At 47.8% G+C, this 93503-nt stretch carries 92 protein-coding genes, 1 tRNA gene, 2 pseudogenes and 2 riboswitches; of the genes and pseudogenes, 76 read left to right on the forward strand and 19 right to left on the reverse strand.

Annotation, left to right across the window (positions count from 1 at the left end; translation table 11 throughout):
- Both GPK90_RS19125 and GPK90_RS12915 read left to right on the forward strand, forming a co-directional pair.
- Positions 1 to 375 (forward strand): GTP-binding protein (locus GPK90_RS19125; protein WP_252197455.1); only part of this gene is annotated, 375 nt, incomplete at its 5' end.
- A 172-nt stretch (positions 376 to 547) separates the two neighbouring features.
- A complete protein-coding gene (locus tag GPK90_RS12915) occupies positions 548 to 1495 on the forward strand; it encodes a TIGR03943 family putative permease subunit (protein WP_346011260.1) in 948 nt (315 codons plus the stop codon).
- Between the two features lie 92 nt (positions 1496 to 1587).
- Here the strand turns inward: GPK90_RS12915 and GPK90_RS12920 are convergent, their stop codons facing one another.
- A complete protein-coding gene (locus GPK90_RS12920; RefSeq protein ID WP_346011261.1) occupies positions 1588 to 3093 on the reverse strand; it encodes a polysaccharide deacetylase family protein in 1506 nt (501 codons plus the stop codon).
- A 410-nt stretch (positions 3094 to 3503) separates the two neighbouring features.
- Here GPK90_RS12920 and GPK90_RS12925 point away from each other — a divergent pair, with 410 nt between their 5' ends.
- The 13 genes and pseudogenes from GPK90_RS12925 (at position 3504) to GPK90_RS12985 (ending at position 17266) form a co-directional block, all read left to right on the forward strand.
- Complete coding sequence (locus GPK90_RS12925) at positions 3504 to 4772, forward strand: D-alanyl-D-alanine carboxypeptidase family protein (protein ID WP_252197456.1); 1269 nt, start codon at positions 3504 to 3506, stop codon at positions 4770 to 4772.
- A gap of 228 nt (positions 4773 to 5000) precedes the next feature.
- A pseudogene (locus tag GPK90_RS12930) lies at positions 5001 to 5432 on the forward strand (AAA-type ATPase lid domain-containing protein); the annotation flags it as partial.
- A 265-nt stretch (positions 5433 to 5697) separates the two neighbouring features.
- Positions 5698 to 6432 (forward strand): creatininase family protein, encoded by a 735-nt coding sequence (locus GPK90_RS12935; RefSeq protein WP_215703168.1) that lies wholly within the window; start codon positions 5698 to 5700, stop codon positions 6430 to 6432.
- Positions 6433 to 6524: 92 nt separating this feature from the next.
- Positions 6525 to 7598 carry a TRAP transporter substrate-binding protein gene (locus GPK90_RS12940; RefSeq protein ID WP_215703169.1) on the forward strand — a complete coding sequence of 358 codons (1074 nt, stop codon included), beginning with the start codon at positions 6525 to 6527 and terminating at the stop codon, positions 7596 to 7598.
- Positions 7599 to 7647: 49 nt separating this feature from the next.
- The gene (locus tag GPK90_RS12945) at positions 7648 to 8127 is read left to right on the forward strand and encodes a TRAP transporter small permease (protein WP_215703170.1); all 480 of its coding nucleotides are present in this window, start codon (positions 7648 to 7650) and stop codon (positions 8125 to 8127) included.
- A complete protein-coding gene (locus tag GPK90_RS12950; protein ID WP_215703171.1) occupies positions 8124 to 9407 on the forward strand; it encodes a TRAP transporter large permease in 1284 nt (427 codons plus the stop codon). Before GPK90_RS12945 ends, GPK90_RS12950 begins: the two co-directional genes overlap by 4 nt.
- Positions 9408 to 9425: 18 nt before the next feature.
- The gene (locus tag GPK90_RS12955; protein ID WP_118513942.1) at positions 9426 to 10238 is read left to right on the forward strand and encodes a carbon-nitrogen hydrolase family protein; all 813 of its coding nucleotides are present in this window, start codon (positions 9426 to 9428) and stop codon (positions 10236 to 10238) included.
- 184 nt (positions 10239 to 10422) lie between these two features.
- A complete protein-coding gene (locus GPK90_RS12960; protein WP_215703172.1) occupies positions 10423 to 11190 on the forward strand; it encodes a creatininase family protein in 768 nt (255 codons plus the stop codon).
- A gap of 198 nt (positions 11191 to 11388) precedes the next feature.
- Positions 11389 to 12123: a creatininase family protein gene (locus GPK90_RS12965; protein ID WP_118513946.1), complete on the forward strand. Its 735-nt coding sequence runs from the start codon at positions 11389 to 11391 to the stop codon at positions 12121 to 12123.
- A gap of 123 nt (positions 12124 to 12246) precedes the next feature.
- Positions 12247 to 13602, forward strand: a complete 1356-nt coding sequence (locus GPK90_RS12970; RefSeq protein ID WP_215703173.1) for a sodium/glutamate symporter — start codon at positions 12247 to 12249, stop codon at positions 13600 to 13602.
- Between the two features lie 36 nt (positions 13603 to 13638).
- Positions 13639 to 14517 carry a DMT family transporter gene (locus GPK90_RS12975; protein WP_118513950.1) on the forward strand — a complete coding sequence of 293 codons (879 nt, stop codon included), beginning with the start codon at positions 13639 to 13641 and terminating at the stop codon, positions 14515 to 14517.
- A 4-nt stretch (positions 14518 to 14521) separates the two neighbouring features.
- Positions 14522 to 15334, forward strand: coding sequence for a carbon-nitrogen hydrolase family protein (locus GPK90_RS12980; protein WP_118650479.1), 813 nt, complete (start codon positions 14522 to 14524; stop codon positions 15332 to 15334).
- A gap of 147 nt (positions 15335 to 15481) precedes the next feature.
- On the forward strand, positions 15482 to 17266 hold the full coding sequence (locus tag GPK90_RS12985; RefSeq protein ID WP_215703174.1) for a sigma-54 interaction domain-containing protein: 1785 nt from the start codon (positions 15482 to 15484) through the stop codon (positions 17264 to 17266).
- Positions 17267 to 17401: 135 nt separating this feature from the next.
- Here GPK90_RS12985 and GPK90_RS12990 read toward each other — a convergent pair whose 3' ends face one another.
- Positions 17402 to 18400: an ABC transporter substrate-binding protein gene (locus tag GPK90_RS12990; protein WP_215703175.1), complete on the reverse strand. Its 999-nt coding sequence runs from the start codon at positions 18398 to 18400 to the stop codon at positions 17402 to 17404.
- Positions 18401 to 18745: 345 nt separating this feature from the next.
- Between GPK90_RS12990 and GPK90_RS12995 the strand changes: the two genes are divergently transcribed.
- Positions 18746 to 20056 (forward strand): O-acetylhomoserine aminocarboxypropyltransferase/cysteine synthase family protein, encoded by a 1311-nt coding sequence (locus GPK90_RS12995; RefSeq protein WP_215703176.1) that lies wholly within the window; start codon positions 18746 to 18748, stop codon positions 20054 to 20056.
- A 411-nt stretch (positions 20057 to 20467) separates the two neighbouring features.
- Here the strand turns inward: GPK90_RS12995 and GPK90_RS13000 are convergent, their stop codons facing one another.
- Positions 20468 to 20947: an RrF2 family transcriptional regulator gene (locus GPK90_RS13000; RefSeq protein ID WP_118297722.1), complete on the reverse strand. Its 480-nt coding sequence runs from the start codon at positions 20945 to 20947 to the stop codon at positions 20468 to 20470.
- Positions 20948 to 21351: 404 nt separating this feature from the next.
- Here GPK90_RS13000 and GPK90_RS13005 point away from each other — a divergent pair, with 404 nt between their 5' ends.
- Positions 21352 to 21876, forward strand: a complete 525-nt coding sequence (locus GPK90_RS13005; RefSeq protein WP_118297723.1) for an adenine phosphoribosyltransferase — start codon at positions 21352 to 21354, stop codon at positions 21874 to 21876.
- 261 nt (positions 21877 to 22137) lie between these two features.
- Positions 22138 to 22368: a hypothetical protein gene (locus GPK90_RS13010; protein ID WP_182426484.1), complete on the forward strand. Its 231-nt coding sequence runs from the start codon at positions 22138 to 22140 to the stop codon at positions 22366 to 22368.
- An 18-nt stretch (positions 22369 to 22386) separates the two neighbouring features.
- On the opposite strand, the gene GPK90_RS13015 is transcribed toward GPK90_RS13010, so the two are convergent.
- Positions 22387 to 23970, reverse strand: a complete 1584-nt coding sequence (locus GPK90_RS13015; protein WP_215703177.1) for a putative polysaccharide biosynthesis protein — start codon at positions 23968 to 23970, stop codon at positions 22387 to 22389.
- A 309-nt stretch (positions 23971 to 24279) separates the two neighbouring features.
- On the opposite strand from GPK90_RS13015, the gene nifS reads away from it, so the two are divergent.
- From nifS to GPK90_RS13045, 6 genes are all read left to right on the forward strand, one after another.
- Complete coding sequence (gene nifS / locus GPK90_RS13020) at positions 24280 to 25464, forward strand: cysteine desulfurase NifS (RefSeq protein ID WP_118322114.1); 1185 nt, start codon at positions 24280 to 24282, stop codon at positions 25462 to 25464.
- 11 nt (positions 25465 to 25475) lie between these two features.
- Entirely contained in the window at positions 25476 to 25916 is a 441-nt protein-coding gene (gene nifU, locus GPK90_RS13025) for a Fe-S cluster assembly scaffold protein NifU (protein WP_021904779.1), read from the forward strand.
- Positions 25916 to 26992 carry a tRNA 2-thiouridine(34) synthase MnmA gene (mnmA, locus tag GPK90_RS13030; protein WP_118605064.1) on the forward strand — a complete coding sequence of 359 codons (1077 nt, stop codon included), beginning with the start codon at positions 25916 to 25918 and terminating at the stop codon, positions 26990 to 26992. The genes nifU and mnmA overlap by 1 nt, the downstream gene beginning before the upstream one ends.
- Positions 26989 to 28026 (forward strand): N-acetylmuramoyl-L-alanine amidase family protein, encoded by a 1038-nt coding sequence (locus GPK90_RS13035; RefSeq protein WP_252197460.1) that lies wholly within the window; start codon positions 26989 to 26991, stop codon positions 28024 to 28026. Before mnmA ends, GPK90_RS13035 begins: the two co-directional genes overlap by 4 nt.
- A gap of 84 nt (positions 28027 to 28110) precedes the next feature.
- Positions 28111 to 28200, forward strand: a tRNA-Ser gene (locus GPK90_RS13040).
- A gap of 592 nt (positions 28201 to 28792) precedes the next feature.
- Positions 28793 to 29815: a GH25 family lysozyme gene (locus GPK90_RS13045; protein WP_118529539.1), complete on the forward strand. Its 1023-nt coding sequence runs from the start codon at positions 28793 to 28795 to the stop codon at positions 29813 to 29815.
- A 222-nt stretch (positions 29816 to 30037) separates the two neighbouring features.
- Here GPK90_RS13045 and GPK90_RS13050 read toward each other — a convergent pair whose 3' ends face one another.
- Positions 30038 to 30634 (reverse strand): prolyl-tRNA synthetase associated domain-containing protein, encoded by a 597-nt coding sequence (locus GPK90_RS13050; RefSeq protein WP_118529540.1) that lies wholly within the window; start codon positions 30632 to 30634, stop codon positions 30038 to 30040.
- A 287-nt stretch (positions 30635 to 30921) separates the two neighbouring features.
- Between GPK90_RS13050 and rlmD the strand changes: the two genes are divergently transcribed.
- The 4 genes from rlmD (at position 30922) to GPK90_RS13070 (ending at position 35605) form a co-directional block, all read left to right on the forward strand.
- Positions 30922 to 32592 (forward strand): 23S rRNA (uracil(1939)-C(5))-methyltransferase RlmD, encoded by a 1671-nt coding sequence (rlmD, locus tag GPK90_RS13055; RefSeq protein ID WP_252197461.1) that lies wholly within the window; start codon positions 30922 to 30924, stop codon positions 32590 to 32592.
- Positions 32593 to 32616: 24 nt separating this feature from the next.
- Positions 32617 to 32865: a DUF6061 family protein gene (locus GPK90_RS13060; protein ID WP_118605076.1), complete on the forward strand. Its 249-nt coding sequence runs from the start codon at positions 32617 to 32619 to the stop codon at positions 32863 to 32865.
- Between the two features lie 134 nt (positions 32866 to 32999).
- Positions 33000 to 33371 carry a BlaI/MecI/CopY family transcriptional regulator gene (locus GPK90_RS13065; RefSeq protein ID WP_154237887.1) on the forward strand — a complete coding sequence of 124 codons (372 nt, stop codon included), beginning with the start codon at positions 33000 to 33002 and terminating at the stop codon, positions 33369 to 33371.
- Positions 33368 to 35605 carry a M56 family metallopeptidase gene (locus tag GPK90_RS13070; RefSeq protein WP_154237886.1) on the forward strand — a complete coding sequence of 746 codons (2238 nt, stop codon included), beginning with the start codon at positions 33368 to 33370 and terminating at the stop codon, positions 35603 to 35605. The genes GPK90_RS13065 and GPK90_RS13070 overlap by 4 nt, the downstream gene beginning before the upstream one ends.
- Before the next feature lie 71 nt (positions 35606 to 35676).
- Here the strand turns inward: GPK90_RS13070 and GPK90_RS13075 are convergent, their stop codons facing one another.
- The 5 genes from GPK90_RS13075 to GPK90_RS13095 all read right to left on the reverse strand — a co-directional run bounded on the left by GPK90_RS13075 (position 35677) and on the right by GPK90_RS13095 (position 40674).
- Positions 35677 to 36852 carry a hypothetical protein gene (locus tag GPK90_RS13075; RefSeq protein WP_154237885.1) on the reverse strand — a complete coding sequence of 392 codons (1176 nt, stop codon included), beginning with the start codon at positions 36850 to 36852 and terminating at the stop codon, positions 35677 to 35679.
- Positions 36853 to 37000: 148 nt separating this feature from the next.
- A complete protein-coding gene (locus GPK90_RS13080; RefSeq protein ID WP_215703202.1) occupies positions 37001 to 37630 on the reverse strand; it encodes an AAA family ATPase in 630 nt (209 codons plus the stop codon).
- Entirely contained in the window at positions 37597 to 38547 is a 951-nt protein-coding gene (locus GPK90_RS13085; protein WP_215703179.1) for a hypothetical protein, read from the reverse strand. The genes GPK90_RS13080 and GPK90_RS13085 overlap by 34 nt, the downstream gene beginning before the upstream one ends.
- 2 nt (positions 38548 to 38549) lie before the next feature.
- Positions 38550 to 39497: a hypothetical protein gene (locus tag GPK90_RS13090; RefSeq protein ID WP_154237883.1), complete on the reverse strand. Its 948-nt coding sequence runs from the start codon at positions 39495 to 39497 to the stop codon at positions 38550 to 38552.
- A gap of 19 nt (positions 39498 to 39516) precedes the next feature.
- On the reverse strand, positions 39517 to 40674 hold the full coding sequence (locus GPK90_RS13095; RefSeq protein WP_154237882.1) for a DUF6076 domain-containing protein: 1158 nt from the start codon (positions 40672 to 40674) through the stop codon (positions 39517 to 39519).
- Between the two features lie 221 nt (positions 40675 to 40895).
- Here GPK90_RS13095 and GPK90_RS13100 point away from each other — a divergent pair, with 221 nt between their 5' ends.
- The 12 genes from GPK90_RS13100 to GPK90_RS13150 all read left to right on the forward strand — a co-directional run bounded on the left by GPK90_RS13100 (position 40896) and on the right by GPK90_RS13150 (position 52830).
- Complete coding sequence (locus tag GPK90_RS13100; RefSeq protein WP_154237881.1) at positions 40896 to 41516, forward strand: CHC2 zinc finger domain-containing protein; 621 nt, start codon at positions 40896 to 40898, stop codon at positions 41514 to 41516.
- Complete coding sequence (locus GPK90_RS13105; RefSeq protein WP_154237880.1) at positions 41491 to 42882, forward strand: DNA primase family protein; 1392 nt, start codon at positions 41491 to 41493, stop codon at positions 42880 to 42882. Before GPK90_RS13100 ends, GPK90_RS13105 begins: the two co-directional genes overlap by 26 nt.
- A gap of 378 nt (positions 42883 to 43260) precedes the next feature.
- Positions 43261 to 44550, forward strand: a complete 1290-nt coding sequence (locus GPK90_RS13110) for a plasmid recombination protein (protein WP_154237879.1) — start codon at positions 43261 to 43263, stop codon at positions 44548 to 44550.
- Positions 44551 to 44565: 15 nt separating this feature from the next.
- Positions 44566 to 44751 carry a hypothetical protein gene (locus GPK90_RS13115; RefSeq protein ID WP_007488117.1) on the forward strand — a complete coding sequence of 62 codons (186 nt, stop codon included), beginning with the start codon at positions 44566 to 44568 and terminating at the stop codon, positions 44749 to 44751.
- An 89-nt stretch (positions 44752 to 44840) separates the two neighbouring features.
- Positions 44841 to 45071, forward strand: a complete 231-nt coding sequence (locus tag GPK90_RS13120; protein ID WP_007488123.1) for a helix-turn-helix domain-containing protein — start codon at positions 44841 to 44843, stop codon at positions 45069 to 45071.
- A 31-nt stretch (positions 45072 to 45102) separates the two neighbouring features.
- Entirely contained in the window at positions 45103 to 46728 is a 1626-nt protein-coding gene (locus GPK90_RS13125) for a recombinase family protein (RefSeq protein ID WP_215703180.1), read from the forward strand.
- A 617-nt stretch (positions 46729 to 47345) separates the two neighbouring features.
- On the forward strand, positions 47346 to 47801 hold the full coding sequence (locus GPK90_RS19130; protein WP_243022205.1) for a hypothetical protein: 456 nt from the start codon (positions 47346 to 47348) through the stop codon (positions 47799 to 47801).
- Complete coding sequence (locus GPK90_RS13130) at positions 47746 to 48216, forward strand: LysR family transcriptional regulator substrate-binding protein (RefSeq protein ID WP_243022206.1); 471 nt, start codon at positions 47746 to 47748, stop codon at positions 48214 to 48216. Before GPK90_RS19130 ends, GPK90_RS13130 begins: the two co-directional genes overlap by 56 nt.
- Positions 48217 to 48535: 319 nt before the next feature.
- Positions 48536 to 49843 carry a CitMHS family transporter gene (locus tag GPK90_RS13135; protein WP_118529552.1) on the forward strand — a complete coding sequence of 436 codons (1308 nt, stop codon included), beginning with the start codon at positions 48536 to 48538 and terminating at the stop codon, positions 49841 to 49843.
- Positions 49844 to 49915: 72 nt separating this feature from the next.
- Positions 49916 to 50824, forward strand: coding sequence for a serine hydrolase domain-containing protein (locus tag GPK90_RS13140; protein ID WP_118529553.1), 909 nt, complete (start codon positions 49916 to 49918; stop codon positions 50822 to 50824).
- 46 nt (positions 50825 to 50870) lie between these two features.
- Positions 50871 to 51788: a LysR family transcriptional regulator gene (locus GPK90_RS13145; protein WP_182426723.1), complete on the forward strand. Its 918-nt coding sequence runs from the start codon at positions 50871 to 50873 to the stop codon at positions 51786 to 51788.
- Positions 51789 to 51867: 79 nt separating this feature from the next.
- The gene (locus tag GPK90_RS13150) at positions 51868 to 52830 is read left to right on the forward strand and encodes a carbohydrate kinase family protein (RefSeq protein ID WP_118529555.1); all 963 of its coding nucleotides are present in this window, start codon (positions 51868 to 51870) and stop codon (positions 52828 to 52830) included.
- A 348-nt stretch (positions 52831 to 53178) separates the two neighbouring features.
- Here the strand turns inward: GPK90_RS13150 and GPK90_RS13155 are convergent.
- Positions 53179 to 53442: pseudogene (locus tag GPK90_RS13155) on the reverse strand (type II toxin-antitoxin system YafQ family toxin); the annotation flags it as partial.
- A gap of 14 nt (positions 53443 to 53456) precedes the next feature.
- Positions 53457 to 53729: a type II toxin-antitoxin system RelB/DinJ family antitoxin gene (locus GPK90_RS13160; protein WP_118529556.1), complete on the reverse strand. Its 273-nt coding sequence runs from the start codon at positions 53727 to 53729 to the stop codon at positions 53457 to 53459.
- A gap of 106 nt (positions 53730 to 53835) precedes the next feature.
- Here GPK90_RS13160 and GPK90_RS13165 point away from each other — a divergent pair, with 106 nt between their 5' ends.
- From GPK90_RS13165 to GPK90_RS13215, 11 genes are all read left to right on the forward strand, one after another.
- A complete protein-coding gene (locus GPK90_RS13165) occupies positions 53836 to 54009 on the forward strand; it encodes a hypothetical protein (protein WP_182426724.1) in 174 nt (57 codons plus the stop codon).
- Positions 54010 to 54180: 171 nt separating this feature from the next.
- Positions 54181 to 55521: an MATE family efflux transporter gene (locus tag GPK90_RS13170; protein ID WP_118529557.1), complete on the forward strand. Its 1341-nt coding sequence runs from the start codon at positions 54181 to 54183 to the stop codon at positions 55519 to 55521.
- A gap of 112 nt (positions 55522 to 55633) precedes the next feature.
- Positions 55634 to 56893: a DNA polymerase Y family protein gene (locus GPK90_RS13175; protein ID WP_118529558.1), complete on the forward strand. Its 1260-nt coding sequence runs from the start codon at positions 55634 to 55636 to the stop codon at positions 56891 to 56893.
- Between the two features lie 46 nt (positions 56894 to 56939).
- Positions 56940 to 57046: riboswitch (TPP riboswitch) on the forward strand.
- A 438-nt stretch (positions 57047 to 57484) separates the two neighbouring features.
- Positions 57485 to 58003 (forward strand): energy coupling factor transporter S component ThiW, encoded by a 519-nt coding sequence (gene thiW, locus GPK90_RS13180; protein WP_015554054.1) that lies wholly within the window; start codon positions 57485 to 57487, stop codon positions 58001 to 58003.
- Positions 58004 to 58016: 13 nt separating this feature from the next.
- A complete protein-coding gene (gene thiM, locus GPK90_RS13185; protein WP_118529559.1) occupies positions 58017 to 58838 on the forward strand; it encodes a hydroxyethylthiazole kinase in 822 nt (273 codons plus the stop codon).
- A 67-nt stretch (positions 58839 to 58905) separates the two neighbouring features.
- Positions 58906 to 59451, forward strand: a complete 546-nt coding sequence (locus GPK90_RS13190) for an RNA polymerase sigma factor (RefSeq protein ID WP_021905704.1) — start codon at positions 58906 to 58908, stop codon at positions 59449 to 59451.
- Complete coding sequence (locus GPK90_RS13195; protein ID WP_118529560.1) at positions 59441 to 59809, forward strand: DUF4179 domain-containing protein; 369 nt, start codon at positions 59441 to 59443, stop codon at positions 59807 to 59809. The genes GPK90_RS13190 and GPK90_RS13195 overlap by 11 nt, the downstream gene beginning before the upstream one ends.
- The gene (locus GPK90_RS13200) at positions 59793 to 60419 is read left to right on the forward strand and encodes a histidine kinase (RefSeq protein ID WP_118529561.1); all 627 of its coding nucleotides are present in this window, start codon (positions 59793 to 59795) and stop codon (positions 60417 to 60419) included. Before GPK90_RS13195 ends, GPK90_RS13200 begins: the two co-directional genes overlap by 17 nt.
- Complete coding sequence (locus GPK90_RS13205) at positions 60416 to 61039, forward strand: PrsW family glutamic-type intramembrane protease (protein ID WP_215703181.1); 624 nt, start codon at positions 60416 to 60418, stop codon at positions 61037 to 61039. The genes GPK90_RS13200 and GPK90_RS13205 overlap by 4 nt, the downstream gene beginning before the upstream one ends.
- A gap of 154 nt (positions 61040 to 61193) precedes the next feature.
- Positions 61194 to 61493, forward strand: a complete 300-nt coding sequence (locus GPK90_RS13210) for a hypothetical protein (RefSeq protein WP_117485355.1) — start codon at positions 61194 to 61196, stop codon at positions 61491 to 61493.
- Positions 61494 to 61510: 17 nt separating this feature from the next.
- Positions 61511 to 64129 carry an S-layer homology domain-containing protein gene (locus GPK90_RS13215; protein WP_215703182.1) on the forward strand — a complete coding sequence of 873 codons (2619 nt, stop codon included), beginning with the start codon at positions 61511 to 61513 and terminating at the stop codon, positions 64127 to 64129.
- A gap of 252 nt (positions 64130 to 64381) precedes the next feature.
- Here GPK90_RS13215 and GPK90_RS13220 read toward each other — a convergent pair whose 3' ends face one another.
- The 4 genes from GPK90_RS13220 to GPK90_RS13235 all read right to left on the reverse strand — a co-directional run bounded on the left by GPK90_RS13220 (position 64382) and on the right by GPK90_RS13235 (position 68462).
- Positions 64382 to 65944 (reverse strand): PhnE/PtxC family ABC transporter permease, encoded by a 1563-nt coding sequence (locus GPK90_RS13220; RefSeq protein WP_215703183.1) that lies wholly within the window; start codon positions 65942 to 65944, stop codon positions 64382 to 64384.
- 240 nt (positions 65945 to 66184) lie between these two features.
- Positions 66185 to 66943, reverse strand: coding sequence for a phosphonate ABC transporter ATP-binding protein (phnC, locus tag GPK90_RS13225; RefSeq protein ID WP_118529565.1), 759 nt, complete (start codon positions 66941 to 66943; stop codon positions 66185 to 66187).
- A 49-nt stretch (positions 66944 to 66992) separates the two neighbouring features.
- On the reverse strand, positions 66993 to 68093 hold the full coding sequence (locus tag GPK90_RS13230) for a phosphate/phosphite/phosphonate ABC transporter substrate-binding protein (RefSeq protein ID WP_215703184.1): 1101 nt from the start codon (positions 68091 to 68093) through the stop codon (positions 66993 to 66995).
- A 93-nt stretch (positions 68094 to 68186) separates the two neighbouring features.
- Positions 68187 to 68462 carry a hypothetical protein gene (locus tag GPK90_RS13235; protein WP_215703185.1) on the reverse strand — a complete coding sequence of 92 codons (276 nt, stop codon included), beginning with the start codon at positions 68460 to 68462 and terminating at the stop codon, positions 68187 to 68189.
- A 269-nt stretch (positions 68463 to 68731) separates the two neighbouring features.
- Positions 68732 to 68839: riboswitch (TPP riboswitch) on the forward strand.
- 284 nt (positions 68840 to 69123) lie between these two features.
- Between GPK90_RS13235 and thiE the strand changes: the two genes are divergently transcribed.
- From thiE to fliB, 11 genes are all read left to right on the forward strand, one after another.
- Positions 69124 to 69759, forward strand: a complete 636-nt coding sequence (thiE, locus tag GPK90_RS13240; RefSeq protein ID WP_215703186.1) for a thiamine phosphate synthase — start codon at positions 69124 to 69126, stop codon at positions 69757 to 69759.
- A 213-nt stretch (positions 69760 to 69972) separates the two neighbouring features.
- Complete coding sequence (gene thiD / locus GPK90_RS13245) at positions 69973 to 70782, forward strand: bifunctional hydroxymethylpyrimidine kinase/phosphomethylpyrimidine kinase (protein WP_015554066.1); 810 nt, start codon at positions 69973 to 69975, stop codon at positions 70780 to 70782.
- Positions 70779 to 71441, forward strand: coding sequence for a thiaminase II (tenA, locus tag GPK90_RS13250; protein ID WP_118529567.1), 663 nt, complete (start codon positions 70779 to 70781; stop codon positions 71439 to 71441). Before thiD ends, tenA begins: the two co-directional genes overlap by 4 nt.
- Before the next feature lies 1 nt (position 71442).
- Entirely contained in the window at positions 71443 to 72195 is a 753-nt protein-coding gene (locus tag GPK90_RS13255) for an ABC transporter ATP-binding protein (protein WP_015554068.1), read from the forward strand.
- 68 nt (positions 72196 to 72263) lie between these two features.
- Positions 72264 to 73004, forward strand: coding sequence for an ABC transporter permease (locus GPK90_RS13260; RefSeq protein ID WP_215703203.1), 741 nt, complete (start codon positions 72264 to 72266; stop codon positions 73002 to 73004).
- Between the two features lie 73 nt (positions 73005 to 73077).
- Positions 73078 to 74157: an ABC transporter substrate-binding protein gene (locus tag GPK90_RS13265; protein WP_252197463.1), complete on the forward strand. Its 1080-nt coding sequence runs from the start codon at positions 73078 to 73080 to the stop codon at positions 74155 to 74157.
- Between the two features lie 558 nt (positions 74158 to 74715).
- Entirely contained in the window at positions 74716 to 75939 is a 1224-nt protein-coding gene (locus tag GPK90_RS13270; RefSeq protein ID WP_015554072.1) for an MFS transporter, read from the forward strand.
- Positions 75940 to 76067: 128 nt separating this feature from the next.
- The gene (locus tag GPK90_RS13275; RefSeq protein ID WP_117485375.1) at positions 76068 to 76604 is read left to right on the forward strand and encodes a methylated-DNA--[protein]-cysteine S-methyltransferase; all 537 of its coding nucleotides are present in this window, start codon (positions 76068 to 76070) and stop codon (positions 76602 to 76604) included.
- 50 nt (positions 76605 to 76654) lie between these two features.
- Complete coding sequence (locus tag GPK90_RS13280; RefSeq protein WP_118529569.1) at positions 76655 to 78361, forward strand: AAA family ATPase; 1707 nt, start codon at positions 76655 to 76657, stop codon at positions 78359 to 78361.
- Positions 78362 to 78475: 114 nt separating this feature from the next.
- Positions 78476 to 78991 carry a hypothetical protein gene (locus GPK90_RS13285; protein ID WP_118529570.1) on the forward strand — a complete coding sequence of 172 codons (516 nt, stop codon included), beginning with the start codon at positions 78476 to 78478 and terminating at the stop codon, positions 78989 to 78991.
- 73 nt (positions 78992 to 79064) lie between these two features.
- Positions 79065 to 80240: a flagellin lysine-N-methylase gene (gene fliB / locus GPK90_RS13290; protein WP_215703187.1), complete on the forward strand. Its 1176-nt coding sequence runs from the start codon at positions 79065 to 79067 to the stop codon at positions 80238 to 80240.
- Positions 80241 to 80623: 383 nt separating this feature from the next.
- Here fliB and GPK90_RS13295 read toward each other — a convergent pair whose 3' ends face one another.
- Positions 80624 to 81025 carry a MerR family transcriptional regulator gene (locus GPK90_RS13295; RefSeq protein WP_215703188.1) on the reverse strand — a complete coding sequence of 134 codons (402 nt, stop codon included), beginning with the start codon at positions 81023 to 81025 and terminating at the stop codon, positions 80624 to 80626.
- 150 nt (positions 81026 to 81175) lie between these two features.
- Between GPK90_RS13295 and GPK90_RS13300 the strand changes: the two genes are divergently transcribed.
- The 6 genes from GPK90_RS13300 (at position 81176) to GPK90_RS13325 (ending at position 84917) form a co-directional block, all read left to right on the forward strand.
- Complete coding sequence (locus tag GPK90_RS13300) at positions 81176 to 82009, forward strand: aldo/keto reductase (protein ID WP_118529573.1); 834 nt, start codon at positions 81176 to 81178, stop codon at positions 82007 to 82009.
- Between the two features lie 103 nt (positions 82010 to 82112).
- Positions 82113 to 82583, forward strand: a complete 471-nt coding sequence (locus GPK90_RS13305; RefSeq protein WP_118529574.1) for a hypothetical protein — start codon at positions 82113 to 82115, stop codon at positions 82581 to 82583.
- Positions 82584 to 82778: 195 nt separating this feature from the next.
- Positions 82779 to 82922: a hypothetical protein gene (locus GPK90_RS13310; protein WP_215703189.1), complete on the forward strand. Its 144-nt coding sequence runs from the start codon at positions 82779 to 82781 to the stop codon at positions 82920 to 82922.
- 162 nt (positions 82923 to 83084) lie between these two features.
- Positions 83085 to 83369: a class I SAM-dependent methyltransferase gene (locus GPK90_RS13315; RefSeq protein ID WP_117471232.1), complete on the forward strand. Its 285-nt coding sequence runs from the start codon at positions 83085 to 83087 to the stop codon at positions 83367 to 83369.
- A 172-nt stretch (positions 83370 to 83541) separates the two neighbouring features.
- Positions 83542 to 84339, forward strand: coding sequence for a hypothetical protein (locus GPK90_RS13320; RefSeq protein WP_118529575.1), 798 nt, complete (start codon positions 83542 to 83544; stop codon positions 84337 to 84339).
- A 233-nt stretch (positions 84340 to 84572) separates the two neighbouring features.
- The gene (locus GPK90_RS13325) at positions 84573 to 84917 is read left to right on the forward strand and encodes a hypothetical protein (protein ID WP_147352705.1); all 345 of its coding nucleotides are present in this window, start codon (positions 84573 to 84575) and stop codon (positions 84915 to 84917) included.
- A gap of 823 nt (positions 84918 to 85740) precedes the next feature.
- Here GPK90_RS13325 and GPK90_RS13330 read toward each other — a convergent pair.
- A complete protein-coding gene (locus GPK90_RS13330; RefSeq protein ID WP_118529578.1) occupies positions 85741 to 86367 on the reverse strand; it encodes a sugar O-acetyltransferase in 627 nt (208 codons plus the stop codon).
- 313 nt (positions 86368 to 86680) lie between these two features.
- Between GPK90_RS13330 and GPK90_RS13335 the strand changes: the two genes are divergently transcribed.
- The 8 genes from GPK90_RS13335 to GPK90_RS13370 all read left to right on the forward strand — a co-directional run bounded on the left by GPK90_RS13335 (position 86681) and on the right by GPK90_RS13370 (position 93195).
- The gene (locus GPK90_RS13335; protein ID WP_118529579.1) at positions 86681 to 87301 is read left to right on the forward strand and encodes a TetR/AcrR family transcriptional regulator; all 621 of its coding nucleotides are present in this window, start codon (positions 86681 to 86683) and stop codon (positions 87299 to 87301) included.
- Positions 87298 to 87483 (forward strand): cysteine-rich KTR domain-containing protein, encoded by a 186-nt coding sequence (locus tag GPK90_RS13340; protein WP_118297797.1) that lies wholly within the window; start codon positions 87298 to 87300, stop codon positions 87481 to 87483. Before GPK90_RS13335 ends, GPK90_RS13340 begins: the two co-directional genes overlap by 4 nt.
- A 255-nt stretch (positions 87484 to 87738) precedes the next feature.
- Positions 87739 to 88251 (forward strand): hypothetical protein, encoded by a 513-nt coding sequence (locus GPK90_RS13345; protein ID WP_118529580.1) that lies wholly within the window; start codon positions 87739 to 87741, stop codon positions 88249 to 88251.
- A 163-nt stretch (positions 88252 to 88414) separates the two neighbouring features.
- Positions 88415 to 88633: a hypothetical protein gene (locus GPK90_RS13350; protein WP_118297799.1), complete on the forward strand. Its 219-nt coding sequence runs from the start codon at positions 88415 to 88417 to the stop codon at positions 88631 to 88633.
- Positions 88634 to 88906: 273 nt separating this feature from the next.
- On the forward strand, positions 88907 to 89545 hold the full coding sequence (locus tag GPK90_RS13355; protein WP_118529581.1) for a DUF4317 family protein: 639 nt from the start codon (positions 88907 to 88909) through the stop codon (positions 89543 to 89545).
- A gap of 111 nt (positions 89546 to 89656) precedes the next feature.
- Positions 89657 to 91198, forward strand: coding sequence for a Y-family DNA polymerase (locus GPK90_RS13360; RefSeq protein ID WP_118529582.1), 1542 nt, complete (start codon positions 89657 to 89659; stop codon positions 91196 to 91198).
- On the forward strand, positions 91195 to 91605 hold the full coding sequence (locus GPK90_RS13365; protein WP_118529583.1) for a YolD-like family protein: 411 nt from the start codon (positions 91195 to 91197) through the stop codon (positions 91603 to 91605). Before GPK90_RS13360 ends, GPK90_RS13365 begins: the two co-directional genes overlap by 4 nt.
- 408 nt (positions 91606 to 92013) lie before the next feature.
- Positions 92014 to 93195: an iron-containing alcohol dehydrogenase gene (locus tag GPK90_RS13370; protein ID WP_118605807.1), complete on the forward strand. Its 1182-nt coding sequence runs from the start codon at positions 92014 to 92016 to the stop codon at positions 93193 to 93195.
- A gap of 45 nt (positions 93196 to 93240) precedes the next feature.
- Here the strand turns inward: GPK90_RS13370 and GPK90_RS13375 are convergent.
- Positions 93241 to 93503, reverse strand: a 263-nt coding sequence (locus GPK90_RS13375) for a hypothetical protein (protein WP_215703190.1), incomplete at its 5' end; no start/stop codon positions are given.

The raw sequence follows: 93503 nt of genomic DNA on the forward strand, positions 1-93503 counted from the left end.
CATGACGATGATGACGACGAGGATGAGCACGAGCATCATCATCATGACGGCGAGTGCGGCTGCGGTCATCATCACCATCACCACCATGACCATGATGCCGATGAGGTATTCACAAGCTGGGGTCTTGAGACAAACCGCACGATCACAAAGGAGAAACTTGAGTCCCTGTTACAGGAGCTTGCTCATTCCGAGAAATACGGTCAGGTTCTCCGTGCAAAGGGAATGCTCCCGGATGCAGACGGAACCTGGTACTACTTTGATCTCGTTCCGGAGGAGACGGAAGTCCGCACAGGCGCTCCGATCTACACAGGTAAAGTGTGCGTGATCGGTTCCAACTTAAAGGAAGACGAGTTAAAGAAAGCATTCGAGGCTTAAGAGATGAATGCGCAGTGTCGGGCATGTGCCGGACACGGATATGAAAGAATGCCCGTAGCTGTGAGAGCACTGAACAGTTACGATTACAGGAAATAAAAACGACAGGAGCTTTTTGCGTCATCAGGATCTCGCGAAAAGCTTCTGTCATACAATCAGATAGGAGAATAAAGCATTGAAACAGCAGGAAAAAATGCCGGTATTTGTCATCAATGGCTTTCTGGAAGCAGGAAAGACCCAGTTTATCACAAATACCTTACAGCAGGACTATTTCCAGGCCGACGGAACAACAGTCCTGATCCTCTGCGAAGAGGGAGATACGGAGTATGATAAGGAGATCTTAAAGAAGACAAGAACGAAGATCGTGACGGTTGAAGATGTCTCCGAGATGGATGAAGACTTCTACGGCCGGATCGAAGCGCTCTATGACCCGGACCGTGTCCTCATCGAGTGGAACGGAATGTGGCCGCAGGATCAGCTGCAGCTGCCGGATACCTGGGAGCTCTTCCAGCAGATCACGATCATTGACGGTTCTACCTTTGATCTTTATCTGAACAACATGAAGCCGCTCCTTGCGCTTCTTGTCAAACACTCTGAGCTTGTGATCATGAACCGCTGCGATGAAGTCAGCGACGAGAACATCACCCGCTACCGCCGCGGATTAAAGGCGTTAAACCCGCAGGCAGAGCTGATCTTCGAGGACGCGGAAGGCGAGATCGAGCAGGAAGTCCTGGAAGAGGATCTTCCGTACGATATGAAAGCGGACGTGATCAAGATCGACCCGAAGGATTTCGGTATCTGGTATATCGATGCGCTGGATAAGAAAGACCGCTACGAGGGAAAGGTCGTGGAGTTTACCGGAATGGTATTAAAATCCCCGGAATTCCCGAAGAACTACTTTGTTCCGGGCCGTATGGCAATGACATGCTGCGAGGCGGATATGACATTCCTGGGCTTCATCTGCAAGGCGCGTGAGGCGAGAAACCTTGAGACAAAGCAGTGGGTCAAAGTCCGCGCGAAGATCGCTTACGAGTTCTGGCAGGACTACGACGGCGTCGGACCGGTCCTCTACGCGGAGAGCGTTGAGCCGGCGGAGGAGATCAAGGAGATCGTGCAGTTCTAAGGAAATTTGCCAGGCAGAAAATTGGATTCCAATGGAAATAAAAAACAGACTCTTACTCTCGATTTTCAGGAGGAAAGAGTCTGTTTTTTATGTTAGTTCATCGGTGCCACCGGAACCGGCCGCTCGCGGTCGAACACTTCCGACACATCGAAGAGATCGCTCAGATGATCTTTCGTCGGATTCGTCTCCGGGAGATCATAGTACATCCGGTAGCCATCAATATTCCGGCGTCCCTGACGCAGATAATCCGGTCCGAACTGTACCCAGTACCGGCTGGAGTCCACGTTGCAGAAGTAGCGGAAACCGAGCTGGTGGAGATACTCGTATTTCTGATTTTCAGATGTGTACGGGTGCCAGTCGCCGACATCGGAGCCGAACGGATAGAGCAGGATATCGGTCTTTCCGATCAGGGATTCCACGCGGGACGCCCATTTATCGGAATCGGTCTTCACATCTTCAAAGGAGCGCTTTCCGAAGTTGATATGTCCCCAGCTGTGGGAGGCGAGCTCCCAGCCGTTGTCGCGGAGACACTGCGCCACCTGGCGGACTGTCTCCTTATCGGCCTCATAGTTGGGGTTCGTAGTCTCATAGGACGGGTCTGTCCGGTATCCGAGGACACCCTGATATCCTGTGAAAGCGAGGACGGCTCTTGCACCTCGGTAGGAGAAGTCCGGGTGCTCCGTGATAAAGTCTTCCAGAAGCGGGACGAGATCGTAGGAGCCGACGGACACGGAACCGTCATCCATCACCATCTCACAAGTCGGTTTCCCGTCTTCCCCGACGATCATCCGGCTCGCGAAACCGTCGCCGGTCATGTACTCATAGTAGCAGAGATCATCCTGCGACATGACGAATGGGATCTTTCCGGGCGGCAGCAGGATCGTTCCCGGCACCATTTTTGCATTGCCGTTTTCATCGGTCTCCTCATGCGCAATGTCGTGAAGTTTCACGAGAACATAGCCTTTTGCGTACATGGAGTCCAGGATCTTTAAGAACTCACTTTTTGTCGTCATCACCTGATCGTAGCCTTTTTCATCGGCATCCCCGTCAAACGCTTTGGAGTTGTCCATGATGAGGGAATGGAAAAAGATGTGGGTGATCTTATTCACATCAGCAGGAACCAGGGTGGCTTTTGTCTCTTCGCAGGACGCGATCAATGCCTTTAGATCCTCGTTTTCGGCATAATCTGTCGCCGAGTTCAGGATCTCAAGGGCGGCATCGTAATCGTAGGTAACAAATTTTGCATGGGCGCTGTTTAAGATCTCGTCCAGCGCAGCATCGCCGGTATTGTAGGCGGCTGTCAGAGCTGTGGAGGAAGGCGTTTCGGAAGATGCATCTCCATCGGATCCGCTCTCCGCCAGTGAAACGTTTGTGTCTCCGTTTCTGGAGGAAGGATCGGAGGAAGTTTCTGTCTCCTTTTTCGCAAGTCCGGGAAGCCCGCCATGTTTTTTTATAAGGATCCCGCCGCCGACCAGAAGGAACAGAGCAGCGAGGACCATAAAAAGGATCGTAAGATAAACGGTCCGGCGTCGTTTCCGCATCTTTTCGCGGCTTGAAATATATGCGCGGCGTCTCTCAAAATCGTTGTTGTATTCCAAAGTATCACCTCTTGTAATCAATAAGGATTTTATGTAACTGTTCAGTACTTTTCACGGGTAGGAATTTTCTGAACTGAAAATTCCGTATGATACCGTTATGGCCGCGGATTTTGCCGATTTGGAATGCGAAGCATCGGCAAAATCCTGTTACAGTGCGCGGGCATGGAGTGCCCGTGTACTGTAACAACTGTTCAGTACCTTCACACCGAAAGGAACCTCCCCCGGAGTTTCCCTTCGGATGCATGGCAAGTTACGATTTTATTACTTCTATCATAACACAACCGCATGTTCGCCGCTATGGGAAATACAAAAATTAAGCATTTTGTAAGCAGTGGCATAATAAGGAATGTCCGCTCCATATTTTATATGGAGAAATCCTGCGCGAGAGCAGGCTGGGCGGGAGAAAAAGCATGAGAGCTGGAAAAAGGATCTTTTGCGGGATCATGGCCGGGATCCTAGTGATGATGGGACCGGTAAACGGATATGCGGGGGCAGGAAACAGCAAAATAGCGGAGAGTGGACGGATCACAGCGGAAACTGCGGCGGGAGCCGATCCCGGCCCGGAGATCACAGCCCCGTCCGCGATCCTCATGGAGGCGTCCACAGGGACCGTGATCTGTGAGAAGAACGCGGATGAGCCGAGAAACCCGGCGAGTGTCACGAAGATCATGACGCTGATCCTGATCTTCGATGCCCTGCAGTCCGGGAAGATCCACCTGACGGATGAGGTGGTGACGAGTGCCCACGCGAAATCCATGGGCGGATCGCAGGTGTTTCTGGAGGAAGGAGAGATCCAGACGGTGGAGACACTGATCAAGTGCATCGTCATCGCATCGGGGAACGACGCGTCGGTGGCGATGGCGGAGTTTGTCGGCGGAGATGAGGGGACATTTGTGAAGATGATGAATGAGCGGGCGAAAGGACTGGGGATGGAGCACACAAAATTCATCGACTGCTGCGGGCTCACAAATTCCCTGGAACATGTGACGACCGCGCGGGATATTGCACTGATGTCCCGGGAACTCATCACAAAATATCCGCAGATCACGAACTACACAACGATCTGGATGGAGAACATCACCCATGTGACCAAACAGGGATCAAAGGAGTTCGGCCTCTCCAACACGAATAAGCTTTTAAAGATGGCGACGAACTTTGAGGTGACCGGTCTAAAGACGGGGTCCACGAGCATCGCGAAATACTGTCTCTCTGCCACGGCGAAGAAGGACGGTGTGGAGCTCATCGCCGCGATCATGGCAGCGCCGGATTACAAGGCACGATTTAAAGATGCGGTGACGCTCTTAAATTATGGATATGGGAACTGCAGGCTCTATAAGGACGAGATGCCGCCGGAGCTTCCGAAGCTCCCGGTCAACGGCGGAAAAGAACCGGAAGTGGAACTTTCCTACGGGGAACCTTTTACATATCTCGGGCTCCACGGCGAGGATTTTTCCGGCATGGAGCGGGAACTGATGCTGGAGGAAGACGTAAACGCCCCGGTAAAGGCGGGGGACCGGCTTGGAACCTTAAGTTACCGCCTGAACGGGGAAGAAGTCGGAAATGTCCCTGTCATAGCGGCACAGAATGTGGACACTGCCGGATTTGCTGATTATATGAAGTGGATGACAGGGTGGTGGAGAATGAAAGGTGAAGAAGCTGGTGGTACTTTTCACAGGTAGAAATTTTCGGGATTGAAAATTCAATCTGGCGGTTCCATTTTCCGGAAAAATATTGTATGATGGTAACTATTCAGCAGATCGGTGCATTTACTGCACGGACTGTAAAAAACGATAAAGACACTGCGTGCCTGAAACGCGTACTCGCCCGAAGTTGAAGATTGGCGCAGGCAGCCGCGCCCGGAGCGAGAATGTGTCAAGGCACATTTTCCGCCACTTAGAGAAAGACCAGATGATATTCCGTTTCTGATCCAGCATTTCATCAAAAAATACGATAAGATCCTCGGAAAAGAGATTCGGTCAGCATCAGCTGCTGTGATGGAACTGATGATGGAATATCGCTGGCCAGGGAATGTAAGAGAACTTGAAAACTGTATCGAGTATATGATGACATTTGAGAAGACACAGGTACTTTCACTGGAAGTGGTTCCCCAAAAGATCTTAAGTCTTAAATCTGAGACTAATTTAGCTGCCGTGAAGGAAACAGATCCCTATGAAGATATGCCGTTAAAAGCAAGACTTCAGGAAAAAGAGCGGGAAATCCTAAAAGAGATGGCTGCAAGGTACGGAGGACATCCGACAAAGGAGCAGGTAAAGGAAATATGCAGGATTCTGGACATCAGTGTGGCCTCATATTACCGAAAAATCAGCAGTGAGTCTTAGAAATTGACAAATAGTCTCAAAAATTGGACTGATTTTGGGACAGGTCTAATTTTTGAGACTAAAAAGAAGGAAGGAAAGAGAAAACAAAACGACTTTTAGCGTTCGATACGCAGAAATTGAAATAAAATATGGTAAATGTGCACAAAAACGATACAAGAAAACAGATATAATACACAAAATATAAACCTTTTCGGGAGTTTGGCACGGGCGTTGCTCATTAATAGGTCAACAACAAAAAAATAAATTCCTGAAAGGAGAACGTATTATGGAGTACAAGTTAAGAGATATGTCATGGAGTGAGTTCGCAGAGAGAAGCAAAACAGCAAAGACGATCATCCTTCCGTCTGGTGCATGTGAAGTTTACGGCCCGCACAATCCATTAGGAGCAGATATTCTTGTAGCAAAGAAGATGTCCGAGATGCTCGCTGAACGTGTAAATGGTATTGTTGGTCCGTGTCTGGAAGTTGGACAGTCCAAGAGCTTGACATCCTTCCCGGGAACCATCGCAATCTCCGCTGAGACTTTAAAGGCTGTATACAGCGAGATCATCGCTGAATTCGTTCGTCTGGGATTCAAGAGTTTCTTCATCGTAAACAACCACCTTCATAACACTCAGCCGTTAAATGAGGTTCTCGAGGATGCAAGGATCAAATTCGGTATCAAGTATGCTCAGGTTGGTGTATGGCAGTATCTTCCGGCAGTTTCCGATAAGACAGGCATGTGGGATACACCGGCTCCGCATGCACATGCAAGTGAAGCTCAGACCTCAGTTCTTATGTACTTATATCCGGAGCTGGTAGATATGTCCAAAGCACCGAATTCTCCGAACAAGTATCCGGACAAATGGCCGGCAATCATGAAGAGCGTTCCGTACGCAGATATGACAGATACAGGTACTCTCGGCAATGCACAGGTTGCAACTGTTGAAAAAGGTAAAAAGGCAGTTGAGCTGATGCTCGATGAGATGGAAGATTGTGTTAAGAATTATCTTGAAAAATAAGAAGTCAGGAGTTTGATCAATCGTTTCGGGGTCCTGTACAGGGGAAAAGGTACAGGATCCCGGTACTTCACAGAAGGAAAAGGAGAGCATGTATGAAAAAATTACTTTCTTTAGCAGTGGCGGCAGCAATGGTAACAAGTCTTTGTGCATGTAGCGGTGGTTCTTCCACAATAGCAACTACAGCAGCGGCAGCAAATTCCGGTTCTGCGGAATCTGGAAGTGCAGCGGCGGCTGATGGAAAAAACTATGATAATGTAACATTAAAACTCAGCTATGCTACCGGAGATACCGGTATGGATGGCCTTACAGCAATCGAATTTGAACGTCTTGTAGAAGAAAAGAGCGGCGGAAAGGTTCAGATCAACCGTTTCCCGAACTGTCAGCTTAGCGGCGGCGATATGGTTCGTCATGTAGAGATGATGATCTCCGGCGGAGCATTCGAACTTGCTATTATTTCTGAAAACTCCTTCTCTGATGTGGATCAGACTTTCCAGGTAACATCGATCCCGTTCGCATTTAAGAACTACGATGAGGCCTGGGAGAAAGCAGATTCCACAGGCGGAGAGTTTGCTAAAAACTTATTTGATAAATATGGCGTTGTTTATCTGAGTACATTCCCGAATGGAATCATGCAGTTTGCAAATAACAAAAGAGAGCTTCATACACCGGCTGATATGAAGAACTTAAAGATGCGTACATACGGAGATCTCCAGATGTCCCTGATGCGTTCCCTCGGTGCAGACCCGACACAGCTTTCTTGGTCCGAGCTTTATTCCGCACTTCAGACAGGAGCAGTTGACGGAAACATGAACGGATATCAGACATTATACTCTGGTTCTCTTCATGAGGTTCAGCCGTACATCACAGAAGTAAACGTTACACTTGCACTTTATGATTTCCTTGCAAATAAAGCATCCTGGGAGAAATTAAGTCCGGATACACAGGAACTTCTTCAGGAATGTGCAACAGAAGCTGCTGAATGGGGTCGTAACTACATGTCCGAGACAGAAGCAGATGTAAAGCAGGAAATGATCGATTACGGCGTAAAAATTTACGTTCCGACAGAAGAAGAGTTACAGGCATTTAAGGACGGTGCAGCTCCGACAATCGATGAATACAAAGGTATCGTTGGTGAAGAGGCATGCAAGGCATGGGGAATTGAATAAAGAAATTTCCAGTGTTTAAAGTCACCCAGGAAAGAATGGAGAATACTCTATGAAGAAACATAATGTAAATGTGGAATCGGTGATCGTAGCGTTTGTTATGCTCACGATGCTGGTATTAGTATTCGTAGGTGTTATATCCAGATATGTGCTTCACTTTTCCTTTTCCTTTACCGAAGAGCTGGTTTGCGCGATGTTCGTCCTCCTGTCCACGATGGGAGGCGCGCTCGCCAGCAAGGAAAACAGCCATTACACACTGGATCTGATCACCGGAATGATGAAACCTAAGATGAAAAAAGTCTTCCTTCTGATCGATACAGCGCTTACATGTCTGGCAGCCGGAATCCTGTTATGGACAGGAATCGGGATGGTCCAGAGTCAGATGAAGATCGGAAGCCTTTCTATAGCGTTAAAGATCCCGAACTGGGTTTATGGTTCTTTCGTACCGATCGGACTTGTTTTCATTCTCTTTAGAAGTATTCAGTTTATCATCAAAACAATTCATACAAAAGCAGAGGAGGGAGATAAATGACAGCAATCGTAATGCTTGGCGTATTTTCCATCTGCGTACTGATCGGAGCACCGATCGGAACAGCGATGTGTCTTTCCAGCGTATCTGCGCTGATCACCTCCAATATGGGCCTTTCCATGGTTCCATTCAACTACTATGCATCGATCAGTAAGTTCCTGTTATTGGCAATCCCGTTCTTTATCTTAGCAGGAAATATTATGGAAAAAGCTGGTATTTCTACAAAGCTGATCAAATTTGCCCAGTCGTTTGTAGGACATATCAATGGCGGACTTGCTTTAGTATGCGTACTTGTTGCATGCTTCTTCGCAGCAATTTCCGGATCCGGTCCTGCGACAGTTGCGGCTCTCGGCGGAATCATCATTCCGGCCATGACCTCCGTAGGATACAGTAAAGGAGACGCATCCGCTCTTATGGCAACTGCAGGTGGAATCGGAATCATCATTCCTCCGTCCATCTCCTTCGTTGTATACAGCTCGATCGCAAATGTATCTGTAGGAACCCTGTTTATGGCAGGTATCATTCCGGGACTTTTAATGGGATTCTCACTTTTTGCGGCTTCCATGTGGGTAACAAGAAAAGCGAAACTTGACAGAGTGCCGAAGGCAACAGCAGGAGAAAGAATTGATGCATTTAAGGATGCATTCTGGGGTCTTATGATGCCGGTCATCATTCTTGGCGGTATTTACGGCGGAATCTTTACTCCAACTGAGGCAGCAGCAGTTGCAGCAATCTATGGATTATTTGTAGGAATCTTTATCTACAGAACATTAAAATGGAGAGAACTTCTCGCGATCGTTGTTGACTCCGGCAAGCAGACAGGTGCTGTTATGTGGACTGTCGGCAATGCAGCCCTTATGAGCTGGGTTCTTTCTGTATCTGGTATCTCCGGTGCGTTATCCAACTTTGTTGTTGCGATCTCCGGCGGACATACCGTGATCTTCCTGATCGTTGTTAATATCGTAATCCTGATCGCAGGATGCTTCATCGATGGAAACTCTATCATGTACATCTTTGTTCCGATCTTCCTTCCGGTTGCTCTTCAGTTAGGATACAGTCCGATCGTTCTCGGTGTTGTCCTCGTTATGAACGTTGCGATCGGTATGGTTACACCGCCGGTTGGCTGTAACTTATACGTTGCCTGCGGCGTATCGGGAATTCAGGTCAAAGAGATCATCAAACCGGTTGTTCCGTACATCGTTGCAAGCTGTATTACCCTGTTACTGGTTACATATATTCCGCAGATTACGCTGTTTCTTCCACAGATTCTCGGACAGATTTAAGATTTGTGAGGTAATGTTATGAAAAGTAAATTCGTATTAGCCCAGTTAGAGCAGAAAGGTCTTCCGGAGGAAAACCTTGAAAACGCAAAGAAAGCAGTTGCAGAGGCAATGGAACTCTATAAGCCGGATCTTATGGTATTTCCGGAATGCTTTATGAGTCATTTCCCGATGGGAACTGACCGTGCAACCTGCCTTGGAACCGCACAGACACTGGATGGTCCGTTTGTGACTGGCATGAAGGCTCTTGCGAAAGATAATGGGATCTGGATCATCTTCGGTATGAATGAGAAAGTGGAAGATCCGTCAGATGACCGCAATTATAACTGTACAGTTGTGATCAACAGCGATGGTGAGATCGTGTCCACTTACCATAAGACACATCTTTATGACGCGTTTGGCTACAAAGAGTCCGATGATAATAAACCGGGAGATCACTTCTTTGAGCCGATCGATACTCCGTTCGGAAAAATTGGTCTCTTCGTCTGCTACGAAGTCCGTTTCCCGGAAGTTGCGCGTTATCAGCGTTCCAAGGGAGCTGATATTATCATCATGCCGACAGCATGGGTACCGGGACCGTTAAAGAGCCCGCAGTTCCGTACCCTGATCTCTGCAAGAGCGATCGAAAACACTGTATACATGGTAGCTTGTGACCAGGTTGGTGCAAATGCCATGGGCGAGAGTGTTGTCGTAGATCCGATGGGGGTTGTTGTGGCAAGTGCCGGAGAAGTCGAGACACTGATCTGTGCTGAGATCGATACGGACCGAGTTGAGAAAGTTCGTGCAAAACTTCCGGCATATAAAGACCGCAGACCGGAACTTTACACCATATAGAAAATTCAGGGAAGACATTTGCTTCCACTGAGATACGTAAGACAGGATGACTGCGGTATTCCCTCCTCAGCCGCAGAAAAATATAATTACACTACTCACATTTGATACCTCTTGTAAGAAAAGGTGCTTCTGACCGTGCAGAGGCACCTTTTCTTCATAATATCCTGGAAAGGAGAATCATATTATGAACGAATTATTAAAAATGACAGCACATCAGGTAAAAGAAGGAAAATTCGATAAGGTGATCCTCGCAATCGGTTCCTGTGAAGCTCATGGCCAGCATCTGGCAGAGGGATGTGATACGATCGTTTCCTATGAGCTCAGTAAACAGGTCGCAGACCGTGTTCCGGGAATGCTGGTACTGCCGCCGATCACAGTCGGATACAGCGGACATTATGACACGTTTCCATTTACGCTGACCTTTGATTATGAGACGATGATCCATGTGATCTATGATATCGTGGAATCTGTGTTGAGAAATGGGATCAACAAGATTTTTCTCATGAACGGACATGATGGAAACATTGCACCGATCGAGATTGCTGCGAGAAAGATCAAGGAGAAATATCCGGATGCAAGAATTGCATCGCTGCCGGAATGGTGGGTGATCGCCGGAAAGCTTGTACCGGAGGGAACCTTCGCGGTATGGAATGGTCTGGGACATGCGGGAGAGGGAGAAACTTCGATCGCATATCACCTGTTCCCACAGTGGTGTGAGCCGGATCAGGCGACATGTGTTGTGCCGGATCATCTGCCGGAGCATGTGGATATCAAGTGGGATTTTGCAGAGATCACGGATACTGCTCAGACGGGTGATGCGACCGTGGCAACAGCAGCGAAAGGCAAGCTTATGAATGACTGTCTTGTGGAAGCCGTCGTGAAAGATATCGAGGCGCTTGAAAAGACTGGATGGAATTACAATACGAGTCACTGTGCGACAAAGTTAAAATGACAGGAGGAATGTTTTACAGATGCGTTCTCAAATCTGATAAAAACCGCTGATGGAATTCTCAAATATGATAAAATTCAAGAAGATCCATGATATGAAATGTTGAAAAAACAAGTAAAATCAAGGAATTTCTCTTTTGGCACGATCGTTGCTTTATATAAGGTCATCAAGAAAACGTTGAGAAACGAAAGGAGAAAAACTATGGAAAGAAAGTTAAGAAACATGTCATGGACGGATTTTGAGGAACTGAGAAAGACAGCAAAAACGATCATTATTCCATCAGGAGCATGTGAGGTTTACGGACCGCAGAATCCGCTTGGCGCTGATATTCTTGTAGCAAAGAAACTGTCAGAGATGCTGGCGGAGAGAGTCAATGGAATCGTTGCTCCGTGTCTGGAAGTGGGACAGTCAAAATCACTTACAACATTCCCGGGAACGATCGCGATCAGCGCGAACACTCTGAAAGCAGTTTACTCAGAAATTATTGATGAATTTGTCCGCCTTGGATTTACCCGTTTCTTCATTGTGAACAATCACCTGCACAACACACAGCCGTTGACTGAGGTGCTGGAAGATGCCAGAATCGCACATGGGATCAAATATGGACAGGTTGGTGTATGGCAGTATCTTCCGGTCGTAACAGACAAGCTTGGAATCTGGGAGACTGAAAAACCGCATGCACACGCATCAGAAGCTCAGACGTCGGTTCTTCTTCATCTTTATCCGGAGCTTGTTCATATGGAAAAAGCAGTAAATACGCCGATCAAACCGGACAGATGGCCGGGAATCACAAAATCGATCCTTTACAGTGAGCAGACAGATTCAGGGCTTCTGGGAGACGGAACGGTTGCAACTGCGGAAAAAGGAAAAATCGCAGTGGATACAGCATTGGATGCAATGGAAGACTTTATTAAGAACTATCTGGAAAAAGAATAAGAGGCTCAACCGGTATTTCCGGTAACGAGCATATCGACTGTGAACTGTGAACATCTCTGCGCATCTATGGGGCAGGTGCGCAGAGATCCCGTTTCATTACTATACTATTAGGGGGTACAATATATGGAATGGACATTAACAGATGTATTGGTTGATTTTGCAATGGTCAGTGTACTTTTAATGATTGCCGCCTGGCTTCGCCGTAAAATTCCATTTTTGCAGCGATATTATATCCCGGCAGCATTGATCGCAGGACTTCTTGGCATGGTACTGGGACCGCAGGTTCTCGGAAAGGTATCACCGATCTATCTGAATTATTCACCGGCGATCAAACAATGGGCAGGTGTTTTATCAGCAATCGTATTCTCATGTTCTTTCCTTGGTCTCAAACTTGAGAAAGTTACAGGAAGTGCACTTCAGACATATTTTCTGGCCGGATCGATCCACCAGGCACAGGTTATCATCGGATTGTCTCTTACATTTCTCGTGATGCTTGTTGTCGGCGGTGATCTGAAATTTGGCTTTGGCCTGCTCCCGGTGCTTGGTTTTTACGGCGGACACAGCATGGCGATCGCCGGAGGCGTTGTTCTGGAAGATGCCGGTTACATGGCAGGAGCTTCTGATGTCGGCGCGACATTCGGAACGATCGGTATGCTCTGCGGTATCATTTGGGGAATGATCATCATCAACAAAGCCGCAGAGAGCGGAAAGACAACGATCAAGATGAAACGTGAAGAGCTTCCGAAGAGCATGCTTACCGGTTACTATCCGCCGTCAGAGCGTTCCAGCGTCGGAAATGCAGTCACTGCTTCCGCAACACTCGATCCGCTTGCGTCTCAGCTTATGATGGTCGGACTTATGGTATTCTGTGGATATATTCTCAGAACAGTACTCATGAAGATCAATCCGTTCTTTAAAAATCTTCCGCTGTTTGCATGCTGCCTGATCTTCAGCGCGATCTTTGCGATCTGTACACAGAAAAATGAAAAGATCAACAATCTGATCGACAGACAGCTGGTTGTACGTATCTCTGGTACAGCTCTTGAATACATGATCGTAGCTGCACTGGCAACTACAAGCCTTGAAGTGTTTGCTTCCTACGGCGCAGCACTCGTTGTTGTCAGCGTTGGTGTTGCAATCGGTACCTATGTATTTGCATTTATTGTTGGTCAGTACATTCTTCCGAAAAACGGTCGTTTTGAGACAGAACTTGGTCTGTTTGGACAGTGCTGCGGCGTTCTTGCGACAGGACTTCTTCTCTTAAAGGTTGTTGATCCGGATTTCAAGACGAATGCGGCGACGAATATTACATCATCAAGTACACTTGGATATACTTATCAGCTGCAGTACACCCTGGTATTCATGGCATTAGTCATGACAAAACCATTATTTGTCTATATTTGGAGCTGGGGACTTCTGATCCTGCTTCTTGGACTTGGTATTTTCTTCGGAAAGAGAATGAGGGCCAGAGGAGAATGATAGCTGCCTGATCTACATGCGGAGTAGGACTGTATCATGAAAACAAAAGGAATATTATTAACAATTTTATCAGCGGTCTTATTTGGATTCAATCCATTGCTGTCAAAACAGATTTACGCGCTTGGCGGAAATTCTGTCACGTTATCTTTTTTCAGAATGCTGATAACGGCGCTGGCCTTCTGGATCCTTAATGTGATCTGGCTCCATGAGGATTTCAGGGTTGACGGCAGGGAATTCAGAAAATTGTTTTTCTGTGCTCAGGGATATTGCCTGACTCCGTATCTTCTGTGGAGTTCATACAATTATCTGCCTTCCGGACTTGCAACAACGATCCATTTTGTGTATCCTGTTCTTGTGCTTCTCGGGAGTATTATATTTTACCATGAAGGTCTTACCGGAAAAAAAGCGGTCAGCTGCATATTCTGTGTGGCAGGGATCATCTGTCTCTGCCACATGGACGGTTCCATCAGCATGACAGGATTCCTGATCGCATTCGCATCCGGAGTTACCTATACGTCATATATTTTACTTCTGGATCACTGCGGTCTGGTGAATATCCATCCATATAAGCTGAGCTTTTGGCTTTCTGCGATAGGAGCAGTCGAGCTTTTGATCATATCGGTTCTCACCCGCAATTTTACGCTGGATATCGCACCAGTTGGATGGTTCCTCACAGTGATCTTTGCATTGCTGGCCGGGGCAGTCGCATCGACTGCTTTCCAGCTTGGAACAAAATATATTGGTGCTCAGAGCGCATCGATGCTCTCCACATTTGAACCGCTGACGAGTGTTCTGATCGGAATTCTCGTATATCATGAAGTTATGACGGGGCGGACAGCAGTCGGAATTGCTGCTATCCTTCTGTCAGTCATTATTGTTTCATCTCCGGATCGAAAGTCCGGTCGAAAGGAGTAAGCCCATGCAAAGTACATTTGTTTTAGCGCAGCTGGAAGCACTTCCGCTTCCAGAAGATAATCTGAAAAAAGCCGCAGCAGCGGTAGAAAAAGCCGTGAAGCTGTATCATCCGGATTTTATGGTATTTCCGGAAGTATTTATGAGCCATTATCCGGCGGGAACTGACCGCTCTGTGATCCTGGGTGTTGGAGAGCCGTTAGATGGACCATTTGTAAAAGGAATGCAGAAGCTTGCGAAGGAAAACCAGATCTGGATGGTTTTCGGAATGCGTGAAAAGGTTGAGGATGATGCGGATGACAGAAATTACAATACGACGGTCATGTTGAACAGCCAGGGTGAGATCGTTCAGTCCTATCGCAAAACCCATCTTTACGATGCATTTGGATACAAGGAATCAACGAATATCAAGCCGGGAACAAGCTTTTTTGAACCGGTGGAGACTCCATTTGGAAAGATTGGTCTGTTTGTCTGCTACGAAGTTCGTTTCCCTGAGGTGGCCAGAGATCAGGTGTCAAAAGGTGCTGATATTCTGATCATGCCGACGGCGTGGGTGAAAGGTGATTTAAAGAGCCATCATTTCAGAACGCTGATCACAGCGCGTGCGATCGAAAATACTGTGTTCATGCTTGCATGTGACCAGTGTGGTCCAACTTATCTCGGAGAGAGCGTTGCGGTTGACCCGATGGGTGTTCCGATCTCCTGCGGAAATGAGAGGGAAGATCTGATCCCGGTTCATATCGACACGGATCGGATCGCGGAAGTGCGGAAGAAACTTCCTTCCTTTAAAGACAGGAAGCCGGAAATGTATCATGTATAAGTGAAAAATCATGGAAGACCGGAATTTTCCGGTCTTTCTTTGTTTCTGGATATGATATAATTATCCTTAACAGGTTTTAGAAAAATCATACGATGTTAAGAAAAACGGGATACAGGACTTCCGGAGTTTATGAGGTGGGAATAAAATATGAGTCTGATAGAAATGAAAGAGTATCTGTCAAAACTTCTGGAGAATTTCTCGGTCGTGATCGATCTGGAAATGACGATTTTAAATATCGATCCATTTGAGCGGATTGCCTGGACCGGAGACTTTTTTCAGCCGGAAAGTTACAAGAAAAATGAAGCGATCGATGAAAAATGGAAAAGAAGCTATACAAACCAGGTGATACAATCCGGAAAGACGGTGATCGCGATCGACACGAGCGAATATGTTGCTTCGAACGTACGCCTGCGCAGTTATGAAGGCAGTCAATATTATTCGCTGATCGCTGCACCGGTCTATATTGACGGGAACATGGAGGCTGTGATCGTGCTTGCTTCGTTCACAGAAAACCAGCAAAGAATCCTGATCGAGAAGAAAGAGCAATTGCTTCGCTATATTGAAAACCTTACGGATCTGATTGCCAGCAAGTATAAAGAAAAAGATCTTCTGGAGCGCACGATGTTGACAAAAAACAGACTAAATGCTGTGATCGATACGATGCAGGAGGGGATCATTCTCTATTCAAAGGAGCAGGGGATCCTTCACATCAACAGCTGTGCGAAGACATACCTTCATTATGGTGATGACGAAGTTCAGCCGGTACTTTTGCAGGAGCTGTTAGCTTTGTCAGATCACTTTTCAGAGAAAGACCGGTCACAGATCACAGAGATCCATAAAATGATCGGTGAAGTTCAGTTCTCTCTTCAGGTGCAGATATATCCGATCAATCAGTCTCTGGATAATATTCTGTTTATTTTCAGTCCGTTTTCAAAGATACAAAATGATCTTACTCAGAACACACCGGATGTGGCGATCGAGAGGCAGATCATTTTTTCCAGCTGTAAAATGCGAAAAACGATCGATCAGGCAGAAATCGTTGCAGATAATTCTGTGAGTGTACTGATCACCGGAGAGAGCGGTACAGGAAAAGAATTGATCGCAAGAATGATCCATGCGCATGGAGTACGGAGAAAGCATCCGTTTATTTCGGTCAACTGTGCGGCAATCCCGGATACACTTCTGGAAAGTGAATTGTTTGGCTATGAAGACGGCGCATTTACCGGAGCAAAAAAAGGCGGAAAGATCGGAAAATTTTTGTTGGCAAATCATGGAACTTTATTCCTGGATGAGATTGGAGAAATGCCGCTATACCTTCAGGCAAAGCTCCTCAGGGTTCTGAGTGAACATCAGATCGACCGTGTTGGCGGAGAAGCACCGATCGATGTAGATGTGCGGATCATAGCCGCTACCAATAGAAATCTGGAGGAAATGATTCAAACAAAAGAATTCAGAGCGGATCTGTATTATCGTTTAAATGTTGTGCCGATCCATATTCCTCCGCTCCGGGAAAGAAAAGAAGATATTTTTGTTTTGTGCAAATATTTTATTGAAAAGTACAACAAGATCCTGAACAAGAAAGTGCGGCGGATTTCTGATGAAGCTTTGGCAGTTATGAGAACATATAACTGGCCAGGAAATGTGCGTGAGCTGGAAAATTGCATCGAATATATGATGACGTTTGAAAAGGGTTCCATTCTTTCGGATGATAATATGCCTTCTAAAATGAAAATTCCGGAGGAACGTCATATATTTGCTCCGGGAATCAACATTTATCGTCCACTTCGTGAAAATGTTGAGTTATTGGAATCAGAGATCATTACCCGATTAGGTGCAGAATGTAAGCATCTGCCGCTCCGTGACCAGGTACGTGAGATCTGTAAGATTCTGGATATCAGTCAGGCTTCGTATTATCGGAAAAAGGGAGAATGATATTCATGAAATAAAAGCAGAATGTTCATACACTCAAAAGTGTGTCAGACATTCTGCTTTTTTCATTGCCATAATTCTGTAAAGAGCTGTCGGCGGTAAGACCTTTATTCTTGGGAAAATTTAGAATATGAGATCTTATTTCCCTGCCGCCATCTTCGCAAATTCCGTATTCACAAGATCTTCATACGGAACGCGGGTATCGAGTTCCCCGGCTTCCTCCAGGATATTTTCAAGGAGCTCAAAGCTTTCTTTCTCGAAAATCGTGTTCTCCTTCCAGGTATCCTGTTCTTTGTAGCGATCGACGATGATCGCGATCTTTTCAGGATCAGTCTCCTTAAACTGCGGTCGGATCGTCTCCGCGATCTCCTCAGCGGAGTGGGTGTTCACATAATCGAGACCGCGCTGGATCGCGTTTGTGAATTTCTGGATGAGCTCCGGATGTTTTTCGAGATAGCTCTTTTTTGCGCTGTAGGCGGTGTAGGGAACGTAGCCGGAGTCTTTTCCGAGGGAGGCGACGACATAGCCGTTTCCCTCCTGCTCCAGGGCGGTCGCGAATGGCTCAAACTCGACCGTGTAGTCGGCGCTGTTGTTTGTGAAGGCCGCTGCCGTGAGACCGAAACTGATGCTCTGGTCGATGGAAAGATCGGTTTTCGGGTCGATTCCGTTTTTCTTCAGGATATATTCAAACACCATCTCCGGCATGCCGCCGGCCCGACCGCCGAGGACTTTCTTTCCGACGAGATCTTCCCATTTGAAATCCGCTTCCGGTGTGCGTCCGACCAGAAAGTTTCCGGCGCGCTGGGTGAGCTGGGCGAAGTTTACGGCATAATCCTCATCGCCCTGGATATAAGTATAGATGCTGGCTTCCGAACCCATGAATCCGATGTCGGCATCGCCGGATACCAGAGCCGTCATGACTTTGTCCGCCCCGGCACCGTTCACCAGAGTGAGATCGATGCCTTCGTCCTCAAAATAGCCGAGCTCGATGGCGGCATACTGGGGCGCATAGAAGATGGAGTGGGCGACTTCGTTTAAGGTGACGGGTGTGAGGGAAGAATCCGCAGCATGACCGCAGCCGGAGAGAAGCGCAGCGGCGGTAACTGCGAGAATTGTCGGGATCATGATCTTTTTCATAACAGGAGATGACCTCTCTTTTTAATTCACATATATAGGTAGAGTATGCAGAGAGGGGAACATACGTGAAGAAAGTACGGGAAAATAAAGATTGTTGCAGGCGGCTGCGCATGCTTGGGGAGTGCGTCAAGCACTGGTGGGGTGACGTGGAGCGGTTCTGCAGCGAATCAATATAAGTAAAACCTATAGCAAACATTGAGTACTTCCAATTAGACAGGATTTCCAATTTATGGTAGGATTACCTTGCAACCAGATAGGAAATGTTGGTTGATAAAAACGAAAACTTTTACGGGAATGCATCATAAAAACAGACATCCCGGTCCGAGATAAGAGGAGGAAAATACTATGGCAAAGAAGACAAGAGCAGAGAGACATTTCAAATTTGAGACATTACAGCTTCATGTAGGACAGGAGCAGCCGGATCCGGTGACAGACGCGAGAGCGGTTCCGATCTACCAGACTTCTTCCTATGTATTTAAAAACTGCGAACATGCAGCAGCACGTTTCGGACTTACCGATGCCGGAAACATCTATGGAAGACTGACAAACCCGACCGAGGATGTATTTGAAAAGAGAATCGCAGCACTTGAGGGCGGCGTTGCAGCACTTGCAGTTGCATCCGGTGCAGCGGCAGCAACCTATGTATTTGAAAACCTTGCACATGCAGGCGACCACATCGTTGCAGCAAAGAACATCTACGGAGGAACCTACAACCTCCTCGCACATACACTTCCGGAGTACGGTGTGACAGCAACCTTCGTTGATCCGTTCAACTACGAGGAAGTTGAGAATGCGATCCAGGAGAACACAAAAGCGATCCATGTTGAGACACTCGGAAACCCGAACTCCGATGTTGTCGATATCGAGAAGCTCGCATCCATCGCTCATGCACACAAGATCCCACTCGTAGTGGATAACACATTTGCGACTCCGTACCTTGTAAGACCGATCGAGTACGGCGCAGACATCGTATTCCATTCCGCAACAAAATTCATCGGCGGCCACGGAACCACGATCGGCGGCGTGATCATCGACAGCGGAAACTTTGACTGGGAAGCAAGCGGAAAGTTCCTGTCCTTAGTTGAGCCGAACCCGAGCTACCATGGCGTAAGCTTCGTAAAGGCAGCAGGAAGAGCAGCATTCGTCACAAAGATCCGTGCGATCTTACTTCGTGATACAGGCGCAACGATCTCCCCGTTCCACGCATTCATCTTCTTACAGGGACTTGAGACACTGTCCCTCCGTGTAGAGCGCCATGTACAGAACGCATTAAAAGTCGTTGAGTACTTAAACAACCATCCGCTCGTAGAAAAAGTAAACCATCCGTCCGTATCCGATGATCCGGAGCAGCAGAGACTTTACAAGAAATATTTCCCGAACGGCGGCGGCTCCATCTTTACCTTCGAGATCAAAGGCGGTGCAGAAGCTGCGAAGAAGTTCATTGATAACCTGGAACTCTTCTCCTTACTTGCAAACGTTGCCGATGTAAAATCTCTTGTCATCCATCCGGCATCCACAACCCACTCCCAGTTAAACGATGAGGAGCTTGCAGATCAGGGCATCAAGCAGAACACGATCCGTCTCTCCATCGGTACTGAGAACATCGACGATATCATCGAGGATCTCGACGAGGCATTTAAGACATTACAGGAATAATCCACTGCTTTTACAGAATGGTACGGGACGATGAATGCCTGGCAGGAATCGTCCCGGAGATCATAAGATCCTTGCAAAATACTCCCAATATGATATTCCCCCTCAATAAGTGAACGAAAAACAGCAGCCAGTGCGCAAAAAAAGTGCATGTGGCTGCTGTTTTGCTGTGGCTGTATAACTGCAGGAAAACGCTGGTGGCAGGTTTATGCAAAACATAAGGGGGAACGCAGGAGATATAAGATGAAAAGATGATCTGTGAGTGTATTTCTGATGGGTGAGAGTAGCTGTCTACTGTAACTGATCGAAGAAAAAATAGCTTCGCAGCAGTTATTTCGGAAGGAACTAGCTACGAAGCTTATATCATTTGGTATTATGAGGTGGAAGACCTGACCGATACCGGCACTGCCAATCTTATGATTTGCATGGCCCCTTCACACTGTTTAAGATCTCCTCCGCTGCCAGTCTGTGTTTCTCCTCCAGCTCATGTTTCTGGTCCAGGATCGTCTGGATCGTGATGCCGTCCAGGTAGTCCATGATGACGCGGTTTAAACCTTCCCAGACCGGGAGCGTGTCGCAGGCGGAGCAGCGTTCGCAGGGATTCGGAGTGTGCTCGAGGCAGGAGACCGGGGCGAGACTGCCCTCTGTGGTCTCTAAGATCTCACCGACCGTACATTCCGACGGAGCTTTCGCGAGACGATATCCGCCCTGGTATCCGCGGGTAGTGGAGAGCATTCCGGTCTTATTTAAGAGCGGGACGATCTGCTCCAGATATTTTTTTGAGAGACCCTGGCGGGCGGCGATATCCTTTAAGGAAATAAACCCATCCTCGGTGTGTTCCGCCAGGTCGATGACCATGCGGAGCGCATAACGGCCTTTTGTAGATATTTTCATGATTGCTTCACCAATTTAAACAACAGCCTGGCATGGGAAAAGACAGCCGGGCGTTGAACTTTCTGTAATATTTTATCTCAGTCAGATCAGACTTCCACCTCGTTTAGGTGGCAAACAACGCAAATCGGAACTGGTTCCGATTATACTACAAAAAAGATGGGCGTTCAACTAAGGTTTTGGCTTTTTCTCGTGGTTGCCAGAAAAATACACATGTGATAAAATAAAAAAGAGTTTCCGGCAGAGAACGGAAACCGCCAATAGAGGTCCTTTGGAAAAAGGACCAGATTGCTGCGAAAACAGAATATCAGCGGTGGCCCTGAAAATGAAAAGCCAACAAGTTGGTTGAGATGAAATCAGGATCGCTGCAGAAATAGTGAGTCAGAAAGAAAGGAACCAGAAAAGTTATGAAAAAGCTGGAAGATTATGTTGTAAGCATTCCGGATTTCCCGGAGCCGGGAATTATTTTCCGCGATATCACCTCGATCTTACAGGATCCGGATGGATTTAAGCTGGCGATCGATTCTCTCCTTGCGATGGTGAAGGACGTGGATTTCGATGTGGTTGTCGGCGCGGAGTCCAGAGGATTTATTTTTGGAACACCGGTTGCGTATGAGATGGGAAAATCCTTTGTCCCGGCGAGAAAACCGGGTAAGCTTCCGAGAGAGACGGTTTCTATGGAGTATGCCTTAGAGTACGGCACCGGAACGATCGAGCTTCATAAAGATTCCATCAAACCGGGTCAGAAGGTCGTGATCATCGATGATCTGATCGCAACCGGCGGAACTGTGGAGGCGATCGCAAAGCTCGTGGAAGAACTCGGCGGCGAGGTCGTTAAGATCTGTTTTGTGATGGAGCTTGCGGGATTAAAAGGAAGAGAGAAACTTCAGAAATATGATGTGGATTCCGCGATCATTTACGAGGGTAAGTAATAAGGAAACCAGGTCCATGCAAATGATGGTCGCTGGATGATACACACCTTCGCAGAACGGTTATTTCAACTGCAGAATGGATTTTCGTTGGGATAAATTTACGGTTACTCAGCATCTTAAAGAGATGGGAGTCATGTCTGACTAAGAAAAAAGATTATATGCCGCCAGAGAACGCGACAAAAGCGGGCTGGCGGCATCTGTTTTTCTGTCAGAAGAGCGTATCGGAAGAACTGTTGTATTTATCAGGAAAAGAGGATAAAAATGAGAGAGATCGTATTTAAAATGGAGCGCCCGGGTCTCGTTGAGGTCGGGCAGGAAGTGGATGTCAGCGAGTCGGTCACACCGGTCAATGTCAATTACATGATCGAGCCGGCGGTGGCCATGTCGGGGCTGTTCCGTTTTACGGAGCGTCTGAAGAGCAAAAAGGGCATTGTGAAGGACATCATCCAGAATGACCGCGGATACTATGTGACAGTGGAGTTCGACGAGTAGCGGAATGGTTTGTTTGACTTATGCAGCGGAGCGCTGCGGTTTCCTGTGGAAAAACAGCAAAAGCAGGAAGTAGGCGGCTGACAGGATGAGGATCCGGACGGCAGTGCGGAAAAATTCCGGAAAACCGGACGGGATCGGGAAGTCTTCCGGGAACAGGCGGAAGATCCAGAGCGCGCAGAGCAGGCAGAATACCGGTTTTCCGATCAGGGTCCATGCGTTCCATTCAAACGCAGTGATCCTTCGGAGTGCCAGGATATGGAGCAGAGCGAGGAGAACCTCGCTTGCTAACATCCCCCAGAGACAGGAACGGATCCCGAACACCGGGATCCCGAACCACACGAAAGCGATGCGGACGAGGAGAGAGACCAGGTGATGGAAAAATGTGAGCTTCGTCCTTCCAAGGCCATTTAAAATGCTGCCGGACGAGGTGGCAAGATAGAGAAACGGGCAGAGCCAGGCGAGGATCTGAATGAAAGATCCGGCGTCTTGGCTTTTAAATATCTGCAGCCCCAGAGTTTCGCCGAAGACCGTGAATACCCCGATGCAGAAGATCCCGAGGTAGAGGCTGTAGCGGAAGGACATGGAGATCCCGTCCGCGATGCCGGAGGTGTTTCCGGCAGACTGGTGTCTGGCGGTCGACGGCAGCAGGACCACAGCCAGAGAGTTTACGAGAGCGGAGGGAAAGAGGACAAACGGCATTGCCATGCCGGTGAGAGTCCCATATGTACTGACAGCCTGGGACCTTGTGAGGCCGTAGACAGTGAGCCGCTCCGGGATCATGATCGTCTCGGCACTCTGTAAGAGGTTCAGGATCAGCCGGTTGGCCATGAGCGGGACGGCGAGAGCGAGGAGAGCACTCATGGGAGACAGGAAATCCAGGAGTCCCGGAATATCTGCGGTACTTTGAAATTTATGAGGTTTGTGCGCGGCATGATCGGAGAAATTTGCTGAATTATTTTTATTTCCATGAAATTCATGAAAAAGAAGAAAAAATATCAGGACAAACAAAGCAGATCCGGCCTCTCCGGCCACCAGGCCGAATACCGCGAGCGACACCGTGATCGGAATCTTCTTCTCGATCCAGATGGATGCCAGGAGAAAGACCGTAAAGATCCGGATCATCTGTTCAAAGAGCTGGGCGGCTGCAGGGACAGACACCTTTTCCTTTCCGTAGTAGTAGCCGCAGATACAGGCATGGACGGAAGTGCAGGGGATTGCAAAGGCCATGACGGAGAGCAGCGGGGCGCACCGCGGTTCCATGAGGACAGATCCCGCGAGAAATCCGGAAAAATGTCGGATCATAAGGGCCGCGGAGAGTGACATGGAAAAGGAAAGGAGAAATCCGGAAACAAGCGTCCGCTTCGCATGTTCCGGCTCCGCTGCGATGAAACGGGAGATCGCGGTCTGGATCGAGCCGGCGCACAAGGAGAAAAAGATCCCGTAGACCGGAAAGATCATCTGATAGATTCCGAGACCTTCGGCGCCGATCGTGCGGGAGAGAAAGATCCGGTAGAAAAAGCCGAGGACGCGGGAGAGGAGACCGGCGGCTGTGAGAAGAATTGTTCCGGTGATGAGTGGATGGGGCTTATGGGAAGAAGGCATGGCAGCTCCGAAATGGCAGAAGGATTCGGTTATATATATGTGGGAGCAGGGGAATGATATGAATCCGGTTTATCGCAGACGGATGACTGGTATGAAGACTGAAACCATCACAAATTCTTTAATACTTAGTGATTTACTGTGTATTTCTGAAAAAACATGAGAATACCGGTTGAAATTCCTGAGGGGTTTCGTATATAATGTAAAATATCTGTGGCCTGTCCGCGCTTTTTGCGGCGCTGACTCGCGGGTCATGGCATAAACTAATAGTGTTATCAGGCTTTGAACCTCTTAAAACAGAAAGGCGGAACAATGAAGAAAGTAATTTATCTCGACAACGCGGCTACGACAAAGGTACGTCCGGAAGTCGTGGAAGCCATGCTGCCGTTTTATACAGAATATTACGGAAACCCTTCTGCGGTATATGAGTTTTCCACACCGTGTAAGGAAGCGCTCGCAAAGGCAAGAGAGACGGTCGCAAATTCTCTCGGCGCAAAGGACAATGAGATCTACTTTACAAACGGCGGTTCCGAGTCCGACAACTGGGCTTTGATCGCAACTGCGGAGGCATATGCATCCAAGGGAAAACACATCATCACAACAAAGATCGAACACCACGCGATCCTTCACACCTGTGAATATCTTGAAAAGCGCGGCTACGAGATCACATACCTCCCGGTGGATGAGTACGGCACCGTCTCCATCGACGAGTTAAAGAAGGCGATCCGCCCGGATACGATCCTGATCTCTGTAATGTTCGCAAACAACGAGATCGGAACGATCCAGCCGATTAAAGAGATCGGTGAGATCGCCCATGAAAACGGAATTATCTTCCACACCGACGCAGTTCAGGCATACTGCCATGAACCGATCAATGTGGATGAGTACCATATCGACATGTTAAGCGCCAGCGGACACAAGTTCCACGGCCCGAAGGGAGTCGGCTTCCTCTATATCAGAAAAGGCTTAAAACTCCGCTCCTTCATCCACGGCGGCGCCCAGGAGAGAAAACGCCGCGCCGGAACTGAGAACGTGCCGGGAATCGTGGGTCTCGGAAAAGCTGTTGAGATCGCGATGGCAGAGCTTGAGAATAATAAGAAGAAAGAGACAGAGCTCCGCGATTATCTGATCGGCCGTGTCATGGACGAGATCCCATACACACGTTTAAACGGTCACCGCACAAACCGTCTCTCCAACAATGCGAACTTTGCGTTCCAGTTTATCGAAGGTGAGTCCTTACTCATCATGCTCGATATGGACGGGATCTGCGGTTCCAGCGGATCTGCATGTACATCCGGTTCCCTGGATCCGTCCCATGTGCTGTTAGCCATCGGACTTCCGCACGAGATCGCGCACGGATCCTTACGCCTTACCTTAAGCGAGGAGACAACGAAGGAAGAGATCGACCATACTGTAGACTGCCTTAAGAAGATCGTGGAGAAGCTTCGCGCAATGTCCCCACTCTATGAGGATTTCATTAAGAAGAACAGAAAGTAAGAGGAAAAATAATGTATTCAGAGAAAGTAATGGACCATTTCCAGCACCCGAGAAACATGGGAGAAATTGAGGACGCCAGCGGCGTAGGTACTGTCGGAAACGCAAAATGCGGCGATATCATGAGAATCTATCTCGACATTGATGACGAGACACATATCATCCGTGACTGTAAGTTTAAAACCTTCGGCTGCGGTGCTGCCGTTGCCACAAGCAGCATGGCGACCGAGATGGTAATGGGAAAGACGATCGAGGAAGCGATGGAAGTAACTAATAAGGCAGTTATGGAAGCACTTGACGGACTTCCGCCGGTAAAGGTTCACTGCTCCCTGCTTGCAGAGGAAGCGATCCATGCAGCACTCTGGGATTATGCAGAAAAGCACCATATCGAGATCAAAGGCTTACAGAAGCCGGTGTCCGATATCAGTGAGCATGAAGAGGACGAGGAATATTAATGAAGAAAAAAGTCGTGGTGGGAATGTCAGGAGGCGTGGACTCATCGGTTGCGGCCTGTCTTTTAAAGGAACAGGGCTATGATGTGATCGGTGTCACCATGCAGATCTGGCAGGAAGAGGATTCCTGTACTGTTGAGGAAAACGGCGGATGCTGCGGACTCAGCGCGGTGGAAGACGCGAGACGTGTCGCGTGGACCCTTGGAATTCCCTACTATGTTATGAACTTCCGGAAAGAATTCCAGAAGAATGTCATTGACTATTTTGTTGCGGAGTATCTGCACGGACGGACACCGAATCCGTGCATTGCCTGCAACCGCTATGTAAAATGGGAGGCGCTTTTGGAGCGCAGCCTTGAGATCGGAGCCGATTATATCGCGACCGGTCACTATGCAAGGATCAGCCAGCTTCCGAACGGCCGTTATACGATCCGGAACTCCGTGACGGCGGCGAAGGATCAGACTTACGCGCTCTATAACCTGACCCAGTTCCAGCTTTCCAAAACTTTGATGCCGATCGGTGATTACACGAAGGACGAGGTGCGAAAGATCGCCGAGGACCGTGGACTTGCCGTGGCAAAGAAGAAGGACAGCATGGAGATCTGCTTCGTTCCGGATAATGATTATGCCGGATTTATCGAGCGGGAAGCCGAAAGTGTTCCGGGAAGCGGAAACTTTGTGGATAAAAATGGTGTGATCCTTGGAAAACATAAGGGGATCACTCATTACACGGTCGGTCAGAGAAAGGGCTTAAACCTCGCGATGGGCCATCCGGTGTTTGTCACAGGAATTCGCCCGGAGACGAACGAGGTTGTGATCGGCGAAGGAAATGATGTATTTTCCGACCATCTGGTCTGCAAGGATGTGAACTGGATGGCGATCGACGGACTTCACGGCGGGGAACGGGAAGTTCTCGCGAAGATCCGCTACAGCCACAAGGGATCTCCGTGTATCATCAGGGAACTCCCGGACGGAACCGTGGAATGCCGGTTTAAAGAGCCGCAGCGTGCGATCACGCCGGGACAGGCAGTTGTATTTTATGAAAATGAATGTGTAGTCGGAGGGGGAACGATCCTATGAGCAGGATGAAAAAGGGGAACGGACTCCTCCGATTCCTTATTTCTGCGGTCTTTTTTGCACTGGTGCTTTCCGGCTGCAATGGGACGAGAAAATATGAGGCGGTGGATCTGAGCAGCGAGACTGCGGCAGCGGAGTCAGAAAGCGGATCCGGCGAGGAACAGGGAACGGAAAATTCCGATGAAGCTGATCTTCAGGCACTGGGCAATCCTGCCGGGGAGATGATGAGCGCAGATCAGGCGGCCGAAAGCTCGCAGGATGCGGAATCGGTCTCCGAATCAGAGGAGATGGCTTCGGAGATGTCGGAGGAGGAGAGTGTCGCGGCAGCGAGAGAGTCAGCGGCGGAGGCTTATACAGCCGCGGCGAACGATGACGCGGAGACTGCTCCGGAAGTTCCGTTTAACGGACATACCGTCGCGATCGATGCGGGACACCAGGCGAAAGCCAATACTTCCAAGGAGCCGATTGGCCCGTCCTCTTCGACGATGAAGGCGAAGATGCCGGAAGGCTCAGTTGGAACGGCGAGCGGCGTCCCTGAATATGAGGTCACTCTTGCGGTCGCAAAAAAGCTTGAGACAGAGCTCACAAACCGCGGATACCATGTCGTCATGATCCGGACGAGCAACGATGTGAACATGAGCAGCGCGGAGCGGTCCGTCGCAGCAAATCAGAGCGGCGCGGATATCCTGATCCGGCTTCACGCGGATTCCATGGACAACTCTGGTGTCTATGGGGCATTAGCAACCTGTATGACAGCCCAGAACCCTTACAACGCGTCTCTTCATGACAAGAGCTACAATCTTTCCAAAAAGATCGTGGATACCGTCTGCGGGACGACAGGAACGAAGAATCGAGGCGTCCAGGAGACGGACAGCTCCTCCGATATCAACTGGTGCGAGATCCCGGTCTGTGTGCTCGAGATGGGATTCTTAAGCAATCCTGACGAGGACACATGGCTTCAGGACGATGGCTACCGGGGAAAGATCGCGAGCGGCATCGCGGGAGCGGTGGATGCTTATTTTGCGGAGGGGAATTAAAATAAATTTTTTAAATCCTCTATACAAATCGAAAAAAATATGTATAATAATATATAGTCTGCTTTTTCAAAAAGCAGACAATCCGGAGACGTAGCGAAGCGGCCGTAACGCGGCGCACTCGAAATGCGTTTATCGGTTCATCCCGGTACGAGGGTTCGAATCCCTCCGTCTCCGCTCGAAACCCTTGATTTTTCAGGGGTTTTTCTTATTTACGCGAATAACGGGTCAAAGTCCGCACTTGCGCGAGACCTTGGCGACTGTCGCGATAATAAGGGGAAACTCGCGAAGCGTGTTTTCATTTGTTTAACAGGGAATTTTCTGTTAAGCAAAAGGGCACGATGTGCCAATGAGATGCACTTGTGGAAGAAGAAAATTGGCGCAGGCGATCGCGCTCGGCGTGAGGAAAAGGCCGTCCGGTGAGGACAGCTTTTTATGTATGAAATCGACCGTTTGTCGACCAGATAGGAAAATGTTATGCTTTTCCTGGCAGAACATCTGCCAATGTGTCCGCATCTATGGTTTGGACGGAATTTTGCCACAAAGTCTTAGATGTGTGACAACGAAAACGTAAGAAGTTCTTAATAAAAAAAGAGGGAAATTGTAGTATACTTGGTACGTCTTAAAGAAAAGGGATGTTTATGCCGAAGCTTTGGAGAGACATTGGATGGAGAATGCAGTTTACGATCGATATTCAGATGATAGAAGCCTCAAGGTTATGACTTTTGGCAGGAAAAAAGACGTATGAAAAGAGAAAGGCGGTTTTAGAATGTTTCAGAAAAAATTTCGATATATGACAGCGCTTCTCGCAGCGCTTATGATCACACAGGGCAGTTTTACAGCTTTTGCGGATGAGACTCCGGTTGGACCGGGATACGAGGACCAGAATAAGGCCTCCACGGATACCACGACAAGTGATCCGGCAAGTGCATGGAAAAAGGTCAACGGTGTTTACGTAGACGCGAATGGAAAAAATATGGACGGGGCGCTTCTTCGCGGCATCAGCGTTTCCAAATGGCAGGGCGATATCGACTGGGCGAAGGTTGCAGCGGATGATGTCTCCTTTGCGTATATTCGTATGGGATCCTTTGGATATGAAGGACAGTATACCATGGACGAATATTATGAGAAAAATATGAAAGGGGCTTCCGCAAACGGAGTTCAGGCGGCCCCGTATGTGTTCCTCCAGACCCGGACCGTCGATGAGGCAAAAGCGGCAGCAAAATATACTCTGGAAAAGATGTCCGGATATACGGTAAAATATCCGGTTGCCGTGGATGTGGAATCAAAATATATTCTGGACTATTTATCAGTGCAGGATCTGACAAATGTGGTAAACTCGTTCTGTGACACGATCGCTGCGGCCGGATATACCCCGATCGTTTACAGTGATTACAGCAAGTTTACGAACGAGATGGATACAAACCAGATCAAATATGATCTCTGGCTTGCGAGATATGGCGCGGACGGACAGTATCAGGGCCGTACGATCTGGCAGTGCACAGATAAGGGACGTGTAAACGGGATCAACGGAAATGTCTGCCTGGAATTCGCATATAAAGACTATGCTCCGAAGGCTGCACAGGGAACCGCGATCGACAGCGGTGAATGGAAGCAGGAAGGCGGAAAATGGTATTTCTACTGCGATGGCGGAAGAATGAGCGGCTGGGTAAATCCGGACGGCTACTGGTACTATCTTGATCCTGCAGAGTTAGGTGCGATGGTGACAGGAACGACGAAGAACATTGACGGTGTGGATTATACCTTCAATGCGAGCGGTGTGATGCAGTAAGGGAAAAAAGGTCCTTTCTGACCTGCAGCTTCCGTTTTTGGCGGACAGGCAGTTAGGACAAGGATTCTGCCGGGCAAGAGAAATCTCCCATACATGGGAAAGTACCGCGAGTCCGGCGGAAAGTCTGAGAATAGCGTTCAGCAAAAGGATATAGGATAAAGAATAAAGGAAAAAGAAGAGCAGGAACAAGACTTTTTGAGGAGCCATGTTCCTGTTCTTCTTTTACTCTTCCCAAGGAAGATCCACGATCGTCGGTTCATGGTGAACGGCCGGGAGAAATTTTTCGAGAATATCGGATGTTTTGATCTTCAGGCTGCTGGTGTTGATGCATGGATGGCAGCCGAAAGATTCGTCCTTTAAGACATCGGAGTCGATCAGAAGTTTTACATGACCTTCCGGATCGTTCATAAGTCCCATCACACTGACGGAACCGGGAGTCAGCTTTAAATATTCCTTCATGTGATCATCATCTGCGAAGGAGAGTCGGGCGGAGCCGATCTGCTTTGAGAGGACTTTTGTCTTGAATTTTTTGTGGCCCGGCATCAGAAGAAGATAAAATTTCGTCTTCTGCGCATTGCAGAGAAAGAGATTCTTGCAGATGTGGATCCCGAGGATCTCGTCAACACCGTTGCAGGCATCGATCGTGAATGCGGCTTCGTGGTCGACGCGGGTGTAGGGGATATTCAAGGAGTCGAGAAGATCGTAAGTGCGGATCTCTGTCTCAAGACGTCCGGAACAATCTTTCGGACGGCCTGTCTCGGCGACAGGGGATGGAGTGGAAGCTGGCTGAGCAGTGTCGTGATTGCATGTGTTTTCCATGAGTGTATGTCCTTTCTGTCTGAGTAAAAATGCTGTGTTTCATGATCCTGCCGCCGTGCGCAGGCAGTGGATGCCGGATAAAGTGATGAAACTTATGTAAAATCATGTAGAATAATCCGGGGAAAAAAGCTATACTTTATGTGATATTATAATCAGGTGTGTTGGGAGAATCAAGGGAAATGTCTGCAAAGGGTAAGATTCTGTGAACCTGGGATGTCAATACAGGCATTTCAGGACATAGGGGAAGCCGGATAAAAGATAGAAAAAGAGAATGGAGAAAACAAGAGATGGAAAATAGAGAAAACCGGGATAAGAAGATGAAGAAAATGAGTGAAAAGAGAGAGTGGACAAACGGGACCGGAAGAACAAACCGGAAATCCGGAGAAATGATGAATACCCGGGCACGGAGAGATCAGAATAACGGGAAATCGGGGAAAAACGGAGGAAAACCATGGACTTCCACAGAAAAAACGTTGAAATCCATGGATAAAAAATCAGCCGTGCAGGTTACAGAACATCATGGACATGCAGCGAAAAAGAATTCTCTCTGCCCGCATTTTAAATCCTGCGGCGGGTGTCAGTATCTGGACATGCCGTATGAGAAGCAGCTAGAGCACAAAAAGAAAGAGGTTGCAGACCTTCTCCGCCCGTTCTGCAAGGTCGAGACGATCATCGGCATGGACGATCCGTTCCATTACAGAAATAAGGTTCATGCGGTGATGGCGAGAGACCGGAAAGGCAGGATCATTTCCGGAGTCTACAAAGAGGGAACACACACGGTTCTGCCGGTAGAAACATGTCTGATCGAGAATAAAAAGGCGGATGAGATCATCGCAACAATCCGTGAACTTCTTCCGTCGTTCAAGATGAAGGTATTTGATGAGGACACCGGATATGGCTTCCTCCGCCATGTTCTGGTGCGAACAGCCCATGCGACAGGGGAGATCATGGTGGTCCTGATCACGGCATCGCCGGTATTCCCTTCAAAGAATAACTTTGTGAAAGCGCTGAGAAAAGTCCATCCGGAGATCACGACCGTAGTCCAGAATGTAAACGACCGGAACACCAGCATGGTGCTCGGAGAGAAGGAGCATGTCCTCTACGGACCGGGATTTATCGTGGATGTTCTCTGCGGGGAAAAATTCCGGATCTCCTCAAAATCCTTCTATCAGATCAATCCGGTCCAGACGGAGAAACTCTATAACCTGGCGATCGAGGCAGCAGGCCTTACCGGAAAAGAACTGGTCGTTGACGCCTATTGCGGGATCGGAACGATCGGGATCGTTGCGGCATCAGCGGCAAAAGAAGTGATCGGCGTTGAGTTAAATAAGGACGCTGTCCGGGATGCAGTCACAAACGCGAAGGTAAACGGTGAGAAAAATATCCGTTTTTACAACAACGATGCCGGAAAATTCATGGTCCAGATGGCATCCCAGAATGCCCACGCCGACGTCGTCTTCATGGATCCGCCAAGAAGTGGAAGCACCGAAGAATTCATGGACGCCGTCGCGATCTTAAACCCGGACCGCGTCGTGTATGTCTCCTGCAATCCGGAGACGCTGGCGAGAGATCTGGCGTATTTTAAAAAGAAAGGATATCGGGCGGAGAAGGCCTGGGCGGTGGATCAGTTTCCGATGACCGGGCACTGTGAGACGGTTGTCTTGCTTTCCAAGGGTGAGGTCGACTCGAAAAAGATTCGGGTTGAGTTCTCTTTGGAAGATATGGATATGTCCGAATTTCAGGATGGGGCAACCTACGCCCAGCTCAAGGACTATGTGCTGGAATATAGCGGGTTAAAGGTATCCAACCTGTATATCTCACAAATTAAGCGAAAATGTGGGATTGGGGTTGGTAAGAACTATAATCTGCCGAAGTCCGAGGATTCCAGACAGCCCCAGTGTCCGCCGGAAAAAGAGAAAGCAATCCGAGAAGCATTCAAATATTTTGGGATGATCTAACATCCCGCAGAATGGAGGTTTCTTATGGATAGGTTGATTTCTTGTGAGTTCAACATGGATAATGCCTGTGTAGAGCTGAAATTCTTAGATGGCAGCATGATTGCCATTGATACGATTGCGGTGGAGAATGAGGTTGCCGATAATATGTATCAGCGGTCAGAATTGGACTATCTGATCTACAATGATTCGATTGGATATGCAGACTTGATATTGAACGGTGATCCCGAAACCTATTTGAAAACTGTAACTGAATACAAACCGCTTGATAGCTAACCAACACCTTGCCCGTGGGAGAAATTCTGCGGGCAATTTTTTTTGTATCTTTTCTGTAAACTCTATTGATTTTGATCGTCTAATGCAGTAGACTATATATGAAGTCTAATACTGTAGACAAGGAGGGCGTGAATATGGATTTTCCGAAGATTCACGAAAGTGAGTATAGGTTTTGCTTGATTATGTGGGAACGTGAGCCGGTTACTGCCGTCGAGCTTGTAAAGCTGTGCCAGAATCAACTCGGATGGAAAAGGACTACGACTTATACCGTTATCAAGCGTCTTGGAGAGCGTGGTGTGCTGAAAAACGACAATGGCACTATTACTTCTCTCGTTTCCAAAGATGAAGCTCAGGCGTGTGAGATCGACGAACTGGTTGAGAAGAAATTCGAGGGTTCTCTGCCTGCCTTTATCGCTGCTTTTACAAAGCATCAGGCTATGTCCGAAGATGAGCTTGATGAGATACAGCACATGATTGACCGCATCAGGAAAGGAGGTTCACAATGAACGAACTCTTTTTGAAAATCATCAACATGAGCATATCGGCAAGCGGGCTTGTCTTGGTTGTGCTGATTCTTAGATTCGTTCTGAAGAAAGCTCCCAAATGGGTCAATATTCTGCTTTGGGGCATCGTAGCCATCAGATTGATTTGCCCATTCTCTTTTGAGAGCGCATTGAGCCTGATTCCGAGTGCTGAAACATTTCCTGAAAAAGTAATTTCCGGGCCGAGCTTCGATGTTCAGACCGGCATTACTCCCGTTGATAACCGGATAAATGACTATCTTGGAGATCGGTATTTTGAAGGTGTTACTGTTCCTGCAAACAATGGTAATAATATTATGACCATTCTTACTATTGTCTGGACTATTGGTATTCTGCTTTTAGTCGCCTATACCGTTATCAGCTATTGGCGTTTGCGTCGCAAAGTTGATACTGCCGTTCGCTACAAGGACAACATTTTCCAGAGCGAGAATGTAAAATCTCCGTTTGTGCTTGGCATCATAAAGCCAAGAATCTATCTCCCGTTCAACATGAACGGTCAGGATCTGGAACACGTTGTTGCCCATGAGCAGGCACACATTCATCGTAAAGACCATTGGTGGAAGCCTTTTGGTTTTCTCCTGCTGACTATCCATTGGTTCAATCCTTTGGTGTGGCTGGCTTATGTTCTGCTATGCCGTGATATCGAACTTGCTTGTGATGAAAAGGTCATCAAGGAACTTGGCAACGAACAAAGAGCCGACTATACCCAAGCCCTTGTTGCTTGCAGCGTAAACCGCCGGATGATCGCCGCTTGTCCTCTTGCCTTTGGTGAAGTTGGTGTTAAAGATCGTGTGAAGTCTGTGATGAATTACAAGAAGCCTGCTTTCTGGGGTGTCGTTCTGGCAGTCATTGTTTGCGTGTTTGTTGCGGTTTGCTTCTTAACAAATCCTGTAACAAAGAATAATGGCACGGACGGGACGGTAACCGAATGGTTTGATTATCTTGAGACCCCCGATGAAATGGTATGGGACGGACGACTTGAAATCAATCTTCCGGAGTTTCCGGGTGTAACGTTCCGTTGGTATCCTGAAAAAATGGAGGCTGTAACTGAAGAAGGAATCGTACCTCTATTCCATGGCATGCCTATATGGAACACCTATTTCTGTGATCTAACAGGCGACAGAATCCCTGACCTCTGCTCCACATACACCTTTGGTTCCGGCATCATTGATAGTCGCATAATCATATATGACTATGCAAACGGAGCAAGCTATGAGCTATCTGATCGAGGATATTTCGATTTTACCCTCAGATTTAATGAAGCTGATGGATACCTCTATGTAGATAAAACAAAGTATAATACCGATGAACTGGTAGAAACAGGCCGACTGGTTTTCAAGAATAATAGTATTCAGATTGAAGGTTTTTCCAACGAAGCCCATCAGGTGTTCCGGGCTGAAATTCTGGAAATTCATGATGGCCATTATCTTGTGAAGCCCGTTGAAGGTAGTTGGGAATTGAATAGTGCAGACCGAATTGTGGTACCTATTAGCAATGCTCATCCATCACCAGAACCTGAAATCGGAAATGTAATCGAAATTGAATATTCCGGTGAAATCCTTGAATCCTATCCTGCACAAATTGCAGATGTTTATGGAATCAAGCTTATAAGGAAAGCCGAAACATGGGACTTAATCCCTATGGTTATGGTGAATGGAACATTGTATCTCGATACCGGTCACGAAAGCACAATAGAAGCAAGATGCGGCGTGATGGATGGTGAGATTACATCCCAAGTTGATGGAAGTAAACAGCCCACCGTTGACGATCAGTCCAATTTTGGTACAGGATATGGTTATCAATACGGGGCAACCGAGGGAACCATTGAACTCTTTATGAATGGCAAGTGGTGGATCTTCGCTACCGAAGAAGCACGCCAGGCAATTCTGTTTCCATCTACAGAGAATGAACCTTCAAAGTTTTATCTGACCATTGGTTCTGAAGGTGTTAAGAGCATCAAGCTTTCAATGCCAAATTCCAGTGGCGGCTTTGAAAATGCAGATGGTTCTCTGCTCAAGAAAGGCGAACGCATCTGGCTCGAAAACCTCGATGGCTACACTGATCTGCGAGGATTAACAATAACTGCCCTGGGTGAAAACGGAGAAATCATCTGGACAGCATCAATTCCAGATGAAGAAGAAAACAAAGGATTTACCCATCTGGTAAATGATGATTGGGAAATCACAAATATCGAATAATTAGTTCCCAGCAAATAAACCGCTGCAATTCTCATTCCAAAGTGGGATGGATGTTGTAGCGGTTTTTCTTTTTATGGTTCAAATGCCACCATTGTTTCCTTTGGTAGTTTCTCATTTTCACAGTTCAGAAGATAGGCTACGGCCTTGTTCGCAAAGCGGTTGGTTTTTATCGTATCCCAATCGGCAAGATGGATGATCTCTGCTGTGCTGCTTTCAAAATCAAATGAAATCTTACCCCATTCGCCGTCGCAGTCTGCCTGGTATTCGTAGATTGCGGCGGCGATTTTCTTTTTTCGTCTGGTTTTGGATTTCTGTTTTAGCCGGACTGCATGGATTGCGCCCTCGGCAACCAACAATTCCGTCAGCTTGTCCACTGCTTTTCGGTAAGCTCGTTCTGCACCGCTGGCTGTACTGCCCTCAAACATAACCGCCAGTTCCTCAAAGGTGGGACGCTCTTTCCATGAACCGACACGCCCACAGGTCATGCAGATTGCCAGACGCTTCTCAAGCAGGGTCTGTTCCCGATAGTTCAGCTTCTCAAATGCCCGCTGTACCTTTTCTGCCTGTATACCATTCCATAGGATGTCGGTATAGTTCCAAGTATCATCCAGGGCAACATCTTCGCCTGTTTCTTCTCCGTCCTCGTCCGTCACATAAAATGGCTGCTGGTTACGGATGCCACGGACAACTTTCAGATATTCTTCCGCAAGGGCAAGATCACAGTTGTATTTCTTGGAAAACTCGCTGACCGCATCCTTGGTGTTATGGTACAGCCATGCCATTGACCGCACCATTTTATAATTGGTCAGAGAAGATACCGACCATTTTTCTTCGCCCATACGGAAACGGAGCATAGCATCCCGGATAAACGGATAAATGTAGGTGGCATACTCTGCACCCTTGGCGGGGGCGTAAACAATCAGCTTTTGGAGCATTTGCTCCCGGCAGGAGAGCTTTATATCTATAAATCGGTCTGTGTCGTACAAATCGCCGCCATCCACGCCAAGAAAGCTCTTGATACGCTTATTAAGCTGCGGTTCGTAGTGGTGGAGAAAGAACGAGAAATATATCAAATTCTTCTCCTGTAAGGCAGACAGGATATATTCGTTCAGACTGTCCACCACTGGCGGCTCCGGTTCCAGTTGGAAGATGCGCTCTGCCACATAGGGAATGATGCCGTCACCGTGCGGATTAACTTGGTGTTTTGGTATGTATCCGGTCATGTTCCATGTAAAATCATTCAGCATAGCGCACCTCCCTTCCGATTTAATATAATATTTGCGAACATTCAGAAAACTGAAAGTTGCCGAATTCTTCACAAAAACAATACATCAAGGTATTAGTGGGGATTCTAATAGCAAGAGACATTGAATCGGATGTGATCATCGATACTTATTATCGCAAAACACCTTTTTCTGCGAAATAATCCATTAGGCGATTGTTAAACACTCGCTTGATATCCCTTAATGCCGAAAGAGATGAATAATCAAAGGCATATAACTGCTTTTTCTCATCTTCAGTCATTTCGATCTCTGCAAATTGCTCAGAATACTTGGTTTTTGCCATCTCCAACAGCAAATCCAGAAATGCTGTCTTCTCTGCCATTGTAGGCTCCTCAAATTCGCATACTAAATCAAAGCGTGTTTGAAGTTCAGTAGGAATTGCTTTTTTGTATTCTGCTTCGCTGAGAAGGTTTGAAGTAAAGATAATAACATATCCATCCATGTCATACTCTCTTGCCATGGAATCTGTGAAACGCCCTTCTTCCAACAACTCCAGAAAGAAAGAGAAAACTGGGCGAGTGGTCTTTTCAAATTCATCGCAAAGCAGTACGCCTACTTTGCTCTTTTGGATTTTCTCACTTAATTCTCCGTGATTACAGCCAACATAACCTGCCGGGCTCCCAATCAAACTATTCAACGCATCTTGACTACTGTAGTTCTGGAAATTGATTTTGGCTAAATAACAATCATTTTGAAGCCCGCTTGCAATTAGCCTTGCAACCTCAGTTTTTCCAATACCAATGCGCCAAACAGGAAAATCGAAAGAACTGTCTGTTCCTTTGCTTTGTTTAGAGAAACAAAATTCTTTAGAGCATACCGCAGTCTTTCTTTGAAATAATTATGGCCAATCAAATTATGATTGAATGCATTGATGAAAGCGTCAAAAGCCCCTCCGCTCAAGTCTGTAACTTTTGTAAGTTTAATTTCTTCAGGTTCTTTTTCTCCTAAACCAGATAAATCAGGAAGCAATTTACAGACAGGTTCCTGTCCGTCCAAAAACAGTGGAAAATATTTTAGTAGCACATCAATCTGAGAGGTTTGTGCAATAACCCTGATATTTGGCATAATGCTAAGAAATTGTTCAAGTGCATAAATCAGAGCTTTGTTGTCCTCAATTGCATATGACACGGAAGTCAAATCCAATATAGCCAATTTGGAAGACTTATTGAACTGTTCAAATTCTTTTCGTAATTCACCGCTTGCCCGAGAAAAAGTTGCAATTGGAATGTCATTCGTTTCTGCGTATCGAATGATTATGTCCAAATCCTGCGCATTATTGTATTTATATATCTTTTGCCTGGGATATGGCTTAAACTCATGCGCTTCCTCGGAGCTGGAATTCTCCTCACCATCTTCCTCAAAATAGCATTTATAATCAGAAAACAAAAGAGGCAGTAATTCCATGGCACTTTCTGCAATGGCCACTTCTGCAATTACAACTGTATCCTCCGCCATACTTGTAAAATTTATATATGTCGGCTCTATATTGTTTTTGTTGGTTATCAAAAAATGAACTAAGGCAGATATGTCAATGCAAACTTTAGAACAGGAATCGAGCATATCCTTTGTCTCTCCAAACATAAAGGCAAATACTTCTCTTTCTTCCTGTATTTTCCTCAATTCCTCAAGATTGCGGTAAGTAAACAGGGTATGATCCATGGTTATTTCCTCCTCAATTTACTCAACCAAATACCAAAGCGGTTCCACCAGTGAAGTTTTGGAGCAAGGGTTTCTTCCAGCTTGAATGCCACATCTTGAATTATTGCTAAGGTGTCAACGAAATGATAGTCATCATCACTCTTTTCTGTTTCTGTGTCATGCGATACAGGCTGCGTGTTGCTTTTGATTATTTTGCTGGCAGTTTCATCCTGCTGTTCCTTACGAGCGCCGGCTTCTTGGAAATAGGTGAATGTATTTGAAGTAATAAATTCTTCGCTTACGATGCCTTTATAGATGCCAACGATAGATACATGACCAATAAGTAGATCGTTGATGTTGTACTTGTTCTCAAATTCCGATTGAATCTCCATTGGAATCTTAATGATGATTTCAGATACAGGTTCTTTCATACTTTCATCATATACAAGCCCCTTCAAAATATAGGCATAGTCTTGCAACATTGAACTGACCAGATTATTTACTTCCATACCTTCTACCCGCATACCCTTTAATGCATCACGGCGTAGAATAAGAAATTGCCGCAGACTTTCTTCGTTCAGTAGTTCTAATTTAACGCGATCTACTTTTACAAGATCGCCCTCTACCGAGTTGTCCAATAAAGTCACAGAGGCGCACTGCTCAATGATCCTACGCAAAAGGATAGATTTGGTCGTCTTTACGTCCAAACTTTCCACTACTTTTGACGACGATGTGGAAGTTTCCCTTGCATCTGCTGAAATAGATGCCTTTATTCCATCAAGGAACTGTTTTGTTCCTTGTGCAGAGATGGAAGATGTGAAACCATACTGTTCTTCAAAACTGCTTGATTTGTCGGTTTCAATTTTAGTAAGGATAACATTGTTGATCATCATTGCGATTTCATATACCTTACTGAAATTCAGATAGTAAATATTAAAATCACGTGATTTCTTTTTCTCAGTTGTATCCAAATGAGTTACCTCCTATATTTTATAATTCCTGTGTCAGTGGTACCCAATGCTCACCCACAATATCTTCGGCAAATTCAAAGTTTCTCTTTGCTTCTTTTTTCAAAGTCGCCTGTTCCATTTCTTTTTTATAATCGCCCTTGGCATAGGCCACATTGCTCAATGCTCGGAGCATCTTATCTTTTGCCAGCTTCTTCATAACCTCCGCAAGATCAGCGTCCAGAGTACCACGCTTCACATAGCGGTTTATGGTATTCAGCCGTTTCTCATAAATCTGCTTCAGCGGATGATCGTCCGCAAGTTCTCGCTGTTCTCTACCTTTCAGATTACCGATCTGACGGCAAGTGCGGTGCAGCTTGTCCCCCGGTGCATAGCCACCGCAGTATTTGGTGTGCCTTGCGTTGGTGGTCAGAAACCACTTGCCGCAGATCCGGCATTTCTTCGGTGCATGACCAACACATAAGCCCTCAAAAAGATCAGACCGGAACATCCCTACAAAGGATACATAGTGCATCCGCTTGACCAGCTTCGCAACTTTTTCGCCGGGACGGATGACGGATACATACTGAACGGAATTGTTCAGGGTAGACATCCAGGCATTGCCTTCCGTGATGGAAAACTCCGGCGGGAAATAGCTGCCGAACATTTTTGCAAAACCCTCTGCGGTGCGGTCTGCTTCGTTGCCGTCTGTTTTTTCTGCAAAATCAAGCATGGCCGTTTGGTATTCCCCAAGGGAGTATGCCAGATGCCCGAAAACTGCGGTATAGCGTTGGAGCATCATCGCATCGGTAAAGTTCTGGATTTCTTCAAATTGCAAAGAATTGGTTGCGGCTTTTATGGCAAACTCCACATATTTCAGCGCATTGTCCACAGTAAAGACTTTTTCAATCCGTTCTCTGTGCTTTGAGATATTCATATAGGAGAACGGCGGTGTTTGACTGAGAATATCAAGCATCGTCAGAGCAGCTTCCTTTGCAATAGGACAGAGTGCAGAAGCATCCTGTCCGGCATTCAGCATCCCGAGCAGCAGATTGATTTTCTCGCATTGCTCGTTCATTTTTGTAATAGTATCCGCAGGAACATTCAGTGCATCACAGGCAAGCGTGCCGACAGGGAATGTTTTGCCCTCATATATGACCGTATCCTGCCAGAAGTCCAATGTCATCAATTCTTGGTTCATGCTTACCTCCTGTCCTGTTTTTTCACTTTCTTAATTGTATCATGCTAATGTAAAGAAATCTACATCTATCAATAAGTTGTCCTGTTTTTTGAAACGGAGTTGTCCTCCGATTAGCCTGTTTTTTGAGAAATCCGTCATAACCATAATAGAAGGAGCAAAGCACCTGCCAATCACTGCGGGTGCTTCGTGCTTTCCAGAATATTATGAACGGAGGTTTTTTTATGACAATCTATGAAACCATCAAGGCGGCAATTAGCGTGAAGCAAGCCGCCGAACACTACGGGCTGAAAGTAAACCGAAATGGTATGGCTTGCTGTCCATTCCACAACGACCGGCATCCGAGCTTGAAGCTGAACGAGGATTATTTCTTCTGCTTCGGCTGCGGAGCCAAAGGGGATGTGATCGACCTTGTGGCAAGGCTGTTCGATCTGAGCAGTTATGAAGCAGCGCAAAAGCTGGCTTTGGACTTCGGGCTTGACCCGAAACCGCCCACTGCCGCAGCTATGGTCAAGCCGAAGCGTCCCTATATCCGTCAGTTCCGGGAGGATGAAATGCTGTGCTTCCGGGTGCTGACGGATTATTTGCATCTGTTGGAAGATTGGAAAGTGCGCTATGCTCCCAAGACGCCGGAAGATGCTCTGGATGACCGTTTTGTGGAAGCCTGCCAGATGCACTGCCATATCGAATATATGGCAGATGTGCTGACGGTGGGTGATCTGGAAGAACGGGTGGCATTGGTGGACAAGCTGATGCAGGACGGCAAAATTGCTTTTCTGCAAGAGTATACCGCACGAAAGAAAAAGGAGGTGGCGCACCATGGCGAAGAACCGGAAAACGCCTGATATGAACTTGCCCATGTGGTTTGACGGGCAGAACATCAACGAAGCTCTGTTTTGTGAAGAATTTCTGCAAGAGCGCAGGATCATCTTCGCAAACGGAGCTTTTTTCACGCCCGATGGTCGAGTGACGGACGATCTTCCTCTGCGTGGGGAGATTTACGACAAGCTGAAATTCTGTGCCGTAAACAATATCCCCCGGAAAATCACCAACATTCTGGAAGTGCTGAAACTGGAAGCGCAAGTGCCGGACTTTCCACCGGAGCAGGATCGGATTCATTTGTCCAACGGTACGCTGCTATTGAACGGCACATTTACCGAGGGCAGACCGGCTATCGTGCGGAGCCGTTTGCCGGTTGCTTACAATCCCGATGCTACTGCGTCGGTGATCTGGCTGAACTTTCTGGACGGACTGCTCCATGCGGAGGACATTCCCACCTTGCAGGAGTTCATCGGCTACTGCCTGATTCCCTCCAACAAGGGACAGCGTATGATGGTGATTAAGGGCAATGGCGGCGAGGGCAAATCCCAAATCGGAGCTGTGCTTTCGGCTATCTTTGGCACGAATATGAAAGACGGCAGCATCGGCAAGATTTCTGAGAACCGCTTCGCCCGTGCCGATTTGGAACACATTCTCCTGTGCGTGGATGATGATATGCGGATGGAAGCTCTGCGCCAGACCAACTATGTAAAATCCATTGTCACCGCACAGGGCAAGATGGATTTGGAACGCAAAGGCAAGCAGAGTTATCAGGGCTGGATGTTCGCCCGATTGCTGGCATTCAGCAACGGTGATCTGCAAGCCTTGTATGACCGCAGTGACGGATTTTATCGCAGACAGCTTGTGCTGACCACCAAGGAAAAGCCAGTGGACAGAGCTGACGATCCCGACCTTGCGGAGAAGATGAAAGCCGAATCCGAGGGTATCTTCCTGTGGGCATTTGAAGGCTTACAGCGGCTTGTTGCCAACAACTTTAAGTTTACGGAGAGTGACCGTATCCGGGAAAACCGGGAAGCGGTCAAGCGTGACAACAACAATATCTTTGATTTCATGGATTCCGAGGGATACATCCAGCGTAAAGCGGATGCGTCCATCAGTTCCAAGGATTTCTATGAAATCTACCGGATGTGGTGCGAAGAAAATTCCCTTGCACCGCTGAAAGCCCGCAGCTTCAGCGACGCCATGATTGCCAATGCCGGGAGATTCAATCTGGAACATTGCAACAATATCACCAACTCTGCCGGACGGCGGGTTTGGGGATTCATGGGAGTGGAAGCCATTGCACGACCTCATATAAATGGGTTTTACGGAGATTCGCCGTGTACGTACGTACCGCAGGACATTCCGGAGGAATGGCGGCAGGTCGAGTAAATCCCATTACTGGTACGTATGTACGCAGCAAAAGAGCGTAAAACGCTCGTTATAGAAACAGCACGCATCCTCTCGTTCGGGTTGTTTCTATGTCCACAGGTTTTTGAAAAAGTGTCTGTGGACACCGGCTGCAAGAGGAAGTTGACACAGAACAGCTTCATGCAGACGGGCTGACCATGGGAAAAGGCGTGGACATTTTCGCCTTGGTCAGCAGAGGTCACCGCAGTGACCGCATTCCCCCTCGGGAGAGCCCTCGGAGAGCCCACGGCACTTTGCAGCCAGTATGGATGAAAGTGTAATAGTGGGTTATTACACTTTGAAAAAGTGCCGTTCTCCAGCCCTCCGCTGTATGCAAATCTCAAAGAAAGGAAAAATCCAATGGCAAGAAATGATGGAATAGACCGTACCGTAGCCAGAAATCAGGACTTGGAAACACCGGCTGATGTGGCTAAGGTACAGGAACACAATGAGCGTGAAAAGGACAGCTACAGCAATCAGGACATCGTGCCGGAACGCACTTCTCTGAACGTCCATTTCAAAGCACCCACGGACGATTATGTAAAAATGTTTGAGCAGATGGAACAAGACGGCGTGATCTCCACCAGAGGTCTGAAACCGGATGCCGTCAAATACGGTGAGTTGGTATTTGATGTGAATTCCGCTTATTTCTACAATCATGGCGGCTATGAATTTGCGAAAAAGTTTTATGCCGATGCCTACAAAGCTGCTGCGGAGATCGTAGGCGGTGAGCAGTATATCCTCTCCGCTGTGATGCACGCCGATGAGCGCAACCGAGCAATGTCCGAAGCTTTGGGCGAAGATGTGTACCACTACCACCTTCATGTGGTTTATATCCCGGTGGTGGAAAAGCAGATACTTTGGTCGAAGCGATGCAAGGATGAAGCCCTCCGGGGAACCGTTAAGGAGGTCATCACACAGGTCAGCCGCAGTAAGAAATGGGAGTCCAAGCCGGTGCTTGACGAGGACGGTAATCCAATGTTGAACGCAAGAGGAAAAAAGATTTTGAGGTCATCCTACAGTGTGTTGCAGGATGACTTTTTTCATTTCATGCGAGTTGCCGGATATACCGATCTGGAGCGTGGAGAACGTGGAAGCACCGAGGAACATCTGACGGTAACGCAGTTCAAGGTACAGGCTGAACAGCAGCGTTTAGATGCCGTGACCGGACAGGTGGCACAGGCCGAGCAGAGTTTGGAGAATGCCAAAGCTGCCACGGAGAAACAGAAAAAGAGACTGGAAGCTCTGCAAAGGGAAACCAAGACGGCAAAGACCATTGCGCTGACGGTGCAGGATATTGAAGCGATGGGCAAGAAAAATTCCATCACCGGAAATATTTCGCTCACACCAGATCAGTCCGATACGCTCAAACGCTATGCGGTCAACGGCATTATCGCCAACGCTGACAACAAGCGGCTGAAGGAGAAACTGGCTTCCGCAGAAAAGACGGTTTCCATCTGGAAACAGCGGTATGAAGCAGTAAACGAAAAATATATGGAACTGAAACAGAAAGCCCAGCCTTTTCTGGATGCACTGGAAATTGCATCCGAAAGGGTTCGGGCTTTTATCAATTCTATCCTCATCAGAGGAAAGGAAACGCAGGAACACAAACACCCTGCCCGGAAGCGTGGACAGGATATGGAACTTTGATGGAGGAATCGCCTATTGAAGAAATATTATGAGGAAGCGAAATATAATGCGGCATTTGACCGCTGTGTGGATGTTATGAGCCAGATGCTCCAGAAGTACGGGCATCAGGTTTTGGATAAATTAGAGCAGGATACTCCGCAAACGGTGGAGTGTTCCAAGGATGATAAGCAAGCGCAGCCTTTGACGGATAAGGCTGCGTAAAAATTTACAATTTACACGTTGCGTACTTGTTGCGGCTATGCTATAATATGTACGCAACGTGTATTTTTGCTTTTTTGGAGAAAAGACGAATGGATTGTAAAAACAGAATTATTAAGTTGCGTGAAAGCACAGGACTGAACCGGAAAGATTTTTGCAAGCTCGTCCATATTCCTTACCGGACTATGACCGAGTGGGAATTGGACAACCGCCATGCACCGGATTATGTGCTTAGACTTTTGGAGTATTATATCCGCAACGAGGGATTGATGGTAAAAGAAATGAGCGAAGGAGGTGGCGATTCTGAAAAAGAAGCAACTTAAATGTTATCTATATACGAGAGTGTCCACCTCCATGCAGGTAGACGGATACAGCTTGGATGCCCAGCGGGACAAGTTGCGGAAGTATGCGGCATACGAGGATATGGTCGTTGCCGGGGAGTATTCTGACGAAGGATTTTCCGGCAAGAACATCCAAGGGAGGCAGGAGTTTCAACGGATGCTGAACGACATCCAGGACTGCAAAGACGGCGTTTCCTATGTGCTTGTCTTTAAGCTCTCCAGATTTGGCAGAAATGCAGCCGATGTTCTGAACTCTTTGCAGCTCATGCAGGATTTTGGTGTCAACCTGATTTGCGTGGAGGATGGCATTGACAGCTCCAAGGATGCCGGAAAGCTTATGATTTCCGTGCTGTCTGCGGTGGCGGAAATCGAGCGAGAGAATATCCGCACACAGACAATGGCAGGACGGGAGCAAAAGGCTCGTGAGGGCAAATGGAACGGCGGTTTCGCTCCCTATGGATACAAATTGGAAAGCGGAAACCTTGTCATTGCGGAGGATGAAGTGGAAGTAATCCGTGTTATTTATGACCGCTACATCCATACCAATGAGGGCGTTGCCGGAGTTGCTAAATATCTCAACCGCACCGGGTTTGTGAAGAAGCTGCGGCAAAATAACACCATCCCCGGATTTTCAAGGAACTTCGTGCAGGACGTACTGGATAATCCCGTTTATATGGGTAAAATTGCTTATGGCAGACGGAGAACCGAAAAGAGGCAAGGTACAAGAAATGAGATGCACGTGGTCGAGCAGTCGGAGTTCCCTGTTTACGATGGTCAGCATGAAGCCATCATTTCCGAAGAAGATTGGTATCTGGCACAGGAAAAGCGCAAGATCAATTCCTCTAAGCGGGAAAAGGTCAACAATCCAGACCACGCACACATCCTATCCGGTATTTTGAAATGCCCGTGTTGCGGAAAGAGTATGTACGGCAATATTGTCAAGGCTCATAGCAAGGACAAGAAAACACGGTATTATTACTACTGCAAAAATACGGTTACGCCGACGGGACATGAGTGCAGCTTCCGGCTGAATATCGAGCAGACGGAAATCAACAAATTTGTGGCGAAGGTCATCTCCGCTATGGTCAGCAATCCCCGATTTATAGAAGCAATTCAAGCGAAAATTGGAACGGCGGTTGATACAGAGGATATGGAAAAGCAGATCGCCGTTCTGCAAGGACAGCTAAAGCAAGCCTTTGGAACGAAAAGCCGCTTGGAGCGTCAGATGGATACTTTGGACATCAACGATGCCCACTATGACAGAAAAATTTTGGATTTGCAGCGCCGATATGATGAACAGTATGATACGATAGAAGAAATCGAAGTTCAGATTGGCGAATTGCAAAGTCAGATACGCAGCATCCAGCAGGAGAAAATCTCCGGCGATAACATTTATCGGCTCTTACTGGCATTTGATGAAGTCTACCATTCCGCAACGGAAGCAGAACAGAAAGAGTTTATGAAAGCCTTTATCGAGCGAATTGAGATGTTCCCGGAAAAGAGAAAAGACGGAAGCTGGATAAAGAAGATTGTATTCAACTTCCCTGTGCCTGTTGATGGCGAGGAAGTGAAAGAACTTCCCTTGGAAACTGAAACAACAGTCGAGACGGTAGCTCTTTTAACTAAAAAAGTGACTTAGGAAAGAAAAAGAGAGACTTCCAGGTTGAGATGGAAGTTCCTATTAGTCCTGATATGCATAAGGAGTATAAGGAACAGAAACCAACTTATGAGAATATCAAAAAGTATATCATGGAGAAGCATGGGGTGAAGGTGCATACTGCTTATATAGCAGAAATAAAACGGGATTGTGAATTGGATATGCGTCCTAATTATAATGTTTCAAAGAAAGAGGCTCCTGAGATAAAATAATGTACTCCAGAGAAAAGGGAATATATCATGGAGGCACTGAGGTATTATAAGCTGGTAGTGTAGTTTACAGGGTAGAGAAGAAGTAGTAGAGAAAGTGCATACTGACGCAACAGAAGAATTGGACGTAGCGGTCGAGGAAGATTTACCGCAGAAAAAAGCGGACAACATACCTGAGTGGCCGGATGGAATTCTTGATTATTTGGATGAGACGGAAAGAAATAAAGTATTAGAATATGCATGTAATCTGCAGATAAGTCAAAGTACACGATTGCATAAAATGTTGGTCCAATACAAGAAGAATATTGCAGATTATAAGTCAAAGCTGAAAGAAGCACAGAGTAGACCATACTATAATCCAAGACATAACAAACCAGAAACGAGCCTGAATTGACTAAGCAAGAGGCACAGGCATTCGTAAAGTATAATGATGATATCAAAAATCATAGATGGGCTTCAAAACCGCAAACTACCCAAAATAAATCGGTGGCCGATATAATACCAAATTTGGTAGCAGTATTTATAATGATTTTGAATTATAAAAGTGTTACAAAATATCGGCATACCCGCTACAGCTCCCTATTTCGTGTGACCTATGCCGACGAGATGTATCTGGCGGCAGCAGATGCTATACTGGCTGTCAACGACCAGCTGGAAAAGCAGCTGCGGGAAATCAAAGCCGACCACTCGGGTCGGCTGCGGTTGGGCATCAGTGTGCAGCGATCCATGCAGATTCTGCCCAAGGTCATTCCTGCTTTTTCGGCAGAAGTATCCCAAGGTCACTCTGGATTTGACGGAACGGGGTTCTGCCAGCCTGGAGGAGCTGTTGCAAAAGGGGACCATTGACCTGGTCTTCGTCGCCATGGAATCCACCGGCACCAATCTGGTCTATGAGCAGCTTATCGAGCAGGAAACCATTAGCATTCTGGATGCCAGAGACACTGGGATCGTGGCCCGCATCGAGTCCGGCCCCCCATCACCTTGGCGGATGTGGAGAGAGACTTTTGTGCCGATGCGGGAAGGGCATTCCATCCGGGTAGTGCAGGACAAGCTCTTCTATCGCTCTGGCTTTCATCCCAAGATACTGCTGGAGACAAACACTTTGGAGGTGGGCAAGCGGGTGGCGGTTGCCTCCGGTGCCTGTATGCTGATGTCCAATATCTATATAGATGAGTTTATCCGCAGAAAACGAGGGGAGTTTTACCCTTTGAAAGATTACGAAAACTACCGCCATCTCTACGCCTGCCACAGTAAGGAGTAATTTATGCCCAAGTACCTCCGGGACTTTATTCAGATTACAACCCGTGTTCTCTTCGGGAAAAGTATGTAGTATTGGTAAAAATACCGCCGCAGGCTGCCTGATACAGACAGCATACGGCGGTATTCCCGTTCATCCCGGCATCGCCATGGACATCTTGGGAAAACTGCACAAAAGCGTTTTTTGTATAACATTTGATTATACAAACCGGATTTTTTGGGTATTGGATAATTTTTCCTGCACCCGGTATAATGAAAGCATCTAGATAACCGCGGTAATTGATGAACGAAACAAATCACAAAAAGAGAAAGGAAAGAAAGATATGTCATACTTAGGTCTTGCAGGCTTCGCTCTGATGATTCTGATCGTAGCCCTGCTGCTCTGGGGAAAGAGTACACCTGCGGTGGTTTTCATTCTCCTTCCCATCATCGTTGGCTTTGCTGTCGGCTTTACCGCTGAGGAGATGAGCGGATATATTGCCTCCGGCGTGTCCGGTGTGGCGACCACGGCAATCCTGTTTATCTTCGCGGTTCTGTTCTTCGGTGTTATGAACGATGCCGGTGTTTTCGATGTGATCGTGGGCAAGGTTCTGAAACTGGTGGGCAATAACATTACACTGCTGATGTTTGCCACGGTGCTGATTGCCTTCATTGGCCATCTGGATGGCTCCGGTGCAACCACCCTGTTGATCTGCATCCCTCCTCTGCTTCCTATTTATAAGAAAATGAATGTGCGGCCCATCAACCTGCTGTGCATCACAACCCTGACCATGGGCGTTATGAATATCGTGCCCTGGGGTGGCCCCTGCGGACGCACCGCCGCCGCGCTGGAAGTCGGCACCTCTGAGATCTGGAGGTATTGCATCCCCGCACAGGTTGTCGGAATTGTTCTGATCCTTGGCCTGTGTGTCCTGCTCTCCCGGAATGAAAAAAAGCGTGGAGCGGGCTACAACCCTGCCGCCGAGGCGGAGACCGTCAGCGTGGAAACTGTCGCCGAAGTGAATGAACTGCACCGTCCCAAGCTGTTCTGGTTCAACATTGCCCTGATCGTGGCGGTTGTGCTGATGCTGACCATGACCAAGGTGGCAACACACATCACCTTTATGATTGCTCTGGCCATCGGCCTGACGGTCAACTATCCCTCCCAGAAGATGCAGATGGAGCGTGTCAAGGCCCACGCCACCGATGCTCTGACCATGGCCTTCACGGCACTGGCTTCCGGTGTTCTTATCGGCATCATGGGCAAGAGCCCCATGCTGGACGCCATGACTCAGATGGTTCTGTCCGCCATGCCCGAGAGCATGGCTCCCCATCTGCACGTGCTGTTTGCCGCTGTCAACAGCCCGCTGAGTATGTTCATCCACGGTGATGCCCTGACTTATGGCATTCTGCCCATTGTCAACCAGATTGTGTCTGTCTACGGAATCCCTGCCGCTGCTGTGGGCGCAGCCTTCTTGATTACTTTTGGCCCTGCCATTTACATCATGCCCATGACTGCTGCTACTTACATGGGCCTTGGCCTGACCAATGTGGAACTGAAGGATCATATCGCCTTCTCCTACAAGTGGGCATTCGTTCTGGCAAGTGCCATGCTGGCCTTCGTTCTCGTCACCGGCATCATTCCCGTATAATCCGCAACAACCGTTACGGCTGCCTCAGGGGATTCCAGGGGCAGCTATCTTAACAAACAAAGGAGTGTTACTATGCGTCAACTTGATCTTTCTGCCTTTGAGGCAGCTGTTACCTCTGAGAATCTGGCTGTGCGGGGAATGCGTGTATTTCAGGCTGGACAGCTGATCGCGTACTACCAGCCGGAGCCCGAGCAGCGTCAGAACCAGTATTCCGGCACCAAGAGCTTCACCTCCACCGCCTGCGCCTTCGCTGCCCAGGAAGGGTTGTTCTCCATGGATGATTATGTTCTGGATCACTTTGCGGAGGACGCACCGGAAAATCCCAGTGAGAATCTGAAAAAAATGAAGCTCCGCCATCTGATTACCATGTCCATGGGCTTTGAAAGCCCCATGCTGATGGGAGCCATGCGTCCCAAGATGGTGGAGAAGGACTGGGTAAAATTTGTGCTGAAGGCTCCGGTGGTTCATGAGCCGGGCAGCGTTTTCCAATATAACAACGCAGGTCCCTATCTTCTGGGCATTCTGGTGCAGAGAAAAACCGGGATGTCGCTGGTGGACTATCTGATGCCCCGGCTGTTTGAGCCCCTGGGAATTTCCCGTCCGGAATGCGAGAAGGACCCCTTGGGCAACACCTTTGGCGCCGGCGGCTTGCAGCTGAATGTCAGCGAGTTTGCCAAGCTGGGGCTGCTGTACCTGCAGAAGGGTCAGTGGAACGGAAAACAGCTGATTCCTGCCCAGTGGGTGGAAGAAGCAACCCGCAGCCATATTGTCTCCGATGAAGGCGATGACGAAATTGGCACCGACTATGGTTTCCTGTTCTGGATGATGCCTGATGGAATGTTCCGCGCGGACGGAAAGTATGGTCAGTACTGTGTGGTCGTCCCCAGGAAGAATGCGGTCATTGCCATCAATTCCATGCAAATCGAAAACGAGAAAAAAGTTCTCCGGGCGGCTGTCAGAACGGTGCTTCCTCTGCTATAATATAGCCAACAACGGGATTTCCCGACAACAGGAAAGGAAGCGCGCCATGGATCGCAGAGAAATCGAGTATGTTATTGTGATTGCCCAGGAGAAAACACTATCAAAAGCAGCGGATCGCCTGTTTGTTTCCCAACCGGCTCTCAGCAGATTCCTGCTGAAGCTAGAGGATGAGCTGGGGCTTCCTCTGTTTGAAAGAAGAAAACGGCAGCTGATCCCAACATACGCAGGGGAACTTTATCTGGCAACAGCGCGCAGTATCCTGCAACTCCAGCAGAAACTGGAAAAGGAACTGGATGCGTTGAAGGAGGTCGATCACGGAAAACTGTCCGTGGGAATTACCCCTGGACGCGGTCATACCATTCTGCCCATGATCTTACCGGATTTCCGAAAGCAGTTTCCGGATTATGAGCTTCGGATTTTTGAGGAAGATGTGGACACACTGGAGCGTATGCTCAGTGACGGGACCATTGAAATTGCTTTTTTCACCATGTCTGAAAAAAGCAGGTTCACGCAAAAACGGTTTTGCTGTGAGTTGATCTCTCAGGAGGAAATTGTACTGTGTGCCCCGAAAAACGGCCACTATGAGCTGCTTTCCAAAAACGAACCCGGGCGAAAATATCCGTGGATTGATTTGAAGTATCTTGAAAACGACTGTTTCCTTACTCTGAAAAAGAAAATGCGGCTGGGACAGCTGGCTTCGGAAATTCTGGAAAGTCATGCGATTTCTCCCAGAATTGCGGAACTGAGTACCATTGATACCGTTCTGTCCCTGGTGGCACAGGAATACGGTGTGGCATTTGCCAGCAGTTTCCGCATTGAGAAACATGAGACTGCCGACAAAATCAGCTTTTTCTCCTTTGGAGAACACCCAGAGGTTTGGGATTTTGTTGCCGCATATAAGCAGGACTATCTGGTTTCACAACCGGCTAGATTCCTGATTAATCTGGTTGGTGCTCTGTACTGATTCACTCCCCTTTCTGAGGTCAGACAGGTGGGAAACCATACCGCTTATTTCGAGAGGAATTTACAAAGGAGTGACATGAATGATCGATATTGTTGCACTGGGGGAAATCCTGATTGATTTTACGCCCAGCGGAGTAAATGAGCAGGGAATCGCTATGTTCGCCCGGAATCCCGGTGGTGCGCCAGCCAATGTGTTGGCTATGAACAACCGGTTGGGAGGAACCTCTGCCTTCCTTGGTAAAGTTGGTGCAGACGGATTCGGCCGTTATCTGCGGCAGACACTGACAGAATGCGGCATCTATGATGCCGGTCTGGTAGAAGACAACTCTATTCCGACAACGCTGGCATTTGTTCAACTGAATGAACAGGGAGACCGATCCTTTTCTTTCTACAGAAAACCGGGAGCGGATCTAATGCTGAAAGCATCGGAGGTTCGCAGAGATCTAATCGACCAGTGTAAGATATTCCATTTTGGATCAGTGTCTCTGACTGATGAACCTTGCCGCAGTGCATGTCTTGATGCTGCGGCCTATGCAAAGCAGCAAGCTAAGAGAATCAGTTTCGATCCAAACTACAGACCGCTACTTTGGGATACGGAGGCAGATGCACGGGAACAAATCATGCGAGGTATTGCTTTGGCAGATATCTTGAAGGTATCTGAGGAAGAACTGCTGCTGATTACCGGAACAGCCGATCTGGAGGCGGGTTCCAAAATCCTGATGGAAAAGGGACCTTCTCTGGTGCTGGTAACGCTGGGAGAGAGGGGAGCATTCTACCGTAACCGAACCCACGCGCAGCTGATTCCTACATACCCTGTGAAAGCTATCGATACGACAGGATCAGGGGATGCGTTTGTCGGCGCAATGCTCTGGTCGTTGAAAGACCTGCCTGAAGAGGAATTATTCCTTGGTGACCTGAGCCAAATAGTGGACTTTGCAAATGCCGCAGGAAGCCTCACTGCAACGAGGGGCGGCGCAATTCCAGCATTGCCATCCATAGAGGAAATCCAGGTCTGCCGTCAGAAAAAAATAGGAATTTTGTAGTTTAAGCGGCTCATGGGTTTCTTAGGTTCATCCAATGAATTAATGCATTCATATGATACTGAGATAGGCTCCCTACTCAGTTCATGCATTCTTGAAAATCCCCAGAACTTCATCTTCTTCCCGGATGAAGCTCTGGGGATTATTTCGTTTTGGAATGAATGCCCACAAACCATTTCCCATTTGTGGGTACTCATTTCAAAGCGGGCTGAGATTCCAAAGGGATGGCAATTCCTTTTGCTCAGGGTTGCCCGGCATTGCTGCCGAGCATAAAGAAAGCACCGACCAGATTTCTCTGACCGATGCTAATAAACTGCTATTCTATTGAGATTTACAAATTTCGATTTGTACTTATTTCTTAAACAGCTCAGAATGTGAAGCAAGGCGAAAAAGCATCAAAACAAGAACATCTCCACGAATCTCATAAATAAGCAGCCAGTCCGGTTCGATGTGACATTCACGAGTACCTTTGTAGTTTCCTGTAAGGTCATGATCCCTGTGTTTTGCATCCAGCGTACCGCCATTCGCCAGAATATCGATTACCTCAAACAGCTTATCCAGATTCTTATTTTGCTTTTTGGCAAGCTTCAAATCCTTTTTAAACTGATTGGTAAACTACGCATCATATTTCATACTTCAAGTGCCGCCTTCAAAGCATCCATATTGGAATATCTCGGTGCAGAAGGATCAGACAGCATTTTCCGTCCTTCCTCAATCGCAGCGGTTGTAGTATTATTCGGTACTTCCAGTTTTAATTCAAAAGGAATACCATGCTCACGGATAGCGGTTCTCAGGAACATATTTACAGCAGTTGTCATATTCAGACCAAGTTCATTGAAGATTTCCTCCGCCTGATCCTTGATTGCCTTGTCTATACGAATATTTAAATTAGTTGTTGCCATACAAAACACCTCCATTCAAGTATAGTATACTCAAAAACACGTCTAATATCAACACATTGTCATTATAAAAGATGCATAAATTCTGTTAAAGGTGAATTGAAAGAAGATGAAATTTAAATGGTTAAATGAAAGTGAAATAATGATGGAGGGGGATAAAATAGAAGCGGATTTACCGTTAATTATAGACAATATCCGTGCAGGTATGGGAGTTGGACTATTGTTCCCGGTCACTTTATTAATCGTTCTTTTTATTTTTGCAAGGCAAAAAAATAATAAATGAAATCTTTTTCCCCAAAGTGGAAAAAAGTCTGAGAATAGCCAACGGCGGTACAGGCTTAAGGAGCCGAGCGGGAAGCTTGCGAAATTTTTTATAGATGAAATTCTGCAGGAAACCATGTATAATAGAGATACTGGATCAGCGAAAAATAAAACGAATGAGGGAATTTGGGGTATGGAAGGAAATTTAACAAAGGGGCCTATTATGAAGACCCTGGTGAAGCTCGCTGTCCCGATCATGGCATCGGCATTTCTGGGGACGCTTTACAACATTACGGACATGGCGTGGATCGGCCTTCTGGGATCAAAGGCAGTAGCGGGAGTCGGCGTCGGGGGAATGTTTACCTGGCTTTCGCAGGGGCTGGCGTCCATGGCGAGAATGGGCGGACAGGTTCAGGTGGCACAATGTATCGGGCGCGGAGACCGGGAAAAAGCCCACGGATTTGCCCAGGCTGCAGTGCAGCTTTCAGCGGCAATGGGAATCGCGTATGCGGTCCTCTGTCTCATATTTGTCAATCAGATGGTAGGATTTTTCAGACTTGAGGATGTGGAGGCCCAGGCGGCAGCGCTGGCTTACACAAAGATCGCCTGCGGACTGATTGTATTTTCATTTTTGACATTGACACTCACGGGACTCTATACAGCTCAGGGAGACTCAAAAACGCCGTTTATGGCAAATCTTATCGGACTCATGACAAACATGATCCTGGATCCGGTCCTGATCCTCGGACCGGGGCCATTTCCGAGACTGGGTGTAACCGGGGCGGCGATCGCTACGGTGACGGCCCAGGCGATCGTGATGAGTATCATGATCCTTGGGATCATTGCGCGGAAGAAGGAGAATGTGTTAAAAGGAACCAGGCTTTTTGCGAAGATCCCGGCTGAATTTTTAAGGGGGATCTGCAGGATCGGAATTCCAACCGCGATTCAGGGCATGGCATACTGTGGAATTTCCATGATCCTGACGCGAATGGTGTCCGGATACGGTGCGGAGGCAGTGGCAACGCAGAGGGTCGGCGGTCAGATCGAATCGATCTCCTGGAATACGGCTGATGGCTTCGCGGCGGCGTTAAACGCGTTTGTGGCCCAGAACTATGGGGCAGGGGAGAGAGAACGCGTCCGGAAAGGATATCAGGTATCCTTGTGGACGGTCGGAATCTGGGGAGTGCTGGTCTCTGCCGTATTTATCTGTTTCCCAAATGCGATCGCGGATATCTTCTTTCATGAGCCGAAGGCGGTTGCGACAGCTGTGGGCTATCTCGTGATCATCGGATTCAGCGAGGCGTTTATGTGCGTGGAGCTGACGACGATCGGAGCACTGTCGGGACTCGGAAGAACGAGACTCTGCAGCGTGATCAGTATTGTGCTCACGAGTGCCAGAATACCGCTTGCCATCGTTCTTAGCGGTATCATGGGGCTTGACGGAATCTGGTGGGCGCTTACGTCCACGTCGATCGTAAAGGGAATTATATTTACATGCACGTTTTTCTGGATCATGAGAGAAAAAAGCGCGTGAGCAGGCAGTGCGGCAGGATGAGCTGAGGCATGATTATAGAAAGGTTTCCTTTGCAGTGCCTGACGAATGAGGAGACGGAAGTCTTAGAAAGTTCTGGTATGAGGAAAACAGTATGGAACGGTTGATATTTCATGTGGATGTGAACAGCGCCTTCCTCTCCTGGGAGGCGGCGAAGCGTGTAAAGGAGGGGCTGCCGGATCTTCGGGAGATCCCGTCCTGTATCGGCGGGGACCCAAAGCTAAGGCGCAGCATCGTTGTGGCGAAATCGATCCCGGCGAAAAAATACGGGGTGACAACAGGGGAACCTGTGGCCCTGGCACTGCGGAAATGTCCGGATCTCGTGTGTGTGCCGGGTGATTTTGCGCTGTACCAGAGATGTTCCCGGGCGTTTAAGGAGATCTGCGCATCCTATGCGCCTGCGATGGAGTCCTTTTCGATCGACGAGGTGTTTCTCGACATGACCGGTACCCATCTGATCTATCCGGATCCGGTGGTGGTGGCCCACGAGATCAAGGATAAGATCCGGGATGAGCTGGGCTTTACGGTGAATGTCGGGATCGGAACGAATAAGCTGTTAGCGAAGATGGCATCGGATTTTGAAAAGCCGGATAAGGTTCATACGCTTTTTCCGCCTGAGATCCCGAAAAAAATGTGGCCGCTTCCGGTGCGGGATCTTCTGTTCCTTGGAAAGGCATCGGAGCAGAGACTTTTACAGGAAGGAATTAAGACCATCGGAGATATGGCGCGGAGCGGGGAAGCTGAGCTTAAGCGGATCCTGGGAGAAAAGGCCGGGCATCAGCTTTACCGGTATGCCAACGGTATCGACGATTCCCCGGTGCGTGCGGAGCGGGAGGAAGCGAAGGGCTACAGCGCGGAGACGACCGTGGAAGAGGATCTTGTGACGTATGAGCAGGCACTGGCGCTTCTGCTTGCCCAGTGTGATGTGGTGGCTGCAAGGATGCGCAGAGACGGGAAAAAGTGCAGCTGTGTGGCGGTGACCTATCGGACACTGGATTTTAAGACGAGGTCACATCAGAGAGCTTTTGAGGATCCCACGGATGTGACGGATGAGATCTTTGCGCAGGTGAAAAAACTGTTATATGAATGTTGGAAGTGTGAGCCTCTGCGACTGATCGGAATGGCGCTGACAGATCTTACAACGGATGATTTCAGACAGATCTCCCTGTTTGAGAATCCTGATGAACGGGAAAAACAGAAGAAAGCAGATGAGGCGTTCGACGATATCCGCAGGCGTTTTGGAAATGGAATGATCGTCCGGGGCAGTACGATGAGTACGGCCGGGAAGGTTGCGAGAAAGGCGAAAGCTCAGATGGATCAGGACGTGCGGATAAAGAAGGAAAAAGAAAAATAGGAAATTCTTTACTTGCAAATTTTCGAAGATGCGCTATAATAAGTCTTACAAAAAACAGGGGAGCTCGTTGGCGGGCTGAGAGGAAGTAATCGAACTTCGACCCTTTAACCTGATGCGGATAATGCCGCCGTAGGAAGTCATGATGTGAATTTTTACAGGGGACATGCCGCGATGGGTGTCTCCTGTTTTTATGTCATCTGACTTAAAAAGTTCGGGATTATTGTGTTTCCGAAACAGGTGGCAGAAAAAAAGTAACAAAAACCATACTTTGGGAAAGGAGGAAACGGGATCCGCCAGCAGGCGGCGGGCCGAGGGGGAGCGCCCTGGGCCATGTATGAGATCAGCGATGGGAAGCCGTGTTCCGGCGTGAGAGGATGCCAGTAAGCATCGACCGCCTTCCATACAGTGATCCGGAGAGGGGAACTGTACATTTTTATGTGGAGTACATGGTACTTCGCCTGTGGAAGCGCTGTTGTCGTACAGACGTTTCCTAAAAATGCAGCTGCGCAGGGAAGCTTTGCGGCTGCGGAAAATTTTCAAAGGAGGAATGTGTGACGGTCCGAAGGAAGGACCGGTCACGCGGAATAAAACATGAAACAGACAAATACGAAAAAATTAGCGGTGGCAGCCGTTTTCTGTGCTGTCGCAGTGGCAGGAAGCTTATTTTCATTCCCGGTATTCGGGAGCAAGTGTTCCCCGGTACAGCATATGGTGAATATTCTCTGTGCAGTCCTCTTAGGACCGGGATACGGACTGGGTGCGGCATTCGCGGCGGCGCTGATCCGGAATCTTCTGGGACTTGGAAGCCTGATGGCATTCCCGGGCAGTATGTTCGGCGCGCTGATCTGCGGGCTTGTGTATCAGAAGACACAGAATATTCCGGCGACACTGATCGGTGAGGTATTTGGAACATCTGTTCTTGGCGGACTTACGGCCTATCCGGTAGCGGTCTTTCTTATGGGAAAGAGCGCGGCAGGTCTGGCATTTTACGCATATGTGATCCCGTTCCTTGTTTCAACTGCGGGAGGTGCAGTGATCAGCGGTGTGCTGATCTACAGCTTAAAGAAAGCCAATATCCTTGCAGGGATGCAGGAAGCAATGGGACAGTAGAGGAGAGAGAAGCATGTTAAAACAGATGTTTGATCAGGTGCGGGAGAAGAGCCCGCTGATCCACAATATTACGAACTATGTGACGGTCAATGACTGCGCAAATATGGTTCTGGCCTGCGGGGCTTCCCCGATCATGGCGGACGACAAGGAGGAGGTCGCGGAGATCCAGACGATCTGCGCAGGCCTCAATATCAATATCGGTACGCTGAACAGCCGTACCATCGAGTCCATGAAGATCGCGGGAATGCGGGCCAATGAGCTGGGACATCCGGCAGTGCTGGATCCGGTGGGCGTCGGAGCATCGACACTCCGGACATCGACGGCAAATGAACTCTTAAAAACGGTAAAATTCACCGTGATCCGCGGAAATATCTCTGAGATCAAGACGCTTGCAGTGGGAACAGGGACCACAAAGGGCGTGGATGCGGATATCGCAGACCGTGTAACCGAAGAGAACCTTGATGAGGTGGTGGCATTCGTGAAGAAATTTGCGGAGAGGACAGGGGCTGTGATCGCGGTCACAGGCGCTATTGATATCGTGGTGGACGCAAAAAAAGCGTACTGCATCTACAATGGCCATCCGATGATGTCCTCCATCACGGGAACCGGTTGCCAGCTTTCTGCTCTTACAGCCGCATTTGTGACTGCAAATCAGGATCATCCGCTCGAGGCGGCAGCAGCGGCAGTCTGCGCCATGGGACTCGCGGGGGAGATCGCCCATAAACGGCTGACACCGCAGGACGGGAACGCAACATACCGGAATTATATTATCGACGCGATCTGTCATATGGACGGGGATGAGCTGGAGCACGGGGCGAAGTTTGAAGTAAAATAGGACTTGAAATTATGCCGATGCCCACATATACTGTGTATAGTATTTCAGACAGAAGGAAATGAACAGCATGGTCATTGATGAAGAACTTTACAGACAGTATCTGCGCGGCGATGAAGCAGGACTTGAGGCTTTAATGAGAAAATACGGTAACCCGCTGACCCTATACATCAATGGCTATCTGCATGATGTCCACGAAGCGGAGGACCTGATGATCGAAGTCTTTTCCTATCTGTTCACAAAAAAGCCACGCATCCGGGACGGCGGTCTTAAGGCTTACCTGTATAAAGCAGCGCGGCACATGGCTTTGCGCCATAAAAGCAGACATCGGCTTTTCTTCAGCCTCGATGACCTGACGGAAGAGCCGGATGGAAAGACGTTGGTGGAAGAGGTCATTCGGACAAAGGAACGGGATCAGATCCTGCATATCTGTATGGATGAGCTGAAGGCGGATTACCGGGAAGCTCTTTATCTAACCTATTTTGAGGGAATGAGCTATCGGCAGGCCGCTGAGGTCATGGGAAAAAGTGAGAAGCAGATCACCAATATGGTATACCGGGGAAAAGCGCGTCTGCGTGGATTACTGGAGCGGGAGGGAATTACCAATGCGAAGTAATGAGGAACGGATCTCGGAAGTAAAACGTCGTATTGCGGAAAAAGAATACAAAAAAAGACTGCGGAGAGAATGGGCTGCAGCAGTTTGCTGCGTGGCCGCATGTCTTGCGGTGATCGTAGGTGTTTCCCTTTCCATGCCTGATACTGTCAGCCGGATCGAGAAGGGAACTTCCTCTGGCTTGGAAACAGCGGCGACGATGTTAGGCGGCAGCACCGCACTTGGATATATCGTGGTCGGACTGCTCGCTTTTGTTCTCGGCGTGTGCGTGACAGTGTTATGTTTCCGCATCCGTAGACTGAACGAAGAAGAACAGACAGGGGAGCAAAAGGGGGAAAATGCAGATGGAAGTCATCAGTAACCTCTTGCAAGCCGCGGTTACCCTGCTGGGCTTTTTCCTGGGCGGTATCCGGTATCTGAAAAGCCGGAAACAGGAGTATTTCCTGCTGACCTGCTTTTATGGCTGTTTCTTCCTTGGATCCTTCTACTGGACGATGTATCTGCTCTTATTTTCCAAAACACCGCAGGTCTTTTATGTGTCAGAGTTCGGCTGGGTAGCAAGTGTCATTTTCCTTTCCATGCTGCAATACGCGCTTTCTTCGGCAGAAGAAAGGAGATTTCCGTGCAGGAAGGCCCTGAGTGCCGTCCTGATCGGTGTTCCGCTGTGCATGTTTTACTGCACATTTGGAGATATCCTCTCCAATCTGCTCTGGTGCGGTATGATGATCATTGTTTCCTGTTTTTCTATCCGGGGACTTGCCTATGCCAGAAGGCAGAGGGGAACTGCAAATAGTATGAAATATTTTCATATCTGTGTCCTTTGCTATGTGACATTAGAATATGCCCTCTGGACTTCCGGCTGCTTCTGGCCGGGAGATTCCATTTTCAGCCCATACTGCTGGTTTGATCTTCTGCTGGCAGGCTGCTTGCTCGCTTTGCTGCCGGCAATGGGAAAGGCGGTGCAGGAATGACGTATATTGAAAATGTTTTTATCTGTATGGCATCGCCGTTACTGATCGCCGCCCTGTGCATGGGAAAACGGCAGACAAAATTCTTTCTGTTCTGCCTTGCAGGAATGGGGGCGTGTCTTCTTTCCGCTTATATCAATACCTTTTTCGCTGCACTTTATGGTGCGGATACCTTTGCCGCCACTGCGGAGATCGCCCCGGTGGTGGAGGAGGTCATGAAGCTTCTGCCTTTGCTCTTTTATCTTCTGATATTTGAGCCAAAGACGGAACAGATCAAAATCTCCGCTGTGATCACAGCTCTTTCCTTTGCCACCTTTGAAAATATCTGCTACCTGATCCAAAATGGAGCCGGACATTTTTCCTTTATTTTTTTCCGGGGGATCGGAACAGGAGCGATGCATGTGATCTGCGGAGCCATTGTAGGCGGAGGTCTCGCGTATGTGTGGCAGCGGACCTGGCTGAAGATTGCCGGAACCTGCGGTCTGCTGGGAGCAGCCATCACGGTTCACGCGATCTATAATCTGTTGATCGCTTACGGCGGCGCAGTGCAGTATATTGCCTATCTTCTGCCTGTAGTGATTTTGGCAGCGGGAAAGCTGATTGCCCGCCGTCTGACACCGTAATATAACTTTATTTTGTGATTTTTGGGAGCTGTTTTTACGCAGCTCTCATTTTTTTTGAAAAATCTGCTTCCCGGGTGAGAGTTTTTCCGTATTTTTGTACCTATATAAGTGAAAGACACTTAAGCTGAGTTTTCAGAAAGGAGGTTTTGTGTGCATGTACGATACACAAAAGCGTGTTGCGCTGGCAAAAGAGCGGATAGCGGAATCTCGCCGCCGACAGGCGCGGCGAAGCATTCGCAGTCTGTCTGTACTGTGCGCTCTGCTGTTTTTGTCTCTTCTGGGAACGGTAGGTACGGTGCAGAGCCAGCCGATGGATGCCGCGGGAATGTACGGGGCGATCCTGCTGCATGAGGGTGTGGGCGGATATGTTCTGGAAGCGGTCATTTCCTTTACCGCGGCAGTTGTGCTCACTGTTTTATATATCAAATTCAGAAATAGGAAACAGATACCATAGAAATGGGGGAAAAATCAATGAGAAAGCCAGAGAAACAAAAGAAACCAAGAGAACGGATCTATGCGGCACTGCTCTGCATCTGTACGATGCTTTCTTTAGTTTCTGTGCCTGTATTGGCGGCAGAAATGAGAAAAGGAGCGGGCAGCCATAAACATACCCCGGAGTGTTATACGTGGATGGAAAAATGTGTCCATGAACATACGCCGGAATGTTATCCGCAGAAGGAGATAACGGAATCTGCAGCCACCTCATCTGATGCGGTGGAGGCCACCGAGTGCTGCCATGTATGCAGTGAGGAAAGCGGCTGCATCACAAAAGAATTAAATTGTCATTATGACAGCGAAAGCACTCCAATCACAGCGAAAGCGCTTATGAAAAATAAAGCGATCGCCACCCGGTCCAATGCGCGGAAAGTCTCTTCTATCGATCGCGCACAGGATCTGATCGATGCTTTGCCGGACGTAACAGATATCAATAACGATAACCTCGAGGAGGTAAGACTTCAGTTTAAAGCTGTTGAGGACGCAATGATACAGCTTTCCGTTGAGGACTCGGTCATACTTGATATCGCTCGCTATCTGAAGGTTGCGGCTGTGCTGTATGGACCGTTTCCTGACATCCAGAATCCTATCCTCGGCACAGATATTAAATGGACGATCAGCAGAGACAATAAGACCATTACGATATCCGGTAAAGGGGAAATGCCTGATTTCGACAAAACTAGTCCCGGTGAAAGATGTCCCTGGGAGGACAAAAAGTCTAAGATTAACAAGGTGGTCATAGAGGAAGGAGTGACAACGATTGGAAAACATGCATTTAGTGGATGCATAGCACTCAATGAGGTGCAAATTCCAAAAACAGTCAAAACAATAGGGATTGCCGCTTTTCAGGGCTGTAACACCCTCAGGCAAATTGATATTCCCAATAGTGTCAAAGATGTGAGGGGCTTCGCATTTTATGATTGCCCGCAACTTGGGCAAGTTCACACCCATTGGAAAGATCCGGAAGAAGCAGAATTGTCATTGGCATTTTATCTGCCCGGTAAATCATGGCCGGAGAATCTGACGATATATGTTCCTGACGCGTATAAAGACAAATTTGCAGCTGCATGGATAAACTGGAAGGTAAAGGGCGAAACTTACACAGTCTCTTTTGATGGAGGCAGAGCATCGGGACGTATGGAGTCAGTGGAAGGCATATCCGGGGATTACGTTCTTCCGGAGTCTGGTTTTTCATATCAATCAGCGATTTTTGATTACTGGGCGTTGGATAATCCTGATGGAAAGAAAGCGGGCTGCCCGGGAGAAGCCTTTCCTGTTACGGAGAATGTGGTGTTTTATGCCAGCTGGAGCCTTGTGATCGTGATACCGGAGCCAGAAAATCCGGTTGTGTGTATTCACGCATGGGGCGAATGGCAGAGCGATGCCGGAAAACATTGGAAGAAATGCATCCACTGTGAGGTAAGTGATATCATGGAAGATCACTCCGGCGGAACAGCCACCTGCAAAGACCAGGCGGTGTGTTCTGTCTGCGGCGCGGCTTATGGGGAGCTGAATCCAGATCACCACACGGGCGGCACCGAGGTGCGCGGCAGAGTTGAGGCCACCGCCAGCGCAGATGGCTATACGGGGGACACCTATTGTAAGGGCTGTGGTATCAGAATTGCGGCAGGACAGGTGGTACCGAAGGATCCGGCGTCCCCGACGACCCCGACAACACCGACGACACCGACGACACCGACAACACCGACGACCCCGACGACACCGACGACCCCGACGACCCCGACGACACCGACAATCCCGACAACCCCGACGATTCCAACGACACCGACGATCCCGAAAAAGGACAGCAGCAGTTCCGGCGGCAGCGGCGATACCTCCAGCTATACGCTGAACTTTCATGCGAACGGTGGCGGCGGCATAAGTACAATCGGGGGAACCTACGGTAAGATGATCAGACTTTCCGATCATATACCGACCCGTGAGGGCTATGATTTTACCGGCTGGTATTCCGATCAGGAATTGACACAGAGGATCACGGAACTCAGGCTGATCGGAAACAGGACGGTTTACGCCGGGTGGATAAAGAGCGATCCACACGCAGGGGCGAATCCATTTACGGATATGTATGGAAATGATCGGTTTTATAAGGATGTGATGTTTGTCTATGAAAAGGGATTGATGTCAGGTACCAGTGCGGTGACATTTGCACCGAACACCAATATCACCCGTGCCCAGATCGCGGTGATCTTCTACCGTATGGCGGGCAGCCCTGCCGTTGAGGGAAAGAACCACTTTACGGATGTTGAGTACGGTCCCGGTACCGTAGGGTTTTACGATGCGGTAACCTGGGCGCAGCAAAACGGTATTATGGGAGACTCTGACGGCAAGAAATTTGGTCCGGATGATCCTGTTACGCGCGAACAGCTTGCATCGATCTTTTATCGCTACGCACAGCTCAGGGGATATGATACCACACAGAGTGGCATGGCAGCCGGCAGCGATCTTCTTGATCTGAAGGGCACGGTTACCCGCGCTGAGACTGCGGAGATGTTCCATCAATTTGTAGAAAAACAGGGACTGAAACCTGTTGCTGCGTCGACAGGTGCGACAGAATGGGTGAAACCGGCGAGTTGAGGCGATACATCGGGCTGACTATCCGGTAAAAGGTGGAACCTGAGCACAGGCGGCTGATGACCTGTGTGTCCGGGTCAAAAAATGAATAAAAGACCTTTTGACATCGTTTGTTATTTTGTGTCAAAAGGTCTTTTTACTATTTATAAAATCTATGTAGTTCATGCTGGACATCAGTTGTAGAAAGCATATTTCTGGGCAGGATGGAATTTCTGCAAACAGTCCTAAAAAGAGATGAAAGAGCAGGGATTTATTTTATCTGCGTGAAGACAGAATATCCACACCCCACACAAGCAGAATCAGTCCCAAAAGGATCGCTCCAGCCTTATTCCAGTCGTACTGGTTCATCGCGAAGATAAGCGGTGCGCCGATCCCGCCTGCGCCCACGAGTCCGAGAACGGACGCCTCACGGATATTGACGTCAAAGCGGTAGAGGACGGCGGAGCAGAATGCCGGAGCGATCTGCGGGAGAACGCTGTGGCAGACGGCTGGAACCGGGTGGACACCCATGGCGAGGAGCGCCCGGTACGGGCCGGGATCGATGGCCTCCAGACATTCGGTGAAGCGCTTTGTGAGAAGTCCGATGCTGCAGACGGCTAACGTCAGGACACCTGTGAAGGCGCCGGGACCGGAGACCCGGATAAAGATCAGACCATAGATCAGAAACGGGATCGACCGGATCGCCATGATGATCAGGTTAAAGAAAAAAGCGGTCGGAGCAGGGACAAAGCGTCTTGTGTTGAGAAAGGCAAGGGGTGCAGCAAGGAAAGCACCGATGGATGTTCCGACGATAGCGATGCAGATGGTCTCAAGGAGAAGGTAGATGAGCCCGTCTTTCTCTGTGGAGAAAAAGAAGATCCAGTCCGGATGCGTGAGTCCGGCTGCCATACTTTTTAAGGCAGCGGCACTTGTCCTTGAAAAATCCGGCGGGGTCTGGGCCGCGAGGCAGAAGAGGAAGAGGGCAGTGGAACCGAAAAGGATCATCCGTCCAGAGACACAGGCTTTTTTAGACAAGGCTTTGCTGCCTGAAAAAAGTTCTGTGATCTGTCCGCTGTGGATCACAGCTGTAAAATACCGGTTTGCGTACTCGATGACACAGACGGTGAGAAAGAGCAGCAGCAGGATCGCTCCGACTTTGTGGAATTCCCGCCAGGAGATCTTTTCGTTTAGGATCAGACCGATCCCGCCTGCCCCTACATATCCGAGGATAGAGCTGTGCCGCACATTCGTCTCAAAGAGGTACAGGGCGTTTGTCAGAAACGCGGGCAAAATCTCCGGCAGGACGGCATGGATAAATGCCGGGAAACGGGAGCAGCCCATAGAGATAAGGGCCTGATAGGGGGCTGTGTCCGTATGCTCCGCATCCTCGTAGGTGAGCTTAGTCATGATCGCAAAGGTGTAGAGCGTGATCGCGAAGGTTCCAGCAAAGGTTCCGAGTCCGAAGAGAAAGGTCGCGGCGAGCGCCAGGATCAGCGCCGGAAAAGACCGGAGTATCTGGATCAGGAGACGCAGCAAACGCCTTGCCCAGGACGGAAAATGCAGGGACACAGCGCCGAAAGGGGAAACGATCAGTGCCAGAGCGGATCCTGTCACGGTACCAGTAACGGACATCTGGACTGTGTAAAAGAGAGGCAGCAGGATCTTCGGAAAAAAGGAGAGATCCGGCCGCATCATGTCGGCCGCCAGATCTGAAAGATGGGAGCTCCTTGAAATAAAAAGAGCCGGATCACATCCGGTGAAGGACGCGGCGGCGTAAAAGCAGAGAAGGAAGAGGATCCAGCCGGCAGGTTTTATATATTTTTTTCGATTTCTGTACATGGATTGCTTCCTCCTCTGAAATGCTTCTTTGCAAGGATCCGTTGGGACGGATAAATGCATAAATAGCAGAGTTGTAACTATTCAGTACCTTCATAGTTACAAGCAAAAATCCATTCCAGATCGGCTGCGCCGATGGGATTTTTGCCTTCCAGCTTATGTTTTCTTACGGTCAGCGCAGCAAGTGCGCAGACCTACTGAACAGTTACGCAGAGTTCTTTTATTTGGGTTCATATTCATCACCTAAGATAGGTGGGCGTCTTCGAGACTGAGATAAATGTTTCTCAAGATTTCCTCATTCATTTCCGATGGCGTTCCATCAAAAACCACATTTCCGTCCTTCAGCCCGATGATCCGGTCGGAAAACTCCTGAGAAAATTCAAGGTTATGGCTGTTCATAAGAATCGTGACGCCATCCTTTTCCTGAATCTCCTTTAAAAGTGTCAGGATCTGCCGTCCGGTGACCGGATCCAAGGAGGCGGCGGGCTCATCAGCCAGCAGGATTTTTGGATGACGCATGAGGGCTCTCGCGATGGCGGCGCGCTGTTTCTGACCACCGGAGAGATTTTTTACCGGTTCTTCTGCTTTTTCCAAGAGTCCCACGCGGTCAAGAAATTTCAGTGCTTCTGCCCGGCGCTTTTTTCCGTAGATTCCGAACACAGCGGGGAAAAATCCCATATCCGGCAGACAGGCAGTGAGCACATTTGCAAGGCAGGTGGAATTTTCCACGAGACAGAAATCCTGATAGATGGTGCCGATGGATCTCTTTACATTCTTCCTGGCGGTTCCGGACATGGACGATATGTCGCTGCCATCAAAAAGGACAGCCCCGTCCCCCGGCGTCTCCATGCCGTTTAAGATCCGGAACAGGGTGGTTTTTCCAGCTCCGGACGGACCGATCACGGAGACGAACTCGCCCTGAGGGATGGTAAAGGTTACATGGTCCAGGGCGCGTGTCCCGTTTTTAAATTGTTTTCCAATGTTCTGAAGAACGATTTCCATGAAGATACCTGCCTTACAAATAATGAATCAGTAAAAAATTGGGATCTGTTTAGTTCATAGACTTTAACATTTCCTGTGCGGCGCGTTCCCCGTCATAGTTCGCGTCATCGCCCCACTCGTAGCCGACCTGACTGAAGACTTTGATGATGTCTTTGCCTTCATCAGTTCCTGCGATCTCGATGAAGGAATCACCGAGAGCCTGACGGAAGTCAGCGTCCTGCATGAGCTCGGAAGTTTTGCTGTATGCGATCATATCGTTGTAGATTCCCTCTGTGACGCCGATGATGCCTGTCTGCTTTACCATATCATCAGTGCCGCCGAATTTCTCTTTCCAGTCCGGCGCATATTTTGTGCGGATATGGCCGTAGGAGACCATGAGGTCTGCCTGTCCGGAGGCGAGGCGGGCGAGGGAGGTGGTGTAGGAATCAGACTGGACCGCATTTGCGAGGTCAGCGATGGTCTTTCCGTAGCGCTCGTTTAACCATAAGGACGGATAAATGTAGCCGGACGCGGAGGTCGGTCCCATGACTGCCCAGGTGGCGCTGTTTAAGTCATCCCAGGTAAGTTCCTCGCCGTTGTTGACTTTTGCTAAGAGCTCCTGACCTTTTTCACTCGGTCCTGCGAGAATGATGGAGCGGTAATATGTGCTCATTTTGTCTGTGTTTTCCTCGATGGTGCCGTCGTTCCATTCCTTCGGATCTTCGGAGTCCTTGTTGATGGCGTAGCGGAGAGCCGTGAGGAGAACGTCGCAGTCATCGGAGAACAGGACATAGTTTCCTCCGGAGATAAATCCGATATCAGCGCTTCCTGCGCTCAGTGCCTCACCGACAGCGGTGTAGCTTGTTCCGACGGTCATGTCGATGTCTTTGACATCGTAGCCTTTTTCAAGCAGTGTCTCTTTTAAAAGGTTCTCTAACGGCTCTGTTGCTGTCGTGATCGTATCTGCGTCCGCGTACGGGGAGAAAGCGATCTTTAAGGAATCGATGGATTTTGTCTCTGCGGAAGCGGTTGCTTCAGAAGTGCTTTCCGCAGAAGCGGCAGCTGTGGTCTCCCCTGTGGAAGCAGCCGGTGCGTCCGTTTTGGAAGAACATCCTGCAGTGAGTCCGAGGCAGAGTGCCAGGGAGAGAGCCGGTACAACAAATTTTCTCATAATATAATACCTCCATAGCCCGTCAGGGCAGAATATATTTTCTGCTGAAAGAATGGGACACCGGGAAATACGGTGAAATAGTTTCAATATCCGCTAATGGGCAGGATCCTGTGAGAGCGTGATCGTTCCGGATAAAATGAAATAGAACGCGTTCAGCTGCCATGAATCCGGAAGAAACAGGCGGATAAAGAAAAAGGCATGCTTTCTGCAGCATGCCGTAAAAATGACTTTCAGGCAGAATGCTGACAAGCCGCGGACATGGATCCGCGGCATGGGACGGTCGATCCTTTCTGGGATCCTCTCAGCCCGGAACACGGGCTCCCTCGCAATCTGGTCTTCGTCATCAAGTAATTGAATTGACCGCAGCATCAGGGCGCTCCCCCTCATGCTGCATTCCGTTAACCGATTTGGATTGTAGCACAGGAGGCGGAAAAAGGCAAGAGAGGAAATTTCTGAAAGGCCGCCGGGAAAAAGCGATGGGCGGGGAACACAAGGCTGTAAGCAGGCTGCACGGAATACATGAAAAATATCGATGGATCCATGCAAAATCCGCAGTCTTAAAATCATGTACGAAACCGGGTGCAAACTTGACTTTTCCGCGCGGAAAGTATATAGTAAGTCTTGTCAGAAAAAAGAAAATAAACAGACCGGGGAGCCTGACGGATCAGGCTGAGAGTTGGCTGCATCGCCAAGACCCGTATACCTGATTTGGATCATGCCAACGTAGGAAGCTGCTGAAGAGAAAGAGTAGAAGTGGAGATACCTGCGGGTGTCTCCTTTTTTTACGCGAACAACGAGCCAAAGTCCGCGCTTGCGCGAGACCTTGGCGACTGTCGCGATAACAAGGGGAAACTCGCGAAGCGTGTTTTCACTTGTTATAACAGGAAATTCCGGGGAATTCCCTGTTACACAAAAGGTACTGACGTGCCAATGCTGTGCACTCGCGCGAAGATGTAGATCGTCGCAAGCGGCCGCGCGAGGCGTGGGAATGTGCCAAGGCGCGTTTCATGTATTGTAGGAGGTAGAAGATATGAACTGCAGACCGGAAGATATGCTGCTCTACGCGGTGACAGACCGCGCGTGGTTAAATGGCGAGACTCTGGAGAGCCAGGTGGAAAAGGCTTTAAAGGGAGGAGCAACATTCGTTCAGCTGAGGGAAAAAGAGCTGGATGAGGAGATGTTTTTAGAAGAGGCGAAGAAGATCAAAAAGCTCTGTGCCGAATATCATGTTCCCTTTGTGATCAACGACAACGTGGATATCGCCCTTAAGGTGGACGCGGACGGCGTTCATGTGGGACAGAGCGATATGGAAGCGGGAAAAGTGAGAGAAAAGCTGGGACCGGATAAGATCATCGGTGTTTCCTGTAAGAATGTGGAGCAGGCGCTTCTCGCGAAAAAGCACGGGGCGGATTACCTCGGCGTCGGAGCGATGTATCCGACAGGAACAAAAAAGGACGCAACAGCGGTGACACCGGAGGCGCTTTCTGCGATCTGTCAGGCGGTGGATATCCCGGTAGTCGCCATCGGCGGGATCAATAAGGAACGCATAGAGCCCCTTAAGGGAACCGGTGTGGATGGTGTCGCAGTCGTCAGCGCGATCTTTGCGGCAGAGGATATTGAGAAGGCGACACGAGAACTGAAAGAGGCGGTAAGAGAAATCTTATAATATAATTTTTTAAACACTACATTCAAACAAGCCAATAAGCCAGAAGAAAAATACTACTTGCCTGAAAATATGAATTTTAAATTCACAGAGCAGCAATTTTCCCTCTGGGTTTTGGAATAGATCAAGCGGAAAACATTTCCGCGGCGGCACATTGGGGGCACCACCTTGCGTCGCCTAATAAAAAGTTATTGATGCCTGAAAGGAGTTTTTATGATGAAGACAGCATTAACGATCGCTGGAAGCGATTCCAGCGGAGGCGCCGGCATCCAGGCCGATTTAAAGACGATGATCGCAAACGGAGTATACGGAATGAGCGCGATCACAGCACTGACGGCCCAGAACACGACCGGCGTCCAGGGGATTTTCGAGGTAACACCGGAATTCCTGGAACAGGAGATCGACAGCGTATTTACGGACATCCGTCCGGACGCGGTAAAGATCGGAATGGTTTCTTCTGCGGGACTGATCAAGTCCATCGCAAAGAAGCTTCATGAACACAAAGCAGAAAATATCGTTGTGGACCCGGTCATGGTGGCGACAAGCGGATCAAAGCTGATCAGCGACGATGCCATCGGCACATTAAAGGAATACCTGTTTCCGATGGCGGCAGTCCTGACCCCGAATATCCCGGAGACAGAGGTTTTATCAGGGATGGAAGTAAAGTCCGCCGAGGACATGATCGCGGCGGCAAAACAGATCAGTGAGACCTATCACTGCGCGGTCCTCTGCAAGGGCGGTCATCAGTTGAATGATGCCAACGACCTGTTATACCGCGACGGCAGCTACCGCTGGTTCAACGGTAAGCGTATCGACAACCCGAACACCCACGGAACCGGCTGCACCTTATCGAGCGCCATCGCCTCCAATCTGGCGAAGGGTTATGATCTCGATACGGCGGTGGAACGCGCAAAGGCTTACATCTCCGGAGCGCTGGCAGCCATGCTGGATCTCGGACATGGATCCGGACCGATGGACCATGGATTTGATTTTCGCGGAAAAGGATTTGCGGAGGAACAGGCATGACGATGACAGAACGCCTTTTAGAGGCAACAAAGGAGATCTGGGACGGCTATAACGAGACGCCTTTTGTAAAGGGAATCGCGGACGGCAGTCTGGATCATGAAAAATTTAAATATTATATGATACAGGATTATCTGTATCTTCTTGACTATACAAAGGTATTTTCCATCGGCACGGCGAAGGCGAAAAACCTCGCCGCTATGCGCCTGTTCGCGGGTTATACCCATTCGATCCTGGACGGTGAGATGGATATCCACCGCGCGTACATGACGAGACTTGGAATCGCGAAGGAGGAGGCGGAGCAGACACCGGTCGCTCTTGATAATCTGTCCTATACCTCCTATATGCTTCGTGTCGCTTACGAGGAAGGAGAGGCGGAGGTCATGGCGGCGATCCTTTCCTGCGCGTTGAGCTATGAGTTTATCGCGAAGAAGATCCTTGCGGAGTATCCGGCTGCAGATAAGCATGAGTTCTATGGGGAATGGGTCAGCGGATATGCGTCCGATTCCTACCACGAGGACAATGAGGTGCTGGCAGACCTGATGAACCGCCTGACGGAGGACTATTCCGAGAAGCGGAAACAGCATCTCGTGGACATCTTTACAGCATGCTCCCGCTACGAGGCGGCATTCTGGGATATGGCATGGGAAATGAGGCAGTAGGATGCTGAAATTTGACAATGTAAGCTTTCAATATGATGTGGAAGATTTCTCCATCATTGACCACCTCTCCTTCGATGTACAGGACGGGGAATTCGTGTCCGTCATCGGCGCTTCCGGCTGTGGTAAGAGTACGATCTTCCGGCTTGTGAACAAGCTCCTTCTGCCGGCTTCCGGCGAGATCCTGGTGGACGGAGAGTCCATTGAGAGGAAGAGAAACTACTGTGGATACATGCCGCAGCAGGATCTTTTATTTCCATGGCGGACCGTGAGGGAGAATCTCCTGCTGCCGATGGAGATCCGGGGCGGATATTCGAAAACGGAGATGAGAGAGAAAGCGGACGCGGCGCTGGAATCGGTTGGTCTTAAGGACTGGGGTGACAAGATGCCGAAGGAGCTTTCCGGCGGCATGCGCCAGAGAGCGGCGTTTGCGAGAACGGTGCTCACGGGTTCCGACCTTCTGCTCCTCGATGAGCCATTTTCAGCCCTCGATTACCTGACGAGGATCTCCATGCGGGAATGGCTTTTAGAGCAGTGGGAGAGGGAGAAAAAGACAGTCCTTTTTATCACGCACGATGTGGAGGAAGCGGTCTTTTTGTCCAGCCGGATCCTGGTTGTAGAGGAATCACCGATCACCCATCTGCGGTCCATTGATGTTCCGGCAGAATATCCGAGATCCAGAGACGAGCTTCGGAAACCGGAGATACTGTCCCTGAAGGAGGAGCTGATCGGTATGCTGAGGAAGGAGACGTCATGAGTAAGAAGATGAAGAAGTATCATGCGCGGGTTCCTTCCGGGGCTTCGCGCGGACAGACCCATAATTTTCTGAGTACGAATCTTCCGGCGGCGATTCTGGTGGCAGCTCTGCTGATCATCTGGCAGGCGGCGGCTATGGGAATCGACGCGGCGTATATCCTGCCGTCACCGACTCAGGTGGTGGTACGGCTCTGGGAGCTTAGAGGTCCGTTATTTAAGGCACACCTTCCGGCAACGATGTCGGTGGTGGGGATCGGACTTCTGATCTCCATTATTCTTGGCCTTGGTCTGGCCGTTCTGATGGATGCCAGCGAGACAGCGGAAAAGGCACTTTATCCGCTTATCATCGCGTCCCAGACGATCCCGACGACAGCTCTGGCACCGCTTTTTGTACTCTGGTTCGGATATACGATCTGGAGCAAGGTGCTTGTGACGGTGCTGATCACATTTTTCCCGATCACGATCACGGTATTCGACGGATTTAAGTCGGTGAAGACGGAGATGGAAGAGCTCTTGTTTACCTTTGGCGCGGATAAACGCCAGATTTTTATGAAGTTAAAGGTTCCGGCTGTCCTGCCCTGCTTTTTCTCAGCGATCAAGATGGCGGTCCCGTTATCGATCATCGGAGCGGCCATCGGTGAATGGCTGGGAGCTCAGAGCGGACTTGGATACTTCAGCAGGAGGATGATGACACAGCTTGATGGAGCCGGAGTGTTCGCACCGATCTTATTGTTATCGGTGGCAGCGATGGCGGCTGTCTGGGTGGTCACACTGCTTGAAAAACGGATCATTCACTGGAGAAATGAGTAGAAAACACAACATGAAATTCTGGCTGACCAGTGAAAGAACAGGAAAAATTATTTTGATAACGAAAGGAAATGACATGAAAAAAGGAATGAGAATCGCTGCAGCGGTGATGGCTGCGGCTTTCAGTATGACAGTACTTGCAGGATGCGGTAAGAGTGAGACAAAGACAGCGGAGACGACGGCAGCGGCTTCAGCGGACAACAGCAGCGCGGCAGAGACAACAGCAGCTTCCGGTGAAAAAAAGGATCTCCGTGAGGTCAACGTGGTATTGGACTGGTATCCGAACGCGATCCACACCTTTATCTACACCGCCATCGAGCGCGGATATTATGCGGAAGAGGGACTTGATGTGAAGGTCCGCTTCCCGGCAAACGCGAATGATGCTCTGGCTCTTGTCGCTGCCGGCAAGGCGGAGATCGGAATGTATTATCAGCAGGATGTGATCCAGGCGGTTGCAAATCAGGGAACGAAGATCAAGTCCATCGGTGCGATCGTGCAGTCTCCGTTGAGCATTGTACTTTCTTTAAAGGATAAGAATATTACAAGCCCGTCCGATCTTGTCGGAAAGACAGTTGGATACGGCGGAACAGCTCTCAGTGAGTCTATTGTGAAGACCATGATGGAGTATGTGGGCGCGGACGCGTCAGATGTAAATCTGATCGACGTTGGATTTGACCTGATGAGCTCCATGACTACCGGAAACGTGGATGCCACCATCGGCTGCCTTGTGAACCATGAGGTTCCGCAGCTGGAGGAAGAGGGCTTTGATGTCAATTATTTCATGGCAAACGGATATGGCATTCCGAATTATTATGAGGAAGTGTTCCTCGCAAATAATGAGATGATCGAGAGTGAGCCGGAGGTCTTAAAGGGCTTTTTACGTGCATCTGCAAAGGGCTTTGAGGACTTTAAGAAGGATCCGGACGGCTGCCTCGCGATCCTCATGAACAACCAGAATGAGGAGAATTTCCCGCTGACACAGAGCGTTGAGGAGAAATCCTGTGAGACTCTGCTGCCGCTTATGGAGACGGAGGATGTCCCGTTCCTGACACAGACGGAGGAGTGCTGGCAGGAGAACATCGACTGGATGCTTGAGAGTGGACTGATCGATCAGAAGGTTGAGGTTTCTGATGTGATGGTGGACCTCGGGGAGTAGGTTCCTTGGGGAAATCTTATAGGAATTGAGAAATACCGGGATGGCGGGGAGACTGCTGTTCCGGTATTTTTATGGTCTGAGTCAGGAAAAGAGAGAGTGGGTCAACTTGGCGGAAGTACGCGCAGGTCAGCTTCCGGCTCCTGGTGCTGTCGATTTCCAGGCGGTTCCTCTATGCTTGCAGAAAAATGCTAAGGGCGGAGAAAATGGGACGCAACTCGCTTCGCTCAGACAAGCGCCCCATTTCCTCCAACGCATTTTCCTGCGAGCCAAGAGGAAGCCAGGCCTGTAAATCAGGCACCCGGTTCCGGAGGCTGACCTGCGCTGGGGATTGAAGATTTAAGTAAAGATCTGGATGATGTATATAGTTGTTACTGTGGAAAAGAACGCTTGTTCATATGAAAGATATGTATTATAATTGAGGTTAGATAACGTTTTTTCGAAGAAAAAAGAGATGTCTGGATGGAGGAAAACTGTACTGTTTCGGTTTTTGAAAATCAGGCATCGCGTCCAGAGGCAGTCCTGTGCTGGATATTGACGAGATTAAATGGGAGGAAGGTTATGGCGGAACAGATGAAGAAGGAGAGGGCAAGGCGGCTGTTTTTGATCGCTTTCGTCCTGTTCACGTTTGCGAACGGATTTGGCGGCAGTATTATCTCGAACTATTTTAAGGGCGTGTATCAGGTGGACTCGGTGCAGAGGGGGCTTTTGGAGATCCCGAGGGAGCTGCCGGGAGTTGTGGGAGTGTTTGTGATCACGGCGCTGTCGGGATGTGGAAATCTGACGTTAGCGATGATCAGTTTCTGCCTGTACGCGGTGGGAATGTTTGTCCTTGGACTTTTATCTCCGGGATATCTCTTAATGCAGCTGTTTGTGTTTACCTATTCTCTCGGGGATCATATTGTCATGCCGGTCCGGGACGCGATCGCGATGGATCTCGCGGATGAGGGGAAGACGGGAACGTTTCTCGGAAAATACCGGGGATATGCGACGATGGGGTCCATGGCGGCATCGCTGCTTGTATTTATCGGGTTCCGGTACGGGGCGTTCTGGTTCCGGGCGGACAGATCGATCGTTCCGTCGTTCTGCGTGTCACTTGTAGTCGTTGCGGCGGCGTTATTCTTCCTGTGGAGACTGAGAAGAGAGGTTCCGGCCCTTGATGTGCGGAAGCATGATGAGAAGAAAAAAGGACTGCCGCTTAAGAAGAAATACATTCCTTATTATATCGTTACGGGTGTTTATGGTTTCCAGAAACGGATGCGTCTGGTGTTTGCACCGTGGATCATTATCGAGCTTCTTGCGATGGGGGCAGATACGGTGGCGCTTCTTGGAATCGCGGCGCATTTTGGCAGCAGTATGATTGCTCCGCAGATCGGAAAATTTCTTGACCGGTATGGTGTGAAAAAGGGACTTGTTCTGGAGAGTGTGACGATCGGGGCGATCTTTCTGTATGCGGCCTGGGCAGTCCATGGGATCACGTCAGGTGTGTTTACGGGGAGAGTGGAGCAGATCTTTGCGTTCACGGCATATATTTTTATTATGATCGCAGATCATTTTAACGCGGTCCATGTGATGTTGATGAAAAAACTCAGCGACTCTCCGGCGGACGTGATGGAGAACCTGTCGTTCGGCCTGAGTGTGGATCATGTGCTGGCCGTGACGGTCTCCGGGCTTTTAGGAGCTGTCTGGAAGTTTGTCGGTCCGGAGTGGGTGTTTGTATTGGGAGCAGCGGTCTGCCTGGTGCATTTCGGGGTGGCTGTGTGGCTTGGAAAGAGAGCAAATTAGATTTCCATTTTTGCAAAGAAGTTTTGGGAGAACGTGGTATGATAGATTCAGAAACTTGGAAATCATGTGACAGGTAAAGAAACTGCGGAATGACTGCTGCAGAGGATATATTTGGGAGGAACGAGGATATGATCTTTGTATCACACTATGATTCACCGCTTGGAATCCTTTATCTGGCGGCGGATGAAGAAGCGTTAAAGGGAGTCTGGTTTGAGGGGCAGAAATATTTTGCTTCCGGGTTAAAAGAGAACGGGACAGAGGAGAAGGAAACTCCTGTCTTGAAGAGGACGAGAGAGTGGCTGGATCTTTATTTCGCAGGGAAAGATCCGGAGTTTCTTCCACCGCTGGCGCCGGACGGATCAGAATTCCGGAAAGAGGTCTGGAAGCTCCTGCTTACGATCCCATACGGGAAGACGATGACTTACGGAGAAATCGGCAGAAAAATTGCTGAGATGACAGGAAAAAAGCACATGTCCGCTCAGGCCGTCGGAGGCGCGGTCGGCCACAATCCGATCTCGATCCTGATTCCATGCCACCGGGTGGTCGGAACAAACGGGAGCCTTACCGGGTATGCGGGCGGAATTGAGAAGAAGATCGGGCTTTTGAAACTGGAACAGACAGACATGTCCGGGATGTTTGTGCCGAAGAGAGGGACGGCGCTGTAGTTGAAAATAAAGTTGTAATTAGCTGCAAAGTAACGGAAGGAGCTGATATCATGGATGAATTTTTAAAACTGCCGGTTGGCATCGATAATTTTGAAAAGATCCGTCAAAATGGATTCTACTATGTCGATAAGACGAGCCTGATCGAGCAGCTCTTTTCGAGTTGGGGGGAAGTTAATTTATTTACCCGTCCGCGCCGTTTTGGAAAAACACTTAATATGAGTATGCTAAAGTACTTTTTTGAAATCGGGACGGACCGGTCGCTTTTTGATGGACTCCATATTTCATCAAATGAAAAGATATGTTCTGAACATATGGGAAAATATCCGGTGATCTTTCTTTCATTAAAAAATGCAGAAGGATTGAATTTTGATACAGCGAAATATCAGATGGTCGAACTCATTGCGAGGGAGGCAGAGCGGTTTCCTTTTTTGGCAAAGGACACAAATTTATCGGATCGTGACAGAGAAAAATATAGAGTGTTGACTGCATTTGCAGATGGGCATTATCAGATGAGTGATGATGTACTGTGCGGCTCTCTGCAGACGCTTTCCGAACTTCTGTATAAGCATTTTAATCAGAAGACGGTTATTCTGATCGATGAATATGATGTACCGCTTGATAAGGCATTTCAGCATGGTTATTATCGGGAGATGGTTGCTTTGATCCGGGCGCTGTTCGGAAGGGCACTGAAAACAAATGAGGCTTTAGCCTTTGCAGTATTGACTGGGTGTCTCAGGGTTTCTAAAGAGAGTATTTTTACGGGATTAAATAATTTTAAGATTCTGTCGATTACGGATTCGCGGTTTGATGAACAGTTTGGTTTTACAGATAAAGAAGTACAGAAACTTCTCGCGGATTATCACTTGGAAGCGAGATTTTCGGAAACGAAGGAATGGTACGACGGGTATCGTTTTGGCAATGTTGACGTGTACTGTCCGTGGGATGTCATTAATCATATCGACCGAATCAAGGACGATCCGAATGCAAGACCAGAAGCATACTGGATCAATACCAGCGGGAATGACCTTGTAAAGCGTTTTGTGGATAAGGCAAACAGAACGACCCGGAATGAGATCGAACAGTTGATTGCCGGGAATGCAATTGAAAAAATGCTCCGTCTTGATCTCACTTATGATGAGATCGATAACAGCATCGAAAATCTCTGGAGTGTTCTATTTACCACTGGATATCTCACACAGGCAGGGATGACAGAGGATGGCGCGTACAGGCTCGTGATACCAAACCGGGAGATTCGCGAAGTGTTTAAAATGCAGATCCAGGAGTGGTTTAAAAAGTCGATCTTCAGCAATACGGAGCAGTTAACTGCTTTCTGGAAAGCTTTTGAAGAGGGAAATACGGATGGAGTCGAGATGTATCTCAATCGAATCATGAGCAATTCCATCAGTGTTTTTGATATAAAAACGGGAGAAGGGAAAAAAGAAATCTCGTATCATAACCTTCTTGTTGGTATTTTGACGGGAAATGCAGACTGGCTTGTAAAATCTAATGTCGAGGCAGGAGAGGGATTTGCGGATATTATCGTAGAAACGGAAGATCCGAATGCAGGCATTGTTGTGGAACTGAAATATACGAAGGATTACGATGAGATGGAGCAGGCCTGCAGGGCGGCGTTGGATCAGATCAATGACCGGCGTTATCAGGAATATCTTTTAAATGATGGGCGAAAAGATATCACACTTTACGGAATTGCCTTCTGTAAAAAGCGTTGTAAAGCGATGGCTTCCGGAAACTTATAATTGATTGGTGTTAATGATGGATGGGTGTAGTGCAGAAAAACGAATTTTTTGCATTACACCTGTTTTTTATGATATTATGGTAGCGGAAGAATTTAGATTTCGTTGAGGTGCGACATGAAGATACAGAAAAAATGGCTCTATATACTGCTGGCTGCAGCAGGTGTGTTCGGTGTGGTCACAATTCTCTTTTTTTCAGGTGAAAAATGGCTGCGTGATGGCTGGTATTATATCCCTGACAGGGCGATCGCCATTGCACTTGGGCTCTGCGTGTTCTGGCAGATCGTGCTGACAGCGTGGACATTTTTTTTGCTGGCGTGGAACAGAAAGAAATTCGACGGCTGGATGAGAAGGATTATCAGGATACCGGTGATCGTGGCGGCGGTTTTTCTGTTCCTGTTTTTTGCATGGAACTGGTTTCTTTACAGTCTTGGATTTGAGCAGAAAGTGGAACAGTATGATGAACACATTGCCCTGTATGTAACGAATACATTTGTGAGAACGAGATTTCGGTATCCGCATTATATGTATGAGGAAAACTGGCTGTTTATGAGGAGTCTGAGTGATGAAGAACAGCAGGAAGCTGTTTTAAAATACGGAGATCCGGATGATTATTACAGGGAATATCATTAACGGCAGATGCAGATATGCGCCGGAAGAAAAGCTGCAGTTGGAGAGTTATGTGATTCAGAAAGGAAAATAAACGATGCGATATTTGAAACCACATTTTTACGATAAATTTGTCTGTACGGCCGGAGACTGCCCGGATACCTGCTGTGCGGGATGGCAGATTATGATCGATGATGCTTCTCTGGAGAAGTATAAAAATGTGCAGGGGGAGTTTGGAAAACGCCTGCATGGGTCGGTCAACTGGGAAGAGGAGTGCTTCTGTCAGAATGAACGGCGGTGCGCATTTTTGAATGATGAGAATCTGTGTGATCTCTATAAGGCACTGGGACCGGACGCGCTCTGCGATACCTGCCGCCTTTATCCGAGACACACGGAGGAATTTGAGGGACTCAGGGAATTATCCCTGTCCCTTTCCTGCCCGGAGGCGGCGAAGATCATTCTTTCCTGCAAGGAGCCGGTCCGGTTTCTTGAGGAGGAGACGGACGAGGAGGATGATTTTGACGAGTTTGATTTTATGATGTTTTCGAGACTGGAAGACACCAGAGATGTTCTTTTCTCTGTTTTACAGGATCGAAATCTGCCGTTGACACTGCGTATGGCAGCGTGCGAGCAGCTGGCGGAGAGATACCAGATCTGTATGGAGGAAGGAAGAGAGTTTGAGATCGATGATCTGCTTCAGGAATGCGAACGCCATCACAGGGAGGGAACCTTGCGGGAGTTTATATCGGAAAGTCTCTCAGAAAAGGGCGTGGATGCGGCATCTTTTCACCAGTGGGAGTGGCAGAAGGAAGAACTTCAGGTGCTTTATGGTCTGGAACGTCTGCGTCCGGAGTGGGATCAGGTGCTTGATGGAGCGGAAAAGCGGCTGTATCAGGGAAGCAAAGAGGAATATTTTAAGATCTGTGAGGAATTTCACCGGATGTATGGGGCGTTGAGCAGCCATAAAGAAGAGTGGGAAAATCTGGGCGAACAGCTTTTGCTGTTCTTTGTCTATACATATTTCTGCGGGGCAGTCTATGACGATATGGTCTGCTCCAAGCTGGAGCTGGCGCTGTTCTCTGTCCGGTGGATTCAGGAATTCTTGATCGTCCGGTGGCTGGAAAACGGGAAGAAGCTGTCCATGCAGGATGTGGAGGAGCTCTCCTGGCGGTACGCGAGGGAGATCGAGCACTCCGATGATAACCTGAATGCGCTGGAGGACTGGCTGTTTGGGATGTATGCGCCGGAAGGATGTATGTTGGAGGATGAATAGAGATGATTTCATCCGGTCTTTTCGTGTGATCGGAGCCGGACATATCGCTGCATTTTGATCTGGTTCTGAATGATTTTGTTTTTGGGGGATTTCAATATTAAGGAAACGAGTTTGCTTTCTTTATACATTTTTTGCAAGAGGTACGCGCCAATGAGTCTCCGGGCGCAGACGCTTAGTGGGATTCCGGAAGGGTTCCTCTAAGCTTGCAGAAAAATGCTAAGGACGGAGAACAGGGAACACAACTCGCTGACGCTCAGACAAGTGTTCCCTGTCTTCCAACGCATTTTCCTGCGAGCCAAGAGGAAGCCAGCTCCCGGGATCCAGGCGCGCCTGTGCCCGGAGACTCATCGGCGCTGGGAATTGACTGAGCTGAAAGCGAGGGGTTATTCTCTTAATTCAGGCAGTAAATTACTATAATACTTCATTTCCCCAGACAAGACTTTATCATAGAAGCTCTGCTTCCAGTCAATAAATGCGACAGCCTGCTGCAATTTTTCGATAGACTGAAGCAGAGTTTCTCTTTTATTTTGCAGAATAATTTTTCGCGTTGGAATAGACTTTTCTCCTTCAAGGCAAAGTGCGAGATACTCTTTCATTTCAGCAATGCTCATACCGCAATTTTTCAGGCAGTTTAAACTCTGGATCCATTTAATATCGTGATTATCAAACATCCGGTAATTTCTTTTATCCCTTTTTACATTGGGAACAAGTCCTTCGTTGCAATAAAATTTCAAATTTTCGTAGGTCATATCGGTTAATTTGCAGGCCTCTTTCATGGAATACATAACATTCTCCTAAAAACATAAAATTAAATTCAAAATGCTGAATTTAACAGCTTGGATCTCAAAAAGTCCTTGACCGGTAGCAGCTACCGGCTGGTAGGATTATAGCATGATGAAAAAAATGAATCAACAGGCAGGGGGAGAACAAATGGAATATATCAGGTTACGAAAGATGAGTGTGAACGATGCGTGCGGGATGCATTGGAAGTGGGATATCGCAGCATTGATACTGCCCAGAGTTATTTTAATGAAGAGGAAGTTGGGAAGGCTATTGAAAAGTCAGGAATTGACAGAAAAGAAATATTTTTAACCTCCAAGGTATGGATCGAACATTTCAGATATGAAGAGTGTAAAAAATCTGTGCTGGAATCTGTGGAAAAACTGCGTACAGATTATCTGGATCTGCTGCTGCTGCATCAGCCGTTTGGTGATACTTACGGCGCGTGGCGTGCTTTGGAAGAATTGTACAAAGAAGGAAAATTCCATGCAATCGGTATCTCCAACCATTATACAGACCGCATGGTAGAATTTGCAAACTTCACAAATATTAAGCCGATGGTAAATCAGATGGAAACGCATCCCCTTAACCAGCAGAAAACATTAAAAGAATGGGCAGACAAATATGATATCCGGCTGGAAGCGTGGGCACCATTTGGCGAAGGAAGAAACGGTCTTTTTGAGAATGAAGTCCTGAAAGCGATTGGACAGAAATATGGAAAAACAACAGCTCAGGTAATGCTCCGCTGGCATATCCAAAGAGGTGTGATCGTAATTCCGAAGTCTGTACATAAAGAACGTATGATTGAAAACTTTAATGTATTTGACTTTGCGCTTGATGAGAATGATATGAACCAGATTTCACAGATGGATACTGCCACAAGTGCTTTTTTCTCACATCAGGATCCGGCAATGGTGGAGTGGTTTGTAAAAATGGTTGAGGAGCGCAAATCGCAGCATGACAGCAGCAAAGAAAAAAAGAACTGGTAAAGCAGCTTATGAGGTGAGTACGCACTTTTTTACTGCTATTGTCACCGGAAACTGCCGGTGGCAAACTCAGTTGGAAGGAAAAGAAATTAGGTGGGGACAAAGAATGAAAGGCCGTGTTGCAAAATATTATCTGACAGACGGAAGAAGACATACAGATTCAGAAGGTTATAAGACAAGCGTGGCATTTGAAAAATACCTTGCAGACTGCGGTCTTCAGGTGGCGACTGACAGAGACTTTGGAATTACAGCTCTGCTGTGGGCAGGAATGAAGGCGGGAATTGGAATCATACGAAAAAACAATTTCTTTTATACCGAGAAAGGGTCTTATCAGTATCTGGAGGCTTTTTTAATTGATGAGCCGCTTCAGTACATTGTGGAGAATCAGATCAGACCATGCGCTGAGAAATGTAACCTGTGCATACGATCCTGTCCGACAGAATCATTGGAAGCGCCGTACATGATGTGCAGAAACACCTGCGTTTCCTGCCTGACAACATGGGATGGCTGGGATCTAAGGACGGAACCGCTGCAGAACAAATTCGAAAAATGGATCTACGGCTGCGATGCCTGCTAGGATGCATGGCCCCATAATAGAAAAGCATGGAAAGATACAGAAGAATTCCCAGAACTCGAAGCGTGGAGCAGCCATTTTACGGATACAGAGATCGTTCTGGCGGAATACAGCTGGCTGCGATCCGTCGTGCAGCCCAAACTCTGGTATATTCCGCAGGGGAAAGAGTGGCGGTATAAAACGAATGCGCTGAACGCGATGTTAAATAACTATGATCCGAAATACCTTCCGGTTATTAAAAAAGTATGTCAGGATGAATATCGTGAGGTTCGTGATATGGCGGAGTGGGTGCTTGAAGAGATTGAAAGGAAAGGTATCGGTGAATCGGAAAATGGGCAGTGATGTTGCATATAGAACATAAAATTACAGATAATTAACTAAAATATAAATAATATATTACAAATTATGAAGATATACGGAAGTATATTGAAAAAAACAGCAATTGAAATATAATTTAAATAAGAGAAAAGCGCAAAGTGGACTGCCCCCCGGAGAGGAGGCAGTATGAGCAAGAAGAAAATTAAAATAAGATATATCATTTTTGTTCTGATCATCATAGGCATAGTAGTTTTTGTTGGAAAAATAACTAAGCTTGATGATTTAAACGCAGAAAAAGTCACCGAGATCATACTCGTATCCCCACCTTATAAAAAGAGAATAACAGACCGGCAGGAGATCGAAGAATTTACGAGTCTGTTTAATGAAAGAAAAAAGAAACCTGTATTTTCAATCATCAACTCATCTGGCTGGAGCAAAAGAGCCATTATAACAACGGAAACATATCAATAGGATATTATTTTTTGCGGGGAAAACATCACAGTGAACAGGCAGAAATATGTCATGGATGAATCGATTGATTCTGAACTGGAACAGTTTTATCAGTCCCTGAATGAGACAGAGGAAAAATATAATTAACAAAGCTCCGTTAAGATGAATGCCCACGGATAAGGAGGTCACTATTATGGATAAATCAATAAAAACATGGAGAGTTTTTCTTTTTGGGATGTGCTGTATCTTGGTGAGCCTGTATATAAAAAAAATTTTACTCTCATTAGAAATAATAAAAGGTGATTTTTTATCCAATAGTATTGTTGGGGTTGCGGTGATCTGGTTCATAGCCGGTATTTTTCGCCTATACCATTTAAAGCGAACATATCCTGAACTTAAAACAGTCTTATCGAAAGATAAATGGTGCATAGCAGAATCTATTCTTATTTTCATTCTAGCAGTGGGATTAACATTAACTGGTGTAGGAGCGCACAATACCCAGATGTTATCTGAAATATTTCAAAGAGATGAAGATGAGAATATCACAGAATCTATAGTAAACACAGAGTATGGTTCTATAGAGGATTTTTCAGCAAACAACAGCATGGATATTTTTGTGCTTAATTTTAACAAGGAAAGCAATTTAGATAATGGATCGTTCAGCGCAGTAGATAAAACTGTTTCTGTGGCAAAGAGCTATACGGCAGTAACATATGAATGTGAGATAGATAGCGATAGATTTCAGGTAAAGTTGGCAACATATGATTCGGACAATGGCGAAGAACAACTGAACGCTGTAATAAAAAGCAATCCGGACATATTCACGAAAAAAGATATTAGAGGGAATTCCACATATTATTGCCCGGGATCAAAATATGACTGGTCGGACTGTTATGCAATGGTAGTAGATCATAAATTACTCGTGGTTAATATAGAAAAAGAATATGATCAATACATTGAATGGGTGTTAGGGCATATCACATTACAGTAATAAAGAAAGTAATTACTTTTTGTAATATTACAAGGAGCTAGTTTATGCATATTATATTTCTGCCTGGTGATGAACCATTTTCGCAGTATCCTAATCATTATGTCGTTACTTCTAGTCTTGAAAACGTGATACTCACCATTTAAAGAATGGAGATGATCCTGATTAAAAAGATACGCATAATTGCATTAATATCTATTCTGTGCCTACTGATAGTTTATTTGCTTTGGAATAACATGAGTTTAAAAGGAAATTGGCTTGATGATTCTGATACCGTTTCCATTGAATGGTATGATTATAAAGGAATCTATCACAACCAGACTTTGACAGAAGAAAGAAGCGGACTTACTCAATTAATAAAGGATATAACCCCAAAGAAAATATACATAACTCCGCAATCACGTTCAGGAGAACAAAGTTATAATATTGACTATTCTGGCAAGCGAAGTGTTCGTTATACTGTAAAAAGTTCAGGTTTAATTATTATTTTGAATAATGAATTTCCATTTCAACATTCGGTCTGGAAAATAGGAGATTACGCGGTAATTATTCAATACATAAATAGTATGGTTGATAGATGAGCAAAGAAGAAAAAACGCATCACCATAAAAGCTGTTTGATCGTGATATGAATGGAGAACCTGTACACTGGTACACAAAATCAAAGGGAAATGGAGGGGACAAAATGAAAAAACATTGTATACTATGGACTGTAGTAATAACTCTTATTGTTTCCTGGTTTTTATTTTTTCCATGGAGTAAACAAGTATTTGAGGATGGCGGGACTATTGTCTATTCCAGTTTCACATACAAAATTTATATATGGAACTCAATAGGAGGAAAAAACACGACTGAGATATATTATTTCCCATTTAATTTTAAGTATAGAAGTGGGATATTAGATAAATGATCAAAAGTTAATGACAGCACTTTGATTATTGTTTATGAGTCTAACAACGCACATTTTAACTGTCGAAAGTCCAGAACACGGTTGATCATAGATGGATCTTGAACTGGAGCGGTTTTATCGATTATTGAATGAAACTTTGGTAAAGAGAGGATACATCGGCAAAATTTATGGAGGTGAGGGCTATGAGGAAAATAAAAGAGATCCTTTTTTCTGAGAATGGCATGAAGGTGGTTAATACTCTGTTCTTTTTGGCGATGTTTTTTTATATGAGCGGCCTGTTGTTTGTCGCTTATATTGTCTGGATCTGTTATCTTGTGTTTTGCATTAGAAATACGGAATCCAGGGGAAGCAAGGTGGTTTATTCGGTGTTTGTTGGACTTGCAGTGGTTATGATCGGAGTGAGTCTGTATGGTTTGATACGAGGATGATAGATCATCCGGATTTCCTTTTGAACTTCCTGCCCTTCATGATCTTGTTACAGACTTTTTCATAGGCTCACTTGTTCTGCGCACATATCATCTCCCATGCTTCCTCATCGATCTCCTCCTCATGGAACAGTTTTCTTCTGTCGGTCTCGGTGATCCTGCGAATGACGCGACAGGGATTGCCGGCAGCGATCGACCAGTCAGGAATATCTTTTGTGACAACACTTCCGGAGCCGATCACAACGTTATTTCCGATGTGGACGCCTGGACACACGACGGTATTTCCGCCCAGCCAGACATTGTCCCCGATGGTAACTTCTTTCCCGTATTCGAACCCGGAATTGCGGGTATCCGGATGGATCGGATGTCCAGCTGTATAGATCGCAACATTCGGAGCCATCTGGCAGTTGTCACCGATTTTTACTTTTGCGACATCCAGGATTGTACAGTTGTAATTGGCATAAAAATTTTTCCCGACTTCAATATGGGAGCCGTAATCGCAGTAAAAAGGCGGATTGATCCAGGCATTTTCGGATTTCCCTAAAAGTTCTTTTACTGTCTCCGAAATCCCATCAAAATCGGAGCGGTCTGCAAAGTTAAGCTTTTGCAGGATCTTTCTGCATTTTGCCATTTCCTCCATGACACTCTGATCTGCGATGTACGCGATCTGCATGTCTCTTCTACGTTTCATGTCCATGTTTTGTTTTCCTTTCTACGCATATATAAATAAACGTTTTCATTGATTTTCATATCAGGATCTTCCATAATGATATAATAATCTCATAAGTATGACAATACCGGGTTATGGAAAGCTCGAAATAAAAGAATAAATAAAATGCGATATTTCGGAATCTATTTCCAGAGCCAAATTTGTTTTCGCACAAAGAAAGCACTATCGCTGCTGCAGTTTGAGGGGAGTGAAAAATAAAATGAAAACCTCTTGACAAGTAACCGATTGGTTACTATAATACAAAGTAACCGAACGGTTACAAAAAACAAGGAGTCAGGTCATGGCTGGAGAGACGAAAGAACGAATTTTGGAGGCTGCCCTTGAGCTGTTCGCGCAGAGCGGATATTCGGGGACTTCCATGAATGATATCGCAAAGCAGATGGGAATTACAAAGGGAGCTTTGTATAAGCACTACACGGGAAAACAGGAGATCCTGGACAGGATCGTGGAGCGGATGAATCAGATGGATTATGAGCGGGCGGAAGAGTACGAGATGCCGGAGACGGAGCCGGATGGTTTCGCGGAGGCGTATCTTCACACGCCGATCGGGATGATCCGTTCATATAGCATGGCGCAGTTTGCCCACTGGACGGAGGAACCGTTCGCGTCTAATTTCAGGAAGATGCTGACGCTGGAACAGTATCGCGATCCGAAACTTGAAAAGCTGTATCATGATTATCTGGCGACCGGGCCAGCGGAGTATATGGCGGCGGTGTTTCGGAAGATGACGGACAGCGATGCGTCTGCCATGCAGCTTGCCCTGGAGTTTTATGGTCCGATGTTTCTGCTCTACAGCGTTTATGACGGCGCAGAGGAAAAAAGTGCAGTTTCCGGATTGCTGAGCGAACATATCGACCGTTTTATCAGGCGGATGGAAGCAGAGAGGATGGATGTAAAATGACAGAATATACAGGGCGGGAAAGATTCTGGATCCGATGTCCGGTGTGTGGGGCAAAAACACGTCTGCAGCTGCTTTGGGAGACGGAACTCAGGGCGTTTCCGTTGTTCTGCCCGAAATGTAAAAGCGAAACATTGATCGATGCAAAAAATTATATGATCCAGGTTCAGGTTGAGCGAAAGTGAGACCTGATGTGTGATCCGGTTCAGTATAAGCTGACAAAATATTATGCCCCACCACATGGAAGAAGTGGTAGCCCAATTGGAACAAGAGAAAGAGCCAGACGCTAAGACGCAGTGCTGATCGAGAAATCGATCCCGCATTGTGTCTTTTTTTACGCGAACAACGACAAAGTCCGCGCTTGCGCGAGACCTTGGCGGTTGTCGCGATAAGAAGGGGAAACTCGCGAAGCATGTTTTTATTTGTTGGAGGAGAATCATATGGAGGCGATCATTTATACTACGAATACCGGCAGTGCAGAGCAATATGCCAAGATCCTGGCGCAGGAAACAGGACTTCCTGCATATTCAATGAAAGAGGCACAAAAAAAGATCCGACCAGGTGTAGACGTGATCTGCCTGGGCTGGATCATGGCAGGTACCATAAAAGGATATTCAGCGGCTGTCAGGCATTATCAGGTGCAGGCTGTCTGTGCCGTCGGAATGGGACGTACGGGAACGCAGACGGACGCTGTCCGGAAAAAGAACTGCATTCCAGGGGAGTGCTCGCTTTTTACCATACAGGGAAATTTTGATGTGAATAAGCTTCATGGGATGTACCGCATGATGATGGAGCTCATGATACGGACTGCGGGGAAAGCACTTGCGGGTAAGAAGGACCGCACAGCGGAGGAAGACGATATGTTGGATATGATGCTCCGCGGTGGTGAACGTGTACGGCGGGAAAATCTGATGGAAGTGTTGGAATGGTATCACTTACAAGAACACATTTGATCTTTGAGCGAAGCGGAGAGAGGTGATATTCCGCAGGCTGCAAGTGGATTGTCATAATTGACAATAATGATAATTATTACTGATTTTAGCTTGATAATGTCGCGGCAATATGGTATAATCACACCAGTTCAGAAAATAATATTGAAGAAAGGAAGTTATCAATATGCAGTATGCAATTGCGCATTTAGATCAGGACGGAAAGGCCGATTGTGACCAGAATCCGTATATCTCCGTAGATTTTGAGAATAATCTGGAGTCATGTCTTGAGGCAGCGAATATGATGGAAGACGAAGGATATCAGGAAGTGACACCGTTTATCCTGGAAGATGAAGGAAAGAGCGGCACATATACCTGGGAGTATGTGAGAATTCACACGATCTAAGAGATGGTAAGACAAAGGAAGATCCGACAGCGAATCATAACAATGATCCCCGCTGGCGGATCTTTTTGCGTTTTACGTGCTTAAGCTATTGTGACCAGAGAACTTTATGGGCAGAGAAGAAAAAACATAGAAAAGCTTGACGAACATATGTTCTGATTATATAATAGGAGTATCGATCAAGAGAGAAATAAGAGAAATAAGTCGGAATAAAAATTTCGGAATACAGGAATAACAGAAAACAGGAATGGAAAAAAGAGAGGGCGGAGAAAATATATGGGTACGATCAACCGTGATGACATGCTGGAACTTACGAGGAGAATGACGTTAAAAAGAAACTGCTTTGACCGGATCGCCGGTGCGTATCTGGATAAAGATGGATTCGTGGACGGGACCTTTAATAAAAATTTCCGTCAGCTTTCCCTGCCGGATCAGCAAAAGAACCTTGATATCGCGAAGATGATCCCGTTTTCTGAAACGAATGTTGCGTTAAAGGAGTATGTTTTTGACCCGGAGGAGAAGAAGCAGGGGAGTGTATGGCAGCTGCTCTGTGCGCTTCGGGAGTGTGAGTTAAAGAATGATGCACTGCTGGATATTTTTTATGAGATGTTTGGGGAAAAGTATCAGGCGTCCGGGGATTATGCGGTATATTTCTTTCATGGGAACTATGATGTGCCGAGAAAGGCAAAGGATAAGGAGAGTCTATGGGAATCGGAGGAAGTTTACCGTTTCCTGATCTGTGCGGTATGTCCGGTGAGAGGGGATTATGAGCCTGGAATGCCGGTCTGCGGATTTATGTTTCCTGCGTTTAAAGACCGTGGACCTGATAATGGGCGGATCCAGGTATTTGAGGCGGATCCGGCGCGGCCGCACAGGGATTTTTTGCGGGTCCTTCTTCCTGTGAGTGCAAAATAAAAGAAGACGGAGAGGAATACTTCTACGAAGAGTTTGGTGGCTTAAAATAACAGGAATGCGCAGAAACTCTGAATAAGATTGTAGAAAAAACAATGGGAGGGGAGAATAGCAATGGCAGATACGACAGGCAGAGAAAACAGGATCTACGCTGCAATCGATCTGAAATCATTCTACGCCTCCGTCGAGGTTGTAGACAGAAATCTGGACCCAATGACGACAAATCTTGTCGTTGCAGATCGGAGCCGGACTTCGAAAACAATCTGTCTTGCGGTGTCGCCTTCCCTGAAAGCGTATGGGATTCCCGGGCGTGCCCGCCTTTTTGAGGTGGAGCAGAGAGTGTCAGAGGTGAACCGGGAGAGAAAGAAATATGCTCCCGGAGGAAAATTTACGGGAAGTTCCTGCGAGGCGAATGAACTGGCAGCAAGACCGGATCTCGCCCTGGATTTTATCGCCGCGCCGCCGCGGATGGCGCACTACATGAAAATCAGTTCGATGATCTACCAGATCTATTTAAAATATATAGCTCCGGAAGATATTCATTCGTACTCGATCGATGAGGTGTTTATCGACCTGACTTCGTATCTGGAAACGTATCATGCGACGGCCCACGAATTGACAGTCCAAATGATCCGTGAAATTCAGAAACAGACAAAGATCATGGCGACAGCCGGGATCGGAACAAATCTTTACCTCTGCAAGATCGCTATGGATATCATGGCGAAGCATATCGAGCCGGATGCGGACGGAGTCCGGATCGCAGAACTGGACGAGATGAGCTACAGAAGAAATCTGTGGGATCACCGCCCACTGACGGATTTCTGGCGCGTGGGACGTGGATATGCGAAAAAGCTGGAAGAGCGGGGAATTTATACGATGGGGGATATCGCAAGGTGTTCACTCGGAAGTGACGGGGATTATTATAATGAAGATCTTCTGTACCGGCTGTTCGGAGTCAATGCGGAACTTCTGATCGATCACGCCTGGGGATATGAACCGTGTACGATCGCGGACGTTAAGGCATATAAACCGGAAAATCACAGTGTCGGATCGGGACAGGTTCTCGCCTGCCCTTATACCGTTGAAAAAGCGAAACTTGTTGTCCGGGAGATGGCAGACCTTCTGGCGCTGGATCTTGTGGATAAGAAACTGACGACGGATCAGGTGGTCCTGACGGTGGGGTACGATATCGAGAACCTGACAGATCCGAAACGAAAGGGAAATTATGGCGGTGAGATTGTTACCGACCGTTACGGGAGAAGAATCCCGAAACATGCCCATGGTTCTAAAAATCTTGGCAGACATACTTCTTCCACAAAGCGGATCACGGACGCAGTGATGTCTCTTTACGATGAGATTATGAATCCGAAACTTCTGGTGCGGCGGATCGCGCTCTCTGCAAACCATGTTGCCTGTGAGGGAGCGGAGCAAAAGAAGGAAACATACGAACAGTTGGATCTCTTTACTGATTATGGAGCGCAGCTGGAACAGAAAAAGAAGGAAGCGGAAGATCTGGCACGGGAAAAACGGATGCAGCAGGCGGTTCTGGAGATCAAGAAAAAGTTCGGAAAAAACGCGATCCTAAAGGGAATGAACCTGGAAGAGGGAGCGACAGCGGTAACCAGAAACAGCCAGATCGGAGGTCACAAGGCATGAGTGCGTGGGAGACATACAGAGATATCATTGATCTTCCATATCCGACAAGGTCAAGGCATCCCCGGATGCCGATCGGGGACCGGGCAGCCCAGTTTGCTCCATTTGCGGCACTCACCGGTTTCGGGGCGGTCCTGAGGGAGACGGAACGGATCACGGAAAAGCGGATCGAGCTGGATGAATATGAAAAAGAGAAGCTGGATGAGAAAATACGGCTGATATTGGAAGAGAAGGAGATTCACCCTGAAATTACGGTGACCTTCTTCGTCCCCGATGAAAAAAAGGATGGCGGTGCATATGTGACAGCCTCGGGGCATATAAAAAGAGTGGACGAGGCGGAGCAGCTGCTGATCCTGGAAGAGGGAGACAAGATCCCGATGGAAGATATTTATGAAATCTCGCGAGTGTAAAAAAGAGGTTTTGCAGGTCTGTATCATCGGAATACTGAGAAGGAGAAAATGCCTGTGAGCCCCGAATCTGAACAAATGATCGGTCTGCTGAGTTATGCAAGGCATATGAGAGAGTACAGTTAGGAAAATACGATCAGTCAAGTTGCTGTGGAATGAAAAAAACTGACAAGCAATTATAAGACTGAAAAAAGAACAGACTGCTTTATATAGAAAGTAAAGCTAAAACACATAAAAATATCAGAATATAAACCGGGAATCACTTGCGTTAATTATTTAACAATGATATAATACTCTCAAAGGGAAAAGGAAACCAGGCAGGATATTCGCCAGATCTTTTTCGCTCAATATGCGATATAAACACTGCATCAATGTCTGAAAGGACAGCTTTGTGAAAGGAGAACGGAACATATGGCAAGATTTACATTACCGAGAGATATTTATCACGGAAAAGGATGTCTGGAAGAGTTAAAGAATCTGAAGGGCAAAAAAGCATTCCTTGTTGTCGGCGGTGGTTCCATGAAGCGCCAGGGATTTCTTGACAAGGCGGTTAATTATTTAAAAGAAGGCGGAATGGAAGTCGAGGTTTTTGAGGGGGTTGAGCCGGATCCGTCCGTAGAGACAGTTATGAGAGGCGCGGAAGCAATGCGCAAGTTCGAACCGGACTGGATCGTATCAATGGGCGGTGGTTCCCCGATCGACGCGGCGAAGGCGATGTGGGCCTTCTACGAGTATCCGGAAACAACATTCGAAGATCTGATCACTCCGTTCAGCTTCCCGGAACTGAGACAGAAAGCGAAATTCGCTGCGATCCCGTCTACCTCCGGTACAGCCACAGAGGTGACTGCGTTCTCCGTTATCACGAATTATCAGACAGGCGTGAAATATCCGCTTGCCGACTTTAATATTACTCCGGATGTTGCGATCGTGGACCCGGATCTCGTTATGGGACTTCCGGTCAAACAGGTTGCATATACCGGTATGGATGCCCTGACACATGCGATCGAGGCCTATGTCTCCACATTGAACGGACCGTTTACAGATCCGCTGGCACTCCAGGCGATCGAGATGGTTCTTGAATATCTGCCGGCATCCTACAACGGAAATAAGCATGCGAGAGAAGAGATGCACTACGCACAGTGTCTCGCGGGAATGGCATTCTCCAACGCACTTTTAGGAATCGTGCATTCCATGGCTCACAAGACAGGTGCTGCTTTCTCCACCGGACATATCCCGCACGGATGTGCAAATGCGATCTATCTTCCGTATGTGATTCAGTATAATGCGAAAGATACGGTTGCGGCTGATCGTTACGCGGAGATCGCGAGAAGAATGGGATTGGAAGGAAGATCCAGACAGGCACTGATCAACAGTCTCTGTGCTAAGATCAATGAATTCAACGAGAAGTTGAATATTCCGAAGACATTAAAAGAATTCGGCATCAATGAGGATGAGTTCAAGGAGAAGGTAGATCATATCGCAGAACTTGCCGTCGGTGATGCATGTACCGGCTCCAACCCGAGACCGATCGATCCGGCGGCGATGGCGAAACTGCTTACCTGCACTTATTATGGAACAGAAGTTGACTTCTGATCCATGGAAGTATGACTGGAATCACTGCGCATATCCGAACGCTGTTTATCCCGGGCGGGAGATTTTCGCAGAGATGAAATAACGGTCGCTCCCTATCTGAAGAAGATGGGAATGATTGGATCGAGAAAAGATGTGTAAAAAGTGATCCTGACACTTGCGGACACACGTTGATATGCTCCCTGCCAGACAGACAAGAGAAATGATAACACCTGTTTGTCCGGCAGGGAATTTTTTTACGCGAACAACGAGCCAAAGTCCGCGCTTGCGCGAGACCTTGGCGACTGTCGCGATAACAAGGGGAAACTCGC

The sequence above is a fragment of the Clostridium sp. MCC344 genome (assembly GCF_018785365.1).
GTDB lineage: Bacteria > Bacillota > Clostridia > Lachnospirales > Lachnospiraceae > Pilosibacter.

Bases quoted from the DNA above. Each gene is read 5' to 3' on its own strand.
- GPK90_RS13295 (WP_215703188.1), bottom strand. From the start codon at position 81,025: ATGTATTCCATGAAAGAGGCCTGCAAATTAACCGATATGACCTACGAA.
- GPK90_RS13210 (WP_117485355.1), top strand. From the start codon at position 61,194: ATGTACGATACACAAAAGCGTGTTGCGCTGGCAAAAGAGCGGATAGCG.
- GPK90_RS12955 (WP_118513942.1), top strand. From the start codon at position 9,426: ATGAAAAGTAAATTCGTATTAGCCCAGTTAGAGCAGAAAGGTCTTCCG.
- thiE (WP_215703186.1), top strand. From the start codon at position 69,124: ATGAACTGCAGACCGGAAGATATGCTGCTCTACGCGGTGACAGACCGC.
- GPK90_RS13050 (WP_118529540.1), bottom strand. From the start codon at position 30,634: ATGGAAAACACATGCAATCACGACACTGCTCAGCCAGCTTCCACTCCA.
- GPK90_RS13355 (WP_118529581.1), top strand. From the start codon at position 88,907: ATGGGTACGATCAACCGTGATGACATGCTGGAACTTACGAGGAGAATG.
- GPK90_RS12995 (WP_215703176.1), top strand. From the start codon at position 18,746: ATGGCAAAGAAGACAAGAGCAGAGAGACATTTCAAATTTGAGACATTA.
- GPK90_RS13150 (WP_118529555.1), top strand. From the start codon at position 51,868: ATGATCGATATTGTTGCACTGGGGGAAATCCTGATTGATTTTACGCCC.
- GPK90_RS13350 (WP_118297799.1), top strand. From the start codon at position 88,415: ATGCAGTATGCAATTGCGCATTTAGATCAGGACGGAAAGGCCGATTGT.
- GPK90_RS13325 (WP_147352705.1), top strand. From the start codon at position 84,573: ATGAGTTTAAAAGGAAATTGGCTTGATGATTCTGATACCGTTTCCATT.
- GPK90_RS12950 (WP_215703171.1), top strand. From the start codon at position 8,124: ATGACAGCAATCGTAATGCTTGGCGTATTTTCCATCTGCGTACTGATC.
- fliB (WP_215703187.1), top strand. From the start codon at position 79,065: ATGCGATATTTGAAACCACATTTTTACGATAAATTTGTCTGTACGGCC.
- GPK90_RS13005 (WP_118297723.1), top strand. From the start codon at position 21,352: ATGAAAAAGCTGGAAGATTATGTTGTAAGCATTCCGGATTTCCCGGAG.
- GPK90_RS13315 (WP_117471232.1), top strand. From the start codon at position 83,085: ATGAGCAAGAAGAAAATTAAAATAAGATATATCATTTTTGTTCTGATC.
- GPK90_RS13305 (WP_118529574.1), top strand. From the start codon at position 82,113: ATGAAAGGCCGTGTTGCAAAATATTATCTGACAGACGGAAGAAGACAT.
- GPK90_RS12980 (WP_118650479.1), top strand. From the start codon at position 14,522: ATGCAAAGTACATTTGTTTTAGCGCAGCTGGAAGCACTTCCGCTTCCA.
- GPK90_RS13335 (WP_118529579.1), top strand. From the start codon at position 86,681: ATGGCTGGAGAGACGAAAGAACGAATTTTGGAGGCTGCCCTTGAGCTG.
- GPK90_RS13320 (WP_118529575.1), top strand. From the start codon at position 83,542: ATGGATAAATCAATAAAAACATGGAGAGTTTTTCTTTTTGGGATGTGC.
- GPK90_RS13365 (WP_118529583.1), top strand. From the start codon at position 91,195: ATGAGTGCGTGGGAGACATACAGAGATATCATTGATCTTCCATATCCG.
- GPK90_RS13085 (WP_215703179.1), bottom strand. From the start codon at position 38,547: ATGGATCATACCCTGTTTACTTACCGCAATCTTGAGGAATTGAGGAAA.
- rlmD (WP_252197461.1), top strand. From the start codon at position 30,922: ATGGAAAATAGAGAAAACCGGGATAAGAAGATGAAGAAAATGAGTGAA.
- GPK90_RS13000 (WP_118297722.1), bottom strand. From the start codon at position 20,947: ATGAAAATATCTACAAAAGGCCGTTATGCGCTCCGCATGGTCATCGAC.
- GPK90_RS13125 (WP_215703180.1), top strand. From the start codon at position 45,103: ATGCAGGTAGACGGATACAGCTTGGATGCCCAGCGGGACAAGTTGCGG.
- GPK90_RS13065 (WP_154237887.1), top strand. From the start codon at position 33,000: ATGGATTTTCCGAAGATTCACGAAAGTGAGTATAGGTTTTGCTTGATT.
- GPK90_RS13270 (WP_015554072.1), top strand. From the start codon at position 74,716: ATGGCGGAACAGATGAAGAAGGAGAGGGCAAGGCGGCTGTTTTTGATC.
- GPK90_RS13340 (WP_118297797.1), top strand. From the start codon at position 87,298: ATGACAGAATATACAGGGCGGGAAAGATTCTGGATCCGATGTCCGGTG.
- GPK90_RS13280 (WP_118529569.1), top strand. From the start codon at position 76,655: ATGGATGAATTTTTAAAACTGCCGGTTGGCATCGATAATTTTGAAAAG.
- GPK90_RS13235 (WP_215703185.1), bottom strand. From the start codon at position 68,462: ATGCTGCGGTCAATTCAATTACTTGATGACGAAGACCAGATTGCGAGG.
- GPK90_RS13140 (WP_118529553.1), top strand. From the start codon at position 49,916: ATGCGTCAACTTGATCTTTCTGCCTTTGAGGCAGCTGTTACCTCTGAG.
- GPK90_RS13070 (WP_154237886.1), top strand. From the start codon at position 33,368: ATGAACGAACTCTTTTTGAAAATCATCAACATGAGCATATCGGCAAGC.
- GPK90_RS13105 (WP_154237880.1), top strand. From the start codon at position 41,491: ATGGCGAAGAACCGGAAAACGCCTGATATGAACTTGCCCATGTGGTTT.
- GPK90_RS12960 (WP_215703172.1), top strand. From the start codon at position 10,423: ATGAACGAATTATTAAAAATGACAGCACATCAGGTAAAAGAAGGAAAA.
- GPK90_RS13230 (WP_215703184.1), bottom strand. From the start codon at position 68,093: ATGAGAAAATTTGTTGTACCGGCTCTCTCCCTGGCACTCTGCCTCGGA.
- GPK90_RS13370 (WP_118605807.1), top strand. From the start codon at position 92,014: ATGGCAAGATTTACATTACCGAGAGATATTTATCACGGAAAAGGATGT.
- GPK90_RS13170 (WP_118529557.1), top strand. From the start codon at position 54,181: ATGGAAGGAAATTTAACAAAGGGGCCTATTATGAAGACCCTGGTGAAG.
- GPK90_RS13310 (WP_215703189.1), top strand. From the start codon at position 82,779: ATGTTAAATAACTATGATCCGAAATACCTTCCGGTTATTAAAAAAGTA.
- GPK90_RS13060 (WP_118605076.1), top strand. From the start codon at position 32,617: ATGGATAGGTTGATTTCTTGTGAGTTCAACATGGATAATGCCTGTGTA.
- GPK90_RS13275 (WP_117485375.1), top strand. From the start codon at position 76,068: ATGATCTTTGTATCACACTATGATTCACCGCTTGGAATCCTTTATCTG.
- GPK90_RS13100 (WP_154237881.1), top strand. From the start codon at position 40,896: ATGACAATCTATGAAACCATCAAGGCGGCAATTAGCGTGAAGCAAGCC.
- thiD (WP_015554066.1), top strand. From the start codon at position 69,973: ATGAAGACAGCATTAACGATCGCTGGAAGCGATTCCAGCGGAGGCGCC.
- GPK90_RS13265 (WP_252197463.1), top strand. From the start codon at position 73,078: ATGAAAAAAGGAATGAGAATCGCTGCAGCGGTGATGGCTGCGGCTTTC.
- thiW (WP_015554054.1), top strand. From the start codon at position 57,485: ATGAAACAGACAAATACGAAAAAATTAGCGGTGGCAGCCGTTTTCTGT.
- GPK90_RS12940 (WP_215703169.1), top strand. From the start codon at position 6,525: ATGAAAAAATTACTTTCTTTAGCAGTGGCGGCAGCAATGGTAACAAGT.
- GPK90_RS12970 (WP_215703173.1), top strand. From the start codon at position 12,247: ATGGAATGGACATTAACAGATGTATTGGTTGATTTTGCAATGGTCAGT.
- GPK90_RS13110 (WP_154237879.1), top strand. From the start codon at position 43,261: ATGGCAAGAAATGATGGAATAGACCGTACCGTAGCCAGAAATCAGGAC.
- mnmA (WP_118605064.1), top strand. From the start codon at position 25,916: ATGAAGAAAAAAGTCGTGGTGGGAATGTCAGGAGGCGTGGACTCATCG.
- tenA (WP_118529567.1), top strand. From the start codon at position 70,779: ATGACGATGACAGAACGCCTTTTAGAGGCAACAAAGGAGATCTGGGAC.
- GPK90_RS12985 (WP_215703174.1), top strand. From the start codon at position 15,482: ATGAGTCTGATAGAAATGAAAGAGTATCTGTCAAAACTTCTGGAGAAT.
- GPK90_RS13095 (WP_154237882.1), bottom strand. From the start codon at position 40,674: ATGAACCAAGAATTGATGACATTGGACTTCTGGCAGGATACGGTCATA.
- GPK90_RS13200 (WP_118529561.1), top strand. From the start codon at position 59,793: ATGGAAGTCATCAGTAACCTCTTGCAAGCCGCGGTTACCCTGCTGGGC.
- GPK90_RS12925 (WP_252197456.1), top strand. From the start codon at position 3,504: ATGAGAGCTGGAAAAAGGATCTTTTGCGGGATCATGGCCGGGATCCTA.
- GPK90_RS13120 (WP_007488123.1), top strand. From the start codon at position 44,841: ATGGATTGTAAAAACAGAATTATTAAGTTGCGTGAAAGCACAGGACTG.
- thiM (WP_118529559.1), top strand. From the start codon at position 58,017: ATGTTAAAACAGATGTTTGATCAGGTGCGGGAGAAGAGCCCGCTGATC.
- GPK90_RS12945 (WP_215703170.1), top strand. From the start codon at position 7,648: ATGAAGAAACATAATGTAAATGTGGAATCGGTGATCGTAGCGTTTGTT.
- GPK90_RS13360 (WP_118529582.1), top strand. From the start codon at position 89,657: ATGGCAGATACGACAGGCAGAGAAAACAGGATCTACGCTGCAATCGAT.
- GPK90_RS13160 (WP_118529556.1), bottom strand. From the start codon at position 53,729: ATGGCAACAACTAATTTAAATATTCGTATAGACAAGGCAATCAAGGAT.
- GPK90_RS12965 (WP_118513946.1), top strand. From the start codon at position 11,389: ATGGAAAGAAAGTTAAGAAACATGTCATGGACGGATTTTGAGGAACTG.
- GPK90_RS13190 (WP_021905704.1), top strand. From the start codon at position 58,906: ATGGTCATTGATGAAGAACTTTACAGACAGTATCTGCGCGGCGATGAA.
- GPK90_RS13285 (WP_118529570.1), top strand. From the start codon at position 78,476: ATGAAGATACAGAAAAAATGGCTCTATATACTGCTGGCTGCAGCAGGT.
- GPK90_RS13145 (WP_182426723.1), top strand. From the start codon at position 50,871: ATGGATCGCAGAGAAATCGAGTATGTTATTGTGATTGCCCAGGAGAAA.
- GPK90_RS13195 (WP_118529560.1), top strand. From the start codon at position 59,441: ATGCGAAGTAATGAGGAACGGATCTCGGAAGTAAAACGTCGTATTGCG.
- GPK90_RS13255 (WP_015554068.1), top strand. From the start codon at position 71,443: ATGCTGAAATTTGACAATGTAAGCTTTCAATATGATGTGGAAGATTTC.
- GPK90_RS12935 (WP_215703168.1), top strand. From the start codon at position 5,698: ATGGAGTACAAGTTAAGAGATATGTCATGGAGTGAGTTCGCAGAGAGA.
- GPK90_RS13330 (WP_118529578.1), bottom strand. From the start codon at position 86,367: ATGGACATGAAACGTAGAAGAGACATGCAGATCGCGTACATCGCAGAT.
- GPK90_RS13345 (WP_118529580.1), top strand. From the start codon at position 87,739: ATGGAGGCGATCATTTATACTACGAATACCGGCAGTGCAGAGCAATAT.
- GPK90_RS13205 (WP_215703181.1), top strand. From the start codon at position 60,416: ATGACGTATATTGAAAATGTTTTTATCTGTATGGCATCGCCGTTACTG.
- GPK90_RS12990 (WP_215703175.1), bottom strand. From the start codon at position 18,400: ATGAAAAAGATCATGATCCCGACAATTCTCGCAGTTACCGCCGCTGCG.
- GPK90_RS13010 (WP_182426484.1), top strand. From the start codon at position 22,138: ATGAGAGAGATCGTATTTAAAATGGAGCGCCCGGGTCTCGTTGAGGTC.
- GPK90_RS13215 (WP_215703182.1), top strand. From the start codon at position 61,511: ATGAGAAAGCCAGAGAAACAAAAGAAACCAAGAGAACGGATCTATGCG.
- GPK90_RS13165 (WP_182426724.1), top strand. From the start codon at position 53,836: ATGAAATTTAAATGGTTAAATGAAAGTGAAATAATGATGGAGGGGGAT.
- GPK90_RS13075 (WP_154237885.1), bottom strand. From the start codon at position 36,852: ATGCTGAATGATTTTACATGGAACATGACCGGATACATACCAAAACAC.
- GPK90_RS12975 (WP_118513950.1), top strand. From the start codon at position 13,639: ATGAAAACAAAAGGAATATTATTAACAATTTTATCAGCGGTCTTATTT.
- nifU (WP_021904779.1), top strand. From the start codon at position 25,476: ATGTATTCAGAGAAAGTAATGGACCATTTCCAGCACCCGAGAAACATG.
- GPK90_RS13035 (WP_252197460.1), top strand. From the start codon at position 26,989: ATGAGCAGGATGAAAAAGGGGAACGGACTCCTCCGATTCCTTATTTCT.
- GPK90_RS13220 (WP_215703183.1), bottom strand. From the start codon at position 65,944: ATGTACAGAAATCGAAAAAAATATATAAAACCTGCCGGCTGGATCCTC.
- GPK90_RS13175 (WP_118529558.1), top strand. From the start codon at position 55,634: ATGGAACGGTTGATATTTCATGTGGATGTGAACAGCGCCTTCCTCTCC.
- GPK90_RS13015 (WP_215703177.1), bottom strand. From the start codon at position 23,970: ATGCCTTCTTCCCATAAGCCCCATCCACTCATCACCGGAACAATTCTT.
- nifS (WP_118322114.1), top strand. From the start codon at position 24,280: ATGAAGAAAGTAATTTATCTCGACAACGCGGCTACGACAAAGGTACGT.
- GPK90_RS13135 (WP_118529552.1), top strand. From the start codon at position 48,536: ATGTCATACTTAGGTCTTGCAGGCTTCGCTCTGATGATTCTGATCGTA.
- GPK90_RS13045 (WP_118529539.1), top strand. From the start codon at position 28,793: ATGTTTCAGAAAAAATTTCGATATATGACAGCGCTTCTCGCAGCGCTT.
- phnC (WP_118529565.1), bottom strand. From the start codon at position 66,943: ATGGAAATCGTTCTTCAGAACATTGGAAAACAATTTAAAAACGGGACA.